88 protein-coding genes, 1 tRNA gene and 6 pseudogenes (2 of these 95 running past the window's edge) are annotated in these 115,343 nt (G+C 71.3%); 38 read left to right on the top strand and 57 right to left on the bottom strand.

What is annotated here, in order from left to right; translation table 11 throughout:
• The 3 genes from ACF1A5_RS12270 to ACF1A5_RS12260 all read right to left on the bottom strand — a co-directional run.
• Positions 1-543 carry the 5' portion of a YcnI family protein gene (locus ACF1A5_RS12270; RefSeq protein ID WP_392192790.1) on the bottom strand. Its footprint begins 177 nt before the window's first position, so the window shows 543 of its 720 coding nt (coding positions 1-543); its start codon is at positions 541-543; its stop codon lies off the left edge, out of view.
• A gap of 67 nt (positions 544-610) precedes the next feature.
• Positions 611-1,219, bottom strand: coding sequence for a hypothetical protein (locus ACF1A5_RS12265; protein ID WP_392192757.1), 609 nt, complete (start codon positions 1,217-1,219; stop codon positions 611-613).
• Positions 1,220-1,296: 77 nt separating this feature from the next.
• Positions 1,297-1,836 (bottom strand): hypothetical protein, encoded by a 540-nt coding sequence (locus ACF1A5_RS12260; protein ID WP_392192756.1) that lies wholly within the window; start codon positions 1,834-1,836, stop codon positions 1,297-1,299.
• 244 nt (positions 1,837-2,080) lie between these two features.
• On the opposite strand from ACF1A5_RS12260, the gene ACF1A5_RS12255 reads away from it, so the two are divergent.
• From ACF1A5_RS12255 to ACF1A5_RS12245, 3 genes are all read left to right on the top strand, one after another.
• Positions 2,081-2,410, top strand: coding sequence for a hypothetical protein (locus ACF1A5_RS12255; RefSeq protein WP_392192755.1), 330 nt, complete (start codon positions 2,081-2,083; stop codon positions 2,408-2,410).
• 40 nt (positions 2,411-2,450) lie between these two features.
• Positions 2,451-2,627: a hypothetical protein gene (locus ACF1A5_RS12250; RefSeq protein WP_392192754.1), complete on the top strand. Its 177-nt coding sequence runs from the start codon at positions 2,451-2,453 to the stop codon at positions 2,625-2,627.
• A gap of 62 nt (positions 2,628-2,689) precedes the next feature.
• A complete protein-coding gene (locus ACF1A5_RS12245) occupies positions 2,690-3,313 on the top strand; it encodes a CBS domain-containing protein (protein WP_392192753.1) in 624 nt (207 codons plus the stop codon).
• Here ACF1A5_RS12245 and ACF1A5_RS12240 read toward each other — a convergent pair.
• From ACF1A5_RS12240 to ACF1A5_RS12230, 3 genes are all read right to left on the bottom strand, one after another.
• Entirely contained in the window at positions 3,301-3,576 is a 276-nt protein-coding gene (locus tag ACF1A5_RS12240; RefSeq protein ID WP_392192752.1) for a hypothetical protein, read from the bottom strand. The genes ACF1A5_RS12245 and ACF1A5_RS12240 overlap by 13 nt on opposite strands.
• Positions 3,577-3,803: 227 nt before the next feature.
• Positions 3,804-4,010 carry a DUF397 domain-containing protein gene (locus ACF1A5_RS12235; RefSeq protein ID WP_391764284.1) on the bottom strand — a complete coding sequence of 69 codons (207 nt, stop codon included), beginning with the start codon at positions 4,008-4,010 and terminating at the stop codon, positions 3,804-3,806.
• Positions 4,007-4,822: a Scr1 family TA system antitoxin-like transcriptional regulator gene (locus ACF1A5_RS12230; protein ID WP_392192751.1), complete on the bottom strand. Its 816-nt coding sequence runs from the start codon at positions 4,820-4,822 to the stop codon at positions 4,007-4,009. The genes ACF1A5_RS12235 and ACF1A5_RS12230 overlap by 4 nt, the downstream gene beginning before the upstream one ends.
• 365 nt (positions 4,823-5,187) lie before the next feature.
• Between ACF1A5_RS12230 and ACF1A5_RS12225 the strand changes: the two genes are divergently transcribed.
• A complete protein-coding gene (locus ACF1A5_RS12225; protein WP_392192750.1) occupies positions 5,188-6,324 on the top strand; it encodes a hypothetical protein in 1,137 nt (378 codons plus the stop codon).
• Positions 6,325-6,618: 294 nt separating this feature from the next.
• Here ACF1A5_RS12225 and ACF1A5_RS12220 read toward each other — a convergent pair whose 3' ends face one another.
• From ACF1A5_RS12220 to ACF1A5_RS12205, 4 genes are all read right to left on the bottom strand, one after another.
• Entirely contained in the window at positions 6,619-7,224 is a 606-nt protein-coding gene (locus ACF1A5_RS12220; RefSeq protein WP_392192749.1) for a DUF4291 domain-containing protein, read from the bottom strand.
• On the bottom strand, positions 7,221-7,784 hold the full coding sequence (locus ACF1A5_RS12215; RefSeq protein ID WP_392192748.1) for a hypothetical protein: 564 nt from the start codon (positions 7,782-7,784) through the stop codon (positions 7,221-7,223). The genes ACF1A5_RS12220 and ACF1A5_RS12215 overlap by 4 nt, the downstream gene beginning before the upstream one ends.
• 9 nt (positions 7,785-7,793) lie before the next feature.
• Complete coding sequence (locus tag ACF1A5_RS12210; RefSeq protein ID WP_392192747.1) at positions 7,794-11,486, bottom strand: DUF6531 domain-containing protein; 3,693 nt, start codon at positions 11,484-11,486, stop codon at positions 7,794-7,796.
• Positions 11,487-11,867: 381 nt separating this feature from the next.
• Positions 11,868-12,167 (bottom strand): hypothetical protein, encoded by a 300-nt coding sequence (locus ACF1A5_RS12205; RefSeq protein WP_392192746.1) that lies wholly within the window; start codon positions 12,165-12,167, stop codon positions 11,868-11,870.
• Between ACF1A5_RS12205 and ACF1A5_RS12200 the strand changes: the two are divergent.
• The 4 genes and pseudogenes from ACF1A5_RS12200 to ACF1A5_RS12185 form a co-directional block, all read left to right on the top strand.
• A pseudogene (locus ACF1A5_RS12200) lies at positions 12,057-12,857 on the top strand (ATP-binding protein); the annotation flags it as partial. The gene ACF1A5_RS12205 and the pseudogene ACF1A5_RS12200 sit on opposite strands and share 111 nt — an antisense overlap.
• A 19-nt stretch (positions 12,858-12,876) precedes the next feature.
• Positions 12,877-14,279, top strand: a pseudogene (locus tag ACF1A5_RS12195) (UvrD-helicase domain-containing protein); the annotation flags it as partial.
• 1,184 nt (positions 14,280-15,463) lie between these two features.
• A complete protein-coding gene (gene ctaD, locus ACF1A5_RS12190) occupies positions 15,464-17,227 on the top strand; it encodes a cytochrome c oxidase subunit I (RefSeq protein WP_392192745.1) in 1,764 nt (587 codons plus the stop codon).
• A 3-nt stretch (positions 17,228-17,230) separates the two neighbouring features.
• Complete coding sequence (locus tag ACF1A5_RS12185; protein ID WP_392192744.1) at positions 17,231-17,836, top strand: hypothetical protein; 606 nt, start codon at positions 17,231-17,233, stop codon at positions 17,834-17,836.
• A 246-nt stretch (positions 17,837-18,082) separates the two neighbouring features.
• Here the strand turns inward: ACF1A5_RS12185 and ACF1A5_RS12180 are convergent, their stop codons facing one another.
• The 4 genes from ACF1A5_RS12180 to ACF1A5_RS12165 form a co-directional block, all read right to left on the bottom strand.
• Positions 18,083-19,447 carry a GH1 family beta-glucosidase gene (locus ACF1A5_RS12180; protein WP_392192743.1) on the bottom strand — a complete coding sequence of 455 codons (1,365 nt, stop codon included), beginning with the start codon at positions 19,445-19,447 and terminating at the stop codon, positions 18,083-18,085.
• A 29-nt stretch (positions 19,448-19,476) separates the two neighbouring features.
• Positions 19,477-20,316 (bottom strand): carbohydrate ABC transporter permease, encoded by an 840-nt coding sequence (locus tag ACF1A5_RS12175; protein ID WP_392192789.1) that lies wholly within the window; start codon positions 20,314-20,316, stop codon positions 19,477-19,479.
• Between the two features lie 76 nt (positions 20,317-20,392).
• Positions 20,393-21,385: a carbohydrate ABC transporter permease gene (locus ACF1A5_RS12170; protein WP_392192742.1), complete on the bottom strand. Its 993-nt coding sequence runs from the start codon at positions 21,383-21,385 to the stop codon at positions 20,393-20,395.
• 14 nt (positions 21,386-21,399) lie between these two features.
• Positions 21,400-22,716: an ABC transporter substrate-binding protein gene (locus ACF1A5_RS12165; protein WP_392192741.1), complete on the bottom strand. Its 1,317-nt coding sequence runs from the start codon at positions 22,714-22,716 to the stop codon at positions 21,400-21,402.
• Positions 22,717-23,195: 479 nt separating this feature from the next.
• On the opposite strand from ACF1A5_RS12165, the gene ACF1A5_RS12160 reads away from it, so the two are divergent.
• Both ACF1A5_RS12160 and ACF1A5_RS12155 read left to right on the top strand, forming a co-directional pair.
• Positions 23,196-25,037: a coagulation factor 5/8 type domain-containing protein gene (locus ACF1A5_RS12160; protein ID WP_392192740.1), complete on the top strand. Its 1,842-nt coding sequence runs from the start codon at positions 23,196-23,198 to the stop codon at positions 25,035-25,037.
• A 439-nt stretch (positions 25,038-25,476) separates the two neighbouring features.
• On the top strand, positions 25,477-26,922 hold the full coding sequence (locus ACF1A5_RS12155) for a serine/threonine-protein kinase (RefSeq protein WP_392192739.1): 1,446 nt from the start codon (positions 25,477-25,479) through the stop codon (positions 26,920-26,922).
• A 53-nt stretch (positions 26,923-26,975) separates the two neighbouring features.
• On the opposite strand, the gene ACF1A5_RS12150 is transcribed toward ACF1A5_RS12155, so the two are convergent.
• Positions 26,976-30,050 carry a SpoIIE family protein phosphatase gene (locus ACF1A5_RS12150; protein WP_392192738.1) on the bottom strand — a complete coding sequence of 1,025 codons (3,075 nt, stop codon included), beginning with the start codon at positions 30,048-30,050 and terminating at the stop codon, positions 26,976-26,978.
• 300 nt (positions 30,051-30,350) lie between these two features.
• Between ACF1A5_RS12150 and ACF1A5_RS12145 the strand changes: the two genes are divergently transcribed.
• From ACF1A5_RS12145 to fxsT, 3 genes are all read left to right on the top strand, one after another.
• A complete protein-coding gene (locus tag ACF1A5_RS12145; RefSeq protein WP_392192737.1) occupies positions 30,351-30,659 on the top strand; it encodes a trypco2 family protein in 309 nt (102 codons plus the stop codon).
• A gap of 171 nt (positions 30,660-30,830) precedes the next feature.
• Positions 30,831-32,276, top strand: coding sequence for a hypothetical protein (locus ACF1A5_RS12140; RefSeq protein ID WP_392192736.1), 1,446 nt, complete (start codon positions 30,831-30,833; stop codon positions 32,274-32,276).
• Between the two features lie 357 nt (positions 32,277-32,633).
• The gene (gene fxsT, locus ACF1A5_RS12135) at positions 32,634-36,602 is read left to right on the top strand and encodes an FxSxx-COOH system tetratricopeptide repeat protein (RefSeq protein ID WP_392192735.1); all 3,969 of its coding nucleotides are present in this window, start codon (positions 32,634-32,636) and stop codon (positions 36,600-36,602) included.
• A 58-nt stretch (positions 36,603-36,660) separates the two neighbouring features.
• Here the strand turns inward: fxsT and ACF1A5_RS12130 are convergent, their stop codons facing one another.
• From ACF1A5_RS12130 to ACF1A5_RS12025, 22 genes and pseudogenes are all read right to left on the bottom strand, one after another.
• Positions 36,661-38,592 carry an HEXXH motif domain-containing protein gene (locus tag ACF1A5_RS12130; protein ID WP_392192734.1) on the bottom strand — a complete coding sequence of 644 codons (1,932 nt, stop codon included), beginning with the start codon at positions 38,590-38,592 and terminating at the stop codon, positions 36,661-36,663.
• 37 nt (positions 38,593-38,629) lie between these two features.
• Positions 38,630-38,815, bottom strand: a complete 186-nt coding sequence (locus tag ACF1A5_RS12125) for a hypothetical protein (RefSeq protein ID WP_392192733.1) — start codon at positions 38,813-38,815, stop codon at positions 38,630-38,632.
• Positions 38,816-38,920: 105 nt separating this feature from the next.
• Complete coding sequence (locus ACF1A5_RS12120) at positions 38,921-40,060, bottom strand: trypsin-like peptidase domain-containing protein (protein WP_392192732.1); 1,140 nt, start codon at positions 40,058-40,060, stop codon at positions 38,921-38,923.
• Between the two features lie 108 nt (positions 40,061-40,168).
• A complete protein-coding gene (locus ACF1A5_RS12115) occupies positions 40,169-41,254 on the bottom strand; it encodes a hypothetical protein (protein WP_392192731.1) in 1,086 nt (361 codons plus the stop codon).
• Positions 41,251-42,897: a GMC family oxidoreductase N-terminal domain-containing protein gene (locus ACF1A5_RS12110; protein WP_392192730.1), complete on the bottom strand. Its 1,647-nt coding sequence runs from the start codon at positions 42,895-42,897 to the stop codon at positions 41,251-41,253. The genes ACF1A5_RS12115 and ACF1A5_RS12110 overlap by 4 nt, the downstream gene beginning before the upstream one ends.
• Positions 42,894-43,559: a DUF5987 family protein gene (locus tag ACF1A5_RS12105; protein WP_392192729.1), complete on the bottom strand. Its 666-nt coding sequence runs from the start codon at positions 43,557-43,559 to the stop codon at positions 42,894-42,896. The genes ACF1A5_RS12110 and ACF1A5_RS12105 overlap by 4 nt, the downstream gene beginning before the upstream one ends.
• Positions 43,556-44,140 carry a hypothetical protein gene (locus tag ACF1A5_RS12100; protein ID WP_392192728.1) on the bottom strand — a complete coding sequence of 195 codons (585 nt, stop codon included), beginning with the start codon at positions 44,138-44,140 and terminating at the stop codon, positions 43,556-43,558. Before ACF1A5_RS12100 ends, ACF1A5_RS12105 begins: the two co-directional genes overlap by 4 nt.
• Before the next feature lie 256 nt (positions 44,141-44,396).
• Positions 44,397-45,404 carry a sugar phosphate isomerase/epimerase family protein gene (locus ACF1A5_RS12095; RefSeq protein ID WP_392192727.1) on the bottom strand — a complete coding sequence of 336 codons (1,008 nt, stop codon included), beginning with the start codon at positions 45,402-45,404 and terminating at the stop codon, positions 44,397-44,399.
• 49 nt (positions 45,405-45,453) lie between these two features.
• Complete coding sequence (locus ACF1A5_RS12090; protein WP_392192726.1) at positions 45,454-46,851, bottom strand: alkaline phosphatase family protein; 1,398 nt, start codon at positions 46,849-46,851, stop codon at positions 45,454-45,456.
• Positions 46,848-48,047 carry a metabolite traffic protein EboE gene (gene eboE / locus ACF1A5_RS12085; RefSeq protein ID WP_392192725.1) on the bottom strand — a complete coding sequence of 400 codons (1,200 nt, stop codon included), beginning with the start codon at positions 48,045-48,047 and terminating at the stop codon, positions 46,848-46,850. The genes ACF1A5_RS12090 and eboE overlap by 4 nt, the downstream gene beginning before the upstream one ends.
• Positions 48,048-48,049: 2 nt before the next feature.
• The gene (locus ACF1A5_RS12080; RefSeq protein WP_392192724.1) at positions 48,050-48,916 is read right to left on the bottom strand and encodes a TatD family hydrolase; all 867 of its coding nucleotides are present in this window, start codon (positions 48,914-48,916) and stop codon (positions 48,050-48,052) included.
• Complete coding sequence (locus ACF1A5_RS12075) at positions 48,916-49,608, bottom strand: EboA domain-containing protein (protein ID WP_392192723.1); 693 nt, start codon at positions 49,606-49,608, stop codon at positions 48,916-48,918. The genes ACF1A5_RS12080 and ACF1A5_RS12075 overlap by 1 nt, the downstream gene beginning before the upstream one ends.
• Positions 49,605-50,504 carry a sugar phosphate isomerase/epimerase family protein gene (locus tag ACF1A5_RS12070; RefSeq protein ID WP_392192722.1) on the bottom strand — a complete coding sequence of 300 codons (900 nt, stop codon included), beginning with the start codon at positions 50,502-50,504 and terminating at the stop codon, positions 49,605-49,607. The genes ACF1A5_RS12075 and ACF1A5_RS12070 overlap by 4 nt, the downstream gene beginning before the upstream one ends.
• Positions 50,501-51,400: an SCO3242 family prenyltransferase gene (locus ACF1A5_RS12065; protein ID WP_392192721.1), complete on the bottom strand. Its 900-nt coding sequence runs from the start codon at positions 51,398-51,400 to the stop codon at positions 50,501-50,503. The genes ACF1A5_RS12070 and ACF1A5_RS12065 overlap by 4 nt, the downstream gene beginning before the upstream one ends.
• Positions 51,401-51,525: 125 nt before the next feature.
• Positions 51,526-52,692: an inositol-3-phosphate synthase gene (locus ACF1A5_RS12060; protein WP_392192720.1), complete on the bottom strand. Its 1,167-nt coding sequence runs from the start codon at positions 52,690-52,692 to the stop codon at positions 51,526-51,528.
• A gap of 179 nt (positions 52,693-52,871) precedes the next feature.
• Entirely contained in the window at positions 52,872-53,672 is an 801-nt protein-coding gene (locus tag ACF1A5_RS12055; RefSeq protein ID WP_392192719.1) for a ThuA domain-containing protein, read from the bottom strand.
• 44 nt (positions 53,673-53,716) lie between these two features.
• Positions 53,717-54,781 carry a substrate-binding domain-containing protein gene (locus ACF1A5_RS12050; RefSeq protein ID WP_392192718.1) on the bottom strand — a complete coding sequence of 355 codons (1,065 nt, stop codon included), beginning with the start codon at positions 54,779-54,781 and terminating at the stop codon, positions 53,717-53,719.
• A 132-nt stretch (positions 54,782-54,913) separates the two neighbouring features.
• Positions 54,914-55,978 carry an ABC transporter permease gene (locus ACF1A5_RS12045; protein WP_392192717.1) on the bottom strand — a complete coding sequence of 355 codons (1,065 nt, stop codon included), beginning with the start codon at positions 55,976-55,978 and terminating at the stop codon, positions 54,914-54,916.
• Positions 55,975-57,486, bottom strand: a complete 1,512-nt coding sequence (locus ACF1A5_RS12040) for a sugar ABC transporter ATP-binding protein (RefSeq protein WP_392192716.1) — start codon at positions 57,484-57,486, stop codon at positions 55,975-55,977. Before ACF1A5_RS12040 ends, ACF1A5_RS12045 begins: the two co-directional genes overlap by 4 nt.
• Positions 57,487-58,199: 713 nt before the next feature.
• Entirely contained in the window at positions 58,200-59,456 is a 1,257-nt protein-coding gene (locus ACF1A5_RS12035) for a Gfo/Idh/MocA family protein (protein WP_392192715.1), read from the bottom strand.
• An 89-nt stretch (positions 59,457-59,545) separates the two neighbouring features.
• Positions 59,546-60,727 (bottom strand): ROK family protein, encoded by a 1,182-nt coding sequence (locus ACF1A5_RS12030; protein ID WP_392192714.1) that lies wholly within the window; start codon positions 60,725-60,727, stop codon positions 59,546-59,548.
• A gap of 414 nt (positions 60,728-61,141) precedes the next feature.
• Positions 61,142-62,665 (bottom strand): annotated as a pseudogene (locus ACF1A5_RS12025) (OmpL47-type beta-barrel domain-containing protein); the annotation flags it as partial.
• A 543-nt stretch (positions 62,666-63,208) separates the two neighbouring features.
• Between ACF1A5_RS12025 and ACF1A5_RS12020 the strand changes: the two are divergent.
• The 5 genes and pseudogenes from ACF1A5_RS12020 (at position 63,209) to ACF1A5_RS12000 (ending at position 69,094) form a co-directional block, all read left to right on the top strand.
• A complete protein-coding gene (locus tag ACF1A5_RS12020; RefSeq protein WP_392192713.1) occupies positions 63,209-64,174 on the top strand; it encodes a multicopper oxidase domain-containing protein in 966 nt (321 codons plus the stop codon).
• Between the two features lie 286 nt (positions 64,175-64,460).
• A pseudogene (locus ACF1A5_RS12015) lies at positions 64,461-65,390 on the top strand (ThuA domain-containing protein); the annotation flags it as partial.
• 18 nt (positions 65,391-65,408) lie between these two features.
• Positions 65,409-67,064, top strand: a pseudogene (locus ACF1A5_RS12010) (ThuA domain-containing protein); the annotation flags it as partial.
• Positions 67,065-67,247: 183 nt separating this feature from the next.
• Positions 67,248-68,513: a family 16 glycoside hydrolase gene (locus ACF1A5_RS12005; RefSeq protein ID WP_392192788.1), complete on the top strand. Its 1,266-nt coding sequence runs from the start codon at positions 67,248-67,250 to the stop codon at positions 68,511-68,513.
• Positions 68,514-68,854: 341 nt separating this feature from the next.
• Positions 68,855-69,094 (top strand): LuxR C-terminal-related transcriptional regulator, encoded by a 240-nt coding sequence (locus ACF1A5_RS12000; protein ID WP_392192712.1) that lies wholly within the window; start codon positions 68,855-68,857, stop codon positions 69,092-69,094.
• Between the two features lie 126 nt (positions 69,095-69,220).
• Here ACF1A5_RS12000 and ACF1A5_RS11995 read toward each other — a convergent pair whose 3' ends face one another.
• Together ACF1A5_RS11995 and ACF1A5_RS11990 are read right to left on the bottom strand one after the other, a co-directional pair.
• Positions 69,221-70,387, bottom strand: a complete 1,167-nt coding sequence (locus ACF1A5_RS11995; RefSeq protein ID WP_392192711.1) for an ROK family protein — start codon at positions 70,385-70,387, stop codon at positions 69,221-69,223.
• 140 nt (positions 70,388-70,527) lie between these two features.
• Positions 70,528-71,517 carry a TIM barrel protein gene (locus ACF1A5_RS11990; protein ID WP_392192710.1) on the bottom strand — a complete coding sequence of 330 codons (990 nt, stop codon included), beginning with the start codon at positions 71,515-71,517 and terminating at the stop codon, positions 70,528-70,530.
• 672 nt (positions 71,518-72,189) lie between these two features.
• Here ACF1A5_RS11990 and ACF1A5_RS11985 point away from each other — a divergent pair.
• The 4 genes from ACF1A5_RS11985 to ACF1A5_RS11970 all read left to right on the top strand — a co-directional run bounded on the left by ACF1A5_RS11985 (position 72,190) and on the right by ACF1A5_RS11970 (position 79,940).
• Positions 72,190-74,664, top strand: a complete 2,475-nt coding sequence (locus tag ACF1A5_RS11985; RefSeq protein WP_392192709.1) for a PQQ-dependent sugar dehydrogenase — start codon at positions 72,190-72,192, stop codon at positions 74,662-74,664.
• Positions 74,665-75,031: 367 nt separating this feature from the next.
• Entirely contained in the window at positions 75,032-76,198 is a 1,167-nt protein-coding gene (locus ACF1A5_RS11980; RefSeq protein WP_392192708.1) for an alpha/beta hydrolase family protein, read from the top strand.
• 232 nt (positions 76,199-76,430) lie between these two features.
• Entirely contained in the window at positions 76,431-78,212 is a 1,782-nt protein-coding gene (locus ACF1A5_RS11975; protein WP_392192707.1) for an L-lactate permease, read from the top strand.
• A gap of 222 nt (positions 78,213-78,434) precedes the next feature.
• Positions 78,435-79,940, top strand: a complete 1,506-nt coding sequence (locus ACF1A5_RS11970; protein ID WP_392192706.1) for a hypothetical protein — start codon at positions 78,435-78,437, stop codon at positions 79,938-79,940.
• Positions 79,941-80,006: 66 nt separating this feature from the next.
• Here ACF1A5_RS11970 and ACF1A5_RS11965 read toward each other — a convergent pair whose 3' ends face one another.
• Both ACF1A5_RS11965 and ACF1A5_RS11960 read right to left on the bottom strand, forming a co-directional pair.
• Positions 80,007-81,182, bottom strand: a complete 1,176-nt coding sequence (locus ACF1A5_RS11965; RefSeq protein WP_392192705.1) for a multicopper oxidase domain-containing protein — start codon at positions 81,180-81,182, stop codon at positions 80,007-80,009.
• A gap of 221 nt (positions 81,183-81,403) precedes the next feature.
• A complete protein-coding gene (locus ACF1A5_RS11960; RefSeq protein WP_392192704.1) occupies positions 81,404-82,741 on the bottom strand; it encodes a hypothetical protein in 1,338 nt (445 codons plus the stop codon).
• Between the two features lie 98 nt (positions 82,742-82,839).
• Here ACF1A5_RS11960 and ACF1A5_RS11955 point away from each other — a divergent pair, with 98 nt between their 5' ends.
• The 3 genes from ACF1A5_RS11955 to ACF1A5_RS11945 are packed head-to-tail and all read left to right on the top strand — an operon-like array spanning position 82,840 to position 84,495.
• On the top strand, positions 82,840-83,475 hold the full coding sequence (locus ACF1A5_RS11955) for a response regulator transcription factor (RefSeq protein ID WP_392192703.1): 636 nt from the start codon (positions 82,840-82,842) through the stop codon (positions 83,473-83,475).
• Positions 83,465-83,734 (top strand): hypothetical protein, encoded by a 270-nt coding sequence (locus tag ACF1A5_RS11950; RefSeq protein WP_392192702.1) that lies wholly within the window; start codon positions 83,465-83,467, stop codon positions 83,732-83,734. Before ACF1A5_RS11955 ends, ACF1A5_RS11950 begins: the two co-directional genes overlap by 11 nt.
• A complete protein-coding gene (locus ACF1A5_RS11945) occupies positions 83,734-84,495 on the top strand; it encodes a sensor histidine kinase (RefSeq protein WP_392192701.1) in 762 nt (253 codons plus the stop codon). Before ACF1A5_RS11950 ends, ACF1A5_RS11945 begins: the two co-directional genes overlap by 1 nt.
• Before the next feature lie 282 nt (positions 84,496-84,777).
• Here the strand turns inward: ACF1A5_RS11945 and ACF1A5_RS11940 are convergent, their stop codons facing one another.
• Positions 84,778-85,383 (bottom strand): class I SAM-dependent methyltransferase, encoded by a 606-nt coding sequence (locus ACF1A5_RS11940; RefSeq protein WP_392192700.1) that lies wholly within the window; start codon positions 85,381-85,383, stop codon positions 84,778-84,780.
• A 71-nt stretch (positions 85,384-85,454) separates the two neighbouring features.
• Positions 85,455-85,542, bottom strand: a tRNA-Leu gene (locus tag ACF1A5_RS11935).
• 735 nt (positions 85,543-86,277) lie between these two features.
• Between ACF1A5_RS11935 and ACF1A5_RS11930 the strand changes: the two genes are divergently transcribed.
• Entirely contained in the window at positions 86,278-87,684 is a 1,407-nt protein-coding gene (locus ACF1A5_RS11930) for an OFA family MFS transporter (RefSeq protein WP_392192699.1), read from the top strand.
• A gap of 166 nt (positions 87,685-87,850) precedes the next feature.
• On the opposite strand, the gene ACF1A5_RS11925 is transcribed toward ACF1A5_RS11930, so the two are convergent.
• The 4 genes from ACF1A5_RS11925 to ACF1A5_RS11910 all read right to left on the bottom strand — a co-directional run bounded on the left by ACF1A5_RS11925 (position 87,851) and on the right by ACF1A5_RS11910 (position 91,448).
• Positions 87,851-88,528, bottom strand: a complete 678-nt coding sequence (locus tag ACF1A5_RS11925) for a GntR family transcriptional regulator (RefSeq protein WP_392192698.1) — start codon at positions 88,526-88,528, stop codon at positions 87,851-87,853.
• A 345-nt stretch (positions 88,529-88,873) separates the two neighbouring features.
• Complete coding sequence (locus tag ACF1A5_RS11920; RefSeq protein ID WP_392192697.1) at positions 88,874-89,821, bottom strand: beta-ketoacyl-ACP synthase III; 948 nt, start codon at positions 89,819-89,821, stop codon at positions 88,874-88,876.
• Between the two features lie 153 nt (positions 89,822-89,974).
• Positions 89,975-90,148, bottom strand: coding sequence for a hypothetical protein (locus ACF1A5_RS11915; protein ID WP_392192696.1), 174 nt, complete (start codon positions 90,146-90,148; stop codon positions 89,975-89,977).
• Positions 90,117-91,448, bottom strand: a complete 1,332-nt coding sequence (locus tag ACF1A5_RS11910) for an OFA family MFS transporter (protein ID WP_392192695.1) — start codon at positions 91,446-91,448, stop codon at positions 90,117-90,119. Before ACF1A5_RS11910 ends, ACF1A5_RS11915 begins: the two co-directional genes overlap by 32 nt.
• A gap of 167 nt (positions 91,449-91,615) precedes the next feature.
• Here ACF1A5_RS11910 and ACF1A5_RS11905 point away from each other — a divergent pair.
• Positions 91,616-91,861 (top strand): annotated as a pseudogene (locus ACF1A5_RS11905) (Fe-S-binding domain-containing protein); the annotation flags it as partial.
• A gap of 7 nt (positions 91,862-91,868) precedes the next feature.
• Positions 91,869-92,717, top strand: a complete 849-nt coding sequence (gene fdhD, locus ACF1A5_RS11900; protein ID WP_392192694.1) for a formate dehydrogenase accessory sulfurtransferase FdhD — start codon at positions 91,869-91,871, stop codon at positions 92,715-92,717.
• 83 nt (positions 92,718-92,800) lie between these two features.
• Here the strand turns inward: fdhD and ACF1A5_RS11895 are convergent, their stop codons facing one another.
• Positions 92,801-93,823 (bottom strand): bile acid:sodium symporter family protein, encoded by a 1,023-nt coding sequence (locus tag ACF1A5_RS11895; RefSeq protein ID WP_392192787.1) that lies wholly within the window; start codon positions 93,821-93,823, stop codon positions 92,801-92,803.
• A 165-nt stretch (positions 93,824-93,988) separates the two neighbouring features.
• On the opposite strand from ACF1A5_RS11895, the gene ACF1A5_RS11890 reads away from it, so the two are divergent.
• The 3 genes from ACF1A5_RS11890 (at position 93,989) to ACF1A5_RS11880 (ending at position 98,031) form a co-directional block, all read left to right on the top strand.
• Positions 93,989-94,852 (top strand): LysR substrate-binding domain-containing protein, encoded by an 864-nt coding sequence (locus ACF1A5_RS11890; RefSeq protein ID WP_392192693.1) that lies wholly within the window; start codon positions 93,989-93,991, stop codon positions 94,850-94,852.
• A 336-nt stretch (positions 94,853-95,188) separates the two neighbouring features.
• A complete protein-coding gene (locus ACF1A5_RS11885) occupies positions 95,189-97,015 on the top strand; it encodes an AMP-dependent synthetase/ligase (RefSeq protein WP_392192692.1) in 1,827 nt (608 codons plus the stop codon).
• Positions 97,016-97,194: 179 nt separating this feature from the next.
• Positions 97,195-98,031, top strand: a complete 837-nt coding sequence (locus ACF1A5_RS11880) for an aldo/keto reductase (RefSeq protein WP_392192691.1) — start codon at positions 97,195-97,197, stop codon at positions 98,029-98,031.
• 211 nt (positions 98,032-98,242) lie between these two features.
• Here the strand turns inward: ACF1A5_RS11880 and ACF1A5_RS11875 are convergent, their stop codons facing one another.
• From ACF1A5_RS11875 to ACF1A5_RS11860, 4 genes are all read right to left on the bottom strand, one after another.
• Positions 98,243-99,151, bottom strand: a complete 909-nt coding sequence (locus ACF1A5_RS11875) for a class I SAM-dependent methyltransferase (protein WP_392192690.1) — start codon at positions 99,149-99,151, stop codon at positions 98,243-98,245.
• 102 nt (positions 99,152-99,253) lie between these two features.
• Complete coding sequence (locus ACF1A5_RS11870; protein WP_392192689.1) at positions 99,254-100,012, bottom strand: class I SAM-dependent methyltransferase; 759 nt, start codon at positions 100,010-100,012, stop codon at positions 99,254-99,256.
• A 103-nt stretch (positions 100,013-100,115) separates the two neighbouring features.
• Positions 100,116-100,421: a 4a-hydroxytetrahydrobiopterin dehydratase gene (locus tag ACF1A5_RS11865; protein ID WP_392192688.1), complete on the bottom strand. Its 306-nt coding sequence runs from the start codon at positions 100,419-100,421 to the stop codon at positions 100,116-100,118.
• Positions 100,422-100,603: 182 nt separating this feature from the next.
• Positions 100,604-101,707, bottom strand: a complete 1,104-nt coding sequence (locus ACF1A5_RS11860) for an ADP-ribosylglycohydrolase family protein (RefSeq protein WP_392192687.1) — start codon at positions 101,705-101,707, stop codon at positions 100,604-100,606.
• A gap of 40 nt (positions 101,708-101,747) precedes the next feature.
• On the opposite strand from ACF1A5_RS11860, the gene ACF1A5_RS11855 reads away from it, so the two are divergent.
• From ACF1A5_RS11855 to ACF1A5_RS11845, 3 genes are all read left to right on the top strand, one after another.
• On the top strand, positions 101,748-102,581 hold the full coding sequence (locus ACF1A5_RS11855) for a helix-turn-helix domain-containing protein (protein WP_392192686.1): 834 nt from the start codon (positions 101,748-101,750) through the stop codon (positions 102,579-102,581).
• 146 nt (positions 102,582-102,727) lie between these two features.
• The gene (locus ACF1A5_RS11850) at positions 102,728-103,534 is read left to right on the top strand and encodes an SAM-dependent methyltransferase (protein WP_392192685.1); all 807 of its coding nucleotides are present in this window, start codon (positions 102,728-102,730) and stop codon (positions 103,532-103,534) included.
• Between the two features lie 205 nt (positions 103,535-103,739).
• A complete protein-coding gene (locus ACF1A5_RS11845; RefSeq protein ID WP_392192684.1) occupies positions 103,740-104,246 on the top strand; it encodes a nitrate reductase molybdenum cofactor assembly chaperone in 507 nt (168 codons plus the stop codon).
• A gap of 128 nt (positions 104,247-104,374) precedes the next feature.
• Here ACF1A5_RS11845 and dnaK read toward each other — a convergent pair whose 3' ends face one another.
• The gene (gene dnaK / locus ACF1A5_RS11840; RefSeq protein ID WP_392192683.1) at positions 104,375-106,240 is read right to left on the bottom strand and encodes a molecular chaperone DnaK; all 1,866 of its coding nucleotides are present in this window, start codon (positions 106,238-106,240) and stop codon (positions 104,375-104,377) included.
• 161 nt (positions 106,241-106,401) lie between these two features.
• A complete protein-coding gene (locus tag ACF1A5_RS11835; protein WP_392192682.1) occupies positions 106,402-106,827 on the bottom strand; it encodes an OsmC family protein in 426 nt (141 codons plus the stop codon).
• A 174-nt stretch (positions 106,828-107,001) separates the two neighbouring features.
• Here ACF1A5_RS11835 and ACF1A5_RS11830 point away from each other — a divergent pair, with 174 nt between their 5' ends.
• The gene (locus ACF1A5_RS11830; RefSeq protein ID WP_392192681.1) at positions 107,002-107,781 is read left to right on the top strand and encodes a tetratricopeptide repeat protein; all 780 of its coding nucleotides are present in this window, start codon (positions 107,002-107,004) and stop codon (positions 107,779-107,781) included.
• Positions 107,771-110,554 carry a VWA domain-containing protein gene (locus ACF1A5_RS11825; RefSeq protein ID WP_392192680.1) on the top strand — a complete coding sequence of 928 codons (2,784 nt, stop codon included), beginning with the start codon at positions 107,771-107,773 and terminating at the stop codon, positions 110,552-110,554. The genes ACF1A5_RS11830 and ACF1A5_RS11825 overlap by 11 nt, the downstream gene beginning before the upstream one ends.
• A gap of 79 nt (positions 110,555-110,633) precedes the next feature.
• Here the strand turns inward: ACF1A5_RS11825 and ACF1A5_RS11820 are convergent, their stop codons facing one another.
• On the bottom strand, positions 110,634-112,721 hold the full coding sequence (locus ACF1A5_RS11820) for a phage holin family protein (RefSeq protein WP_392192679.1): 2,088 nt from the start codon (positions 112,719-112,721) through the stop codon (positions 110,634-110,636).
• Between the two features lie 128 nt (positions 112,722-112,849).
• Positions 112,850-113,287, bottom strand: coding sequence for a hypothetical protein (locus ACF1A5_RS11815; RefSeq protein ID WP_392192678.1), 438 nt, complete (start codon positions 113,285-113,287; stop codon positions 112,850-112,852).
• A gap of 86 nt (positions 113,288-113,373) precedes the next feature.
• Here ACF1A5_RS11815 and ACF1A5_RS11810 point away from each other — a divergent pair, with 86 nt between their 5' ends.
• On the top strand, positions 113,374-114,147 hold the full coding sequence (locus ACF1A5_RS11810; protein ID WP_392192677.1) for an MBL fold metallo-hydrolase: 774 nt from the start codon (positions 113,374-113,376) through the stop codon (positions 114,145-114,147).
• Positions 114,144-114,782 (top strand): DedA family protein, encoded by a 639-nt coding sequence (locus ACF1A5_RS11805; RefSeq protein WP_392192676.1) that lies wholly within the window; start codon positions 114,144-114,146, stop codon positions 114,780-114,782. The genes ACF1A5_RS11810 and ACF1A5_RS11805 overlap by 4 nt, the downstream gene beginning before the upstream one ends.
• Here the strand turns inward: ACF1A5_RS11805 and ACF1A5_RS11800 are convergent.
• On the bottom strand, positions 114,759-115,343 hold the end of the coding sequence (locus tag ACF1A5_RS11800) for an MBL fold metallo-hydrolase (protein ID WP_392192675.1). The gene runs 600 nt beyond the window's last position; the window shows 585 of its 1,185 coding nt (coding positions 601-1,185); the start codon falls outside the window, past its right edge — the gene reads right to left on this strand; the stop codon is at positions 114,759-114,761. The genes ACF1A5_RS11805 and ACF1A5_RS11800 overlap by 24 nt on opposite strands.

The following is a 115,343-nucleotide window of genomic DNA, read 5'->3' as shown; positions in this document are numbered from 1 at the left end:
CGTACCGGCCGTGAGCTTCAGCACTGGCGCCGGATTCTCCGGCTCGTCCCCGCCGGTGGGCGCCTCGATCCAGCGGGCGACGTTGCCGTCGGAGTAGGTCTGCAGCGTCTTGAACACCAACTGGTCGCCGTTCTTCGGCAGTTGCCCGAAGGCGACGTCGAAGTCCTCGTACTGCCCGGCACCGATCTTCCCGCCGGTCCAGGTGATGGCGGAGACGGCCTCGGTGATGGTGCCGTCGTCGGTCTTGACCGGCGTCTTCAGCTTCGTGGTGGTCACCTTGGCGGTCCAGCCGTCCTGCGGATGGACCATGACGCCGAGGACGGGGTGGTCGGTGGGCAGGAAGACCTGCACCTTGGTGGTGGAGGCGCTGTCCTCCTCGTTGGGCACCCGGAAGGTCAGCACACCGTCGGTGGCTCCCTTCTCATAGCTCTCCGGGTGGACGGTGACGTGCGCGGAGGCGGCACCGGCGGTCGCGAGGACTGCGGCGGCGGTCAGAGCGGTGACGGCTGCGGCACGGCGCAGGACGACACGCGTCGCCGACATGTTCATGGACATTGGTGAGACGGACATGACTGAGTGGATCTCCGTACGAGTGATGTGTGTCGGATGGTCAGACCGAGTACGGGATCGCGGCGGGAGGCCCCCGCCGGTGCACCGCATGCCGCAGCAGCAGGGTCAGGCGGAGCGAGTCGGGCCCGGCCGGGACGCGCACGGCAGGTCCGTACGGAAAGGGCGGCGAAACACCCCGCCACCACGCGACCAGCCCCGGCACGAGCCCGGCCGCCCGCCGCAGCAGCGACCACAGGGCGGCCTCGCCCCGCCGCAGCCACCAGGAGGCCAGGAGAGCGGCCAGAAGGTGGGCGGCCGTGGCGGAATCGGCCGTGGAGTGGGCGTGCGTCGCCGTCATGGTGTGACCGTTCATGGACGCCATGTGCATGGCGTCCATACGCCCGCCGGAGCCGTTGACCCGGTGAGCCGCGCCGAAGGCGAAGTGCAGCCCGGCCTGGGTGACCAGCATGGCCGCCCCGATCCCGACCAGCGACCGCTCCCGCCCACCGAGCGCCCAGCCGACGGCGAACACACTCAGAAAGGCACCCGCGTCGGCCCACAGCGGAGGCATGTCCCCCACGGCCAGCCCGTGCCCGGCGGCGGCCAGCAGCACGCACACCGCGGCGAACACGGCGGCACGCAGACTCCTCACGGCCGCCGACGCGCTCATGGTGAGCGATCCTCCCACGGAAGAGGGATACGGCCGGCAACGTCGCCCGGTTCACCGTGACCTCGGCCGAAACCCATCTACTCCACCCCCGCGGCGTCGAGCAGACGCACCAGATCCTTGCGCCCGTACCCCAGCAGCGAGGCGCGGTGAGCGGCCATCAGCAGCAGGTGCCCCACGATCTGCGCCGCGTAGCCGTTCTTGTCGTCACCAAGCGACTCCTGGGGTTTCTTGATGCCCATGTCGTTCATGACCAGGCCATGCACGCGACGGCTCTCCGCGACCGTACTCGCGACGGCGTCCAGCAGGGTCTTCCCCGGCCGCTCGCACTTCAGGGCGAAGCAGCCCCAGTCGACGGGTTCGCACCCCTCGGGCGGATGGGCCCGCAGCCCCGCGTACGCCTCGTCCTTGAAGCCGGCTCCTGCGAACTCGTCGTGGGCGAGGAAGAAGCGGTGGTACCCGGGCGGCACGGGAGGCGGCGGTGGCGTGTACTCCGACCCCGCGTCCTCATACAGCCGCCGCTTGACCTCTTCCTCGTCGGCGAGGGTGACGGTGAACCCCGTCGCCTCGTTGCGCCCCGTCGTCGTGCCGTCCGGGTTGCGGCGGAACGACAGTCCCATGCGCGTCTCCTTCGACTCCTGTGACGGGGAAGCTCCCGTCACACCGTCGAACGAAGCGTCTCCGCTGCGCGTGTCCGGTCCGGCGGACACCATCTGATCGTGTGACGGCACGCCGATCCGATGACCCACAGGACGGAAGTTCAGCGCCGACTCCCGGCTCCCGGCTCCCGGCTCCCGATTACCGATTACCGCCGAACGCGCGAAAGCACCCATCAAGACACGTCCACCGATCTACGGTGATGCCATGACGTCGAAGCCGCTTCCTCGCCTCACTCCGACCGGCACCTGCTGGTGCGGCTGCGCCAAGCCGGTCGGAGCCGGTTCGTTCTTCGCCCCGGGGCACGACAAGGTGGCGGAAGCCGCCCTGCTGGCGGTCGAATACGGTTCGTCCGTCGCCCAGTTGCTGCACGGCCACGGTTACGGCCCGGGACACTCGGTGAGCGCGCGAGCCGTGTCCGAGGGTGTCTGGCGGAAGTGCCCTTCGTGCACCTACACGGGCGCGCCGGCGAGCATCGCCAACCATCTCAAGAAGAGCCACCCCTCCGTCGCAGAGCAGGCGGAATCGGAGCGATGACCGAGTCCTCTTCGAGCCAACGTGCCGACCTGGAAGGGCGATGCGTGCGTACGGCGGGTTCTGGGACACCGAACGCGGGCTGCGAGCACTGCGCGATGCAGGACACGAACCTCAGGAGAAGCACACGCGCAGGATATTCCGCGATCTTGCAAGCGAGGGTCTGCTGGTGAAGGTGCAAGACCGGCCCGTCCGCTACCGCGCCGAACCGGCCGACTGAGATCTGTTGCCATCGGCGGCTGTTCGCACACGGCCGCCGGCACGCCGCCTGCGATCACTCTCATGGCACTCCACGACTTCTCACAACTACCCGTACTCACCAGCCCGCACAATCTGCGCGGCGCGGTCTCCTGGAAGTCCGTCGCACAGGCCTGGCACGCCGACCCGGACGCGCCGTTCTCCCGCGCCCTCTTTGATCCTCAGGTGGTTCGCTACGACCACGACCTGATCGACGTGCTGCCCATGCTGGCCGAGTCGGACTTCGTCCTCGTACGCGACCAGCACAACAAGATCGCCGGTATCGTCACGGCGGCCGACGTCGCCCAGGCCTACGGAGACCTGGCGAGCCACTTCCTGCTGATCGGGGAGATGGACCGCAGGCTCCGGCAGATTATCGCGAGCACCTTCACGCTGGAAGAGGTCAGCGCCCTCTGCGACCCGGACGGCGAGCGTGTCACCTCCTTCGGCGATCTCACGGTGGGCGACTACCTGCGTGTGCTCGAAAACCCGGAGTGCTGGGAGCAGTTGGGCTGGCGCCTCCACCGGAAGACGTTCGTCGATTGGCTGGAGGAGGTCCGGAAGATCCGCAACAACGTCATGCACTTCAACAGCAGCGACCCGCTACCGAAGGCGGACGTGGACAAGATCCGTAATCTCAACAAGCTCCTGCGTGATTACGTTGAGTAGCCGTACCCGCCCTTACTGCGGTATTGCACCGGACTGCGGATACCGTCGATCGTGTCTCTCGGCGTGACGTGATGGGTCGGCATGGGCGTCAGCACCTCCTCATCCTCGAGTTGGTACCGCGTGAGCCGTCCCGCCAGGCTCGGTGTGATGAACACCAGCCGATGGAACGCCACCACCTCGGGGTGATCGTTGAGGCCGGTGACGGGGTCGTACCGATCGAGGTCGGCCCGGAAGTGCCGGGGTTGCTGGCAGGATTTCGGCATCGAGAGAGCCCTTCATGCTTCCGCGTATGGCGTGGTCGGCGAACTACCAGCTCTCGCGCCTGGGCCGAGATGCGGGCCGTGCACGCGCGCACTTCCAAGCCCGTCTCGACAAGGAAATCGCCGCCGGCCACTGACCTCTTCTGGGGAAGCGCGAGGCCTGAGTACCGTTTCTCATGACGACGGTCGGCGCTTGCCTGGGAGAAGCGCCGACTGTCGCGGCCAGCCGCTCACATCGTTTCAAGCAACGCCGACCACGCCGCCGAGCCGGCCCTGAGCACAGGTCCACCCTGCGCCACACTCTTCGAGTCACGCACATGCACGCCGACAGTCGTAAGGGCGACTTCGACGCACTCCCCGCCTTCCTCACTGCTGTAGCTACTCTTGAACCAGTGCAGGGTGGCACCCGTTCCCGGCCTTGCCTTGTCGGTGCTCACAGCTCTCCCAACAACTTCTCGACGTACGCGAGTGATTCTCGAGGCGTCAGCGCCTGCGCGCGCAGCGTCCCGTACTTGGCTTCCAAGGCCCGGACGGGCTCACGGTCGCTGTGGACCCGGCTGACGTTCTGTACCTCCACGTACGCGATCCTGCGCTCTCCTTTCGTCTCGATCAAGGTGAATGGACCGGCCATCCCAGCGTTCTCGTCACGATTCAGCGGCATGACCTGAACTTCGACGTGCCGCATGTGACTGATGAGCAACACCTGCTCCAACTGTCCACGCAACACGGCACGTCCACCGAGAGGTCGACGCAGCACGGACTCGTCGACGACGAAGCTGATCAGCGGAGAAGGCTTGCGGTGAAAGATCTCCTGACGTGCCAACCTTGCGGCAACCCGCTCGTCAACCACGGCATCGTCTAGCGGAGGCCACAGCACCCCGAACACCGCCCGCGCATACTCCTCCGTCTGCAACAACCCCGGCACAGCCTGGTTGGCGTACACATGCAGCTCAACCGCCTCCGCCTCCAACTTCGCCGCATCCCGGAAGAAGGCGGGATAACGAGCCCTGGCCACCTCCTCCTTTATGACCGTCAGCAGACCCCCGGCCTCCAACACCGCATCCGCCCGGTCAATGAACTCCGGCCTCGGGATGCGCCGCCCCAGCTCCACCGACGTGATCATGTCCTCGCCGTACCCGAGCCTCGCGCCCAACTCCGCCCGCGTCAGCCCCCGGCTCGTCCTCAGCAACCGCACCTGCTGCCCGAAGCACCGCAGAATGCCCGCCTCGCTCTCACCGTGCGCCGCCATGGGACCTCACCTCACCCACCCGCCGGAAGGCGCCCGCCCACACCACGCCTCGCCGCAGGCACCACACCGACTGTCATTTACAGCAGACTGTAAAGACACGGAGCGTCGCCGTAACCCCACTTCGCCCTGTTCCCCCGTACCGCGTACCGGCGTCCGCCCTCCCCTGTACAAAACCCGCCCGTACACCCTGACCCGCGTGACGCACCACGGCCCCAATCACTCGACCACGGGCTACAGTTGCGCCTTACAAGGGGTGGACAGAGCGGCAGTCGTGCCGCTCGCCGAATCGAGGCGCGGAGACGACAGCCGGGGTACCCGCGCCCCACAGCTCAGCCGGCCGCGAAACAGCCTGGGGGGAACGCGCCATGACAGACGCTCCGACGCACGCTGCCGACACCGACACGGACGAAGCGGACGACGCAGCCGACCGGAAGATCGTCGAGCAGGAGCAGGACGAGATCAGGGGCTTCGTCAAGGGTCTGAGCGCGGACGACATCAAGTCGGGCAACTGGTTCACCAAGCTCGCCGCCCACGCCATGAACTCGTACACCCAGAAGGTCGACTGGCAGTACTTCCAGGACCGGTACGCGGGCGTGCCCGCGGATGCCATCGTGGATCAGCGGATCAAAATGGCGGCCCGGTACGCCGCGCTCGAAGGCGGGCTCTCCGCCGGGGCCTACACGGCGACCGTCGCCGCCACCATCGGCAGCCTCGGTGGTGCCTCACCGGCGACCGTCCCCGCCGCCGTGGCGACCATGATGGTCGACGTCGCCTTCCTCACCCAGCTCCAGCTTCGCCTGGCGTACGACATCTCCGTGCTCTACCGGGTCCCGCTCGACGTGCACGACCCCGAGGACCTGTGGAAGCTCATCCGCGTGGCCTTCACGATCAAGAGCGGGGAGGCTGCCCGCGAAGGTGTCGCCAAGGCGGTACCGGCCCTGGTGCGACCGTTGGTCAAGCGCTTCTACTCGGGATCGGCAATCACCGCCGGGAGGGCGCTCCCCGTCGTCGGGAAGCACCTCCTGCAGCGCAACGTCATCAAGATCGGCATCCCACTCGTCGGCGTCCCCCTCGCCGTCCTGCTGAACCGCTACACCACGCTCCTCGCCGGCCGGCACGCGCGGGCCGTGTTCCGGAACGAGGCGCGGGTGATCGAGATCGCCGAGGGGATCAGCGAGCGCAGTCGCCACCCGCAGTTGATGCTGTGGGTCGCGTGGCTCGTGCTCAGGGCGAACGCGAAGGCCAAGATCGCGGACAACGAGGCGCTGCTGATGCGGCATCTGGTGAGGGTGGTCCGGGAGCGGCATCAGGTGGTCGACGAACGGCTCGCCGGCCTCGTGGACATCGACCCCGCCGAGGTGTGGGAGCGTATAGACGCCGAGACCGGGGATCTGAGCGGCCTCCTCGACGTGGCCGAACGGGTGGCCACGGTGGACGGTGACGTCAACTCCCGGGAGAAGGCCGTCATCTCCGAGCTCCGAGATCGCTGCCTCCGGGTCTGACCCGTCGTGCATCCCTCGGCGGCCATACCGTCGGGCGCACGGACCACGGCGGCCGTCCATCCGGTCGGGGAGCGAGCTGAAAAGCTACCGCACGCTGCTGCGGGCCGCGTTCTGCAGTCGCCCGGTGTCCACCGGTTCCCGCGTGCCGTCGTCCGTCAGCCCAATGCCGCCGCCGGTGTTGTCCGCGCGCCAGACGTCACCGTGCCGGTTCTCCCGCTCGACTGGAGCACTGACGCACGGGAGTCTGCACCCTGGGGGTGAACGCCAAGCGCGGATCAGAGGTCGCTGGAGCAGTCATCCGTCCGCACCCAGTCGCCGTCGGAGGTGCTCTGAAAGCGGATATGGGCGCTCGTTCGGCAGATGGCTCAGTGCCTCGTCGATCCTGCCGTCGAGTACAGCGGCTCGGACCGACCGTGCCCGTTCGGTGACATCCGCCATGTCCACGATCCAATCGTCCACATAACGGTCCACGGCTTCACCGGACAGCCCGACCTGAATGGCTCGCCATGGCTGCGGTTCCAGATGGATCGACCGGTCCGGGTCCCACTGCACACGCACCGGGCACTCGGCAACCTCCGCCCGCCACTGGGCCCGGTCCTCGTGCACACCAGGCTCGAAGTGGCTGAGGGCAGCGTGGGCCAGCGCCCACTCGAACCCGGCCCGGTCCATGTCGATCCGCAGAATCCTTTCCTGGTTCGGCTTCCGGGCCCAGCCGGAGCGATACATCATCCACAGGAACGATGGTTTGATCCACGTCATGCGTTCGCGCTTGAACGGCGCTACGAACGTCCGTGCGCGCAAAGCCGGTGCCGCGATCTCCTGGGGGTATGCCTGATACACCGCGATCGTGGAGTCGGTGTATTCCGCCCGCACGATCCGCCCCTGCTCCGCCTCCGTCACCGGCCGCGCACCTCGGAAGCCCACGTACCCGCACGATGCACTTCCGGTCCCTCGACATGTGTGGCACCGGCCACGTGCAGCAGCCACAGGAGATCGAGGGAGCCGAAGAAGGATTCCCCCCAGCTGTCGACCCAGACACGGAGCCGCGACGGCCCCACCCGGACGATGTCCCAGAACTCCCAGCCGCGAGATTCCTCGGCCGGATCGAACCGGTAGATCCAGTTCTGCAAGGACCAAGGGCCTCCACCGCTACGGTCTGCGTACGCCGTGCGGCCGTGTCGGACGAATTCCGGTGGCGGCACCTCGCCGTCCCGGGCGGAGGCAGCCGTGAACCAGTCGGGGAACTCGTCCGTCGGCAGGTCCTCATCGTCGAACTCCGCCGCGCAGGCCAGGTGGAGGGCGGCCGCCAGGACGCGACGTACGCGTAGCGCGTACGCCTCGGGGGTGCCCTCGCACACATCGACGGTGAAAGCGGCCAGAACCGGCGGAGCCGACTCGATCGCGGGACGCTGTCGGACACGGCCCAGTTCGGCAGCGACACTCTCCTCGCTGTGGATCATCGCACGATCCTATCCTTCCTGTTCGACACGTCCGGAGCCCTTGATGATGTTGTCGCGGAGTTCGTCGAGGAGCTTGGCAGGGATTCCGTAAAGATCCTTCCCCTTGGTCGGGTCGGAAATTTCCGGGTACTCCTGGAGCAGGCCCTTCCATTCCGTGCGGGTGAAGGCGTGACCGTCACGATGATCATCCTTGTTCTGGGGCAGAGCGGATTTGCGGACCTTCACCAGGTAGTCTTCGGAGATCTTGAAGGAGACGATCTGGCCGCCGTCACCCCGGTATTCCAAGGTGTGCCTGATATCGCCGCTCATGTTCAGATAGAGCTTGCCTTTACCGGTGATCGTCACCTCGCCGTTCTCACCGATGTGAATCCGCTGACTCAGTGGGTGGTCGGTCTGTTTGCGGTAGACCGAGACCAGGTCCTCGCCGCACTCTTCGAGACCGAGCGGATCGGTCCTGGTGTACGGGTTGTGGACATAGGTGTTGGGGTTGGGGGCGGGGGTGAGACCGAGGGGGTCAGGGGTGAGGTAGCGGGCGGTTTCCGGGTCGTAGTGGCGGAAGTAGTTGTAGTGGAGGCCGGTTTCGGGATCGTTGTACTGCCCGGGAAAGCGGAGGGGAGTGTAGGTGGTGGCATCGCTGATCCAGGTGGTGGCGCCCCAGAGGGTGCTGCGGGCGCGCCAGGCGATGTCCCCTTGTTCGTCGACGAGTTCGCGGGGAGAGCCCACGAGGTCCGTGACGATCGCGAAGAAACGGGAGTCGATCTCCTGTTGAGGTGCGTCGGCCGCCGTGATGCGTTCGGTCTGGGCGATGGGTTTGAGGCCCAGGTGATCCCAGGTGAGGGTGACGGGGTTCGGGAGGTCGGCGGATCGCGTGGTCTGTTCGCAGAGTGTCGCGCCGTCCCACGTGAAGTCGACGCGCTCCACGACGCTCTCGCCGTCCGCTGCGAGGCGGAGTTTGGCGGTGCGGCGGCCCAGGGGGTCGTAGGTGTAGCGCCACTGGGTGCCGTCGGGGGTGGTGACCTGGGCGAGGCGGTCTTCCGCGTCCCATTGGTAGCGCCAGGTGTCGGGTTTGCGGGACAGGCGGGTCTTCTGGCGCAGGGTGATGCGGCCGAGAGCGTCGTGTTCGTAGCGGACGTTGCCCGCACGGGTGATCCGGGTGCCGGTGTAGGCGCGGGCGCCCGTGGCCTCCTGGCCGGGGTGCTGGGCGGGCCAGGTGGCGTGTGTCTGGTTGCCGGCGTTGTCGTAGGCGTAGGTCTCGGTCCAGTCGTGGGCGTGGACTGCGGTGACGCGGCCGGTCGGGTTGACGTCGAAGTGGCGGGTGCCGTCGAGCTGATCGTCGATGCCGGTCAGATAGCCGTCGGCGCGGTAGGTGTAGGCCCGGTGTTGTAGCGTGCGGCCGTCCGCTCGGGTCACCGACTGGGTGGTCAAGCGGCCCAGCGCGTCGAAGCCGTTCTCAAGGGTGACCGTCCCACCGATGAGACGCTTCAGTTCCCGGCCTGCTTCGTCGTAGGTGAAGTCGATGTCGCGGCCGGAGACCTGTATCCCGGTGGGGCGGCCCGTGGCGTCGTAGGACCATGTGGTGGTGGCGCCGACGGGGGTGGTGCGGCCGGTCCGACGGCCCAGGATGTCGTAGGTGTAGGTCTGAGTGCGCCCGTCGACCGTCTCCGAGCTCAGGCGTCCGTCGCGGTCGTTGAGCAGCGTGAGGGTCGTGCCGTCCGGACCGGTGGCCAGAGCAAGCTGACCGGTCAGGTCGTAGGCGTAGGTGGTCTCCTGGCCCGCGACGTCCTTGAGGGTTGTCCGGCCCAGTTCGTCACGTTCGAAGCGGATCGCTTCACCGAGTACGTTGGTGCGGCTGGTGAGCTGGCCCGCGGCATCGTAGGTGTAGGTCAGCGTGCGGCCGTCGAAATCTGTCTCCGTGAGCAGCCGTCCGGCGGCGTCGTATTCGTACTCCCAGGTCAGACCCTGAGGGTTGGTGACCTTGATCAGGCGCAACTCGGTGTCGTAGGCGAAGGCGTACCGAACGCCGTCCGGGCCGGTACGCGCTGACAGCCGGTCGAAGTGCGTGTACTCGAAGCGGGAGACGGCACCCGTGGCGTCGGTGTGGCTGGTGCGGTTTCCCTCGGCGTCGTATGTCCACGACTCGGTGGTGCCGTCCGCGAAAGTGCTGCGAACCGGCTTCCCGTCGATGGTCCACTCCAGGCGAGTCACGTTGCCGAGCGGGGCGGTGAGTGTGACGGGGCGGCCGAACGCGTCCAGGGTGTATCGGGTCACGTTGCCGAGCGGGTCGGTGACGTGCTCGGGAACTCCCGCGGCGTTGGACTGGATGCGGGTGGTGTGGCCGAGTGCGTCGGTGACGCTGGTGAGGCGGCCGGCTCGGTCGTAGGCGGACTTCCTCACGGCTCCCGATGGAGCAGTGGCAGAGGTCAGATTTCCACGCTCGTCGTAGGCACAGTCCCACTGCCTGCCGTCCGTGGTGATGACGGTGACCGGCAGCCCGAGTGCGCCGTAGACGACTTGAGCCGTCCGGCCGTCCGGCCGGTTGGCGGAGACGATCCGTCCGTTCTCGTCGCGTTCGTAGCGGATGGTGCGGCCGAGCGGGTCCGTCACCGATACGAGCTGGAGGTCTTCATCCCACTCCTGGCAGGTGGAGTTGCCGAGCGGGTCCGTTTCGCGGATCAGACGCAGCGCCTCGTTGTGCTCATAGGTACGGACGTGGCCGAGGGAGTCGATGACGCGGGTCGTGCGTGATTCCTCGTCGTACGCGAGGGTGGAGGCAAGGGCGCCTCCGGTGCCGCCGGTGGCCGTGACGCGGCCTTGGTCGTCGTACTGGTACCAGTAGGTCGTGTCGTTGCGGTCGGTCCAGGAGGTGATGCGGCCTACGGGGTCGTAGGTGTAACGCAGCGGCAGGCCGGAGGAGTTGGTCTCCTCGACGAGGTGGCCGTGATCCTCGTAGCCGAAGGCGACCAGGGTGGTGCCGGGCCGGTCCGGGTGGGCGGGGTCGATCAGGCGCAGGCCGGTGATACGGGACCGGGCGGGGTTGTGGTCGAGAACGATGCGGTAGCCGCCGGAGTGAACGACGGCTCCGGGGATGTCGCCCGTCTTGTACTCGATGGTGATGCGGTTGCCGTTGCGGTCCTGGATGTACTGCAACGGAAGGTCGACGGCCGTGTCGCCGGCCGCAGGCACAGGGCTGTGGAAGACGTGGTCCAGGCCCGTGTCGGGGTCGTGGACGCGGATACCGCCGTCGATCTCGGTGTCCCAGGACAACAGCAGGCGCGAGCCGGGGGTGTCCGGTCGGACGGGTTCGCCGGTGTCGGGGGCAGGGACCGGGAAGCATAGACGCGCGCCGTCCGCGGTCGCGTAGACGAAACCATCCTCGTCCGCCTGGACGCGCTCGTCGAGGATGGAGGCCCAACTGGGACCGAACCAGCCGCCATGGGGGTAGGACGATATGTGCGTGCGTGTGAGGATCAGCGGCAGCACGCCCGGCAGGCTGACGTCGGTGCGGGTGAGGGCCATGTCGCCGGTGGCCACGTCGATCGGGTCCCGCACGAACTTCTTGACCATGTTGCGGACCGAGGCGGGCAGCTTGTCGAAGCCCGGGTTCAGCTTCAGGCGTTCGAAGGCGGCGCAGTCCAGCCCCATGCTCTTGCTCAGCCTGGCCAGAGCGGCAGGACCCAGCGCCTTCAAGGCCTTGCCCAGCACCTTGCGCCAGGATCACACCGATCTCGGACAGCAACTCGTGCGCCTTGTCCGCGAAGTCGTCCAGCGCCTTGGCACCCTCGCGCAGTGAGTGGGCCATCTCGGTCGCGCTCTTGCGGGCGGCCTTGGAGCGCTTGTCGAAGGCCTTGGCCGCCTTGCCCTCCCACTCCACTCCGGAGAGCGCCTTGCGCGCGGCCTCGGCGGCGTCGTCCAGGCCGGTGGCCAGGTGCCGCCACTTCTTGGCGATCTCCCGCACCCCGTCCGGGTCCACCGCCGGATCCGAGATCCCCAGGAACTCCAGACCGCTGGCGACAGTGTCGCCGAACATGTGGTTGAACTTGTTGAGGTAGTGCAGCGGATTGAGATCCACCATGATCCGGCGCCTCAGCCCTTCTTCGCCTGGGCCGCGGCCGCGATCAGCACGTCCAGCGGATCGACGCCTTCGGACACCTCGGCTATCGGCTCCGCCTCCGCCTCCCACTCCTGGCCCGGCTTGGCCGGCTTGGCGAGCATGGTCATGCCCTCGCGTATCTCGCCCGTGGCGCTGAGGAGTGCCCCGAGAGCGCCCAGGTCATGGGACTGCGCGTGGAACTGCTGCAACGGCTTCGCCGTGTGCTGCCCCACCCGACGCAGCCCGGACGCCGTCTTGTGCATCGACACGGCTTCCTTCTTCAGGTCCGACATGCCGCCCGCCCCCGAACTTCACTCTGTGCACTCGCCAACCCCAAGACACTATGGAGAACGGTTATACGGGAGGTATGGGCGGCCCCAAGGGACGACAAAGATCAGCAAGGGCCTGGCCGGGCTGGACGAACACCAGGTCAGGCGCTGGACGCCCTGGCACCGCTGGGCAGCACCCTCGCGATGCGCGCCGACCGGACAGCGCCTTCTCATCCCACGTGGTGGGTTGATCCTCCTACTCGATTCAACTCGTGCTTCCGTTTTCGGGGTGCTCGCTCGAGGGCGCCTCTGCCACGTACGGAGGCCCCGTCACGTACAGCAACATCCCGTACAGGCGTCGCCCCTGGTGACACGCCGGTCACCTTCACGACCCCTGACGGCATGCACATCTCCTCGTCCCGGCACTGCCCGCCCACCCCGTCCACGGCGACGCCCGAATTCGCCATCTCCTTCACCGCCACACCCCGAGGCGCCCACCTCGCCCGGTTGTTCGTCGCGCAGTGCCTCGATTCCTGGGGCCACCCCTACGACAGCGGCGTCAACGAGACGCTGACCCTGATCGCCGCCGAGCTGTGCGCCAACGCCGTACGGCACGGACGCGTCCCCGGCCGGGACTTCCACGTCCGGCTGGCCGCCGAGGCGGACGGCTGTCGGCTGAAGGTCGTAACCAGCCAGACGGCACCACCACGGACACCGGGGAGAACGAACAGCCGTGACCGGCAAGAACGCGACGCTGCGCCTGCTCGACAAGGCGGACCGGGGGATCCTGAAGCTTCCCCGCCCGGTCAAGGGAGCGATCTACGACTTCCAGCACAAGTTCAAGACCAACCCCGACTCCGCGGGCCTGCGGCTCAAGCAGTTGCAGGGCCACGACAAGCTGTACTCGGCACGCGTCAACGACGAGTACCGGGCGCTGCTCCTGCGCCTGGCGGACGACGACTGGCTGATCGTCTCGGTCAAGCACCGCAAGGACGTGTACGCACACCTCGATCGCCTCACGTACTCGGTCAACCGGGTCACCGGCTCCAGCAGGAGGTGCTCAGTCCCGCGGCCCCGCGGACCGCCGCACCCACCGAGCCCGCGGTACCCGGCGAACCCGCGCCTCCCACCGAGTCGGCCGCGCCCGAACCGCTCTTCGCGAAGTGGTCGGAACAGCAGCTCACCAACCTGGGTGTGGCCCCGTCCCTGATCCCAGTCCTCGCCGCACTGACCACGGAGGACCAGCTCCTCGGGCTCGTCAAGTACGCGCCGCAGCTGACCGGCGAGGTGCTGCTGGCGCTGTACGACGGCAAGGAGTACGACGACGTCCTGGAGCAGGTCACCGCTCCCGTCGCGGCCCCGGAGCCGGTGGACGTCGAGGACTTCCAGGCTGCCGTGGAACGTCCCGCCACCATCGTCACCACGACCGACGACGCGTTGGGGGAGGCTCTGGAGGGCGAGGACTTCGGGCGCTGGAAGGTGTTCCTGCACCCCACCCCGGCCAAGCTGGTCACGCGGGACTACAGCGGTCCGGCGCGTGTGGGCGGAGGGCCCGGCACCGGCAAGACGATCGTGGCGCTGCACCGGGTCATGCACCTGGTGGAGCAGCTCCCGGCGGGCCGGAACAAGCCGGTGCTGCTGACCACGTACAACAAGAACCTCGCGGCGGACCTGCGGTCGCGGCTGCTCGCCCTGGGCGGCGAGGCGCTGCTCTCGCGCGTGGAGATCAGCCACGTCGACCAGCTCGCGCTGCGGACCCTGCGGGAGGCGGAGCCGGGCAACCGCAAGCGGATCGTCGACGAGGCGCAGGCGGTCCGGGAATGGCGCTCGCTCCTGGACGAGCTCGGCGAGGACGGCTGGGACGCGGAGTTCCTGAACGACGAGTGGACGCAGGTGATCCTCGGCCAGGCCGTCACCTCCCGCACGGACTACTTCCGTGCCCGTCGTGCCGGACGCGGACGCACCGTCAACCGTGCGGAACGGGCGGAGATCTGGCAGCTCACCGAGCGGTTCACCCAGTGCCTGGACCGGCTCGGAGTCCAGACGTGGGATCAGGTCGCCGAACGCGCGACGCAACTGGAGGTGGAACGCGCCCGGCACATCCAGGCCGGCGACCGCCGCCGGGAGGAACCCGGCACGCGGGTCACAGCCGAGCTGGACCGGAACCGGTTGCGTCTGTTCCTCACCCCGCTGGAGCATCCCGTCTTCATCGCCAGGAAGAAGTTCCTCTTCGAGTACGACCCACGCATCATCGCTCGTGAACTTCCGACAAGCCCGACGCGGGATCAGGTCAACAACGCCTCCTCACTCGACACCCTGGTGCAGGAGACCATCCGCAAGCTTGTTACCTGGACGAGAAGGGCCGCGCTCTCCTACCGATGGAGAACCTGACGCGCAACGTCCGAGGGACCGACGCTTCCGCCCCGTCCCCAGGTGACGCCGTACGTGCCTCGGTGAACCGCCTCATCAGCCGCAAACGCCTCACGTGGCAGACCGGAAGCTGCGGGGCCGACGGCATCCTCAACTTCCCCGTGGCACCTGATGAAGATCGACCACTTGGGTAAGGAGGCCAGCGAAGAGGCCAGTGCCGCTTACGCCGAGGCGCACCGGAAGGCCGGCCTCGCAGGAAACCACAAACTGCCGAAGGGACACACTTACGTCAGGCCACACAAGCGGGGCGGCCAATAGCATGAGCCACGGGAACGGGTCGCCCGCCACCGGATGCTCTGCAGAAGTTTGCCCGTGGCGGTGACGACCCAGAACGACCAGCCGTTGCGATTGCGCTGACATGCGGGTTGAGGGCATGCACCACGGCAGTTGCCGCCCCGCTGGGAGCCTCGTACTCGCCACGGCCAGGGCCGGAGGGGATCGTCACGGTTGCGGGACGACGGGTCGCAGTAGGCGTTGACACGTCGGCCTTCGTAGATCGCGTGAATCTCGACGCCCTGCTCCGTGCGGAGATGCTGGACCTCCGCTCCGACGAGCTTGGGCGCGGCGGGGGCCTCCGCGATCACCTCCTCGTCGGCGGGCAGTTCGTCGGCGTCCTGGTGAGCGGTCTGGCCGGTGTACGCGGGGAGTCCGAGCAGTTCGTTGAGGACGTTGGCCAGCAGGCGACCCCCGGGGACAGAGGTCCCGGCCCCTGGGCCCGTTCGGCGGTCCCGCTCAGGGACCGTTCGACCCTATCCGCACCCCGCACCACCCCGGCGATCATGGGGCGGCGGCCGGAAGGGGCCGGGTCCGTTTTCTCAACCTGTGCGCTTCCAGGCTCGTCGACGCATCGACAAATCGATGAACCGAGCAGATGGGGAGGGCACCGTCCGGTGGACGAGGTGCAGATACAGCAGGGTCCGGCAGGGCGGCCGGAAGGCCCGGAAGACCCGGAGGACAGGGTCGGCGCCGAGGTCGAGGTCGCGTCCGGTGAGGCGCGCGGTCAGGTGGAGCGCAGGGCCGTGCGGCCCACCTGGGTGGAGTGGCTGACCACCACCGATCACAAGCGGATCGGGACGCTCTATCTCGTCTCTGCCTTCGTGTTCTTCGTCGTCGGCGGTGTGATGGCGCTGCTGATGCGGGCCGAGCTCGCCCGGCCCGGACTGCAGATCATGTCGAACGAGCAGTTCAACCAGGCGTTCACGATGCACGGCTCGATCATGCTGCTGATGTTCGCGATGCCGCTGTTCACCGGCTTCGCGAACTGGATCATGCCCTTGCAGATCGGCGCCCCCGACGTCGCCTTCCCGCGGCTGAACATGCTGGCGTACTGGCTGTTCCTGTTCGGCTCCTCGATCGCCGCGTTCGGATTCCTGACCCCGGGCGGGGCCGCCGACTTCGGCTGGTTCCTGTACGCGCCGCTGTCGGACGCGATCCACTCGCCGGGGCTCGGCGCCGACCTGTGGATCATGGGTGTGGCCCTGTCCGGTTTCGGCAGCATCCTCGGCGCGGTCAACTTCATCACCACGATCGTCTGTATGGGCGCGCCCGGCATGACCATGTTCCGCATGCCGATCTTCACCTGGAACGTGCTGCTGACCGCGGTCCTGGTCCTGATCGTGTTCCCCGTGCTGGCGGCGGCGCTGTTCGCCCTGGAGTGCGACCGCAAGTTCGGCGCCCACGTCTTCGACGCCGCCAACGGCGGGGCGCTGCTGTGGCAGCACCTGTTCTGGTTCTTCGGCCATCCCGAGGTGTACATCCTGGCGCTGCCGTTCTTCGGGATCGTCTCCGAGGTCATCCCTGTCTTCTCCCGCAAGCCGATGTTCGGCTACATGGGACTGATCGGCGCGACCATCGCCATCGCGGGTCTGTCGGTGACGGTGTGGGCCCACCACATGTACGTCACCGGTGGCGTCCTGCTGCCGTTCTTCTCCTTCATGACGTTCCTGATCGCGGTGCCGACCGGGGTGAAGTTCTTCAACTGGATCGGCACCATGTGGAAGGGCAGCCTGTCCTTCGAGACCCCGATGCTGTGGACGACGGGCTTCCTCATCACCTTCCTCTTCGGCGGCCTGACCGGCGTGATCCTCGCGTCCCCGCCGATGGACTTCCACCTCTCCGACTCCTACTTCGTGGTGGCGCACTTCCACTACACGGTGTTCGGCACGGTCGTGTACGCGATGTTCGCCGGGTTCCACTTCTGGTGGCCGAAGATGACCGGCAAGATGCTCGACGAGCGTCTCGGCAAGATCACCTTCTGGACGCTCACCGTCGGCTTCCACCTGACCTTCCTCGTCCAGCACTGGCTGGGCGTCGAGGGCATGCCCCGCCGGTACGCCGACTATCTCGCCGCCGACGGCTTCACCGCCCTCAACACCCTGTCCACGATCGGCGCGTTCCTGCTGGGCCTGTCGATCCTGCCGTTCTTCTACAACGTCTGGAAGACGGCCAAGTACGGCAAGAGGATCGAGGTCGACGACCCCTGGGGCTACGGCCGTTCGCTGGAGTGGGCCACCTCCTGCCCGCCGCCCCGGCACAACTTCCTCTCCCTGCCCCGGATCCGCAGCGAGTCCCCGGCCTTCGACCTGCATCACCCGGAGATCGCCGGAGCGACCGGAGTCACGCAGGCCCCCGGACTGGAAGCGGCGGCGAGGTAGACCGTGTCGCACGCCGTCGCCGCGCTGGGAGCCGCGGCACTGAACGCCGCCGGGTGCGTCTGGTACCTGCCCGCCCTCGCCGACCTGCGGGCCGGCGCCGACCGTCCCGACTCCCGGCGCAGCGCCGCGGCGGCCTGTGTGACGGGCTGGGCCGGCGTCGGCGCCCTCGCCGTGCTGCTGCTCGTCGCCGAGGGGTGGTGGGTGCCGGGCGTCGCCGCCCTCGTCGGGGCCGCCGTCACCACCGCCCTCCACCTGCGGGCCGCCGTGCAGCGCAGGCGTGAGGCGCGGGAGACCGCGCGCCACTGGGCGCGGCTCGGACACGTCCCCGCCCCGGCCGGCGCGGGCCGTTCCCGGTACGTCGTCGCCGCCGTCGTGGGCGGTGGGGTCGCCGCCGCGGCGGCCGTCGCGGGGCTGCGCGTCGTGGCCGGGCCTGACGGGGGCGTGGGTGGGGTGGCGGACCTCGCTCCGGCCACCCTCCTGGGGGTGCTTCTCCCCTTGTCCCTCGCCCTGTTCCTCACCCTCTTCCTCGCCCTCGCGGCCCTGTACGGCGCACGGGCACCGCGCCGTACCACGCCACCGGCGAACGGCCGCCGACATCCCACGCGTTAGGGGCCGGGAGCATCAGGGGCCCGGGCAGATCCCGGCCGATCCACGTCCGGCGTACGGTCGTTCGGTCATACGCGGCCGATCCCGGAACGGCCGCCGACGTCGCGCGCGTTAGGGGCCGGTGCACCAGGAGCCCGGGGCAGATCCCGGCCGATCCCCGCCCGGCGTACGGTCGTTCGGTCATACGCGACCGAACGACCAGGTCCTCGCCCTCGCCCTGTCCGAGACCGGACGGACAGGGCCGGCCCCTCAGGCCGCGTCCCGCGCCCGCCTCCCGTGCGCCCGCGCGATCGCCGCGTACCGGTGGCCGCTGCCCTTGATGGTGCGGGCCTGCGTGCGGTAGTCGACGTGGACGAGCCCGAACCGCTTGTCGTAGCCGTACGCCCACTCGAAGTTGTCCAGCAGCGACCAGGCGAAGTACCCGGCCAACGGTGCGCCCTTGCGGGCCGCGGAGGCGCAGGCGGCCAGGTGCCGTACCAGGTAGTCCTGGCGCTCGACGTCGTCGATCGTGCCGTCGGGGCGTACGACGTCCGGGAAGGCGGAGCCGTTCTCGGTGACGTGGATCCTGCGGGCGCCGTAGTCGTGGGTCAGGCGCAGCAGCAGGGCCTCGATGCCGCTCGCGTCGATCTCCCAGTCCATGCCGGTGCGCGGCACGCCTGGGCGGCGCACGCCGCGGGCCCGGGGGGCGGGTCCGGAGGGGTCGTCGGCGACGGTGGCCGGGAAGTAGTAGTTCAGGCCCAGCCAGTCCAGCGGGGCCGCGATCGTCTTCAAGTCTCCCGGCCGCGCCGGGAGTTCGACGCCGTAGACCTCCCGCATGTCGGCAGGGAAGCCGCGGCCGTGCACCGGGTCCAGCCACCAGCGGTTGATGTGACCGTCGTGGCGGCGGGCGGCCGCCACGTCCTCGGGTCGGTCGGTGGCGGGGAAGACGGTGGAGAGGTTGTTGACGATGCCGATCTCGGCGCCGGGCGCGGCGGCGCGGACGGCCTGGGTGGCGAGGCCGTGGCCGAGGAGCAGGTGGTAGGAGGCGCGGACGGCGGCGGTCAGATCGGTGAGGCCCGGGGCCATCGTGCCCTCCAGGTGGCCGATCCAGGCCGAGCAGGAGGGTTCGTTGAGGGTGGCCCAGTGGGAGACGCGGTCGCCGAGGCGTTCGGCGACGGCCGAGGCGTACGCGGCGAAGTGTTCGGCGGTCGCCCGCTCGGGCCAGCCGCCCCGGTCCTGGAGCGCCTGTGGGAGGTCCCAGTGGTAGAGGGTGACGGACGGGGTGATGCCCGCCTCCAGCAGACCGTCGACCAACGCGTCGTAGAAGTCGAGGCCCTTAGGGTTGACCGAGCCGTCGCCGCCCGGCATGACGCGAGGCCAGGCGATCGACAACCGGTAGGCGTTCGTGCCCAGTTGCCGCATCAGGTCGATGTCCTCGCGCCAGCGGTGGTAGTGGTCGCAGGCGACGTCGCCGTGGTCGTCGTTGTCGATCTTTCCGGGGGTGTGGGAGAAGGTGTCCCAGATCGACGGTGTGCGGCCGTCCTCGGCGACGGCGCCCTCGATCTGGTACGCCGATGTGGCCGTCCCCCAGAGGAAGTCGTGGGGAAGCGCGGCGAGGTCGATGGCGTCGGACACAAAAGTCCTCTCAGAATGGCGGGGGTTGTTCACTTCACCGCTCCGGCGGTGAGCCCGGCGACGAGATAGCGCTGCAGCAGCAGGAAGCCGGCGACCACGGGCACGCTGACGACGAGCGAGGCGGCCATGATCTGGTTCCAGTACACGTCGTTCTGCGTGGAGTAGCCCTGCAGGCCGACGGCGAGGGTGCGGGTGGTGTCGTTGGTCATGACGGAGGCGAAGAGCACCTCGCCCCAGGCGGTCATGAAGGCGTAGACGGCGACGGCGACGATGCCGGGGATCGCGGCGGGCACCACCACCCGGAACAGGGCGCCCAGCGGGCCGCAGCCGTCCACCAGTGCCGCCTCGTCCAGGTCGCGCGGCACCGAGTCGAAGTACCCGATCAGCATCCAGATCGAGAACGGCAGCGAGAAGGTGAGGTACGTCAGGATGAGCCCGCCGCGCGAGCCGAACAGCGCGATGCCGGTGGCGTTGCCGATGTTGACGTAGAGCAGGAACAGCGGCAGCAGGAAGAGGATGCCGGGGAACATCTGCGTGGACAGGACGGTGACCGTGAACACGCGCTTGCCGTGGAAGGCGTAGCGGCTGACGGCGTACGCGGAGAAGACCGCGATGACCACCGAGCAGACGGTCGCCGCGCCCGCGACGATCAGCGAGTTGGCGAAGTACCGCGCCAGCGGGACCGTGGACCAGATGTCGATGTACGGGCGGATCGTCAACCCGCTCGGCAGCCAGCGGAACTTGCCCGTGACGTCCGGCAGCGGCTTCAGCGAGCTGGAGACCATGACGTACACCGGCACCAGGACGAAACCGGTGAGCAGGGTGAGGAGGACGCGCCGGGTCCAGAGGAAGGAGCGCGGGGGTGCCATCGGTGAGTGGGGCGGCGCCGTGCGCGAGCGCGAGGCGGCCTGCGCGGTGCCCGGCAGGCGGGGTGCGCGCGAGGTGCTAGCCATCGGCCGCCCTCCTTCCCCGGGAGGTCAGCAGCAGGTAGCCGCCCGTCACGACGAGCAGGAAGAGCAGCAGCAGGACGGACATGGCGGAGCCGGTGCCGAAGTTCCAGGTGACGAAGGACGCCTGGTAGATGTGGACCGAGATGAGGTCCGCGGCCTGCGGGGCGGCCCTGCCGAACAGCACGTACGGCGTGTTGAAGTCGTTGACGGTCCACAGGAACAGCACGAGGACCAGCACCTGGTTGACGGGCCGCAGCGAGGGCAGGGTGATGTGGCGGAGCTGCCGCCACGGCCCGGCGCCGTCCAGCGCGGCGGCCTCGTAGAGCTCCGTGGGGATGTTCTGCAGGCCGGCCATGACGACGAGGAAGGCGAACGGCCAGCCCTTCCACACCGACACGGTGAGCAGGGCGACGAAGCTGTTGTCGCCGATGAGCCAGAAGGACGGACTACCGGTGAGGTGCAGCTGGTCGTGCAGGACGTGGTTCACCAGTCCGTTGTCGTGCTGGAACATGAACACCCAGGTGATCACGGCCGCGTAGACGGGCAGCGCGTACGGCACCAGGAACAGCGCGCGCAGCAGGCCCCGGCCGCGGAAGGTGTCCTGCATGCAGATCGCGGCGGCCGTGCCGATCAGCCAGCACAGGCCGACCGAGAGCAGGGTGGAGCCGACGGTGACGAGGAAGGAGTGCAGCAGGGCCTGGCCGACGGGGGCGTCGAAGTCCACCGAGACGCGGTAGTTGCCGAGGCCGGACCAGGGGGCGGAGCCCCAGTCGCGGATGTAGAACTGGGTGAGTTCCTTGAAGCTCATCACGATGCCGATCACCATCGGCAGCAGATGGACCAGGAGTTCGAGGAGCAGGGCGGGCAGGAGCAGCAGGTACGGCAGTGCGGCGCGGTGGATCCGCCCGGTGCGGCGTGGGCCGCGCGCCGCACCGGGGGAGCTCTCACGCGCGGCCGACGCGCCTGCCCCGGTGGGGGCGGTCGTCATGACGGTGTCCGTGCTCACTGCGCCGGCATCTGCTGCTGGGCCTTCTCGAGCTTGGCCTTCACCGACTCGGTGGTCACCGCGCGCCCGGCGGCGGCGTCGGCGAACAGCTCCTTGACGGCCGTACCGACCGTCGTCTCGAACTGGGACTCGTCGGGGACCTGCGGCAGCGCGGCGGCGCTGGTGGCCAGGGTGTTCTTCAGGACGGCGTTGGCCGGGGCGGTGAACGCGGGGTCGGACTGGGCGTTCTTCACCGGCGGGATGGAGCTGTAGGCCTTGTTGAGGATCTTCTGCTCGGCGTCGCTGGTCATGAACTTCACGAACTTCGTGGCGCCGTCGAGGTTGTGGGTGTTCTTGAAGACGGCCATGTTGATGCCGGCGACCATGGAGTTGACCTGGGTGCCGGGCCCGGGAGTGCCGGAGCGCACGGGCACCGGGGCGATGCCGTAGGCGTCCTCGCTCATGCCCTGCGACTTCAGGTTGGCGGAGGCCGACTGCCACAGCAGCATCGCGGTCCTGCCCTTGGCGAAGTCGCTCACCGACTGGTTCTGCGCGTACTCGGCGTTGCCCGGCGGGACGACCTTGTCCTTCGCCATCAGGTCGACGTAACTCTTGACCGCGGCGACGGCGTCGGGGTTGGTGAAGTCCGCCTTGCCGTCGGGAGCGAAGAAGTCGGCGCCGTGCTGCTTGGCGAAGACGAAGACGTGGTGGATGTTCTCCGAGACGTTCGATCCCTCCGCGCCGAGGACCTGCTTGCCCTTCGCCCGGATCTTCCTGCCGTCGGTGACCAGCTCGTCCCAGGTGGCCGGGGGCTTGGCTATGCCGGCGTCGGCGAAGATCCGCTTGTTGTAGTAGAGCGCGTACGCCATCGAGTACAGCGGCACCGCGGCCGGATCCTTGCCCTGGGCGCCGGTCGAGCCGAGCGCGGAGTCGACGAAGCGGTCCTTCCCGCCGATCTGGTCGAAGTTCTTCGCGTCCCACGGCAGCAGCGCGCCCGTGGACTGCAGCGAAGCGCTCCAGGTGTTGCCGATGTTGAGGACGTCGGGGCCCTGGCCGGAGGTGGTCGCGGTGAGGATCCGGTTCAGCAGGTCCGGCCAGGGGACGACCTCCAGCTTCACCTTGATGCCCGTCTGTTTCTCGAACTTGTCGAGCTCCGGCCGCAGGACCTTCTTGTCGATCTCGATGCCGGCGCCCTGGTTGGACGCCCAGTAGGTGAGCGTCTTCGGCGAGTCGCCGGACCCGCCGCCCGTGGCCGAACCGCCCCCGCAGGCCGAGGCGGCGAGGGCGAGAGACAGGGTGACGGCGCCTACGGCCGCGGCTCGGATGCTGCGCATGGCTCCTGGTGTCCCCTTCCGGGAGTCGAGAACGAGTCGAGAACGCCGAGGGAGATCCCGGGCACCGCCCCGTTCGGCTTCCGAAGTACTCATGGCTTAATTTAGGACGTGAGTTAACCCTCGCGGAGGTGGCCCGTCAAGAGATGCGGCAAGGGCGGTTCGGGAGGTGGCGCCGGCCGCCGCGGCACGGTCGCCGGCATACGGCCGCGGGTGGCCGGGTGACCTGCGACGGACACCGCCGGCGCACGGCCGCACGCCCCTTCGGCGACGGTTGGGTCTCGACATCCCCGAAGGCCCGCCCCCACCCCGCGAACCCCCCTGGGCGCCAGCGGCTGCCGACTGACGGCCCATCATCGCGAGTTGAACGAATTTGTGGTCGCACCTCTTGACGCTTCGTTCACGCGGATGAAGCATTCAGCACCGAGAGAGCGCTCTCACACCCCCACTTCGTTCACTTCCTGAACCAGGAGAGCCGCCCCATGCCCCCTGTCTCCCCGGACACCCCCGCCCGGCAGCCGCGCTCCGTCGGCCGCAGAACCGTCCTCGGCGCCGCCGCGGCGGCCGCTCCCGTCCTGGCCGGACTGGCCGCGACACCGGCCGCGGCCGCGACCTCGACCTCGCCCGCGGGCGGGGCGGCCGGGCGGCCGCCCGCCTCGCGCGGGAAGCGGTGCGCCCTGCCCGGCGGCGGCGACCTCGGCCCCAACGTCCTGGTCTTCGACCCGTCCACGCCGGACATCCAGGCGAAGCTGGACGAGGTCTTCCGGCAGCAGGAGTCGGCCCAGTTCGGCACCGGCCGCTACGCGCTGCTGTTCAAGCCCGGCACATATCACGGCCTCAACGCGCAGCTCGGTTTCTACACCTCCGTCGCCGGCCTGGGCCTGTCCCCCGACGACACGACCATCAACGGGGACGTGACGGTCGACGCGGGCTGGTTCAACGGCAACGCGACGCAGAACTTCTGGCGTTCGGCCGAGAACCTCGCCCTCGTCCCCGCGAACGGCACCAACCGCTGGGCGGTCGCGCAGGCGGCCCCCTTCCGCCGTATGCACGTGCGCGGCGGCCTCAACCTCGCCCCCTCCGGCTACGGTTGGGCCAGCGGCGGCTACATCGCCGACAGCCTGATCGACGGCCAGATCGGCCCGTACTCCCAGCAGCAGTGGTACACCCGCGACAGTGTGATCGGCAGCTGGCTCAACGGCGTGTGGAACATGGTGTTCTCCGGCGTCGTGGGCGCCCCGGTGCAGAGCTTCCCCAGCCCGCCGTACACCACCCTCGACACGACCCCGGTCTCCCGCGAGAAGCCCTTCCTCTACGTCAACGGTGACCAATTCCGGGTCTTCCTCCCGGCGAAGCGGACGAACGCCCGCGGCGTCACCTGGGGCAACGGCACCCCGCGGGGGACCTCGCTGCCGCTCACGCAGTTCTACGTCGCCAGGCCGGGGGTGACCGCCGCGACGCTCAACCAGGCCCTGGCGCAGGGACTTCACCTGCTGCTGACCCCGGGCGTCTACCACCTGGACCGGACGATCCAGGTGAACCGGCCCAACACCGTGGTCCTCGGCCTGGGTTACGCGACCCTCGTCCCGGACAACGGCGTCACGGCGATGAAGGTCGCCGACGTGGACGGTGTACGGCTCGCCGGGTTCCTGATCGACGCGGGGTCCGTGAACTCCCCCACCCTGCTGGAGGTCGGACCGCGGGGCGCCTCGAAGGACCACTCCGCCAACCCGACGACGGTGCAGGACGTGTTCGTGCGGATCGGCGGGGCGGGCGCAGGCCTGGCCACCACCAGCATGGTGATCAACAGCCGTCACACGATCGTCGACCACACCTGGATCTGGCGCGCCGACCACGGCACCGGCGTCGGCTGGGAGACCAACCGGGCCGACTACGGCCTGGTCGTCAACGGCGACGACGTCCTGGCCACGGGCCTGTTCGTGGAGCACTTCAACAAGTACGACGTCCAGTGGTACGGCCAGCGCGGCCGCACCCTCTTCTTCCAGAACGAGAAGGCGTACGACGCCCCGAACCAGGCGGCGATCCAGAACGGGCCGGTGAAGGGGTACGCGGCCTACAAGGTCGGCGACCACGTCACCACCCACGAGGCCTGGGGCCTGGGCAGCTACTGCTACTACAACGTCGACCCCACCATCGTGCAGCACCACGGCTTCTCGGCGCCAAACCGTCCCGGCGTGCGCTTCCACGACCTGCTGGTGATCTCCCTCGGCGGCAACGGCCAGTACGAGCACGTCATCAACGAGACGGGGGCGGCCACCTCGGGAAGTTCGACCGTGCCGTCGACGGTGGTGTCGTATCCGTGACGGGGTGGCCTGCTTCACCGCCCCCGTGAGGACGGTGCGGCCATGATCCCTCGCCGTGCCGCGCCCTGAGGGATGGCCCGCCAGCAGAAGGGCCCGGAGGTCCTCCGGGAAGCCGGGTGACTTCGTGGATGTGGCGAGCCACCCCATCAGCAGGGCCGGGGGCATCACCCGGTAGGACACTGTGCACCAACGCCGTACGACACGGGCGGGTGCCCGGCGTACGGCCGATCGACGTGCCCCCGGGTTCGCGGTCGAAGCCCATCCACACCGGCGGTGACGGCCCGCTCGGTCTGTCGACTGCGCGGACGGACCGAGCGGGCCGTTGTGGAACCAGGTGTTGCCCAGGCGGATACGCTCGCGCTGGTCGGTGGCCTGTCGCACCCTCGGCTCCCGGCCTGCTCTAAGGTGGCGCGGACAGCGCACAGGGGGAGGTTTCGGCGTGCAGCAGATCGGCGCCTACACGATCGAGCGGGTGCTTGGTGAGGGCGGGATGGGCACCGTCTATCTGGGGCGGTCGCGCGGGGGACGGAGTGTGGCCGTGAAGGTCGCCAAGCCGGAGCTGGCGCGGGATCCCGGGTTTCGTGAGCGGTTCCGGGCCGAGATCACCGCGGCCCGTGCGGTGGGTGGGTTCCACACCGCGCCGGTCGTGGACGCGGATCCGGACGCCGAGGCTCCCTGGCTGGCCACCGCCTACGTTCCCGGGCCCACCCTCGCCGATCTGCTCACCTCCCGGGGGCCGATGGACGCGGCCGCCCTGCGGCAACTGGGTCTCGCCCTCGCCGAGGCGCTCCAGGCCATCCACGCCTGTGGCCTGGTGCACCGCGATCTGAAGCCCGGCAACATCATCATGGCGGACGACGGCCCCCGGGTCGTCGACTTCGGTATCGCCCGGGCCGTCGAGGCCTCCCGGCTCACCGTCACCGGCGCCGCGCTCGGGACCCCCGGGTTCCTCGCGCCGGAGCAGGCGGAGGGACTGCCCGTCACCGCCGCCGCGGACGTCTTCGCGCTGGGCGCCGTGCTCGTCGCGGCGGCCGGTGGCAGCGCCTTCGGCGAGGGTACGCCGATGATGCTGATGTACCGGTCGGTGCACCAGGACGCCGACATGTCGGCCGTGCCGGCGGGGCTGCGGGCGACAGTGGCCCTGTGCATGGCCAAGGATCCCGGTCAACGGCCCAGCGCCGGGGAGCTGTTGGACCTGCTCACCCCTCCGCAGGGGAGCACCCCGCCCGCGCACACTCTGCCCTCGTACACGCCGACCGCGTACGCACCGGCCGCCCCGTCGGCCCAGCCGGCGCACGGCGTGGCCACTCCCCCGCCGGCCGGCGCCGCGCCCTCTCCCGCCCCCGCGACCCCCGCGACTCCACCTCGGCCCGGCCACGCGACACCCCCGCCGCAGCCCGGCCATGCGACGCCTCCACCTCGGCCCGGCCAGGCGACACCCCCACCGCAGGCCGCCGCGGCGTCCCTCCCCACCGTCTCCGCGCCTTCGCCCTATCCGCCGTACCCGGCCTCGCCGCCCCCGCCCGCGCCGCAGGGGTTCGGGCCGCCGGGGTTCGGACCACCGGCGGCCGGGGGCGCGGCGGGCCAGGGGGCGCCCGGCGGGCAGGAGTTCCTGGCGATGGACCACAAGAACGCCGTCGTCGCCGACGCGCACGGCATCTCGCTCGGAATCAACGGTCACCCCGTCGACTTCCCCTGGTCCGCCGTCCGCGCCGTCACCCACAGCGAGTCGGGGCGTGGTCTCTCCCTCACCGTCACCCTCCACTTTCACGACGGAGCCACGCGTTCCTGCCGTATCACCACACGCAACGAGGACGAACTGGACGACTGGATCGAGGAGTTGACCCTTGTCGTCGAGCGCTTCCTCGGCCGGGGACGGCAGTGAGCCGCGGTGAGGGCACGGCGGGGCCGCAGTGAGGCCGTGCCGGCAGAGCGGTCTCAGCCGTCGTAGCAGCGCTCCGCGCCGTCCGCGGGCAGCGGCTGCTCGGTCCAGATGACCTTGCCCTCGGCCGTGTAGCGCGTGCCCCAGCGTTCGGCGAGCTGGGCCACGAGGAAGAGGCCGCGTCCGCCCTCGTCCGTCGTGCGGGCCCGCCGCAGACGCGGGGATGTGCTGCTGCCGTCCGTCACCTCGCAGATCAACCGGTGATCGCGGATCAGTTGCAGCCGGATCGGGGCACCGCCGTACCGGACGGCGTTGGTGACCAGCTCGCTGACGATCAGCTCGGTGGTGGGCACCTGCTCGAACAGGCCCCACTTCTTGAGCTGTTCGGTCACCGCCCCGCGGATCCGGGGGACCTCGGCCGGGTCGGCCGACACGTCCCAGTGCACCGTGCGTTCCGTGTCCAGGGCACGGGTGCGGGCGACGAGCAGGGCGATGTCGTCGCCGGGATGGTCGGGCAGCAGGGCGTCCAGGACGGCCCGGCAGGTCTCCTCCGGAGAATCGGCGAGCCGCCGTGTGGCACCCAGGGTGCGGCGCAGCAGACTGAGCCCGATGTCGAGGTCCTGGCCGCGTTGCTCGATGAGCCCGTCGGTGTAGAGGACGATCCGGCTGCCCTCGGGCACCTCGATCTCGCAGTGCTCGAAGGGCAGTCCGCCCAGCCCCAGCGGCGGGCCCGTGGGCACGTCCACGAAGTCGACGGTGCCGTCGGGCAGCACGAGGGCGGGAGGGGGGTGGCCGGCCCGGGCGAACGCGCAGCGCCGGGACACCGGGTCGTACACCGCGTACAGGCAGGTGGCGCCGATGATCCCGTCGTTCCCGCCGCTGTCGGCGTCCAGGCGGCCGACCAGGTCGTCGAGGTGGGTGAGGAGTTCCTCGGGCGGCAGGTCGAGGGCGGAGAAGTTGTGTACGGCGGTGCGCAGCCGGCCCATGGTGGTGGCGGCGTGCACCCCGTGGCCGACGACGTCACCCACGACGAGAGCCACCCGGGAGCCGGACAGCGGGATGATGTCGAACCAGTCGCCGCCCACGCCGGCCTGCGCGGGCAGGTAGCGGTGGGCGACCTCGACGGCGTCCTGGACGGGCATGCCCTGCGGGAGGAGGCTGCGCTGCACCGCCAGGGCCATGGTGTGCTCGCGGGTGAAGCGGCGGGCGTTGTCGATGCAGACCGCGGCCCGGCCGACCAGCTCGCCCGCGAGCCACAGGTCGTCGTCCTCGAACGGGCCGGAGTGCTCGGCACGGAAGAAGCTGACCACGCCGAGGGTGACACCGCGGGCCCGCATGGGCACGGTGATCAGGGAATGCATTCCGGACGCGAGGAGCTTCCGGCTGCACTCGTGGTCGTTGGCCGCCCAGTCCACGGCCCGGTTCAGATCGGGTTCGAGCACGGGGTTCCCGGTCTGCAGGCAGCGTTCCTGTGGTGATGCGGGGAGCCAGCCGACCTCCTTGCCGACGGCGCAGAGCGGCGAGCCCGCGCGTGCCGCCCCGAGCGCCACGCGCCGCAGACCCTCGCCGATGGCGACGGGTTCCTCGCCGTTCAGGACCGAGTCGGGCAGGTCGACGGTGACGAAGTCGGCGAATCCCGGCACCGCCGTCTCCACCAGTTCCTCCGCCGTGCGGGTCACGTCGAGGGTCCGGCCGATGCCCACGCTGGCGTCGTACAGCAGTTCCAGTCGTTTACGGGCGAGCAGGGCGAGTCGGCCGACCCCCGGCTCACCCAGGAGCAGCAGTCCCACATGGGTGTGGGGGACCTCGTCCCCGGCAGCCGTCGGGGCGGCGGTGGCCTCGGCGGGCGGCGGGGCGACGGTCTCACTTCGGTCCGCAGGGGGAACGGCACTCCCCGCCGGCGGCACGGTTCGGTCGTAATCCGCCGGGGGAACGCTCCGGCCCTGATCCGCCACCGGCCTCTGGCCGGGCCCCCGGTCAGGCCCCCGGCCGGGCGGTGGCGCCGATGGCCGGGGCCTGCCCCGGACCTGGTCCCCCATCCTGGTCCGGTCCTCCTCGAGCAGTGCCCTCGGACCCGCGGCCGCCACCGCCGCGGTGGGACGCCGGGGCGCCGCGACCGCCGGTGACGGCGTCGACGACCCGGCCACCGGCGTGCGGGCGTGGCACGGCTCGGGTCCCGCGGGCGCCGGGATACGCCACTGAGGGCCGGCGGCGATGGCGGCTTCCACGACGATTCCGGCCTCGCCGGAGGCCGCGCACACCTCGCGGCACAGCAGTACCGCGGTCCGGCCGTCGGACAGGGTCACCTCGGTGGCCACCTGGTGCGGGGAGGCGATCAGTTCCTGGGCTCTCTCCCGGAGGACGGCCCGGTCTGCGGGGCCGATCAGGTCCTCGCCCGGGGCCGGGCCGCCGGTGGGCCCGCCGAGTGGTCCGGTGGGCCCACCGGCGGCCCGGCGGGTGCCGAGGAACGCGGCGAGCAGTTCGCGCTCCCGCCGCGAGGACTGTTCGAGCAGCCGTTGCTCGATCTCTCCGGCGGCCTGTTGCACGAGGGGCAGCATCGTCGGATCCGAATGCCGCCGGAGGCAGGTGAGATCCAGTACCCCTTCGACGCGGCCGCTGAGCGGATCACGGACGGGGGCGCCGGCGCAGGCCAGCAGGCGCATGCAGTCGGCGAAGTGCTCGCGGCCCAGGACGTAGACAGGGCGCCGTTCGGCCAGTGCGGTGCCGACGGCATTGGTGCCCGCGCTGGACTCGGGGAAGCCGAAGCCCCGGACGACGTGTGCCGCGTCCAGGTGCCTGTTCAGCTCCGGGCCGCCGCCCCGGCGCGACAGTACGCGCGCCCGTGCGTCGGTGAGGATGACGCTCACCGGTGGCCAGTCGAGCGCGGCCTCCAGCCGGTCGAGGACCGGGGCCGCGGCACTCAGCAGCCGCCCGTCCTGGTCCAGGTCCTGCTCGCATGTGAGGACGAGCTGGTCGGGGATGAGCCCCAGCGACCTGCACCGCTGCCAGGAGGTCAGGATCGGGGTTCTGACGATTCCCCCCGTGTCCTCGATCCGCTCTCCCGCGAGGAACCGTTCGTAGACAGCGGCGAGACCGCCACTGTCGTCCCAGCCGACCGCCAACTGGATCACTCCCTCCCCGCACGGGCGTACGAGATGGCAACCAGTATGCAGGATTATCCCGACATTTATTACTCAGCTTTAACAATTACGACATTCAACATGTTTACCTTGTTTCACCACTTTCACCTGCCCCATTCTGGCCGCCGCCGGCCCGGCCGTCTTTCGGGCACGCGACACGCCGAACGCGAAGCGCCGCACGCGGAGCGCCCCTCATGCGCCCCTGCGGGTTCGCCTCTCGATGGCCGAGGGCCGGCAGGTGGCCACCTCCGCTTTGGACCAATCGCGGGCCGCGCCGATAGGATCCGCGGTGTGGTCGAACTCGCCGAACTCATCAGGGACTTGAGGCATGAGCTGAACGAGGCGCTGACGGGCGGCCCGGCCGGCCCGGTGCGGTTCGAGCTCGGGCCGGTGGAGATCGAGGCCACCGTCGCCGTGGGGCGGAAGGGCGGGGCCGGCGGCAAGGTGCGGTTCTGGGTCGTGGAGGCCGGCGGGGACGGCCAGTTCGAGGGGTCGCGGACCCATCGGATCAGCCTCACCCTGCAGCCGAGGCTGGTCGCCCCGGACGGAGCGCGGCGCGGTGTCCTGATCTCGGGAGACGAGACCGACGGGGAGCGATGACGTGCCGGGGCCGCCAGAGCCGTGGTTCCGGCTTCTCGCCCCCCTGACGTGTGTGGACGTGTGGCCGTACCCTGGTCGGCACGGGCAGTGGGAACTCGGTGACGGCTGGTGACGACGGGGGAGGTCACAAGCGTGGAAGGGCGCAGTCCTGCGCGGGTTCGCAATGAGTTGGTGGCCGGCGTCGTCGACGTGCTCCAGGAGTCGGCCACGATGCGGCACACGACCAGCGCCGACTTGTTGGTGACCATGCTGGCCCAGGAACTGGACGCGCCGGTGGAGCCGTTACGGGGGGAGACGCTGCGTCCGTGGCTGCTGCACCTCGTCGAGAGCTGCGCGCGGGTTCCCGACGGGCTGTCCTGCCTGGTGCGTTGCCTCGGATACGTGGAGCAGCGGTCCGCCGGGGTGACGGCGCTGCGGCGCCTGGTGGACGAGTGGGAGGCGGTCGACTTCTTCGAGGGCGCCGATCTGCATCCCCTGCGACCGGTCCTGCTGGAGCTGCGCTCGGCGTCGGCGCTGGCGGCGATGGCACGCCGGGCCAGCCGGTCACGCACCCAGGAGCTGCCCTCGTGGTGCGACACGGGCTGGGCCGTCTTCCTGCGGCTGGCCGGAGACAACGCGGCGGCGAAGGAACTGCCCGTGAGCATGGCGTTCCTGTCCCTGGCCGCCGACCAGTTCGTCGAGGACGGGCAGATGGAGGCGGCCGAACTGCTGCGCCGCTGGAACCGCCGGCAGTCCCGTGCCTGGCGGCTGGAGGACCAGCTCGCCCAGTGGCAGCGCGGCAGTGTCACCGAGCCGGCCGTCTCGCTGATGCCGGCGTATCTGATGATCCAGTTCGAGCCGGACGGTGTGGACCCCGAGCGGTACTACCTCTCCCACTGGCGGCAGTCGGACTCGGAGGGCTGGCACCCGGTCCCGGGCGAGACGCTGCACCTGCACCGCAGCCAACTGCCCACCGAGGTGGAGACGTTGATCGAGCAGACCGAGGAGCGCTGGTCCGACCTGCGGCAGCCCGTGGTGCTCGAGTTCATCCTGCCGTGGGAGCTGCTGGGGGAACCGGTCGAGTGGTGGCACAAGGAGTCGGACTCGGGCTCCCCCACTCCGCTGGTGATGGACTACACGGTCCTCGTCCGCAGTTTCGAGCGGCTGCGCAAGGCCGCCTGGCACCGGCCGTGGCACAACAAGTGGCGTCAGTACAAGGACCGACCGGCGGACACGCACTCGTACTGGAACCGGCCCGGCCACTCGCACTTCCACCTGGAGCGGGAGCTGAAGGAGGACGAGAACGCCGTATGCCTGGTTCTCAGCGAGCCGCCCGGTACGGAGTCCGCCACCGGCCGCCAGGAGTACCTCGCGGGGCTCAGAGCCGGGGTGCCCGCCATGATCTGGCATCGCGGCGACTGTTCCGATCCGGCCTTCAAGGAGGCGGTGGCGGACATCGTGCAGGACCGGGGACTGGGCGGACTGCTGGAGCGGGCCGGAAGATGGCGCAAGGACGCGCTGGCCATGGGGCCGGAGGGGTGGGACAACCACGTGGGACGCCATCTGGCGATCCTGCTCGACGACCCGGAGCGCAGGCCGGGCCCGCCGGGCCCCCACCACGCGCCGGTGCGCCCGTGACCGGGGCGGCCGGGGTCACGGGCGCACGGACCGTCCGCCTGCGCGGGGAGGTGCCCGCAATGAACCAGCGTGCCTCCGCCGGCCCGCTTCCGCGCCGCACCGGCCCTCCTGCTTCCGGCATGCTCTTGCACACGCCTCGCGCGAACCGCCCTGCGCACTTGCTCGGGGGGTGGACGCGCTGCGACGCTTTCCCCGTGGCTGTCACGCCTGCCTGGAGTCCGCGCGACTCCGCGACACTCCCGCCGTCACTTCGACGCCTGCCGCCACATCCACGCCTGCCGTCACTACGATGCTCGCCGACCCTTCGACGTCTGCCGTCACCACGTCGGCCGTCACTCCGACGCCTTGAGGGCACCCATGCACGATGACGACGGGCTACGGCCGGCACAGGCCGCGCGGACACGCCGTGAGGCCGCTCAGGTTCTGAGCCGGCTCGGACGGTCGGACGGACCGCACCCCGCGGAGGCGGTTCTCGTCGTCGACGCCCATCCGACGATGCGGGTGTGGGACCGGGCGGTCCGCAGCGACCTGGTGGACCAGCTGGAGCGGACGGAGAACCGCACCCGGGTGCGGGTGCTGCCCCTGCTCGGGACCGACGAGACGGACCCGGCGCGGGTGGGGCTCCAGGAGCCGCTCGGCGCGGCCCCGGCGGGCACCCGCCGGGTGGTGCTGGTGGTCACCGACGGTCTGGCGGCCGGCTGGCGGCTCGGCGCGGTGCAGCCGCTGCTGCGCACCTGGGGGCGCACGGACCCCGTCGCCGTACTGCACCTGCTGCCCCCGCACCTGTGGTTCCGCACCGGGCTGAACGTGAGCCGCGTGCGCATCCGCGCCGCCCGGGCCTGGGCGGCCAACCGTGCCTGGGAATGGGAGGAGCGCGAGGTCCCGGCCGGGTTACCCGGCGCCGACGACTCCGAGGGTGAGGCCGGGAGGGATGCGGTCATCGTCCCCGTGCTCGCCCTGACCGGCCGCTGGGCCGGCGCGCTGACCCGTCTGGTCGCCGAGCCGGAGCACCAGTGGCTGGATCTGTCCGCCGTCCGGGCGCAGGCGTGGAAGAGCCGGCCCGACGCGGCGCGCGCCGTCCCCTGGGCGGAGGACGTGCCCGACCCGCACAGCACGGTGCCGGCCGCGGTCCGGGTCTCCGACTTCCGGGCGGCGGCCAGTCCGACCGGTTTCTCCCTCGCCACCCGGCTCGCCGCCGCGCCGCTGAGCCTGCCCGTCATCCACCGGATCGTCGCGACGACCCCGGACGCGGGCCCGGTGCACGTCTCCGAACTCCTGATGAGCGGTCTGGTCCGGCCCACCGGGACGAGCGGGGAGGGCGCGGCGGACGTGGCCTTCATCTTCGCTCCCGACGTCCGGGAGGAACTGCTGGCGCTGGGGCGCCGAAGCGCCACCGCACGGGTCCTGCACGACGTACGCGCGGTCCTGGCCGAGGACACGCCGGCCGGCTCCCCGCTGCCGCCCCCGCTCCTGCCGCCCCCCGACGAACCCCTCGACACCCTGGCGATGCCACGCGTCAACCAGCGCAACATCGCCTTCCTCCGCGTGGAGCTGACCGCTCTGCGGGCCCTGTCGGGACGCTACGACCAGCGTGCCGCGATGTTGGCGAAGGTGCTGAGCTGGCACGATCGGCGATACGCGGTGAGCCTGGAGAAATCACCACGTACCGCCTCGGGACACGCGCACTCCGGTTCGGCCCCGGCGGTGGTCGAACACGGTGCTACGACTGAACCCCGGACCGCTTCCGAAGGAGCCTCTCAGATGTCGACAACACCCCAGCGGACAGCGGAGGGGGACCGCACCACACAACCGCGCGTCTGGGGGAATCTGCCGCCCCGGAATCCGAACTTCACCGGCCGCAGCGAGCTTCTGGAACTGCTCGCCCAGCGGCTGCGCGAAGGCACGACGACGGTGCTGCCGGAAGCGATCCACGGCATGGGCGGCGTCGGCAAGACACAGCTCGCGATCGAGTACGCCTACCGGCACCAGGCCGAGTACGACGTCGTGTGGTGGATCCCCTCGGAGCGGCCGGGGCAGATCGGCCAGGCCCTGGTGGAACTGGCCCAGCGGCTGGGCCTGGTGACCACCACGGAGGCGAACATCGCGGGCCCCGCCGTCCGCGAGGCGCTGCGCGAGGGACGGCCGTACTCGCGGTGGCTCCTCATCTTCGACAACGCCGACAACCCGGAGCAGGTCCGCCACTACTTCCCGCAGGGGGGCAACGGCACGATCCTCGTCACCTCCCGCAACCGGCGGTGGGGGCAGGTCGGCGGATCCCTCGAAGTGGACGTGTTCACCCGCGAGGAGAGCAAGGAGCTGCTGCGCCGCTCCGGGCCGCCGCTGAGCGACGCCGAGGCGGACCGGCTGGCCGAGGCTCTGGGCGACCTGCCGCTGGCGCTGGAACAGGCCGCGGCCTGGCGGGCGGAGACCGGGATGCCCGCCTCCGAGTACCTGCGGCTGTTCGAGAACAAGCGCATGGAGCTGCTGGAGGTGGCTCCGCCACCGGACTACCAACTCCCCGTCGCCGCCGCGTGGAACGTCTCCCTGGACCATCTGGAGACCCGAAGTCCCGCCGCGCTGCGGCTGTTGCAGCTGTGCTCCTACTTCGCCCCGGACCCGATCTCCCGGTCCATCTTCTCCGGCCTCGGCAACAGCAGCATCTTCCCCGAGCTGGACGCGGCGCTGAACGACCCGATGAGGCTGGCCCGCGCGATAAGGGAGGTGAACCGCTACTCGCTCGCCCGCATCGACCACCGTACGAACTCCATCGAGATGCACCGGCTGGTCCAGCTCGTGCTCAACAACCGCATGAGCCTGGAGGAACAGTCCCGTATGCGCCACGGGGCACACACCCTGCTGGCCGCCGCCGACCCCAGGACCCCCCAGGACCCGGCGAGTTGGCCCCGGTACTCCGAGCTCTACAGCCACGTCATCGCCTCCGAGGCGATCAAGTCCGACCAGCCCTGGGTGCGCCAGCTGGTCAGGAACGTCGGCGAGTACCTCTACTGGTGGGGTGACCACGAGGTGTCGCTCGACTTCTCCGAGCAGGCGTGGGAGGCCTGGCTGGAAATCTTCGGCGAGGAGGACCAGCAGACGCTGCTCATGGGGCAGAAGCTGTGCTTCCTGTACTGGGTGGTCGGACGCTTCGACGACGCGGCCCGTCTGGTGAGCCACCTCAGAGAGGTCTACGAGCGCACCGCCCCCGCGGACCAAGAGGACACCCGGGAGGACGCGCTCGACGCCCTTCAGCTCGAAGCCGCCGTGCGCCGGGTGGAGGGCAGGTTCGCCACCGGAGCCGAACTGGACCGGATCGCCTACGAACGGGCGCACCGGGCGTTCGGCGAGGACGACCCCACCACGCTCAACACCGCCCACAACCTCAGCGTGAGCCTGCGTCTGATCGGCGAGTTCCAGCAGGCCCTGGAGCTCGACCGGCGGACCCTCGCCCTGAAACTGCGCCTGTACGGCCGCGAGGGCCGCACGACCCTGCACTCGGAGACGCACGTCGCGATCGACGTGCGGGAGACGGGGGACTACATCGGAGCCCGCGCCCTGCAGGAGTCGGTGCTCAGCGGCTACCGGACCGTGTTCGGCCGGGGCAACCCGGCGACGGTGGAGGCGATGCGCCAGCTCAGTGAGGCCTGCCGCAAGGAGGGCGACCACGTGCGGGCGCTGGAACTGGCCACCGAGGCGCACGCGCAGTTCACCCGCCGCTACGGCGAGACCCACCCCCAGTCGCTGGCCGCGGCCCTGACCCTGTCGGTGGCGCTGCGGCAGAACGGCGATCTGGAGGCGGCCCGGACACGGGGCGTCAAGGTGTGCGAGGGCTACCGTCAGATCTACGACCCGCACCACCCGCACGCGCTGTCCGCGGACGTCGACCTCGCCGTGACCCTGCGTCTGCTCGGCCGGCCCGACGAGGCCCGGCGCCTCGACGAGGCGGCGCTCGCCTCGCTCACCGACCGACTCGGCGCGGGCCACCCGCTCGCGCTCGTCTGCGCCATCAACCTGGCCAGTGACCTGGCCGCGCTCGGGGAGCACGAGGAGGCGCGGCGCCGGAGCGAGGACTCGCTGGCCCTGTGCCGGGTCACCTTCGGGCAGGACCATCCCACCACGCTGGCGTGTGCGGGCAATCTGTCGCTCGACCTCGTCTCCGTGGGGGCCGAGGCCCAGGCCGCCACCCTGCGGGAGGACACCCTGGAGCGCATGGAGCGGGTGCTCGACGTGCCCCGGCTGCAGAGCGAGTCGGGCACCCGGCACGCGGCCACCGTGCAGTTCAGGAACCGAGAGCGGGCCAACTGCGACATCGACCCGCTGCCGCTGTGACCGGCCGCGCGGCCGCCCCGCGGGGCGGCCGCGCGACATGTGGAAGGCGCAACGGCCCCTAGCTCTCCGCCGTCCCGCCGGACGCCAGCCAGGCCGCCAGGTGCACGGGGTCCGCGCGGCGGCCCGTCGAGGCCTCCAGGGCGTCCTGGAGGGCGCGGGCCCGCTCCGGGTGACGGAGCAGCAGCCGGGACGCGGCGCGGTGGGCGGGGTCGTCGGCCAGGGCCCGGCCCAGGCCCGCCCAGGCGGACACGGGCGCGCCCTTGCGGGTCAGCCTCTCGACGTGGGCGGCGCGGGCTCCGGCGCTGTCGCCGCGGGCCAGCAGGACGTCGGCCGGGTCGGCGCCGTCGACTGCCCCGGCGTCGCCGCCGTGGCGGCCGGCGGTGCACCGCCAGGGTCCGTCCGGCTCGCCGAGGCGGTGGCGGGCCAGGACGGCCGCGCCGTCCAGGAAGCGCGCCTCGGTGTCCGGCACCAGGATCGGTTCGGCGGCCAGGGAGGACGGAGCGCGGGCGGCACCGCGCCGCCAGGCGCGCACCGCCTCGTCGACGGCGGCGGCCGGCGGCCGCAGGTGGTGCGCCCGCCAGCGGGCCAGGTGGTCCTCGGCGGCCTCCTGGGCCAGGCGCAGCTCGGCCGCCGGGACCTCGTCGGCCATCCACTCGGCGCACCGTGCGTGCAGGCTCTCGACGACGCGGTGCCCGAGCGGTGTCAGCTGCTCGTGTCCGCGGACCGCGTTCAGGGTGGACCACACCTGGGTGCGCCACAGCGCGAACTCGAAGTGGGCGGTCGGGGCGTCGGCCGGGGCGGCGGTCCGCCGGTGTGCCCGCCAGAACCGGGTCACGCCGAGGAAGGCGTAGATGCCCTGGAGCAGGCCGCCCAGGGGGCGCGGGTCGTCGCGCCAGGGGGCGTACAGCAGGTGTTCCGGGGACGACGGGTCCGGCGGTGGCACGGTCAGTGCCTCCAGGTGCATCAGGCCGCCGAGCTTGGTGTGCTGGAACTCGTGGACGAGGGTCGCGGCGAGCTGGGCGACGTCGTCCGGCCGGGATGCCGTGAGGGCGCCGAAGGCGTCGCCGGCGGTGCTGCTGTGCGGCCGAAAACGTTCTCTCGACGCGGTGGGCGTCAGCGACATCAGCCCGCGTCGCATGGCCTCGGCGCTCTCCGGGTCGTCACGCAGGACCGTGTCCCACGCGTCGGCGAGGAGCGACCGCCACAGCTCCGCCTCCGGCTCCGGCAGCGGGCGCGGCTCACTCGGGCGGGGGAACGTCCGGTAGGGATCGAGGTCCTCCAGCACCAGGGTCTTCGCACCCTCCCCCGAGCCCAGGGTCAGCAGGCGTCGCGGGTGCCAGTCGGGGACGCGGACGTCCCACGGCGGCGCGACCTCCACCTCGCCGCGCGTGCCGCTGATCCGCAGGTGGCCCTCGTGTCCCGCGACGCGGGCGGTGCTCCACGCCTTCCCGTCCGGCAGGACCGCGCATCCCAGGGTCGGCAGCGGCACCAGTCCGCCCCGCACGGGAACGGTGATCGAGAAGTCGAGTCCGGCTCTGGCCGCCGCGGCGGCGGCCAGAGCCGCGAGATGCCCGAGGACCACCCAGCGCGGGGCCTCCTCGTAGGACCGCCCCCTGGTCCGGCGCACCGCGAGCGACACCCACATCCCGGTGTTCGGGGACATCAGGACGTCCTCGAACGCCTCGGGCGACCGGTGCTGAGCGCGGGTCAGCAGGGTCCAGGCCTCCGCGTACCCGACCGGGTCCGCCCGCTGCGCGGGCGGGGCGCCCCGGGACAGTTCGTCGTCCAGTGCGCGCAGCAGCAGGAGGCGGCGGCTGCGCTCGGCGTTCAGGAGTTCCGCGACGACCGCACCGTCGCCGTCGCCGCGGGCGAGAGCGAGGACACCGGCTTCCGAGAGCCGGTGGAACGGCAGGTGGTCCCGCCGTACGCCGTCGTCCCGTACGTGGTGCCCCTGTGCGTGGTCCCCCCGTCGCGTGGCCTCAGCAGCCACGGATTCCCCACTGCACCGTTCCGATCACCTCATCGCGTCAGTCGAAGCGGGACGGGTTGTACGACAGCGTGATGGCCTGCGGGCCGTCGATGTGGTGCAGCAACTGCTCCAGCGACTCGGTGAAGGCCGGGCCGTCCATGGACCGCAGCGCTTCCAGTGAGATCCCCGAGAGATCGACGAGATCGGACTCCACGGCAGGCATCGTCTGTTCCACGGCTGCCAAGTCCCCTCCCGTACACGCGAGTCGTCACCGTCGGTGCCCTCATCCATGATGACCCAGCGCGGCACAAGTCGAAACCCCGTTTCCCGGCCGCGCCGCGAGATCAAGTCAGCTGTAGAGCCGGGCCAGTTGGGCGGCGGCCTCGTCCACACGGTCCGCTTCCGCCGACGATCCCTCCAGCAGGCGCACCGCTTCGAGGAGTTGGTCGAGGGTGCCGGGATAGCGCAGACAGGTGCGCACGACGCCGTAGACGTCCATCCGCAGCCGGGGGTCGCGGGGGCTGTTCGCCGCGACCCGGTCGCTGATGCTCTCCAGGAGGAGGGCCATGCCGTTCGGGCTGCGCAGGGTGGGGAGTGCGGTCAACGCGTCGACGAGAGTGACCAGTTCGCGCAGGGGGACGTCGGGAGGCAGCGAGGCGAGGACGGGGACCGGGCGGCGAAGGCCGTGAGGGCTGTGCGGATCAAGCGGGCCGCGCGGGCCGCGCGAGCTGTTCGGGTCGCGCGAGTCGTGCGCGCCGTCGGTGCGGGCGAGGGCGTCGCGTGCGGGTAGTCCGGCGTGCTGCTGGAACAGCTCCAGTTCGTCCGGGGAGAGCCAGTCGTACCAGCGTTCCACCCGGCGGGCCGCGAGCCTTCCCAGGCCGTCGGCGCGGTGATGGGCGCTCAGCACACCGATCACGGCTCCGTCGCACCAGACGGCCGCGCCGGACATCCCCTCCCAGGGGGAGCGTTCCGGTTCGACGTCGGCGGGCGGTACGGCCACGGCCAGTTCGAGGGTGCCCTCGCGGCGGTTGGACAGCACGGAGACCGTGCCGGAGACGTGGCAGGAGTCCCGGTACTGGCTGGGCGACCCGTCGTCGAGCGGACGCGCGGTGTCCTGGCGGAGTTTGAAACGGGGGAAGCCCATCGCGGTGAAGGGCAGCACCACGTCCGTGCCGGGCACCGCGGCCCAGCGCGGCGGGTCGGCGGCGGGAGCGCCGGGCGGCATGTGCGCGAGCTCCAGCAGGGCCACGTCCGCCGTCTCGGCCAGCACTACGACGTGGGCGTCGGCACTCCACTCCCCCGGCTGGTCGGCGTCGAAGCGCACCCGCAGCGCCGCCACCGGGCCGGTGACGACGTGCGCCGCCGTGAGCACGAAGGACCCGCCCACCCGGTAGCCGGAACCCCGGCGGCCGGGCAGTCCGCCGTGCCGGCCGACCAGTATCTCGGCGACGCGCGCCGCCTCCAGTCCCCGTCCCCCCGACCCGCTCACGCGGGTCCCCTACCCCTCCCGCCCCGGGCGTACGCGAGACCCGTGCCGTCGTAGGGAGGTTCACGAGCCCGAACGTACCGTCCGCCGCCGACGGCGACGGCGCACGGGTCAGGGGCGCGTTCCGACTTCGGCGTGTGCGGTGTGGTCGAGGGTCCACCGGTGCTCGATCTCGAAGCGGGAACCGGTGCGTCGTTCGACCACCACCTCCGCCGAGGCCCTTTCGCTGTTGGTGCAGGTGGCCGTCGCTCCGTCCGGATCGGTGTAGCCGAGCGTCACGCAGTCGCCCGGGTCCTGGCGTACCACGATCGACAGCCGGCGCCGTCCGACCCGGCCCCGCACCGACCACTCCGGCAGGCCGATCCGGGCCTTGAACAGCGGCGCGGCGAGCAGCGGATCGGCCGGCCAGTCCCGTCCGCCGACGCGTAGCCGGAGCAGGGGCAGGGGTGGCAGCAGGCGCATTCCGGGACGGCGCGCCACGGCGGCGACCACCTCCAGGACGTCCCCACCGCCGAGCCCGGCGTGCAGCCAGGCCCAGCGCCGGGCGTTGCCATGACCCGCGATACGGGCGACCGCGCCCGTGGCTCCCGTCAACTTCAGCCGCTCCGCGCCGACTTCGACGAAGCCGTCGAAGCGCGCGTCCGGTGCGGGCACGATCTGCGCCGCCGGCAGGACCGCCCGTTCCCAGGCCCAGCGAGGGAACGTGTACAGGGGGGCGCCTGCCTCGTGGACGTCCAGTCGCCATCGGATCCGTCCCGCGCGTCCCGACAGGCGGGCCCGCGAGGCGTGCACGTCCGCGGACGTGAAGTAGACCCCGCCGGAGTCGTCCTGCTCCGACACGGTCTGCTTCGATCCGGGCGCGCCTGCCGCCCCTGCCGCCCCAGCGCCGATCTGCCCGGCGCCGGTCTGCCCGGAGTCGAGCGGCTCGGAGTCGGTCTGCGCGGCCCCGACCGGCTCGGCGTCGGCCGTGAACCGCTCGGTCACCGGGGGCCCGCCGGGAGGGAAGACCGAGATCCAGCCGTGAGCCCGGGCCGGGCCCGGTGAACCGTCCGGCGGGGTGACCACCTCGTGGTGGATCCACACCCCGGTGCCGGTCCGTGGGTCGGTCAACGTCGCGTACCAGACCTCCAGCCGGCCCGGCCGGCCCCGCAGCCGCGGTGAGTAGAGGCGGGCGACGTCGTCCTGATTCCGTTTCATCGGCTCTCTCCCAGCGCGTTCTTCAGGACGCCCCGGCGGCCGGCGGTCGACCCGTCCGGTGCCGGAGCCCCGTAGCGGACCGCCACACCCGCCTCGGCCGCGCGGGCCACGATGTGCGGGCAGGCACGTTCGGCCAGCGCGGCGACGGTCAGGGACGGGTTGACGCACAGCGAGGTGGGCACCGCGGCCGCGTCGGTGACGAACAGGCCGGGGTGGCCGCGCAGTTCGTTGTGGTCGTCCAGCGCGGAGCTCGCGGGGTCGTCACCCATCCGGCAGGAGGACAGCGGGTGGGCGGTCAGCGAGCCGACCACCTCGTTCCACGGGCGTACCCGGGCGAGCCGGTCCCGCTCCAGTACCGCTCGCGCCTCGGTGTCGGCGGCGGCCCAGCCGCGCAGGGTGTTGGCGGAGGGCCGGTAACGAAGGCTGGACAGGCCCACCGAGGACGCGACGCGGGTGAAACTTCCGGTGGCGGGTGGCGCACCGAAGACACCCTCGTTGTCGTCCTCGGTCATGGCCAGCACCGAAAGCCAGGACCGCCACCGGGCCCGCAACTCCTTCTTCTGCACCCCGAACCAGCTGGAGTCCGGATGATCGGTGGCCTGCGCCAGGATGTTGGTGATTCCGGGGAAGTAGATCTGCTGCAGGGAGAAGCGGGTGAACTCCGGTGCCCTCGGGTCGAGTCGGTCGAACGACATCGACCCGATCGGCTTGCCCACGGGAAAGGCCTCGTAGGGTGTGCCGGGTGCCCGCTCCAGGCCCAGCAGATCGCGGACCTTGGACTCGTCGACGTCGGCGATGGAGACCCGGTCGCCGTTTCCGGAGAAGTACCGGCCGACCGCGCCCGGCACCCCACCGAGCAGCGCGGCCGAGCGCCGCAGCAGCACGGGCGTGCCCAGGGCGCCGCCGGCGAGCACCAGCACCTTGGTCTCGATGGTGCCGGCGGCCACCGGCACCCGGTAGTCGTCCGCGTCGAGGACGGTGTAGGCGACCCGGTAGCGGTAGCCGGGCGTGGTGGCCGGGGCGATCGTCTGCACCTCGTGCAGGGCCCGGATCTCGGCGCCCGCCGCGGTGGCGGCCGGAAGGTAGTTGAGCAGCATCGAGCGCTTGGCGTCGAAGTGGCAGCCGCTCAGCATCCAGTTGCAGTTGGTGCAGCGGTCCAGGTCGACGGCGACCGGGACCGGATTGCAGGTGCGTCCGGCGCGGGTGCACGCGGCAGCGAACAGGCCTCCTGGGTAAGGGACTTGGTCCCATCGGGGCAGGGCGACCGGGAGGGTCTCCTCCACCCGGTCGTACCAGGGATCCAGCGACGCGCGGGTGAGCGAGGCGGGCCACAGCCGGTGGCCGAGGCCGCCCCGGCGGTCGAAGACGAATCCGGGCGCGCGCAGTGAGGCGGCGAAGTACACCACGCTGGAGCCGCCGACGCAGTTGCCGGCGACCACGGTGATGCCGTCGCCCTGCACCAGGTCCACCGTGCGGGTGTAGCTTCCCATGCGCAGGTCGTGGGCGAAGTCCGCGGACCGCAGGTGTGGCCCGCGTTCGAGGACGACGACCCGCGCTCCGCCGGCGGCCAGGTGGTAGGCGGGGATGGAGCCGCCGAATCCGCTGCCTACGACCAGCACGTCCGTACGTTCGGTGACGGTCATGCCGGGCTGCCTCCCGTGGTGGTTCGTGGGTGTTCCCACGCGAGCCGTCTGCCGTACGAGTACTGCGGGAAGCGCCAGAGCCCGTCCGGGTCCGGTGCCGGGAAGCGCAGCCAGGCCAGGCCGGGGTGGCGCTCGCCGATCGCCTCCGTGGTGTGCAGGTGGGCCGCGGTGTCGAAGGCGGCCGCGCTGAACAGGGCCAGCAGGACCCAGATCTTCTGGTCCGTCTCGGCGGGGCGCAGCAGCGTGGCGGCCAGTTCGGTGCGGTCGGCGAAGTCCAGTGCCGTGAAGGCGGGCCGGGTGGGCGGCAGCACGCGCCCCCTGGCGAGCGCGTAGGCCGTGGCTCGCGTGTTCAGCAGTACCGCCAGTTCGGGCAGGAGCGGGCCCAGCTCGAGTTCGGGCAGCCGCAGCAGGGCGATCGCACCGGCCTGTACCGCGCCGGCGCCGGACGCCGCCCCGGCGACGGCCCGGTCATCGGCGTACCGCTTCTCGCCCGGGACCATGGTGTCGGCGAACGCCTCCAGGGTGGCGACCACGCCGCCGCTCAGTGGCACCGCCGCCGCGGCGGCGGACGGCGCCGCGCGCGCGAGGGCGCCGGTGGTCACCGCGGCGAGCGCCCCGGCCAGACCGGCGATCAGCCGCCGCCGCGTGAGGAGGTCGCTCATGGCCGCGCGCCGGGGCACGGCAGGCCGGCGGGAAGGTGCACCGTCGTGCCGAGGGCCGCACGCGCGACGGCGTCGGCGAGCCGCGGATCGTACGGCCGCAGCACCCGGGCCGCGTGCGCGGGTGTGGCGGGCAATCCGGCCACGGTCAGGTGGCGCAGCCGCGCGCCGGCGCTTGCCGTGCTCTTGTCGAACCAGTAGCTGCCGTCCCAGCCCACCAGTTCGGCGCCGTGCGGCCGCGCCTGCACGCTCCAGTGGTCCAGCTGCCAGTAGCGGCAGGCGGGGACGGCGACGGCGAAGCGCGCCGGCTCGGCCAGCAGGAACCGCAGCGCACCGCCGTTGCTGACGGTGATGTCCCGTTTGGAGTACTCCACGCACAGCGGGTCGGTGCCGATCAGGCTCAGCGGGGGGCTCTCCCCCTCGCCGAAGTGGTGGAAGGTGCAGTCGGCCCCGAACGCCGGGTCGGTGTAGCCGGAGACGGGGCCCGGGCCGGGGCCGCCAGCGGCGTCGGCGGGCGTCGCACCGAGCGTCAGCGTCATCAGTGCGACCAGGCCCGCGGCGACGGAACGGGGGAACGAAGCCATGGCAGGACCCTCTTGTGGTGGCGGCTGCGACCGGCGCTTGTTACTCACCAGTCAGTTGGCGCCACATCCTGATCGCGCGTCATCTCCGCGGGCAAGACCCCAGTCCCAAGTCCTTCATGTCTTCACAGCACGGCACGATCGCCCCCGCGAACCGTCCTCACGGGCCGGTCGCGCGCGTCCGGGGCCGCCGCGGCCGGGCCGGCGGCCCCCACCGGTCGTCGGCCGGCCGCGAGGCGAGGTCCTGGTCGTGAAGGCGTCAGTCTCCGGAGGAGAAGGCCGAGTCGAAGGACTGGGCCGAGGGCTCGATCGCTCCGAGCGCGCGGATGAACCGCAGGGCGTCGGGGGCACCGACCATGCGGTCCATGCCCGCGTCCTCCCACTCCACCGAGATCGGCCCGTCGTACCCGATGGAATTGAGCATCCGGAAGCACGCCTCCCAGGGGACGTCCCCGTGCCCGGTGGAGACGAAGTCCCAGCCGCGGCGCGGATCCGCCCACGGCAGATGGGAGCCGAGGCGGCCGTTGCGCCCGTTGAACCTCTTGACCGACTCCTTGCAGTCCACGTGATAGATGCGGTCCTTGAAGTCCCACAGGAAGCCGACCGGGTCCAGGTCCTGCCAGACGAAGTGGGACGGGTCGAAGTTGAGCCCGAACGCCTCCCGGTGGCCGATCGCCTCCAGGGTGCGCACCGTGGTCCAGTAGTCGTAGGCGATCTCGGAGGGGTGGACCTCGTGGGCGAAGCGCACGCCGACCTCGTCGAAGACGTCGAGGATGGGGTTCCAGCGCTCGGCGAAGTCCGCGTAGCCGCGCTCGATCATCTCCGGCGGAACCGGCGGGAACATCGCCACGGTGTGCCAGATCGAGGATCCCGTGAAGCCGACGACGGTCTTCACCCCGAACGCGGCGGCCGCGCGCGCGGTGTCCTTGATCTCCCGCGCGGCGCGCTGCCGGACGCCTTCCGGCTCGCCGTCGCCCCAGATGCGGGCGGGAAGGATGCCGCGGTGGCGCTCGTCGATGGGATGGTCGCAGACGGCCTGGCCCGTGAGGTGGCAGGAGAGCGTCCAGCAGCGCAGGTTGTACTTCTCCAGCAGGGCGCGGCGGCGCGGGATGTAGTCGTCGTCGGCCAGTGCCTTGTCGACCTCGAAGTGGTCGCCCCAGCAGGCGATCTCCAACCCGTCGTACCCCCACTTCGCCGCCAGCCGGCACACCTCCTCGAACGGCAGGTCGGCCCACTGACCGGTGAACAAGGTGATCGGGCGTGGCATCGGTTCCTCCGGTTGGTTCGTCGGTCCGGGCGGTCGTGGGGTCAGGGGGTCATGGAGCCGGGGAGCCGCTCGGCGTGATCCCGGCCAGACGCAGCAGCAGGTCCTTGACCTCGGTCGCGTCGTAGTGGTCGCGCACCTCGCCGGGTCGGGAACACAGGAGCACGGGGCCGTCGTCCGGGTGGCCGGGCAGGCGGCCGTGGCTGCCGCGTACCGGGGACGGGTCGAGGGGGACGACGCTCATGCGGTAGCGCAGGCCGAGCTTCTTGCGGGCGAGCGCAACGGCGGCGCGCAGTTTGACCTTGGGGTCCTTCGGGTCCATGAACAGCTCGGCCGGGTCGTAGCCCGGCTTGCGGTGGATCTCGACCAGACGGGCGAAGTCCGGGGCGCGGTCGTCGTCGAGCCAGTAGTAGTAGGTGAACCACGAGTCGGGCTCGGCGACGGCGACGAGGTCCCCGGCACGCGGGTGGTCGACGCCGTACGCCTTCTTGCCGGCGTCGGTGAGCACCTCGGCCACGCCGTCGGTGCCGGCCAGCAGTTCGCGGACGCGTTCGGTGTCGGCCGGGTCGGCCACGTAGACGTGGGCGACCTGGTGGTCGGCGACGGCGAAGGCGGCCGACGTCCACGGGTCGAGGTATTCCATGCCGTCCTGGGTGTGGACGTTCAGCAGCCCGGCCCGGCGCAGCACCCGGTTGACGTCCACCGCCCTGGAGACGTTGGTGATGCCGTACTCGGAGAGGGCGACCACGGTGATCTCGCGTGCGGCGGCGTCGTCCAGCAGCGGGGTGAGGACCCGGTCGACCTCGGCCGCCGCCGCGGCGGCGCGGGGATCGTCGGGCCCGTAGCGCTGCAGGTCGTAGTCGAGGTGGGGGACGTAGACGAGGCTGAGGTCGGGGGCCTGGGTGGCGAGGATGTGCCGGGCGGCGTCGACGATCCATCGGGAGGAGGTGATGGAGGCGGTCGGCCCCCAGTAGGTGAACAGCGGGAAGGTGCCGAGTTTGGCGGTGAGTTCGTCGTGCAGCTGCGGGGGGCGGGTGTAGCAGTCTGGCTCCTTGCGGCCGTCGGAGTAGTAGACCGGCCGCGGGGTGACGGTGAGGTCGACGTCGGCTCCCATGGCGTACCACCAGCAGACGTTGGCGACGCGGTAGCCGGGATGGGAGCGCCGCGCGGCGTCCCACAGCTTCTCCCCGCCGACGAGCGCGTTGTGCTGCCGCCACAGCAGTACCTCGCCGAGTTCGCGGAAGTACCAGCCGTTGCCGACGATGCCGTGGCCGGTGGCGGGCTGTCCGGTGAGCAGGGTGGACTGCACGGTGCAGGTGACGGCGGGGAACGCGGTGTCCAGGCGTGCGGTGAAGCCCGCCTCGCCCAGGGCGCGCAGCCGGGGCATGTGGGCGAGCAGCCGGGGGGTGAGGCCCACCACGTCGAGGACGAGCAGGGGGACGGGGCTCACGGGGCGACCTCCTTCAGGCCGAGAGAGATCAGATGGTCGCGGGTGAAGGCCAGTTCGGCGGCGATGCCGTCGGCGAGGGCCCCGGGGCCCCGCGGCCGGCGACCCTCGGGGAGCACACCCCAGGTGTAGGTCTCGGCCTCCACATGAGCTGTGCGCGCGGTGTCGCCGCCGAGCAGGGCGGCGAGGGTCGCCTCCAGTTCGGGGCGCGTCGTGCTCAACGGGGGCTCCGGGTCGGCGTGCAGCGGCACGTGGAAGTGGACTCGCCAGGGGCCCCGGCCGGGCAGTCCCCCGGCCAGGGCGGCGTCCAGGTCGTCCACGGCCAGGGGCGGGGCGCCCGGTTCCCCGGCAGACGTCGCCTGCCGGGGCACTGGCTCCCGGACCTGGTGCAGGAAGCGCGGCTCGGTGAAGGCGGCCAGTGCCGCTCGCGTCGCCGGGTCGGCCGGATCGCCGGCCTGCAGGGCGCAGGAGGCCTGGGCCTTGACCACCTGGAGTCCGGCCGCGTCCAGGCGGGCGAGCGCGGCGGCCGGCTCCTCGAAGCCGACCGCCAGATGGCAGGCGTCCAGGCAGACCCCGATGCGGTCGGTGTCCACGCCGGCGAGGTTCCGGGTGGCCTGAGCGGTGGTCTCGACGACGCAGCCCGGCTCGGGTTCCAGGCCGACCTTGATCGTCCGGCCCGTGTCGGCGGCGACGGTGGCCAGACCGCCGGCCAGCGAGTCGAGCGTACGGGCGGCCTCGTCCGCCCGACCGGCCGTCCACGGGGTCCGCCAGCCCAGCGGGACGGTGGAGACGCTGCCGTGCGCGGCGTCGTCGGGAAGCAGTGCCGCGAGCACCCGGGCGAGGTCGAGGGTGTAGTGCAACCTCTCGGGCGTGGTCCAGTCCGGCCGGTAGACGGCGTGCTTGACGACGGGGTCGTGGAAGCCGCGGTAGGGGAAGCCGTTGAGGGTGACGACCTCCAGGCCGCGGGCGGTCAGCTCCCGGCGGAGTCTTGCGACCTGGCCGTCGTCCGCGGCGAGGGCCGCCGCGGCGTCGCGGGCCAGCCACAGGCCCAGGCCGAGGACGGGCACACCCAGCCGCTCACGCACCGGCTCGGCGTGCCGGCCCAGTTGGGCGAGAACTCCGTCGAGGTCCTCGGCGGGGTGGACGTTGGTGCAGTACGCGAGGTGGACGACGGTGCCGTCGGGGTGGAGCAGCCGCACGGCTACACCTCCGCCCGGACGCCGCGCAGAACGGAGTTGCCCTCGAAAGTGGCGCCTGACCCGGGCGCTTCGGAGTCGTCGAGTTCCAGCTTGCCGCTCTGGCCGTAGAAGGAGACGGGATTGCGCCACAGGATCTTGTCCACGTCGTCGGTGGAGAACCCGGCGGCGAGCATGGCGTCCCCGGTCTTCCGGGTCTTCAGGGGGTCGCTGCGCCCCCAGTCCGCGGCCGAGTTGACGAGCATCCGGTCCGTGCCGTATTCGCGCAGCACGGCGACCATGCGGCGCTCGTCCATCTTGGTGTCGGGATAGATGGAGAACCCCATCCAGCAGCCCGAATCGACTACCTGACGTACCGTCACCTCATTCAGGTGATCGACGACCACGCGCTCCGGGGCGATTCCCGACTCCTTCACCACGGCGAGGGTGCGCTCGACTCCCGCGGCCTTGTCGCGGTGCGGCGTGTGGACCAGCGCCGGCAGACCGTGGGTGAGAGCGAGTTGCAGCTGGGCGGCGAACGCCTCGTCCTCCTCGGGTGTCATCGAGTCGTAGCCGATCTCACCGACGGCGACCACGCCGTCCTTGAGCAGATAGCGCGGCAGGTGCCGGAGAACCTCCGCGCAGCGCGGGTCGTTGGCCTCCTTGGGGTTGAGGGCGATCGTGCAGTGGTGCCGGACACCGAACTGGGCGGCGCGGAAGGGTTCCCAGCCGATGAGGGAGTCGAAGTAGTCCAGGAAGCTGCCCACGGAGGTGCGTGGCTGGCCGAGCCAGAACGCGGGCTCCACCAGGGCGCGTACGCCGGCCGAGTGCATCGCCTCGTAGTCGTCGGTGGTGCGCGAGGTCATGTGGATGTGCGGGTCGAAGATACGCATCACGCCTCCCGGGGGCTGGGACGGTCGGTGGTCGCGGTGGGGACGTCCGCGAGTTCCCCGTGGCCGGTCAGCGCGGCGTCCGGGAAGCGCGCGAGGAGCGGCACGATGTCGGTGGGCACGTCCCGTCCCGCGGCGGTCCGCTCCCGGGCGAACGCGGCCATCATTCGGGCCAGTTCGCTGTCCGCTCTGCCGGGCAGGCCCGGCAGGGCGGTCAGCGGGATTCCGGTGAAGACGCACTTGAGCACGCCTTGGCGGTAGGTTTCCGGGTCCAGGTGGTCGGTCGCGTAGTCGCCGAGGGCCGCCGCGATCAGCCGTGTGTCGTTGGTGCGCAGCGCGTCGCGCACCAGGGGCAGCGCGCCGTCGCCGACGGGCAGCAGCGGCAGGGCGCGCAGCACGGCGCGCCGTTCGGCCGCGTCACCGCTGCGGTAGAGCTCCCCGATCTCCTCCAGCAACGGGGTGCCGGTCAACGGGATCGCGGCCAGCAGCAGGGCCCGGGCCGCGTCGTCCACCCTCCACCCGTACGGATCGGCGGGGTCCAGCGGGCCACGTCCGCATCGCCGTCCGGCCAGGGGGAACAGGCCGCGGACGACTCCGGGTTCCGCGGTGACCGAGGCGCACGCGCCGGCGAGCCAGTCCCGGCCCTCCTCGGTCGTCCGGCCGGTCAGGGCGTCTCTGAGGCGGTCGGGTGTCATGCCATCTCCTCCTCACGGCGGACCGCTGGGTCGCACGACCGCAGGAAGTCCAGGGAGCGGCGGGCCACGCCCGGTGCGTCATGGCTGTGCCGGGGCAGTTCGACGGCGACCAGCCCGCGATAGCCGACCTCGTCGAGGGCGTCGAGGACGGGCGGGAAGTCGATCTCGCCGCTGCCGAACTCCAGATGCTCGTGCGTGCCCCGGCGCATGTCGTCGATCTGCACGTTGACCAGCCGGTTCCCGGCCCGGCGCACGCACTCGGGCACGGGGTACGGCTCCAGGCAGCGGCAGTGGCCGATGTCGAGGGTCAGGCCGAACGGCGCAGGGTCGCCGAGCGCCGCGGCCAGCCTGGTGTACTCGTCGACGGACTCCACCAGCATCCCCGGTTCGGGTTCGAAGCCGAGGAGGACGCCCGCCTCCTCCGCCGCCTCGACGACCTCGGCGCATCCGGCGACCAGACGGTCCCAGGCCGCCCGCGGGCCGAGTGCCGCGGGCCTGACGCCGGCCCAGAAGGAGACGGCCTGGGCCCCGAGGTCGGCACCGACGGCCACGGCCCGGCGCAGGAAGTCCACCCTGCGTTCCCGTCCTTCGGCCGCGAGCAGGGTGGGCTCGTGCTTGTGCCAGGGATCGAGCAGGTAACGGGCTCCGGTCTCGATCACCACACTGAGCCCGAGACCGTCGAGACGCTTGGCGAGGGCCGCCGTACGCGCGGCCAGGCCGGGCGCGAACGGATCGAGGTGGTGGTGGTCGAGGGTGAGCGCCACACCGTCGTAGCCCAGGTCCGCGATGACGGCGAGCGCGTCCTCCAGCCGGTGGTTGGAGAAGCCGTTGGTGCCGAACCCGTATCGCAGGACGGGCTCGGCCGGCGTGCTGTCGCGCAGACGTGGTTCGATCATGTCGCGGACACCCGCCTGGACAGGGCCCGGGCCAACGGGAAGACCGCGACGAGCGGAAGCGCGGAACGGACCGAGCCCGCGCCCGCGGTGAGCGCGGCCTGGAGCGGGATCAGGCCGAGGATCCCCGCGCCCACGGCCCCGCGGACCCTTCCCGGCGAGGGATCCGCGACGGCCCGCGCCTGGGCGCGGCCCGCCGTCGCGCCGTACGCGACGAGCCCGCCCGCGACCGCCAGGCGGTGTCCGCGGCCCCTGCCCTGCCGCGCCGGACCGTCGCGGAGCGCCGTGGCGGCCGCGGCCGCCACGGCTCCGGTGGCGGCGAGTGTCATCCGGGGCAGCCACGGTTCCGCTCCCGTGACCTCGGCGCGGCTGAGCGCGGTGACGGCGAGGGTGTGCCCGGCAACGGTCGCGGCCGCCGGGAGGGCGGGCCGTATCCGGCCTCCGCGGGCGCCGAGCAGCACGTCGAGTCCCCGGGCCGTCGCCATCACCGCGGGACCCGACGGCCGGGACTTGGCCCACAGGTCGTAGCCCCAGACGGTCGCCGCGAGGGGCACGGCGACCGTCAGCGCGCGACGGCCCTCGGCGGCCGCGGCCAGGCCGAGGGCGACCGCGGTCAGGGTCACGGCGGTGCCCAGGGCGACTGGTGCGCTCACGCGGCCCGAGGGGATGGGCCGCTCGGGACGTTCGACGGCGTCCAGGTCGCGGTCGGCCCAGTCGTTGAGCGCCATCCCGGCCCAGTACAGGCAGACCGAGGAGGCGGCCAGACCGGCGACGGCCACGTCGGGGCGACGGCCCGCGGCGGCCGCTCCCGCCAGGACGTCTCCCGGCACGGTGAACGCGGCCGGGGCACGTACCAGTTCGGCCAGGTCCCGCAGGCGTCGGCCCGGCGGCGGTGTCACGGCCGGAGCGGACGCGAGGGCCGCGGATCCCGGACGCGGGGCCCCGGGCGGGCCGTTGTGGGACCCGGCGTCACCGCCCGCCCGCCGGACCGCGCGTGGGCCGAACCGGAGCGCGGAGGGGCGGATCACCGCCGGCCCCCGAGCCCGGCGGCGAAGGTACGCAGTGTCTCGTACTGGCTCATCACGGCGTGCTCATCGCTGCCGACGGGATCCTTGAAGAAGAAGGCCAGCTCGCCGAGGGGACCGAAGATCCCCCGCTCATGAGCCCGGGCCGCCAGCCGGGCCAGGTCGAGTACCAGCGGCGCGGCCAGTGCCGAGTCACAACCGGCCCAGGTGAACTGCAGATTCATCCGCACCCCGAGGAACCCCTCGAACGTCACGTGGTCCCAGGCGGTCTTCCAGTCGCCGAGGGAGGGCACGTAGTCGATGTGTACCTCGCCCTCGACCGGGTGCCCCAGCGTCTCCGCGAGCACCCGCTGCTTGGAGACCGCCTTGCTGGCCATCGCGGCCGGATCGGCGAGCGTCTCGCCGTCACCGCCGCCGAGCAGGTTCGTGCCGGACCAGGTCCGCACCCGCAGGCCCCGGGCGGCGAACATGGGCCCGAGGGTCGCCTTGAGCAGGGTCTCCCCGGTCTTGCCGTCGTTCCCGGCGTACGGCAGGCCGGCTTTCCCGGCCAGTTCCTCCAGAGCGGGGATCCGCATGCCGGCGGACGGCGTGAAGTCGACGTGGGCGCACCCGGCGTCGATCGCGGCCAGGGCGTACAGGGAGCTGGGCGGCAGCACGTTCTCACCGGCGGCCAGCGCGGCACGCAGGGCTTCGGCCGAGACGTGCGCCGGATGCTCCGGCACGACCGGTTCGGTCGAGGTCACGTTGACGACGACCACCCGTGCCAGGCCGTGCCGCTCGCGGAAGGCGTCGATGTCGGCGCGTATCGCCCCGGCGGCGTCCGACTGGCTCAAGTCGCCGTCCGGGAGCGGGGCCGGGCGTATCTCGGCGTCGGCGGCGGCCAGGTCGCCGTGGACGAGAGCGGGCAGCCCGTGGGGCAGGACCCCGGCCGCGACCAGCTGCTCGGCCCGCTTCGGCAGCGGCGTGCAGGCCACATCGTGCCCGCCGAAGACCAGGTCCGACATGGCGGGCAGGCCGGCATCGGGGAACCCCGGCTGCTCGGTGACGCATCCGGTCGGCCCGGCCAGCCCCGCCCGCAGAGCGGCCGTGCCGGCGACGACCGTGGTGGCCACCGATCCACGCGCCCCCGCCAACCAGACACCCGTGCGACTGCGCTGATCTGGCATCTCGTCACCTCCGTCGGCCGGGCGCGGTCGCGCCCCGCTGGCTCGTTCCTCGCTGTCGATGTCGCTGCCCCCTGTCGGCTGCTTTTGGTCCCCTCCGTGCCCGTCGTCCGGGCACGGAGAGGAACCGGGGCCCCGCGCCTCCCTCGGACGGCGGGCGCGCTGGGGCACGTGGACGCCGGTCAGTCGGTGCTTTCCGGGTCGCAGTTGAACTTCGCCGTACCGGCCGTCATCTCGATGCCGCCGAGGATGTGCGACAGGAACAGCGGGTCGGTGTAACTCTCCGACGTATGACCCATGCCGGTGTAGAAGGACCGGCCGCCGTCGTACGGGTGGCACCACGAGATGGGGTGGTCCGCGCCCATCGAGCCGCCCGTGTAACCGACCGGGTTGTACGTCCTCTCGTCCAGCGTGGCCAGGACACGCACGTCCGGCCGGGGATCGGAGCGGTAGTTGTACCACTCGTCGGTGCGGGTCCAGCGGTTCGGCAGATCCTTCGTGGCCGCGGTGCCCTGGCCCACGACGTTCACGGTCGCCTGCTGGATCGCCGGGTGGTCCCTGAAGTACGCGCCGACCAGGCCGCCGTACCAGGCCCAGGTGTAGCCGGAGTCGGCGGCGGCGTGGATGCCGACGAAGCCGCCGCCGTGCTCGATGTAGCGCTGGAAGGCGTCCTTCTCGGACTGTTGGTCCAGCGGGTCGCCCGTGGTGGAGAGGAAGACGACCGCCTGGTACTTCGCCAGGTCGGTGTCGTTGAACCGTGTGGCGTCCTCGGTCGCGTCGACCGCGAAGCCGTGCTCCTGGCCGAGCTTCTCGATCGCCGCGATCCCGTCGGGGATGGAGGCGTGCCGGTAGCCGGTGGTCTTGGAAAACACCAGCACTCTGAAGGCGGGTGCGGCGGCGTGCGCGGTGGTGGCGCTGGTGGCCGCGAGCGGCAGGGCCAGAGCGGCCGCCGACAGCAGCGCAACGATACCTCTGCGGGACATCATCAACCTTTCGTGACCTGATCTCGGGGACGGTGGATGCCGGCTCAGCTGAAGGCGCCGGGAAGGTACTGGTCGACGTTCTCCTTGGTCACGGTGGCGGAGAACAGGGTGAGTGAGGACGGCAGGTCCTGCCCGACGAGGTCGCTCATGCCCTTGTGCTGGGCGACGAGCCGGGCGAGCTTGACCGCCGAGGCGGACATGTTGGACGGGTAGACGACCGTGGCCTTGAGCACGGAGTCGTCGGCCTTGATCTCCTGCATGGCGTGCTTGGAGCCGGCGCCGCCGACCATGAAGAACTCGCTCCGGTTCGCCTGCTTGATGGCCGCCTCGACGCCGATGCCCTGGTCGTCGTCGTGGTTCCACACCGCGTCGAGGTGCGAGCGTGCCTGAAGTACGTTGCTCATCACCTGCTGACCCGAGTCCGCGGTGAAGTTTGCGGCCTGCCGGATCCCCACGTGGAAGCCGTACTTGGCCAGGCCCCGCTTGAACCCGGCGCTGCGCTGCTTGGTGAGTTCGAGGTTGTCGATGCCGGCGATCTCGCCGATCACGGGCGCGGAGGCACCTTTGGCCTTGAGGGTCCTGCCGATGTAGAGGCCGGCGTTGAGACCCATGCCGAAGTTGTCGCCGCCGACCCACGCCCGGTACGCGAGGGGAGAGTCGAAGACCCGGTCGACGTTGATGACGGGGATGCCCGCGTCCATCGCCTGCTGGGCCACGGCGGTCAGCGCCTTGCCGTCGAAGGGCAGGATGACCAGGGCGTCCACCTTCTTGCCGATCAGCGTCTGGACCTGGCTGATCTGCGCGTTGACGTCGTTGGTGCCCTCGACGGCCTCGAAGTGCACGTCGGAGTACTGCTTCGCCTGCGCCATGGCGTTCTTGGTGATGGCGGCCATCCAGCCGTGGTCGGCTGCCGGGGCCGAGAAGCCGATCGACACCTGCTTGCCCGACTTGTCGTTGTCGGTACCGGCCTTGCCCGCCGCGTTCACGTCGCTGGTGGAGGCGTCGCTCTGGTTGCTGGTGCAGCCGGCGATCAAGGCTCCGCCACCGAGTACGGCGCCGCCGAGGAGGAGCCTTCTGCGGTCCAGTCCGCCGAGTCCGCGCTTGTCCATCTCGTAAGTCCTTCCAGTCACGGGGTCCTGCCTGGGTCGTGCCTGCCGTGGTCGATGCGGACGTGCCGCGCGGGGGGGCCGGGGGCGGCGCGGGCGGCGGCAGCGGGGCCGGGTCCGCCGTCCGCGCCGCCGCTACGGGGCGGCGGTTCTCCGGCCGCGCCGCTGGATCAGCACGGCGGCGACGATGATCAGGCCCTTGGCGATCTGCTGGATGTCGGTGGTGAGGTTGTTCAGCACGAAGATGTTGGTGATCGTGGTGAACACGAGGACGCCCAGGATCGAGCCGACGAGCGAGCCGCGGCCGCCGGTCAGCAGGGTGCCGCCGATGATCACCGCGGCGATCGAGTCCAGTTCGTACAGGTCGCCGAGGTTGCTGGCCCCGGAGGTGGTCCGCGCGGTCAGCATGATCGCGGCGATGCCGCAGCACAGGCCCGACAGGACGTAGAGCAGCACGGTGTGACGGCGCACGTCGAGGCCGGCGAGGCGCGCGGCCTCCTGGTTGCCGCCGATGGCGAACGTCCGGCGGCCGAAGGTGGTGCGGTTGAGCAGCACCCAGCCGAAGAGCACGGCCACCGCCAGGATGTAGACCAGCAGCGGAATGCCGAGGAACCGGGTGGAGGCGATGGAGTTGAACGACTCGACCGTGACCACCTGGGACTGCCGGTCGGAGATCCGCTCGGCCAGTCCGCGGGCGCTCGCCATCATGGCGATCGTGACGATGAACGCCACGATGTTGCCGTAGGCGATGATCAGGCCGTTGACGAGGCCGACGACCGCGCCCACGGCGAGCGCGCAGAAGACCATGCCGCCGAGTCCGAAGGACTGGGTGGCCACGGTGGTGCACCACACGGAGCCGAGCGCCACGATCGCGCCGACGGACAGGTCGATGCCGCCGCCGATGATGACGAAGGTCTGACCGATCGTGATGACCCCGATGACGGCCGCGCTGGTGAGGATGACCAGGGCGTTCTGGCTGGTCGCGAAGTTGTCCGAGGTCAGCGCGCCGACGACGCACAGCAGGACGAGGACGACGAACAGGCCGAGGTTGCGCACCCGGCCCATGTGCCCGAGGAGGGCGGGTCCGCTGCTGCCCTTGCCCGGGGACGAGCCGGTCTGCCGGACGGGTCCGGCCGGGGATCCCTGGCCGGTGGCGGGCAGCGGACCGCTCCCGCCGGGGGGACTGGTCTGCTGGCTCACACGGAGCTCCCTTCCATGACGAGGTCGAGCACTTTCGATTCGTCGAGGTCCAGGGCGCCGGCCTCGCGGACCACCCGCCCTTCGCGCATGACGAGGACGCGGTCGGCGAGGCCGAGGACCTCGGGCACCTCGCTGGAGACGAGGAGCACACCGACTCCCGAATCGGCGAGCCGCCGGATGAGCGCGTAGAGCTCCGCCCGCGCTCCGACGTCCACTCCGCGGGTGGGCTCGTCGAGCAGCAGCAGACGGCAGTCGGTGAGCAGCCAGCGGGCGACGACGGCCTTCTGCTGGTTGCCGCCGGAAAGGGTGCGCACCGGCCGGGTCGGGTCGGGGGGCCGCAGGTCGAGCCTGCGGACCGCGTCCGTCGTGGCGCTCAATTCGGTGCGGGCGTCGACGAAACCGGCGCGGGCGAACCGTCGCAGCGAGGACATGGAAACGTTGTGGGCGATGGAGGAGTGCAGGAACAGCGCCTGGCTCTTGCGCTCCTCCGGGGCGAGTCCGAGGCCCGCCCGGACGGCGGCGGTGATGCTGCCGGGCCGCAGGGCGGATCCGGCCACGCGGATGCGCCCGGAGGCCGGACGCCGGGCTCCGTAGACCGTTTCGAGGATCTCCGAGCGGCCGGAGCCGACCAGGCCCGCCAGCCCGACGATCTCGCCGGCCCGGACGTCGAAGGAGATGTCGTGGAACTCCCCCGGGCGGCTGATGTGTTCGACCTCCAGAAGCACCGGCCGCTCGTCCGGGTCGGGGCGTTGGGCCCTCGGCGGGAAGGCGTACTCGACGGTGCGGCCGGTCATCAGCGAGACCAGCTCGGCGGTGGGTGTGCTTCGCGCCGGCAGTCCCCGGGCGACCGTGCGGCCGTCCTTGAGGACGGTGACGCGGTCCCCGATCCGGCGGATCTCCTCCATGCGGTGGGAGATGTAGACGACCGCCACGCCGGCCGCGGTGAGGTCGCCGATGACGCGGAAGAGGTTGTCGACCTCGTCGTGGGCGAGGACGGCGGACGGCTCGTCCATGATGATGAGCCTCGCCTCGTGCGAGAGGGCACGAGCCATGGACACGAGCTGCTTGCCGGCCGCGGACAGCTCACCCACCTCACGCGTGACGGGGATCTCCGGATGCCCGAGCCTGCGCAGGAGTCGCCGTGCGGCGTCGTGCATCCGCGAGCGCTGGGCGAACCCCAGCCGGGACTGCTCGTGTCCCAGGTAGATGTTCTCCGCCACGGACAGGCCGTCGGCCAGGTCGAGTTCCTGGTAGATGGTGGCGATCCCGTGGCGCATGGCGGCCGTCGGGGTCGGGAGCGTCACCGGTTCGCCCTCCCAGGCGATGCGCCCCTCGTCGGGCTGGTGGGCTCCGGAGAGGACCTTGATGAGCGTGGACTTGCCGGCCCCGTTCTGGCCCAGCAGGCAGTGCACTTCTCCGGCGACCACGTCGAGGTCCACGCCGTCGAGGGCCCGGACGCCGGGGAACTCCTTGACGACGCCTTGCATCTCGAGCAGCGGGGCACTCATGGGTCTCCCTCTGATGCGATGTCCGCCGGCCCTCGAAGGCACATGACGGTACGTCAACTTGGCGATGGCGCTGATCCGTTACTTCCCTCACGGAAGCCCTCGGCGAGGAGGCCCCTGAGGGGACTCGGGTGGTTCCGGCCGGGCTTTCCCTGTCGCCCGTCGGGCTGAGAGGAAGGTAGTTCTCGCGACGTTGTTTGAGAAGGGTTCGCGAACCTTCCGAGCCCTTCGTGGCCAGAAGCGGCAACTTCTGTTTAACGCATTGAGCAACCGGCATCGGGGTACGTTCGCAATACGAGGGATTTCCCGCCGTGTGCCGAGGTGGCGGGACGCGACGCGCCCTGGTCACCGGCCCGCCTGCCTGGGAGAACCGCGGATCGGCGAGGTCCGGCGCGCCGCACCCCAGAGGACACGCGGAACTCCTCACGGCAATGGCGCACGAAGCTCGTGAGGAGGCAGGCGGCTATTTCCGGAGTGCATGGCCGACCATGCCCGGAATTTCACCGATGCCTGCCCTACGGCCGTTCACACCGGTGAGTCGCGACGGGCCTTTTCGACCGGCGACTGAAAACTGTTCGACGGATCGGATTTCCGTCCGGAGTTTCCTTGAAATCCTCCTTTGTGGGCGCAGTGCGCGGATCGGTTGCCGGCGTTCGGCCGTGCACGGTGCGCGGCGCCGGCCGGGCCACGGGGGCGGCCGGCGTCGCGGAGTACGGTCAGGGCACGACCACCACGGGGGCGGCGGTCCCCGACGGCATCGGTGGGCTCCCCTGCGGAACTCCCCCGTGCGCGACGGGCGTCCATACGCTGCCGTTCGCGGCGCTGTGCTCCACGGCGGCCAGCACCCGTTGCACCTGCAGCCCGTCGTCGAAGGACGGCTCGGGGTCGCGGCCCTCGGCGATGGCGTGCAGCAGGTCGCGCGCCTGGTGCACGAAGGTGTGGTCGTAGCCGAGTCCGTGACCCGCCGGCCACCAGCCCTCGAGATAGGGGTGGTCGGGCTCGGTGACCAGGATCCGCCGGAAGCCCGCCGTCGTGGCCGGCTCGGTGTGGTCGTGGAAATCCAGTTCGTTGAGACGCTCCAGATCGAAGGCGATGCTGCCCCGGTCGCCGTTGATCTCGATGCGCAGGGCGTTCTTCCGGCCGGCGGCGACCCGCGTGGCCTCGAAGGACGCGACGGCGCCCGAAGGGAACCGTGCGGTGAACAGCGCGGCGTCGTCCACCGTGACGGGGCCGCGCGGCGCCGTCCCGTCGGCGACGGCCGCGAGCCCCGACGAAGCCGTGGGCAGCGGGCGTTCGCGGACGAACGTCTCGGTGAGGGCGGAGACCCCCGACAGCCGCTCCCCGGCGAGGAACTGGGCGAGGTCGACGATGTGGGCGCCGAGGTCGCCCAGCGCGCCGGAGCCGGCGTGCTCGCGCTGCAGCCGCCACACCAGGGGGAACTCCGGATCCACGATCCAGTCCTGGAGATACTGTGCCCGTACGTGCCGCAGGCTGCCGAGGCGGCCTCCGGCGATCAGTCGCCGGGCGAGGGCGAGAGCCGGTGTGCGCCGGTAGCTGAACCCCACCATGGAGCGCACGCCGCGACGTGAGGCGACGGCCGCGGCGGCGGCCATCGCCTCCGCCTCCTCGACGGTGTTGGCGAGCGGTTTCTCGCACAGCACGTGCTTCCCGGCCTCCAGCGCCGCGATCGCGATCTCGGCATGGCTGGAGCCGGGGGTGCAGATGTCCACCAGCTGAACGTCGGGGCGGGCGATCAGGGCCCGCCAGTCGGTCTCGGTCGCGGCCCAGACCTGGCGCCGGGCAGCCTCCTCCAAGGCGGCTTGCTCGCGTCCGGCGAGGGCGGCCATGACCGGGCGCATGGGCAGATCGAAGGCGCAGGCGGCGGTACGCCAGGCATGTGAGTGCGCGCGGCCCATGAAGGCGTATCCGACCATGCCCACCCCGATGGTGGGCGAGCCGTTCTGACTGTCCATAGGCGCTCCTGGGATGCTTGTGGGCGCGGGCGACGGACGCGGGAACACGCCCGTTCACCGGGCACGGATTCCGGCCGCGCGGGGGCGCGTCAGGCCGGTGAGAAGATGTGGTCGCTGATCAGTCGCGTGGCGCCGACGACACCGGCGATCTGGCCGAGCTCGCCGAGGACGATCGGCAGGTTGCCGGTCGCCAACGGCAGGGACTGCCGGTAGACCTGAGTGCGGATGCTGGCCAGGAGGGTGTGCCCCAGCCCGGTGAGCCCTCCCCCGATGACCACCAGGCCGGGGTTGAAGAAGCTGACCAGGCCCGCGATGACCTGACCGGTGCGGCTTCCGCCCATGCGGATCAGTTCGAGGGCCGCGGCGTCCCCGGCGCCGGCGGCCGCCGACACGTCCTCAGGGGTCAGCCGTCCTGCCGCCTCGAGCCGCCCGGCCAGCTCCGCCGAACGGCCCGCCTCGGCCATCGTGGTCGCGTCGCGCACCAGGGCGTTGCCGCCGAAGTGCGCCTCCAGACAACCGATGTTGCCGCAGGCGCACGGTGGCCCGTCCGGGTCCACCTGGATGTGGCCGATGTCGCCGGCACTGCCGGTGACCCCGCGGTGGACCTCGCCGCCGACCACGATGCCGCAGCCGATACCGGTCCCGATCTTGACGCACAGGAAGTCGCGTACGGACCGGGCGACACCGGCCTGCTGCTCGCCGAGGGCCATCAGGTTCACGTCGTTGTCGACGAGGACGGGGCAGCCGAGCTCCTGGCTCAGCGCCTCGCGGACGGGGAAGCCGTCCCAGCCAGGCATGATCGGCGGTGCGACGGGGACCCCCTCGGGGAACCGGACGGGCCCCGGCACGCCGATCCCGGCGCCGTCGAAGTGCTCCGCCAGCCCGGCCTCGCGCAGCTTGGCGGCCAGGGCGAGCACCCGCTCGAACACGGCGACCGGGCCCTCACGCACGTCCAGCGGCTCGGACAAGTGGCCGAGGACGTCCAGCTCCGCGTTGGTGACCGCGGCGTCCACGGAGGTGGCACCGATGTCCACGCCGAGGAACCGCAGCGAGGGGGCGATCCGGACGTTGTGCGAGCGGCGGCCGCCGCGGGAGGCGGCGAGACCGTCCTGGACGACGAGGCCCGTCTCCAGCAGCCGGTCGATCTCGACCGCGAGCTTGGATCGCGACAGGTCGACCCGGTCGCCCAGGGCGACCCGGGACTGCGGACCGAGGTCGCGCAGCAGACGGAGCAGCCTGGCCTGATGGACATTGGCCGGTCGAGCCGTCATACGCCTCACGCCGCCCCTCCCGTCGTCGCCGGAGTCGTACGCACACCCGGCACTTCGGGGCGCGACTTTCAAGAGGACCGTAGCACCGTGGTGCCGAACACGAAAGAACTTGTGCAGCAGTCCGATGTACTTTCATCTCGCAATGGACAAAGCCGGTTTGAAGTCCCCGACGGGCAGGCGCCTGCCAGGACCCGCGTCCGCGCGCCGACCCGGCGGCGGGGTCCTGGCGGACGCGACAAAGGGGCGGGCCCGATAGAGGGGAGCCGGCCGGCTCCACTCCATCGGGCCTTGTTGCCGTGCGGTCGAGGTATGCGGGGCGCTTCGGCGAGTGCTCCGCCGAACCCCCGAACCCCCAGGGGTCAGGCAGGTATCGCGGCGCCCGCCGTCACCTCACTGTTCCGTACGAGCGGTGGGCGGCTTGCCGACGTCGCAGCGGCCGGCGGCCTTCTTGATCTGGCCCGCCTCCCGCTGATCGACGACGCCCTCGCTCCGGAGGGTCGCGACGATCTTCTCGACGTGTGAGACGAACGCGCCGTGGCTGCTCCAGGCCCGGTGGTCCTCGATCAGCTCGTTGATCGTGCAGCCGTTCGTCGTCACGCGGTTGGGGATGCCCGTGTTGACCGAGCCGGTGAACACCGTGGAACGGTCGTCCCTCTCGGGGCAGTCGGTGGGCGGCTCGCTGTCGACGACGGTGAGGGACAGCGACTTCGCCGTGGACGTGTTGCCGGCCTTGTCGGTGGCCCGGTACAGGAAGGTGTGACTCCCCGCTCTGTTCACGGCCACCGGCGCGGAGTACGGCAGGTAGGGGCCGCCGTCGAGCGAGTACTCGATACCGGCCACGCCCGAACCGGAGTCGGATGCCGTCACCGTCACCGTCGCACTGCCGACATAGTTCCCGGAAGCGTCCTTCGTCCCCGACACCGACGCCGACGTCTCCGGCGCGGTGGTGTCCTGCGGCGGAGCCGCCACCACCGTGAACGACACCGACTTCACCGCCGACGCGTTACCCGCCTTGTCCGTCGCCCGGTACGACACCGTGTGCTCACCCACACCACTCACCTGCACCGGCGCCGAATAAGCCGCATACGCCCCACCATCGAGCGCGTACTCCACCGCGGCCACACCCGACTCCGCATCCGAAGCCGACACCGTCACCGTCGCACTGCCGACATAGTTCCCGGAAGCGTCCTTCGTCCCCGACACCGACGCCGACGTCTCCGGCGCGGTGGTGTCCTGCGGCGGAGCCGCCACCACCGTGAACGACACCGACTTCACCGCCGACGTATTACCCGCCTTGTCCGTCGCCCGGTACGACACCGTGTGCTCACCCACACCACTCACCTGCACCGGCGCCGAATAAGCCGCATACGCCCCACCATCGAGCGCGTACTCCACCGCGGCCACACCCGACTCCGCATCCGAAGCCGACACCGTCACCGTCGCACTGCCGACGTAATTCCCCGAAGCGTCCTTCGTCCCCGACACCGACGCCGACGTCTCCGGCGCGGTGGTGTCGTTCCCGGGGGCCGCGGTGACGGTCAGCTCACCCGACATCATGTGGCCGGGCATCGCGCAGTAGAAGTGGTAGACGCCGGGGCTCAGGGTGACCTGGGCCGTGTGCCGGCCTCCGCTGGAGTCCGAGGGGCTCGCCTGGATGTTGAGGTCGACGTCGGTGTTGTAGTCGGGGTTGGAGGTGTCGAACGTCAACGTGTGCGGCATGCCGGTCGTGTTGCCGGTCGCCGCGCTGTTTTCGAACACGATCGTCGCCGGGCCGGCCACCGCGGTGGTGGGGGCGGACGTATAGCCCATGTATCCGTCGCCGGCCGTCCAGGTGAGCACCTGGGCGTCCGCCGCGGCGGCGTCGCGGCTCCTCTCCGCGTAGGCGGCCGGCGCGGCCAACGAGAACGCCGTGAGCAGCACGGCCACCAACGTCACCAACGCCGGACGGGGGCTGAACCGGCCCCGTGGCGCGGACTTCGCGGGGGGCGGATCCGTCTGGGCATGGAGCAGTCTTCTGAACACCGCTGCACCTTTCGGGAATCGCTGGTTGCGGTGCCGCGCACGGATCCGCGGTCCCGCCGGGTGGACGACCAGCCGCCCGGACGACCGCGTAGGGGCCCGTCCGGCCGGGTGCCGCGCCGAGCTCGGTCCGGGGCGGCGGTGGCGCACAGTCCGTCACCTGGGCGCCTCGAGCTCAAGGCGGCCGAGAGGAACTGCGGGTGATCGCTCTCCTGGAGAGCGGCAACGATGCGAAGTTAGCGGTCTTTTGATGGACCGCCAAGGTCTATGACCACAACCCAACCAACTTTGACCTGAGTCTGGAAAAACTGGTGAGGCGCCGTTACGGTGAGGCCGTTCCGAGGCGCACTCCGCCTCCCCGAGCCGAGCCGGTCTCGGCCGTACCGGCGCATCTGACGCGCATCGCACCTCATGACCACGAAACGCCTTCAGGCACCCACGCCTGTCGAGGATTGGAGAGCGATGACCGACTCAGGCGTAGGCACGCGACGCCTCTTGTCCCGGCGGTCCTTCGCCACCGGAGCCGCGGCGGCCGCCGTCGTCCCCGCGGTGCTCGGCAGCGCCGCCGCCGCGCCGCCCAAGGACCAGCCCACCGCGGGAGGCGACGGCGAGGTCCGCAACCTGACGCTGTACATGGAGAAGCTGCCGAACGGGGAGATGGGCTACGGCCTGCGCCTCGGTCAGGCGACGATTCCGGGCCCGCTCATCGAGCTGACCGAGGGCGACACCATGAACATCGAGGTGGTCAACAACCTCGACGTCGCCGCCAGCCTCCATGTGCACGGCCTGGACTACGAAACCGCGAGCGACGGCACCAGGATGAACGACAGCGTCGTCCAGCCGGGCGCGCGGCGGACCTACGTCTGGCGCACACACGCGCCGACCCGACGCCACGACGGGACGTGGGAGGCCGGAAGCGCCGGCTACTGGCACTACCACGACCACAACGTGGGCACCGAGCACGGCACCGAGGGCATCCGGAAGGGGCTGTACGGCGCCGTGGTGGTACGGCGCAAGGGCGATGTGCTGCCCGACAAGCAGTTCACGGTCGTGTTCAACAACATGACGATCAACAACAGGGTCGCTCCCGACACCCCCACCTTCAAGGCCGTCCGGGGCGAGCGGGTGGAGTTCGTCGTGATCACCCACGGCGACTTCTTCCACACCTTCCACGTGCACGGCCACCGCTGGACGGACAACCGCACCGGGATCTGGCAGGGGCCTCAGGACGTCAGCCGGGTCATCGACACCAGGACCACCGGCCCCGCGGACTCCTTCGGGTTCCAGGTGATCGCCGGCGAACGGGTCGGACCCGGGGCCTGGATGTACCACTGCCACGTCCAGAGCCACTCGGACATGGGGATGTCCGGGGTCTTCATGGTGACCGATGCCGACGGCACGGTCCCCGGAGACCCGCACCCCATGTAGCCGGGGCGGCCGGCGCCGCCCGTCCCCTCCCCCGCCCTCTGAGCCACGCCCGTCACACCTGACCGGACGGTCTGACGGGCGTGTACCACCCTGCCGCCGCTCGGTCCCGGCGTGAAGACTCGGGGCGTCCGCGACCCCCAGGGTTCCGGCGCCCCGGCCGTCTCCGGACGTCCCCACGGCCGATCCGAATCCCCTCGCCCGGCGTGTTCCGGGCGAGGCCCGTGCGGCAGCCCTCGCTCCACCCCCTGGCCACCTTCCCGTTGTCGGATCGAGTCAAGGAGCAACCATGGGCCGAAGAGACCGGTACGCGCTGTCACGACGAAGCGGAGCACCGCCGTCGCGTCCCGCGCGGATCCCCCGCCAGGCCTCGCCCTGGCGACGCGCGGTCGTCCTGCTGTCCAGCTCGGCGCTGGCACTGGGACTGTCCGCGCTTCCGGCGGTGCAGGCACAAGCGCGGCCACAGTCCGGACAGGGCCAGGACCAGGGCGCCGGCACCGAAGCGCCGGTGCGCGTTCTGGTCTTCCACGGACCGGCCGCCCAGCAGGACGACCCGGTCGCGACCGCCGCCTCGGCGGTCAAGGAACTGGGGCAGAAGAACGGCTTCTCCGTGGACGAGTCGGAGGATCCGGGCGTCTTCACCGCCGACCACCTCGCCCGCTACCGCGGCGTGGTCTTCCTGTCGGCCAAGGGCGTGACCCTCACCTCCGAGGAGGAGTCCGCGTTCCAGGCCTACGTCAAGGGCGGCGGCGGCTTCGTCGGCGTCCACGACGCGGCGCGGGCGGACGCCGACTCCAACTGGTTCACCGGACTGATCGGCACGCGCCCGGCCTCCAGCCTTTCCGCATCCGAGAAGGTGGCCGGGGTCACGGCGAGCGACGACAACCCGCCCAACGAGACGAAGGACAAACTGTTCGACGGCAGCAACACCACCAAGTGGCTGGCTCACCAGCCGACCGGCTGGGTCACGGCGAAGATGGACCACGCGGTCGCGGTGGCCCAGTACGCGCTGACGTCGGCCAACGACTATCCGGGCCGGGACCCCAAGGACTGGAACCTCCAGGGCTCGCAGGACGGGAACACCTGGAAGACGCTGGACACCCAGACCGGCCAGAACTTCCCGGACCGCTTCGAGACCAAGCAGTACAAGTTCGCCAACACCACGGCCTACCAGTACTACCGGCTGAACGTCACCGCCAACTCCGGTGAGCCGCTGATCCAGTTGGCCGAGCTGCGGCTGTTCGGGGCCGACCCGGCCCCCGCGCCGGAGACCAAGGTGCAGCAGGCGGTCGTGGACCTCACCGACCGCCGGCACCCGGCGAACAAGGGCCTGCCGCTGAAGTGGACCCGGTCCGACCAGTGGATGAACTGGGACCCGAACCCGGACGGCAAGGTCCAGACGGTCGCCCAGGTCGAGGAGCACTCCTACGACGCGGGGCCCGCGGGCAACGGCCCGTTCCACCCGATCTCCTGGTGCCGGGACTACGACGGCGGCCGGTCGTTCTACACCGGCATGGGCCGCACCGAGGACAGCTACACCTCGGACACCAGGTTCCAGAGCCATCTGCTCGGCGCCATCGAGTGGACGACCGGCATGGTCCGAGGCGACTGCCAGGCGACCATCGCGTCGAACTACTCGGTCGAGCGGCTGACGGGCAAGAACCAGCCGGGCCAACTCGACCAGATCGGCGAGCCGCACGGTCTGACGATCGCCCCCGACGGCAAGGTCTTCTACATCGGCAAGGCGGCCTGCCCGAGCGGCCCGGTCCCCGACTGGAACGACCCCGAGGTGGGCCTGGGCTGCGGCACGATCCACCAGTGGGACCCCAAGACCAAGCAGGTCAAGCTGCTCACCACGCTCGACGTGATGGGCAACCGGGGCAGCGGCAGCGAACTGGTCAAGAACGAGGAGGGCCTGGTCGGCATCACGCTCGACCCCAAGTTCGAGCAGAACGGCTGGATCTACGTCTACTGGATGCCGCACGAGTCGGTCGACCGGGACAAGCAGACGGGCCGGCGCACCGTCTCGCGGCTGACCTACGACTTCAAGGACCAGTCGATCGACAAGAGCACCCGCAAGGACCTGCTGCACTGGACCGCTCAGATCCACAGCTGCTGCCACACCGGCGGAGGCATGACCTTCGACAACGACGGCAATCTCTACGTCGGCGTCGGTGACGACAACTCCTCGCAGGGTGCCGGGGCCGGCTACTCCGGGAACAACTGGACCCAGGACTACAAGGGCCTGTCCTTCCAGGACGCGCGCCGTACGGCCGGCAACACCAACGACCTCAACGGCAAGATCCTGAGGATCCACCCCGAAGCCGACGGCACCTACACGATCCCCAAGGGCAACCTGTTCACCGGCCAGGAGGAAGGCGGCGGCAAGACCCGCCCGGAGATCTACGTCATGGGTGTCCGCAACATCGCGCGGATCGCCTGGGACAAGACGAACAACTGGCTGACCGCGGCATGGGTCGGCCCCGACGCGCCGACACCCGACCCGGAGCTCGGCCCGGCCAAGTACGAGACCGCGACCATCATCACCTCCGCGGGCAACCAGGGCTGGCCGTACTGCATGGGCGACAAGCAGCCGTACCGCGACCGCAGCAACACCGACGCCAGTGTGCTGACCGGTTGGTACGACTGCGACCACCTGAAGAACACCTCGCCCCGCAACACCGGTCTGGTGGACATCCCGCCGGCCCGCGACAACATGATCTGGTACTCGCCGCAGGGCGGCGGCGTGGTCTACCCCGAGCGCAGTGACGGCAGCGGGCTGCCCACGTACGTGCAGAGCGACGAGAAGTACACCGAGCCCTACCTCAAGGGCGGCGGCCAGGCCATCATGGACGGCCCGACCTACCACCGCTCCGAGGTGGACACGGGCAGCGGTGTCGCCTGGCCCTCCTACTGGGACGGCAAGTGGTTCATCGGTGACGAGTCCAACGCCAACAACCGCGTCGCGGTCACCGTCGACCAGGACAAGGTGAAGGACCAGGGCCCGCCGGTCTTCGGCGAGGACCTGCGCAAGATCCTCCCCGGCGGCAGCGGGGACAACAAGGTCCAGAGCTGGATGGACGCCAAGTTCGGCCCGGACGGCGCGCTCTACATGCTCGACTACGCCGGCGGCTTCTTCAGCCTGGACCCGAACCAGAAGCTGGTCCGCGTCGCCTACCACGGCGGCCCGGCCACGCCGAACCCGAGCGACGCCTCGGGCCGTCCGGTCGCGCAGAGCAAGCCGCGGACGATCCAGTTCTCGGCCGCCAAGGCGGGTGGCATCGCCTGGGAGTGGGACTTCGGTGACGGCAGTCAGCCGTCGCACGAGCCCAACCCCACGCACACCTACGCCTCTTACGGCACCTACCACGCCACACTCAAGGTGACCTACGCCGACGGCGAGAAGTCCACCGGGAAGATCGACGTGAGGGCGGGCTGCACGGCGCCCGACGCCCGTTCCACTGTCTGGCTGCTCGACAGCGACACCGGCGTGGCCAACCACAAGGCCGGCGGCGGGTGCACGGTCAACGACCTGATCGACGACGAGGGCACCTGGGCGAACCACGGCGCGTTCGTCAGCAACGTCAACGACCTGGTGGACCAGTGGCGCAAGGACGGTGTCCTCGACAACCACGAGGCGGCGACCCTCAGCAAGGCCGCCGCCCAGTCGCCGATCGGCAAGACGCCCGGATACAAGTCCGTCTTCGACGGATCGGCGGCGAGCCTCGCCGATTGGAGCCAGGCGGGCGCAGGGGAGTTCTCGCTCCTGCCGGACGGCACCATGCGCAGCTCCGGCGGCATGGGCATGCTCTGGTACAGCAAGCGGGAGTTCAAGGACTACTCGATCCGGCTGCAGTTCCGGGACGTCGCTCCGGACGGCCACCGGGCCAACAGCGGTGTCTTCGTGAGATTCCCCGACCCGCGGACGCCACTGGACCAGCGGCCGGCCGGCAGCTGCGGCACTCAGGGATCGGCTCGCACCGCTCCGGAGTGGGTGGCGATCTACTGCGGCAACGAGATCCAGATCTACGACGGTGACACCGGCGAACCGCAGAAGACCGGCTCGGTCTACAACTTCGATCCGCTCGGCCTGGACCAGGCGAAGGTCACCCCGAAGGACCAGTGGAACGACTACGAGATCCGGGTCGTCGGGCAGCACTACACGATCATCCGCAACGGCGTGGTGATCAACGAGTTCGACAACACGCCCGGCAAGTCGTCGTCGCGTGCGGGCGATCCGCCCACGGACCTGCGTCAGTTCCTCAGCGGTTACGTGGGGTTGCAGAACCACAGTGACAACGACCTGATCGAGTTCCGCAACATCCGGGAGCGGGACCTGTAAGCACAGGAGCGTTCGGTGCCGGGCTCGGGGCGGCGTTCCCGAGTCCGGCTCCACTGCGAGTCGGTGTGCATCCACGCGCCGGCGCCGAGCCGTTCGGCCGCCGGGCCGAAGCGTTCGATCCGGCGGAAGTTTTCGTGTAGAGCACACCAAACCCGGACCCATGCAGCGGCGCCACCCTTGACCCTGCGCACGCGAACAGTTACCCAAGCTACAGCAGTTACCCAGGCGAAACGTTCATAGGCGATTGACACCCCGCGGTCGATCACGGGTTCTGGCCTCCTGTCCGGGCGGCGGCCTTCCCCGCGTTCCCTGCCGGCCGCACTCGGCGAAGGAGGACGAAAGTGTCCACGCTCAGCTACGAGACGGACCGGCACCCCGAGCCTGACAACGATGCCTTGCGCGGCGACGAGGTGCACCTGCTGTCGCTTCTGGCAACCGGTCTGCCGGTCGAGTCCGTCGCCCGACGGCTCCATGTCTGCCCCCGTACGGTGCGGCGACGCTGCCGAGGCGTGTGCGACAAGATCGGCGTCAGCAGCGTCATCGAGGCCGTCGCGTGGGCGGCGCGGCGCGGCCTGATCTGAACCCGCCCCTGAGAACCCCGAAGGTCCCCCACGCTGCCGCGCCCCTCGGGGGCGCGGCAGGGCGCGTACGGGTCCGGCCGGCCGGGCGCGGCCGCCGGGGCGCCGCGCACTCGAGCGACCGAGAGCTCAGCCCGGGGGGCCGCCGTAGGCCAGCTCACTCGCCAGCACGGCGGCGCCGACCACCCCGGCGCGAGCGCCCAGTTCGGACAGCACGATCGGGAGGTCGCCGGTGGCCAGCGGCAGCGACCGCTGGTAGACGACGCTGCGGAGCTCCGCCAGGAGGATGTGCCCGAGATCGGCGAGATCGCCGCCGATGACGATCATGGACGGGTTCATGAAGCTCACCAGCCCGGCGAGCACCTGGCCGACCCGCCGCCCCCCGGCCCGGACGATGCCGATGCAGACGGCGTCACCGGCCGCCGCGCCGTCGGCGACGTCGCGGGCGGTGAGGGAGCCCCTGGCCGCCAGACGCTCCGCCAGCACCGGGGACCCCCCGTCCGCGGCGGACTCGGCGTGGCGCGCCAGCGCCTCCCGGCTGAAGTGCGCCTCCAGGCAACCCACGTTCCCGCATAAGCAGACCGGGCCGTCCGCGTCGACCTGGATGTGGCCGATGTCCCCGGCGCAGCCCGTGGCGCCACGGTAGACGCGGCCGTCGATCTGTACTCCGCAGCCGATGCCGCTGCCGATCTTGACGAAGATCAGGTTGTCGACGGTCCGGGCGACGCCGCTGTGCCGCTCGCCCAGGGTCATCACGTTGACGTCGTTGTCGACGGCGACGGGGCAGCCGTGCTCGCCGGAGAGCACCTCGCGGACCGGATGGCGGTCCCATCCCGGCATGATCGGCGGGGAGACGGGGACGCCCTCGCGGAAACTCACCGGTCCGGGCAGGCCGATCCCGATGGCGTCCAGCCGCGTGAAGTGGCCCTCGGCACGGATCTTGTCCAGGATCTGCGTCACCCGTCCCAGGACGGCCTCCGGACCGGTGCGGATGTCGCAGTGCTCGCCGTGCGACGCCACCGCCCGCAGGCAGCCGTCGGTGACTTCGACGCCGACCGAGCGGGCGTCGAGGTCGATCGCGGCGAAGCGCAGGCCGGGGTGCAGTTTCACGAGGGCGGAGCGGCGTCCGCCGCGGGAGGCCGTCGGACCCGCCTCCACGATCGTCCCCGCCGCCGTCAGGCGGTCGAGCTCGGCCAGCACACGCGGTCGCGGCACCTTGAGCAGGCCGGCCAACCGGGCGCGGGACTGCGGCCCGTGGTCGCGCAGCAGGGCGAGCAGACCGTACTGGACGCTCACTTCGCTCACCTCCTGGTGGAAGGCACTGCTCGCCGGGTCACGTGGTCCGGGCCGACGAGGGCGTGAGAGGCGTCCGCCCCGTTCCGCCGCCGGCTCCGGCACGAGCCGGGGAAGCGGTGGAACGGGGCGGTGACGGCAGGTCAGGAGAGCAGGTCCGCCAGCGCCGTGTAACTGCGCTGCGCCGCTCCGAACGAGCCGGGCGGGTTGGGCTGGGTGCCGGGGGCGGTGTCCTGCTCCCAGATGCCATGGTGGTTGCCGAAGGGGCCGATCGCGTGGATGAACCGCTCGTAGGGCATGTCGCCGGCGCCGAATTCGGTCATGTCGTAACCGTCGCCGACGTTGGGGTCGGACTTGCCGTCCTTCATGTGGAACAGCGTGTAGCGGTAGGGGTGCTCGCGCACGTACGCGGCGGGGTCGAAGCCGGGGTAGCGGTACTGGCCGACGAACGCCCAGTACACGTCCATCTCGAGGTATACGTGGGCGGGGTCGGTGTTCTCCAGGAAGACGTCGTACAGACGCACCGCCGGCTGGTCCGAGGCGAAGGCGAACTCCGCCCAGTGGTTGTGCTGGTAGAGCTTGAGTCCACGCGCCGACGCCGCCACGCCCCATCGGTTGAAGTCCTCCGCGGCCGCCTGGTAACCGGCGACCGTGGCGGTGTCCGAAGGGGCGTTCGGGGTCCCGATGTTCGGCATGCCGAGGGTCTGGGCGTGGTCGAGCTCCTGCTGCAGGTTGCTGCGGAAGCTGCCGATGCCGACGTGGCTGCCGATGGCCCGCAGGCCGTTGTCGTCGAGCAGCGTGCGGATCTCCTGGAGGGTGATCTGCCGGCCGAGGATGGACGGGTCCTGGGTGTAGCCGGCGAACTCGACCTCCTTGAAACCCATCCGCGACAGTTCCTCGAAGACGACGCGGAAGCCGAGTTGGTAGACCTTGTCACGGACGCTGTAGAGCTGGATGCCGATGGCGTCCTTGGGGATGCTCAGGCTGGCGCCGTGCTGCTGGGCACCGGGGCCGGGCGTCTGGGCGGCGGCGGGCAGCGCGCCGGCGAAGGTCGCCGCACCGATGGCCACGGTGCCTGCGGCTGCCGCGCGCAGGAAGCCTCTGCGGTCGAAGTCATGGGCGAACTGACCCATCATCACTCCTTCGTTGTGGAACACCGAGCCGCGGTGGGCCGCGGCGGGGGCCGTCAGGGGGAGACGCCCTCGCCCGGCGTCCGGGCGGGGTGGTCGTAGGGGGCGTTCGTCGGCCTGGAACGCCTGGCGGACTGGCGGTCGGCGGAACGGCTGGCGGGGCGACGAAGTCACGCGTGGTGAGCGAGGGCGGTACGGCTGCCCCCGCGCGTTCTCACCGGGGACCGCGCGACGGCGACGGGACGGCCTCGACGAATCCTCAAAGGACGATGAACGCCTGAGACCGCCGATAGTTCACCACGAACCGTCGTGACTTTTCACTAGACCAGCAAAAGATGTGGCCACTTCAGGCCACGAAACGCGGCTACTGAGCAGTACATCCTTGACAGTCCATGGTCATGGCCCACACGCTCATGACGCTTCTTCAGGGGGCCGCGAACCCCGCCGGGCCCTCACTCCACGTCCCACCCCGGACCGCGCGACCACATCCGCCTCCGTCCAGTCGCACGCCCCCCGGAGACCGGTTGCCGGCGGCGTGAACACCAGGGCCCCTGTCCACTCCACCGGCGAACCGGCACGTGCCGGCACGGACATCCGGAACCGTCCCGCGATCCCGCGCGACGAAGGCGCTCGCACGACGTCCATCGCAGTGCTCCGAGAGAGGTAGGCAGCCACGTGCGTACACCAGCAAGCCGACTACTCGCCGCCACGCTGAGCGCAGCGCTCAGCGTGGGGGCCGCGGTGGCCGGATCGACGTCCGCTCACGCGCGGACCCAGGCATCAGGCAGAACGGCCGCGGCCTCCACCGCGGCCGCGGCGTCCGACTTCCAGCAGGTCACCCTCGCCAAGGGACCGGACCAGGTGGGTGAGCCCATGGGCTTGGCGGTGCTGCCCGACGGCAGCGCTCTGCACACCTCCCGTGCAGGCACCGTCTACTACACGACCCTCGACGGGCTCACCGACGTGGCGGCGAAGCTGTCGGTCTACACCCATGACGAGGATGGTCTGCAGACCATCGCGATCGACCCGCACTTCGCCAAGAACCACTGGGTCTACGCGTACTACGCGCCGAGGCTCGACACTCCCACGTCCAACGCCCCGGACAACGGAACGGCCGCCGACTTCGCGCCCTACAAGGGCTACAACCAGCTCTCCCGGTTCACCTTCGCCGACGGCAGGCTCGACCTGTCGAGCGAGAAGAAGATCCTCCAGGTCGGCACCGATCGCGGGCAGTGCTGCCACGTGGCGGGCGACATGCACTTCGACGGCGACGGCAACCTGCTGCTGAGCACCGGCGACGACTCCAACCCGTTCGCCTCCGACGGCTACGACCCCATCGACCGGCGGCCCGACCGCAACCCCGTCTACGACGCGGAGCGTTCGACGTCCAACACCGACGATCTGCGGGGCAAGCTGCTGCGGATCAAGGTGCACGACGACGGCACGTACACGGTCCCGGACGGCAACCTGTTCCCGAAGGGCACCGCGAAGACCCGCCCCGAGATCTACGCGATGGGCTTCCGCAACCCCTTCCGGTTCAACGTCGACAAGAAGACCGGCGTCGTCTACCTGGCCGACTACGGCCCGGACGCCGGCAGCGCGAACCCGCAGCGCGGGCCGGAGAACACCGTCGAGTACAACCGGATCACCAAGGCCGGTTACTTCGGATGGCCGTACTGCATCGGCGACAACACGCCTTACGTCCAGTACGACTTCGCCACGAAGACGTCCGGTCAGCCCTTCGACTGCGCCCACCCGGTGAACGACGCTCCCCTGAACACCGGTCTGAAGAACCTGCCGCCGGCCCAGCCGGCCTGGATCTGGAACCACTACGCGGGCAACCCGAAGTTCCCCGAACTCGGCGGCCAGGGCGCGCCGATGGGCGGCCCCGTCTACAACTACGAGTCGGGGCTGAAGTCGGCGGTCAAGTTCCCCAAGAGCTATGACGGCCAGTTCCTCGCCTACGAGTTCAGCAAGCACTGGATCAAGCCGATCTCCTCCGACAGCAGCGGAAAGATCCAGTCGATCGACACGCTGACCAACGGCAGGGACTGGGCCCACCTCGTGGAGCCCATCGACACCGAGTTCGGGCCGGACGGATCGCTGTACGTGCTCGACTACGGCAGCGCGTGGTTCGGCGGCTCTCTTGACGCCGGGCTCTACAAGATCGAGTACGCGCCGGGCGACAAGGCGCCGACCGCGGTGATCAAGACCGACACCTCGTCGGGCAAGGCGCCGCTGGCGGTCAAGTTCGACGGTACGGGCTCGACCGACCCGGAGAACGACAAGCTGACCTACGCGTGGGACTTCGACAACGACGGCACGACCGACTCCACGAGTGCCGACCCGACGTTCACCTACACCGCGAACGGCCAGTACCACGCCAAGCTCACGGTGAGCGACCCGAGCGGCAGGACGGGCGTCGCCGCAGTCGTGGTCACGGTGGGCAACACCGCACCGGTGCTGTCGTTCTCCCAGCCGCCGAACGGGCTCACGTTCAAGGACGGGGACCAGATCGCGTGGAAGGTCGACGTGACCGACCCGGACGGCACCCCGGTGGACTGCTCCAAGGTCCAGGTCAGCTACTCCCTCGGCCATGCCATGCACTCCCACAACCTCGCGCAGGCGACGGGGTGCGGCGGTACGTTCTCCATGACCGCGGCGGGCCACACCGACGCCGACGACTTCTACGGCATCTTCTCGGCGAGCTACACGGACGCCTCCCCGACCGCCGGCGTACCCGATCTCACCGGCACGGTACAGATCGTCCTGCAGCCCAAGGCCCGGCAGGCCGAGTTCTACCGCACGCAGTCCGGCGTGCAGACGAGTTCCGACGCCAATGCCCAGGGCAACGCGGCGGTCACGTCGATCGACAACGGTGACTGGATCGAGTTCGACCCGTACGACCTCCAGGGTGTGAGCAAGATCGACTTCCGGGCCGCGTCGAGCGGTGCCGGCGGCACGATCGAGGTCCACACCGACGCTCCCGACGGCCCGCTGGCCGGCACGGCGACGGTCGGCGACACCTCCGGCGCCTACACGACGGTCGGTACACCGGTGACCGACCCGGGCGGGACGCACAAGCTGTACTTCGTCTTCAAGGGCGGCAGCGCGGACCTGTTCCGCCTGGACTCCTTCACGATGAGCTGACCCGGCCGCCCCGGCCGCCCCGCCGGGCCGTCACTGACGGCCCGGCGGGGCGGCCTGCCTCGTACGGCCCGCACGAAAGGCAGGCGGACCGGACGGCGTACTTCCGCGTGCCTGCCGCTCATGGCGACGCCAAGGTGGGACAGGAGATGCCTGTCGAAGGGAGCGTCCGCCCGTGGGGATCGCGAGCCTGCATCGCTTCCTGGGGACGGGCACAGACCGAGGGCCGCGCCGGCCAGGGCGCCCCCGGCTGCGCGCCGCGGCGGTCACGCTCGCGCTCGCCGCGGCGGCGACGGGCTGCTCCGTATCCGGCCCGGCGAGCCGTACCGCGACGTCCCACGTCGCGACGGACCGGCGGATGACACCGGCCGTGACCAGCGTGAACCACACCTACCAGGTCCCCGATCCGCTGCCCGCCGCGGAGCCGGGCACGCTGATCGCGGCCACGGACCACGGCCCCGACGCAGGGCTGGAGGGCGCGCGGCGCTATACGGTGCTGTACCACTCCACCAACGCACGCGGCGCGAACATCGCGGTCAGCGGCACCGTACTGCTTCCGTCGGGGCCCCCTCCCCGGCGGGGTTGGCCGGTGGTGTCCTGGGCGCACGGAACCACCGGTGTGGCCGACGCCTGCGCCCCCTCCCAGTCGCCGAACCTGGGCCTGGACGTCTTCGCCCAAGAGCTGCGCGCACTCCTTCGCGCCGGGTACGCGGTCGCCGCCTCGGACTACCCCGGACTGGGCACCCCGGGCCCGCACACCTATCTGGTCGGCGCGGACGAGGGCAACGCCGTGGCCGACATCGTCACCGCGGCTCACCGGCTCGTGCCCGTCCTGGCGCCGGTGTGGTTCGCGGTCGGGCACTCTCAAGGAGGGCAGGCCGCCCTGTTCGCCGCCCATGCCGGGCGCCGGACGACGGGCGCCCAGCGCCTCGGCGCGGTGGCGGCCCTCGCCCCCGCGAGCCACCTGGAGGCGATGCTCGCGGGAGTGAAGGCCTCCCACGTGCCCAGCGAGCTGTCCTTCGCCTTCTACTCGCTCGTCGGCCTCGCGGCCACCGAACCCGGTGGCCGTGCGGTGGATCTGCGTTCGCTCCTGGGGCCCTCGGCAGCCGCCACGGCCTCCCGGGTCATCGCCGACTGCGTGACGGACAGCGACCCCGCGCTCAAGGGGGTGAACACCGAGGAGATGCTGCCGCTGCAAGGGGACCAGTTGCGGCGGATGAGCGCGCGGATGGGCGCCTACGGCGATGCGGACCGCGCCGCCGTCACCGTCCCCACGCTGGTCGCCCAGGGCGGCGCCGACGAGGACGTGCCGCCCGCCTGGACCGACGAAGTCGTGGCCCACCTGCGTCGTCCGGGCTCCCCCGCGCTGGTCTACCGCACCTACCCCGGTGCGGGCCACAACCAGGTCCTGGGCCGGTCCGTCTGCGACCTCCTGGCTTTCCTCCAGGCCCACGGCGGAGCCCGGCCCGGCACCTGCGTCCCGGCTGCCGGCGGAAGCGGCATCGGCGTGGACGTCGGCGACGGCGTCGGCGGCTGAGCCCTCCTCTTCCGAGCGGCGGCCCGCCGGCCGCCGCTCCGTCATGTGGGCACCGAGCGACGGGACTTCGCCTGCAACTCGAGCCACGTGTGACCCTTGACACAGCTCCGGCCCCTCTTCCACCATTCGGTTGGTGTCTACCGAGTGGTGGAATCCTCTCCCCCGCCCACTCCTCGGAGCCCCGCAGGATGCCCCTCGCCCACACCGTGCAGGCGCCAGAAAAGGGTGCTACATGATTCTTGCCAACTACCAGCAGAACTACAGTCCGGTGGGCCATTCGCTCGGACTGTCGTCCATCGTCGCGATCCTCCCGCTGCTGGTCCTGTTCGTACTGCTCGGCGTGGTGCGGATGAAGGCGTGGCTCGCCTCGCTGATCTCCCTCGCCGTCGCCGTGGTGCTCGCGGTGACCGTGTACTCGATGCCGCTCGGTGACGCGCTCGACAGCGGGCTGCTGGGTGCCGCGTTCGGATTCTTCCCGATCATGTGGATCGTCATCAACGCGATCTGGATCTACAACCTCACCGTCGAGACCGGTCACTTCGACGTGCTGCGCCGGTCGTTCGCGTCGATCAGCGACGATCAGCGGGTGCAGGCGATCATCATCGCCTTCTCCTTCGGCGCCCTGCTGGAGGCGCTGGCGGGATTCGGCACGCCCGTCGCGATCAGTGCGGTCATGCTGATCGCCCTGGGCTTCAAGCCGCTCAAGGCGGCCACCGTCGCCCTGGTCGCCAACACCGCGCCCGTGGCGTTCGGCGCGATAGCCGTGCCGATCACCACCCTGGCGGGCGTCACCGGCCTGCCCGTGGAGGACCTCGGCGCCATGGTCGGCCGGCAGACGCCGATCCTGGCGCTGTTCGTGCCGCTGGCTTTGGTGTTCATCGTGGACGGCCGGAGGGGGCTGCGGCAGACCTGGCCGCCGGCGGTGGTGTGCGGTGTGTCCTTCGCGGTCTTCCAGTTCCTGTCCGCGAACTTCTGGTCCGTGCCGCTCGCCGACATCGTCGCCGCGCTTGCCTCCGCGCTGGCGGTCCTGGTGTTCACTCGGGTGTGGCACGCCGAGGAGACGTACCAGGAGAGCGACGAGGACGGCGGCGCCGAAGGTGCCGGCGGCTCCCGCCGGCCTCCGGCCTCCGGGGGCGAAGCGGTCGTGGGCGGCGAGGAGTTCGTGGACTCCCGGGTACTGACCCGGGCGCGCGCGGACGCCGGCCGGGACACGCACGACTCACCGCGGGAGGTCTTCAAGGCCTACGCGCCCTACCTGGCCATCATCGTGGTGTTCGTTCTGGCCACCCGTGTACCGGCGATCACCGGCAAGGCACCGACCAAGGTCGGCGAGACCGGTACCGGTCTCGATTCGGTGACCCGCATCGTCAACTGGCCGGGACTGCACATCCTCAAGGCGAACGGCGACCCGGTCGCCACCACCTTCAAGCTCAACTACCTCTCGGCGGCCGGAACTCTGCTGCTGATAGCCGGGCTGCTCAGCATGGCGCTGCTCCAGGTCGGCCCGCGCCGCGCCCTGCGCGCCTACGGACGCACCCTGGACCAGCTGAAGTTCGCGGTGCTCACCGTCATGCTGGTGATCGGGCTCGGCTACATCATGAACGAGTCCGGTGAGACCACCACGCTGGGTCTGTGGGTGGCCGGGGCCGGCGGGGCCTTCGCCTTCCTCTCACCGATCCTCGGCTGGCTGGGCGTCGCCGTCACCGGCTCCGACACCTCCTCCAACTCCCTGTTCGGCGCCCTCCAGATCACCGCCGCCCACCAGGCCGGCCTGTCGCCCACCCTCATGGCCGCGGCCAACTCCTCCGGTGGCGTGCTCGGCAAGATGATCTCCCCGCAGAACCTCGCCATCGCCGCGGCCGCGGTCGGTTTCGAGGGCCGTGAGGGGATCCTCTTCCGCCGGGTCATCGTGTGGAGCGTGGTCTTCATGCTCTTCATGTGCGTGCTGGTCTACCTGCAGAGCACACCGGCGCTCGACTGGATGGTCGTGGACACGCCGCCCGCCACTCCCTGACGGGACGTGTGATCCCGTGGCCGCGGGGTGAAGTGACATCTCGGCCCGACTCGGCGCCCCCTGACCCGGGGCGCCGTTTCTTTGATCGTTGTTGACAGGACGAGCCTATCGGCGCGGCAATACCGAGGGATAGCCTCGCCGCGTCCGCACCCCCTGTGCCACCACCCCCCACCTGAGGGGGCGGACACGCAAGTCCCCTTTCCATCTGAAGGAAGGACTCTGATGGCACGCACCATCAGACGGTGGCTGCTCGCGGGGGTGGGCACACTCGGCCTCGCAACGGCGGGCGCCGTACCCGCGACGAGCGCTGCCCACCAGGCAACCTATCCGCAAGTTCGGCCGACCGTCGCCGACTACACGCAGTTGACGAACAGCCAGACCCCACCGACCCAGTCCCAGTGCGCGTCGGTGGGACGCCGCTGCTTCACCCCCCAGGCCATCCAGGCGGCCTACAACGTAGGCCCGCTGCACTCAGCCGGAGACGACGGCCGCGGTCAGACGATCGCCGTCGTCGACTCCTACGGCAGCGACACCATGGCCCACGACCTGCACGTCTTCGACAAGGCGTTCGGCATCGCATCCATGTGCGGGGAAGAGGGCGTCACCTGCGCGCCCGGCATGCCGACCTTCAGCGAGCTTCATCTGCAGGGCTCACCCGCCACCAAGGCACCCCCGTCCACGAGCAACTCCCCCGGACAGGAGGACAAGAGCGCGTGGGCGCTGGAGGTGGCTCTCGACGTCGAGACCGCCCACGCCATGGCACCCGGCGCCAACATCCTGCTGGTCAGCACCCCCACCGCCGAGACCCTCGGGGTACAGGGCTTCCCCCAGATGATGGCTGCCGAGCAGTACGTCGTCGAGCACCACCTCGCGACCGTCATCTCCCAGTCGTTCGCCTCCGCGGAGGGCGCCTTCCACACCGCCCAATCGCTCGAGAACCTGCGCTACGCCTACAAGGCGGCGGCACAGAACGGTGTCACCGTCCTCGGCTCGTCGGGTGACGACGGAAGCGTCGGCTCGCTCAAGACGCCGGTGGGCCAAGGCGGCTCGACCCTCTCCGAACCCGCCGTCGAGTGGCCCGCGTCCGACCCGCTGGTCACCGGGGTCGGCGGCACGTACCTGTGCACCGACCCGACCGCTACCAGCGGCAGGGTCGTCGACAGCGCCTCCCCGCCGGGGGTCTGCCAGAAGGCCCCCGGGCAGTCGGAGATCGGCTGGATCGGCTCCGGCGGCGGCTACAGTAGCGTCTTCGCCAAGCCGGACTACCAGTCAGGCACGCTACCGGCCGGCAGCACCTCCATGGGCGCGATGCGCGGCGTCCCGGACATCTCCCTCCAGGCGAGCCCGTCGACCGGAGCGCTGGTGTACCTGTCCCTCCCGCCCGACGGCCAGGGCGGGCTGAAGTGCGGCGGCACACCGTGCAGCACGGGCTGGTACGACATCGGCGGCACGTCACTGGCATGTCCCGAGTGGGCGGGCCTGGTCGCCATCGCCGACCAGATCAACCGCGGAGGACTCGGACTGATCAACCCGGCGCTGTACAAGCTCGCGTCGAACCCGGCCACCTACGGTACGGACTTCAACGACGTCACCATGGGCAACAACACCGCCGAGGCCTCCGTCCCGGGCTACCCGGCCACCACAGGATGGGACCCCGTCACGGGGCTGGGCACACCGAACGCGGCGAAGCTCCTGCCCGACCTCGTCAGCGCAGTCCACGGCGGCTGACTCCGTCTGGTGCACCAACCGGGCTTCCCGCCGCCGGCCGGCGGCGGGAAGCCCGGCGTAGGTCACTCAGAGACGTGCGGGATCCTTCCCCTTCACCGCCCCGCGCAGCGCCACGGCCATCCGGAGCTGATCCGAGACGGACTTCACCGTCATGCTCGGGAACTCGCTGCCGTATCCGACCGTGTTGAGCGCGGTGATCCGGTAGACGTACGACGTCTTCACGGAGCCCGTCGGGTCGACGAAGGTGCGGCTCCCATGGGTGTTCGGCTGGTTCAGCGGGGAGTCGACCGTGCCAACGTCGTCCCATGTGGTGCCGTCCGTCGAGCGCTGGACGACGAACGACGTCTCGTTGATCGAGTTGTCCTGCCACTGCAACTGGTTGCGGGCCTTGGAGCCGTTGCCCACGACGGTGGACGTGAGCCCGCTCGCCTTCAGCGGCGGCAGCGACTCGGGACGCATCATGTCCATCTCCTCGTGGCTGAGGATGTGACAGTGGATGACGTACTCCCAGCCGAAGTTCACCAGCTTGTTCGTGATGGCCGCCGTCGGATTGCCCTGCGGATCGACGTTGTTGAATATCGACGTGTCACCGTCCGGCATCGCCGGGTTCAGCGGTCTGACGGAGTTCGGCACCTCGAAGGGTGTCGTCGGCACGACCGGCCGCAGCGCGACGATCGTGTCCTCCAGCGGGCTCATCCGCACCGTGTCCTTCCAGCCCAGCTCATTGGCGTCCGGTTTGATGACGATGTTGTCCCAGGTCACCCGGTTGAGGAGTTGGACGTCGTAGAGATGGAAGTGCAGCGGGTGCGTGTCCACCCCGTTGTGGGTGAACCGCCAGATCTGCGTCCCGTCCGCGGTGGATCCGATGGGCGTCACCTTCATGTCCCCCTTGGGGAGATCGGTGCCGTCGATCAGCTCGGTCTGTGGGTTGACGTACGGGTACAGCGTCACGTTCTGCGCGCCCGGGGTGGGTGGTTGCGCCTCGACGCCGAGCGTGGCCTGCATGCGGCCGAAGTCGTCGAACGTCGTCGCGTTCATCTCGTCATGGATGGCCTTCGGTTGGAGTGGCATCGTCGACTTGGCGGCCGGTGACTTGAGTGTGTTGAAGCTGAACTTCGAGGTGTCGTTCACGCGGACCAGGCCGTCGCAGGTGTTCACCGTCGTGTTGGTGACGTTGCAGTTGCTGCTGGCGGCGAAGTTCGTGCCGTAGGCCGAGTTGTAGGCCGCCTGCCCGACGATCACCGGGTCTGCCCCGACTCGAAGACGCCGGAGCCGTCCGCGTGGTGCTTGAAGGCGGCCTGCAGCTTGGTCAGGTCGAACGCCGGGGCCGGGGCGGCGTCCGCGATGGTCACCTGCATCACGGTGCGGGTGTTGGGACCGTATCCCGGCATGATCCCGGGTGCGCCGACCGGGCTGAGGTCGGGTGCGCCCGTGTAGTAGTCGTACGACGCGACGCGCGCCGGCTAGGCCGCGGGAGCGTCGTTGTAGAGGATGAGGGTCTTGCCGGCGAACTTCGAGAAGTCCACCAGGACGTCGGCCCGCTCGGCCGACGCGAGGGCCAGCGAGTGCTTGTCCACGTTGCCGACGTCGAAGCGGGTCGGGTCGGTGATCCAGGTCGTCGGCTGCTGACCGTCGATGACGGCCGGCGCCGACAGGAAGCCACCCTCGTTGGCGATCTGGATCCAGTCCGGTCCGGCGGCGTCGTTGCCGGCGTCCACCGGCGTGGGCGACACGTTGGGGTCGGTCTGCGCGGCCTCCAGCTCGTTCGGCTTCAGCGCCACCTCGGTCGTGCCGTCTCCCTGCTTCGGGTCGGCGGTGTACCACTGGAAGTTGAAGAACCGGTCGTTGGCGGCGTTGAGCAGCCGCATCCGGTAGGTCTTCGGCTGAAGCGTCACCTTCGGATAGGCGACCCCGTTCACGATGGGCGTGTCGTTGAACTGCTCCATGCCCATCGAGATGTTCGGCGTGCCGGGGATCTGCTCCGGCTCGCAATAGGGGGCGTCCTGGTACTGCCAGGTCGACTCGTCGTCGAGCTTGCACTTCGGGTCGTAGTACGGGTTCGCTATCGGCCCGTACTTGGTGTCGCGGGCCGGCGGCCAGAACCACGGCCCGTACATCCAGCGCCCGTACGAGCTCATGCCCGACGGATCGCCCGGGTTCTGCGCGGGCATGTAGACGTGGTGGTACCAGAAACTGCCCTTGGTGCCCCAGCGTTGGGTGTTCCAGGTCGGGTCCTGGCCGTAGGACACCGTCTTGCCGTTCGCGTCCTTCTGGTCCTTGAGCTGCGCGTCGTCGGGCACGAAGGTGCGGTCCTGGACGAGCAGCGGGAGCGTCGAATCCGCGTCGGGAATGGTGCCGCTGCCGACCAGCGACTTCTCGGTGTCGTCGGTGATGGTGTAGCCGGCGGCCTCACCGGCGTACACGTTCAGCCGGGTGATGCCGTAGGAGTGGTCGTGGTAGAACATCAGCCGCGCGCTCTGCTGGTTGGTGTAGTAGAACGTCGAGCAGCCGTCGTCCTTCGCGGCGCAGAGCTCCGCCCCGCCACCGTCCTTCATGGCCGGCGCGTTGCGGACGCTGACGCCCTGCGGCCAGTCCGTGTTCTCACCGGCCGGGGTGATCCACTGGTGCGGGGTGCCGTCACTGATCCACGGTTTGATGCCGCCGTGCAGGTGCAGCGTGGCCCGGTTGTCCTTGAAGCAGTTGGTCTTGTCGTTGGTGCACTCCGGGTTGCGCACCTCGTCGGTGACGGTGGCGTCGTTCTTCGGCGCGGGCATCGCCATCGGGCCCATGCCGGAGCCCATGCCGGTGCTGTCGACCGGCAGGAAGAGATCGCCTTCGGCGCCCCTTCGGGAGCAGGTTGCGGAACACGACCCGCACCGGCCGGTCCTTGATCGCGGCGATGATCGGGCCCATCCACTGCACCCGCACACTTGGGGCGGACGGTCATCTCGTCGACAGCGCGAGGTCCGGTCCGGACGCCGTCCGCCGCCTGCGCGACGGCGAGTTCGACCTGGTCGTGCTGGACCTCATGCTGCCGGGGTTCGACGGTTTCGAGGTGATGCAGCGTGCCTTCGACCGACGACCCGACCAGCGGGTCCTCGTCCTGTCCGCCATGATGGACATCGCGACGCGGGTCCGCTGCCTGCAGATCGGGGCCATCGACTTCCTCGGCAAGCCCTTCGCGACGGCGGAGTTGGTGGAGCGGGTCCGCACCAGGCTCCGTACGGCGTCGACCAGCGTGTCCCAACGGTGGCTCCGGATCGGGGAGGCCGTCCTCGACCTCGAGCGGCAGATCCTCAGTCTCGGCGGGAGGGACGTACCCCTGTCGCACCGGGAGTTCATGCTGCTCGGCCATCTCATGCGGCGAGCGGGACAGGTGTGCGGCCGGCGTGAGCTCCTCGCGAGCGTCTGGGGCTACGCCGACGACCCCGGAAGCAACGTGGTCGACGTGACGGTCCGCCGGATCCGCGGCAAGGTGCCCCGGCCGGTCATCGAGACGGTGCGCAATGTCGGGTACGCGTTCAGTGCCGGCTGAGCGGCCGCGTCTCGTCTTCGTCGGCTGGGTGCTTTTCGCCGCGTGCAGCCAGCTGCTGCTGTTCGTGGTGCCCGCCCTCGAGGCCGTGGCCTTCCACCTGGTGTGGATCAGCATGTCCATCGTGTACGGCGTCCAGAGCTGGTCGCCCCGGCGCACGGCCGTCGTGCTGGCCGTGGTCACCCTGGTCACGGGGACGACGCTGAGCGAGTTCGTCGCGGAGGGCACGCCGGCTGGGACGAACTCGCCGAGGTGCCGCTGATGGCGCTGGTGTTCCTCGCCATGGTCTGGCACGTACGCCGGCGGGCGACCGCCCTCGCGGAGACCCGCAGCCTCGTCGAGCGGGAGCGTCGCGCCCAGGAGCTCAAGGAGCTGTTCGTCCGCACCTGCTCGCACGAGATGCGGACGCCGATCACGGTGGCCCGCTGCTACGCGGAGATGGTCCAGAACGAGCTGCCGAGCCCACAGAGCAAGGAGGACCTCGACGTCGTGCTGGACGAGCTGGACAAGCTCGGCCGCCTCTCCGGCCGCCTCCTCGCGCTGGCCGACGCCTACGAGTCCACCGAGTTCGACTGGGGCCCCGTCGACCTCGGCTCGCTCCTGCGGCGAACCGCCCAGCGGTGGCGGCCGGCCTCGGACCGGGACTGGCTCCTGGACGCGCCGTCCGTCCTGGTCGACGGCGACGAGTCCCGGCTCGAGGCCGCCCTCGACGCCCTGGTGGAGAACGCCGTGAAGTTCACCGCGGAGGGGGACGCCATCGCCCTGCGCTGCCGGGCCACCCGCGACGGCGCCGTGGTCGACGTGGAGGACGCCGGCATCGGCTTCGCCCGTTCGCGGGCCGACGACGGGAGCGGCCGGCCGCAGCCCTCGGCTCGCCCCGGCACCGGGCTCGGCCTGGCCATCGTCCGGGCCGTCGTCGAGCGTCATGGCGGAGGTCTCGCCGTGGTGTCCGAGCGGCCGGGCGGCTCGCTGCTCCGCATGGAACTGCCGCGGCGACCACCGGCGGCCGAGCCGAGGCCGTAGGCGCGGCCCGCGCTACTGATGGCGGTGCTGTTGCGCCGCATGGACGCGCTGCGGATGTTCGATCTGCACTATGTCAGCCGTACGGGCTGCCGGCACCTGAAGAGGCGGTCCGGCTCTCCTTGGAACAGGCCACCCGTCCACCAGGGCCTGGCCGGCGTTCTCCCGCCGACCGAGGGACCTGGTCTTTCCTGACGGTGCGTCATCCGTAGGCTTTCCCCCCCGGCGGGTGCCCGAAGCGGGTCAATGACGCGCCACGGTCGGTCCGCGAAGTCGTGGAGCTCCTCACCGGCGGTGGACGCTGACGGCATAGCCGCCGCCGTCGTACGGGTCGGCGTCCCAGGTGGCGAAGCGGTCGACGAGAGTGAGGCCGGCCGCGGTGCAGCAGTCGTCGTACTCCGGCAGGGTAATGCCGGGCGGCACGGGCAGATGGGCTTCGTCCAGGCCGAAGCCGGCGACCATCAGACCGCCCGGGCGCAGGGCCGCGGTGAGGCGCTCGACCACCCTGGCCTCGGTGCCGGCGGCGAGCAGCGGAAAGATGTTGCCCGCGGCGACCACGAGATCGAAGTCCGCCGCGACGCCCAGGACGTCCGGCTCGAACCCGGCCAGGTCCGCCTGGTACCAGGGCAGCCCCGGCGCCTGCTCCCGCGCCACCGCCAGCATCGACGCGTCGAGGTCCACACCGACGCAGTCGTGCCCGAGCTCCGCGAGCCGGATCATGACCCGCCCGGTACCGCACCCGGCGTCCAGTATCCGCGCTCCGGCAGGCACGAGCGCCGCGCAGAACCGCGCCTCGCCGTGCATGTCCTTGCCGCTCCGGGCGAGGGCAGCGAACCGTGCGGCGTAGTCCTGCCCGGACGTCCCCCCAGTCAACTCTTTCCAACGGCTCATGGGGCCAACCATAGACAAGGGCCTCGACGGTTAGGTCGAGGCCCTTGTCTCCGCATCTCAATGCTGGTTGCTGGTGTCCGAGGGGGGACTTGAACCCCCACGCCCGATAAAGGGCACTAGCACCTCAAGCTAGCGCGTCTGCCATTCCGCCACCCGGACCAGGTGTGTGCCGCCCGGCCGGGGTGCTCCCCGCGGCGACGACGACAACAATACCAAGATTTCGGGATGCCTTTCACCTGCGTATCTGTGCCATGAGCTCCGGCGCGGGGGCGGGCGGGCGGCGCCGTGGTCGATCGTCTCCGCGAGCTGGTCGGGCGGAAGGCGGACGGCACCGCCGTCATTCGGGCTGTCGGCGATGACCGCGTCGCCCCCAGCGCCTGCACCACCTGGGGAGCGACCCCCGACCCCGGAAAATGCCGCACGCCCCCTGGACACCCGCCACCGGATGCGGGATAAACGAGCTTCATACAGTATTCGTCGACTGTATGCAATGCACCCAGAGAGCGTTCCCACCCCTACGAAGGGAAACAGGCCCTCGCCATGCCTGACGACAGCCGCGACCAGGACGAAGGAGCTGCTGATCGGCGGCCAGGGAGCCCCCACCCAGCACAGGACGGGGTCCCTGAACCGCGCACTTCGGCGAGAACCGCAGCGCGAGCACGTACGGACTGCTCGCCTCGTCCCCGCCCCTCCCGCCGGCCGTCGCCGCGCCGGCCGGCCCCATGACGGGAGCCGGCCCGGCCGGCGCCCCAACCCCCCACCGAGTGTTCGCCCTGGCGGGCCGTGTCTCGCCCGCCTGCGCCGTTCTGGCGCTGTCTTTCAAGGCTCCGGGCCGTCCCAGTGCCCGGCGCCTCGTCCCCAATCCCCACCCACTCGGCGAGGAGATGGCCTGACATGACGGCTGATCCCATGGCAACACGGAACACGTCGGCCGATCCCGGCACGGCGAGCCCCGCGTACCGCGAAGTGACCGACTCCCGGGGGCGGGTCTACCGCGTCGGCGAGACGGACCGTGACATCCTCGGCCATTCACGCAAGTTCATGGTGTACCTGCCGTGGATATCCATGATGGCCATCAGCGTCTCGGAGTACGCCTACGGTTCCGCGGAGGACACCCTGTCCAAGGCGCACGGGTGGACCCAGAGCAACACCTTCTGGATCCTGAGCGTCTGGGTGTTCTTCCAGGCGGGCATCGCCTTCCCGGCCGGCTGGCTGCGCGAGCGGGGCGTCCTCACCGCGCGCCGCGCCATGTACACCGGCGCGGCCATGTGTCTGCTCGGCTTCCTGGCCCTGTCCCACCTCGACAACGTCCTGCTGGCCATCGTCGGCTTCGGCGTGGTGGGCGGTGTCGGCTCCGGACTGATCTACGCCACCTGCATCAACATGGTCGGCAAGTGGTTCCCGGAGCGGCGCGGCGCCAAGACCGGCTTCGTCAACGGCGGCTTCGCCTACGGCTCCCTGCCGTTCATCTTCATCTTCAACTACGCCTTCGACACCGGGAACTACGACGAGGTGCTCGACCTGATCGGCGTGTACGTGCTGGTCGTGGTCGCGGTCTGCGCGTTCTTCTTCAAGGACCCGCCGAAGAACTGGTGGCCGGCCCACGTCGACCCCCTCTCGCCCTCCGGCACCGGCAAGAGCGCCGCGAGTCTGGCCAAGAACCCGCCCGCCGTCCGGCAGTTCACGCCCAAGGAGGCCATCAGGACGGGGATGCTGCCGCTGATGTGGCTCACGATCGTGATGACCGCCGGCGTGTCGATCTTCGGGATCTCCTTCCAGGTCGACTTCGCCAAGGAGATCGGCTTCGGTCCTCTGGTCGCGGCCTCCTCGATGGGTGTGATGGCCGTCATCAACGGTGTGGGCCGCGCGGTGGTGGGCTGGCTGTCGGACCTGTGGGGGCGCAAGACGACCCTGGTGTTCGTCATCGTGGTCCTGGGACTGGCCCAGTTCGGTGTCATCTGGGCCGGCGACGTGAAGAACGAGTGGCTGTTCCTGTTCTTCGCCTTCCTCTCCGGATTCGGCGGCGGCGCCTTCTACCCGATGTTCGCCGCGCTGACCCCGGACTACTTCGGCGAGAACTACAACGCCACCAACTACGGGCTGGTGTACAGCGGCAAGCTGGTCAGCGGTCTGTTCGGCGGCGGCCTGGGATCCATGGTCGTCGCGGCGTGGGGCTACAACGGCGCGTACACCCTGGCGGGCGGCGTGTCGATGGTGGCGGCGGCGCTCGCGCTGCTGCTGCGCCAGCCGGGGCGGACCGGGCGGGAGGCGGCGGCTCCGGGGGCGCGGACCATGGGCTGAACGGCGTCCCGCGCGCGTGAGGAGGCCCTCCCGGAACGGGCGGTGACGTGAGGGCCGGAGTGCGGCGTCCCGCGCGCGTGAGGAGGCCTTCCCCTGGTGCGGGGAAGGCCTCCTCACGTCGCCACCGGGCGGCGGGCGTCGACCGGCTCGAGGAGGCGGACGGACCTCAGGCCTTCGGCCGCTCGTGGTAGGACCGGCGGGTGTGCTCGGTGTGCTCGCGCATCAGCCGGGTGGCCAGCTGCTCGTCGTGCCCGGCGATCGCGGCGATCAGGTCGCGATGCTCGATCCAGGACTGGTTTCCGCGCTGCCGGGCCACGGGCGTGTAGTACCAGCGCACCCGGCGGTCGACCTGGGCGGCGAGTTCGGCGAGGACGGCGTTGCCGGCCAGCTCGATGATCTTCGTGTGGAAGCGGGCGTTCAAAGCCACCGCGGCGTCCACGTCGTCGGAGGCGACGGCCGCCATGCCCTGGGCCAGCAGCTCCTCCAGGGCCTCGATCCCGGCGCCGTCCGCGTGCGCGGCGGCCAGCCGGGCGGCCTCCGCCTCCAGCAGTGTGCGCACGGTCAGCAGCTGGTCGGCCTCCTCCTCCGTCGGCTCGTGCACGAACGCGCCCTGCGCGGGCCGCAGATCGACCCACCCCTCGGTGTTCAGACGCTGCAGCGCCTCGCGCACGGGCTGCCGGGAGACCCCGAGGTGCCCGGCGAGTTCGCTCTCGACGAGGTGCTGGCCGGGCTGGAGGGCGCGGGTGGTGATGAGTTCGAGCAGCGCCTCGTAGACGCGGTCGCGCAGCGGTCCGGGGCGTTCGAGCTTGGGCACCGCTCCCTGCGGCAGTCCCGTCGACAACATCGCGGTCCCCCTCCTCGGCCGGGCCGCGGGACAGCAGGCGGGAAGCCTGGTCACCGGGGGCCCGTAGCGATTGTCTTTCGTCTACAGTCTACGGCGCACCGTGGCCGACGGAAGGGAATGTCGGCCGTATCACGTCGACGTGTGACCGCGGTCCCGGCCCTCCTGCCGCCGGCTCACCCGGCGCACCACCTGCCGCCGGCTGACGGGCAGCGCACGATTCGTCGCCGCCTCACGGGCAGCGCACGACCCGCTGCCGGCTGAAAGGCAGCGCACGACCTGGCGCCGCCTCACGGGCAGCGCACGACCCGCTGCCGGCTGAAAGGCAGCGCACGACCTGGCGCCGCCTCACGGGCAGCGCACGACCTGCCCCGCGTACGACAGGTTCCCGCCGAACCCGAACAGCAGCACCGGGTCGCCCGTGGACACGGCGCCCCGCTCGATGAGCTTGGAGAAGGCCAGCGGGATGCTGGCGGCGGAGGTGTTGCCGGACTCGGAGACGTCCCGGGCCACCACGGCGTTCACGGCGCCGAGCTTCTCGGCCAGCGGCTCGATGATCCGCAGGTTGGCCTGGTGCAGCACGACGGCGGCGAGGTCGGCGGGCGCGAGACCGGCCCGCTCGCAGGCCTGCCGGGCCAGCGGCGGCAGCTGGTTGGTGGCCCAGCGGTAGACGCTCTGCCCCTCCTGCGCGAACCGCGGCGGCGTGCCCTCGATCCGCACCGCGTGCCCCATCTCCGGCACCGAGCCCCACAGCACCGGCCCGATGCCGGGCTCCTCCCCCGGCGCGCACGCCTCCACCACGGCGGCCCCCGCCCCGTCGCCGACGAGCACACAGGTGGTCCGGTCGGTCCAGTCGGTCACCTCGGACATCTTGTCGGCGCCGACGACCAGGGCCCGGGTCGCGGCCCCGGCGCGCACTGTGTGGTCGGCGGTGGCCAGGGCGTGGGTGAAACCGGCGCAGACGACGTTGACGTCCATCGCGGCCGGCCGGGGCACGCCGAGCCGGGCCGCGACGCGCGCGGCGGTGTTCGGGGAGCGGTCGACGGCGGTGGAGGTGGCGACCAGCACCAGGTCGATGTCGCCGGGCGTGAGGCCCGCCGCCGCGAGCGCCTTGGCGGCGGCGTGCGCGGCCAGTTCGTCGACCGGCTCGTCGGGGCCGGCGATGTGGCGCGTCCGGATGCCCACCCGGGACCTGATCCATTCGTCGCTGGTGTCGACGAGGCCCGCCAGGTCCTCGTTGGTGAGCACTCTGGCGGGCTGGTAATGGCCGACGGCGGCGATGCGCGAGCCGTTCATTGGGTGGTCCCCCTCGATGCCGTGGGTAGCGGGATCCACCAGTCTGATCAGTGACTCACGGGTACGACGGCAGGTGATGCCACAGGAATCGGGCGCCCGGCTTGTCGGCTTCCGTCAGACCCTCGGACGCCCGAGCATTCACCTGCCGCCCCCTCAGCCCGTGAACAACTGCGTCGCCTTCCGGACGAGCTCGTACAGCCCGTACGCGAGGGGCGCACCCACCCACAGCCAGGCGACGGCGATCAGGGCCGTGGGCGTGCCCGCCCCGGAACCCGCGGACCCGGGGGCGGCGGGGTCAGGCGGACTCGGGCTGCTGTCGTGCGACATCGGCGTCCTTCCTGGGCGCGGGGACGTTGTGGCGGGGGTGGACGGGCCGGATGAACTCGTTGGCGGCGAAGCCGACGACGAGCAGCCCGATCATGATGGCGAAGGACAGGCCGTAGAGGGAGGAGCCGTGCCGGCCGGCGGCCTCCTGGCGGTCGGCGATCCAGTTGACGATCAGCGGGCCGAGCACGCCGGCCGTGGACCAGGCGGTGAGCAGCCGACCGTGGATCGCGCCGACCTGGTAGGTGCCGAAGAGGTCCTTCAGATAGGCGGGGACGGTGGCGAAGCCGCCGCCGTAGAAGGAGAGGATCACCAGCGCGCACAGCACGAACAGCGGCTTGGAGCCGTCTCCGAACAGCGCGATCAGCAGGTACATCAGCGCGCCGACGCCCAGGTAGACGCGGTAGACGTTCTTGCGTCCGATCAGGTCGGAGGTGGAGGACCAGCCGATGCGGCCCGCCATGTTCGCCGCCGACAGCAGGGCGACGAAACCGGCCGCCGCGGAGGCCGAGACGGGGGTGGTGGAGCCGGCGAAGAAGTCCGTGATCATCGGGGCGGCCTTCTCCAGGATGCCGATGCCGGCGGTCACGTTGGTGCACAGCACCAGCCACAGGCACCAGAACTGCGGGGTGCGCACGGCGCTGCGGGCCGAGACCTGCGCGCCGGAGACGGTGCTCGGAGCGCCGGCGACGGGCGTCTCGGTGCGCGGGACCCGCACGAGGAGCACGCCGAGCGACATGAAGACCGCGTACGAGAGCCCATGGACGACGAACGCCAGCGCGATTCCGGTGCGGTCGGCGCCGAACGACTCCAGCATCTGCGCCGACCAGGGCGAGGCGATGAGCGCGCCGCCGCCGAACCCCATGATCGCGATGCCGGTGGCCATGCCGGGCCGGTCCGGGAACCACTTGATCAGGGTGGAGACGGGCGAGATGTAGCCGACGCCGAGGCCGATCCCGCCAACGACGCCGTAGCCGAGGACGATCAGCCAGAACTGGCCGGTCCACGCGCCCAGCGCGGAGATCAGGAAGCCGGAGGAGAAGCAGACGAGGGCCACGGTCATGGCCCAGCGCGGTCCGCGGCGCTCGACGAGCGTGCCGCCGAACGCCGCCGACAGGCCGAGCATGACGATGGCGAACTGGAAGGGCAGCGCGCTCTCGGTGCCGTTCAGGTGCAGGGCGGATTCGAGGGGTGGCTTGAAGACGCTCCAGGCGTAGGCCTGGCCGATGGCGAGATGGACGGAGAGGGCGGCGGGCGGAACGAGCCAGCGGCTCCATCCCGGGCGTGCGACCGGTGGGCTCATGAGCCGCACGGTAGGGACGGATGCGGGGGGTCGGAAGCAACCCGGTCGACCGTATGCGGTGAGCGGTATGCGCGGCGCGACGAACGGTCGTTGCCGGCTCCCTTGTCGGCCGCAACTACATACTGTAGACAATATTCGCCGACACCATCTTCGCGGCATCCCCCAAACCGAACGGAGTGCTCCCGTTGGTCAAGTCGGAGTTCGACACGCCTGCGGCGGGTACCTGGGACGAGTCGGCGCAGACCGGGACCACCGCGGTCCGCGCGTACCGAGGAGTGGGCCGCGACCTGGCTCCGCGCGTACAGGACAATGAGATGGTCGAGGTCACCTCGCCGCACGACAACCCGGTGGCCCACGGCAACCTCCGCATCAAGGGCCGTTTCGGCTGCCAGCACGTACAGAACCGGGGCTGATCAGGACATGGGACGAGTCACGGAACGACGCAAGGTGATCCGCATCCGGGACGGGGCCGTCTCGTCCCGTCCGGACACCCTGGTGGCGGAGGAGCCGCTGGAGATCCGGCTGAACGGCAAGCCGCTCGCGATCACCATGCGCACGCCCGGTGACGACTTCGCCCTGGCCGCCGGCTTCCTGGTGAGCGAGGGCGTCCTGGCGTCCGCGTCGGACCTGCTGAACATCGTCTACTGCGCCGGGGCGACCGCCGACGGCTCGAACACGTACAACGTCGTCGATGTGAAGACCGCCCCGGACGTCGCCCTCCCGGACATCACCCTGGAACGGAACGTCTACACGACGTCCTCGTGCGGCCTGTGCGGCAAGGCGAGCCTGGACGCGGTCCGTACGACGGCGCGCTGGCCGATCGCCGACACGCCCCCGGTCCGGGTCGAGCCCGGGCTCCTCGCGAGCCTCCCCGACCGGCTGCGCGCGGCCCAGCGGGTCTTCGACCGGACCGGGGGCCTGCACGCGGCCGCCCTGTTCGCCGAGGACGGCAAGCTGGTGGACGTGCGGGAGGACGTGGGCCGGCACAACGCGGTGGACAAACTGGTCGGCCGCGCCCTGCAGAACGGCGACCTGCCCCTGTCCCGCTCCCTCCTGCTGGTCTCCGGCCGGGCCTCCTTCGAGCTGGCGCAGAAGGCGGTGATGGCGGGCATACCGGTGCTGGCGGCGGTGTCGGCGCCCTCCTCACTGGCGGTGGACCTGGCGGCGGAGACGGGGCTGACGCTGGTGGGCTTCCTGCGGGGCAGCTCCATGAACGTGTACGCGGGCGAGGACCGCGTCGCCCTGCGGACCGCGGCCGCCCAGGGCTGACCGGCTCCCCGCGGCACGACGGCGGGGACCCGACCGGCGGGGAGCGCCCCCTGCGCCGCCGGGGCCCCGCCCTTGCGGGGCCGTCAGCGCGGACGGGTCGCGGTGACGGCCGGGGTGCGTGGGGCCGCGGGGGGCGGCGGCGGGGGCGGGGTGGTCTCCTGGTCCCGGACCTCGTGCGCGCGGCGCTTGGCGATCACCGCGCACACCATGAGCTGCATCTGGTGGAAGAGCATCAGCGGCAGCACCGCGAGCGAGGCGTGCGCGCCGAACAGGACGCTCGCCATGGGCAGCCCCGCGGCGAGGGACTTCTTCGAACCGGCGAACTGGATGGCGATCCGGTCTCCCCGCCCGAACCGCAGCGCCTTGGCGCCGTACCAGGTCAGGCCCAGCATCACCCCGAGCAGCACGGCCTCCACGACGAGCAGCGCGCCCAGCCGGACCGGGCTGACCTGGTGCCAGATGCCCCGCACCATGCCTTCGCTGAAGGCGGCGTAGACGACCAGCAGGATCGAGCCGCGGTCCACCAGGCCGAGGACCTTCCGGTGCCGGGCGACGAAGCCGCCGATCCACGGGCGCAGCGCCTGCCCGGCGAGGAAGGGCACGAGCAGCTGGAACACGATCGTGACCAGGGAGTGCGCGGAGAAGCCGCCCCCGCTGCCGCCGAGCAGCATGGCCGCGAGCAGCGGGGTGAGAACGATGCCGGCCAGCGAGGAGAAGGAGCCGGCGCAGATCGCGGCGGGCACGTTGCCGCGGGCGATGGAGGTGAAGGCGATCGAGGACTGGATGGTCGACGGGACGAGGGTGAGGAAGAGCAGGCCCTGGTAGAGCGGCTGGGTCAGCAGCACCGGGACGAGGCCTCCGGCCCCGAGGCCGAGCAGCGGGAAGATCACGAAGGTGCAGACCAGGACCGCGCCGTGCAGCCGCCAGTGCCGCAGCCCGTCGAGCGCCTCACGGGTGGACAGCCGGGCGCCGTAGAGGAAGAACAGGCAGGCGATCGCGGCGGTGGAGGCGCCGGAGGCCACGTCGGCGGCGGTGCCGCGGGCCGGGAACAGCGCGGCCAGCCCCACCGTCCCGAGCAGCAGCAGGATGTACGGGTCGATCGGCATCCAACTCGGCGCGCCCAGGCGTTTCACGGTGCTCCACTTGCTCGTTCTGCTCGTTCTCTCAGTGCGGGACCGACGGGTCCCCTCTCCATCGTCCTCCTCACTCCCGTGATCGGGAATCCGTCATACCGCTCTGACTGTCATCGCGCATCACGATAACCTGGGGGCGTGTACGAGCCCGCCCATCTGCGCACCTTCCTCGCGGTGGCTCAGACCCTGAGCTTCACCCGGGCCGCGCGGCGGCTGGGGCTGCGCCAGTCGACCGTCAGCCAGCACGTGCGCCGCCTGGAGGACGCCACCGGGCGGACGCTGTTCGCGCGGGACACCCATTCCGTGGAGCTGACCGAGGACGGTGAGGCGATGCTCGGCTTCGCGCGCCGGATCCTCCAGGTGCACGAGCAGGCGGCGGCCTTCTTCACGGGCACCCGGGTGCGCGGGCGGCTGCGGTTCGGCGCCTCGGAGGACTTCGTGCTGACCCGGCTGCCGGAGATCCTGGAGGGCTTCCGCTACGAGCACCCGGAGGTCGACCTGGAGCTCACGGTGGAGCTCTCGGGCACGCTGCACGAGCAGCTCGCCGCCGGCGGGCTCGACCTGGTGCTTGCCAAGCGCCGTCCGGAGGACCCCCGCGGTGAGCTCGTCTGGCACGACCGGCTGGTGTGGATCGGCGCGGAGCGGTTCCGGCTCGACCCCGACCGTCCCGTGCCGCTGATCGTCTACCCGCCGCCGGGCATCTCCCGGGCGCTCGCCTTCGAGGCCCTGGAGCGGCAGGGGCGGCCGTGGCGCGTCGCGTGCACCAGCGGCAGCCTCAACGGGCTCATCGCCGCCGCGCGGGCGGGGCTCGGCGTGATGGCCCACTCGCGCGGGCTGGTACCGCCGGGGCTGGTGCGGGTGCCCGAGCGGGCGGGACTGCCGGAGCTGGGGAAGGTCGACTTCGTCCTGGTGCACGGCCGGCGCCGCCCCTCCGCCCAGCACGCCGCCGACGCGCTGGCGACCGCGATCCTGGCGGGCGGGGACCGGCTGCACCGGCGGTAGGGGTGACGTAATGCCGCCCGGCGACGCCGTCAGAGGTGACGAGCGCACGTCGCGGGGGTGTCCGCGGCCGCGCGGGCCGTTCCGTAGCACGCGTCCGGGACCCGCGGGACGGTAATCGGGTAGTACAGATTCGGTGGAGATCGGTGGAGATCAAGGCACCGAAACTTACTGATCCGTAAGGATTTTCGTCCGGCCTCTCCCCATGTGAGGGGTTTTTCCGACGCTGACCCGCTCGCGCCCGGCCTCCGCCCCCGTCGAAGCCCCTCCCGCCCTCTCCCGAGGTGGGGTAGCTTTCACCGCGCTGTGCGGAGCGTCACAAGGGAGCGGGAGCGGGGTTTGCGCGAGTTCACCAGCCCTCCGTTGACGTCGGCACCGCCGGTGGGCGGACTGGCCGACGCGGTCTTCCGGCATGCCCAGGAGGACCCGCTGCATGTCGCACTCGGCCGCAAGGACGCGGCCGGCCAGTGGCGGGACGTCACCGCCGCCGAGTTCCGCGACGAGGTCCTGGCCCTCGCCAAGGGGCTGCTCGCCCGGGGCGTCCGCTTCGGCGACCGGGTCGCGATCATGTCCCGCACCCGCTACGAGTGGACCCTCTTCGACTTCGCGCTGTGGACGGTCGGCGCCCAGGTGGTGCCCATCTATCCCACCTCCTCGGCCGAGCAGTGCTTCTGGACGCTGTACGACGCGGAGGTCACGGCCGCGATCGTCGAGCACGAGGACCACGCGATGACGATCGCCACGGTCATCGACCGGCTGCCGCACCTGCGTGAGCTGTGGCAGCTGGACGCCGGCGCCGTCCGGGAGCTCTACGACGCGGGCGCCCACATCGACGACCAGGTGGTGCACCGGCACCGTGAGGCGGTCACCCCCGACTCGATCGCGACGATCATCTACACCTCCGGCACCACCGGCCGCCCCAAGGGCTGCGTGCTGTCGCACGGCAACTTCATGTACGAGACCGACACGGTCATGCAGCGCTGGGAGCCGGTGTTCCACACCAAGAAGGGCGACGAGGCGGCCACCCTGCTGTTCCTGCCGCTCGCCCACGTCTTCGGGCGCATGGTGGAGGTCGCCACGATCCGGGCGAAGGTGCGCCTGGGCCACCAGCCGCAGCTGAACGCCGCGGCCCTTCTCCCCGACCTGCAGGCCTTCAAACCGACCTTCATCCTCGCGGTGCCGTACATCTTCGAGAAGGTGTTCAACTCCGCCCGGCGCAAGGCCGAGAAGGACGGCAAGTCCGGGCCGTTCGAGAAGGCCGTCGACGTGGCCGTGAAGTACGCGGACGCGATCGAGGCGAAGGCGTGGGGCATCGGCCCCGGTCCCACCGCCGGGCTGCGCATGCAGCACCAGTTCTTCGACAAGCTCGTGTACTCCAAGGTGCGCGCCGCGATGGGCGGCCGGATCCGGAACGCGATGTCCGGCGGCTCGGCGATGGACCGCCGGCTCGGCCTGTTCTTCGCGGGCGCCGGCGTGCAGATCTACGAGGGCTACGGACTGACCGAGTCCACCGCCGCCGCCACCGCCAACCCGCCCGAGCTCACCCGGTACGGCACCGTCGGGCAGCCCATTCCCGGCGTCACCGTGCACATAGCCGACGACGGCGAGGTCTGGCTGCACGGCGGCAACGTCTTCCAGGGCTACCTCAACAACCCGAAGGCCACCGACGAGAGCCTGCACGACGGCTGGCTGGCCACCGGTGACCTCGGCTCCCTCGACGAGGACGGCTACCTGACCATCACCGGCCGCAAGAAGGAGATCCTGGTGACCTCCGGCGGCAAGAGCGTGGCGCCGGGTGTGCTGGAGGAGCGGGTGCGCGACCACCCGCTGGTGTCCCAGTGCATCGTCGTCGGCAACGACCGCCCGTACATCGCCGCTCTGGTCACCCTCGACCAGGAGGCCGTCGAGCACTGGCTGCAGATGCGCGCCAAACCGCGGATGTCCCCGGCCCAGCTCGTGCGCGACGCCGACCTGGAGACCGAGGTCCGGCGCGCCGTGGTCGCCGCGAACACCCTGGTCTCCCAGGCCGAGTCGATCCGCACCTTCCGCATCCTCGCCCAGCCGTTCACCGAGGAGCACGGCCTGCTCACCCCGTCCCTGAAGCTGAAGCGCAAGGCCATCGAGAACGCGTACGTGAACGAGGTGGACGCGCTGTACCAGGCCTGACCGCGCCCGGCCCGGGCACGCACCGCCGAGGTCCGCGGGGTGTGATTCCGGCCAATCCTGCCCTCCGGGGTGGGCATCCGATCAGTTCCGGGCGGATCCGCCGGTCAGGAATGCATCACGGCTCGTGATCGTTGACGATGTCGAGTACCACTTGACGACAACCGAAGGATCAAGAGCTCGTGAGCAGCAAGGTCCCCCCGATCATCCTCAACAACGGCGTGGAGATGCCCCAGCTGGGCTTCGGGGTCTGGCAGGTGCCGGACGACGAGGCGGAGCGGGCCGTCGGCACCGCGCTGGAGGCCGGGTACCGCAGCATCGACACAGCGGCGATCTACGGCAACGAGGAGGGCACCGGGAAGGCCATCGCCGCCTCCGGCCTCTCTCGCGAGGACGTCTTCGTCACCACCAAGCTCTGGAACAGCGAACAGGGTTACGACTCCACGCTGCGCGCCTTCGACGCGTCCCTGGACAAGCTCGGCCTGGAGTACGTGGACCTGTACCTGATCCACTGGCCGGTCCCGGCCAAGGACGCCTACGTCGACACGTACAAGGCGTTCGAGAAGCTGCTCGCGGACGGCCGCACCCGGGCGATCGGCGTGTCGAACTTCCTGCCGGAGCACCTGGAGCGCCTGATCGAGCGGACGTCGATCGTCCCGGCGGTCAACCAGATCGAGCTGCACCCGCGTCTTCAGCAGCACACCGCCCGCGCGTTCCACGCGGAGCGGGGCATCGCCACCGAGGCCTGGTCGCCGCTCGGCCAGGGCAAGGGCCTGCTGGAGGTCCCGGCGATCGTCGCCATCGCCCGCAAGCACGGCCGCACCCCGGCCCAGGTCGTGCTGCGCTGGCACCTCCAGCTCGGCAACATCGTGATCCCGAAGTCGGTGACGCCCGCCCGGATCGAGGAGAACATCCAGGTGTTCGACTTCAGCCTGGACGACGAGGACCTGGCCGCGATCGGCGCGCTCGACGAGGAGCGGCGGCTCGGCCCGGACCCGGCGGAGTTCAACATGTCCTGACCGGCGGCACCGCGGCCGGTGACGGCCACCCGGTGCCCGGTGTCCAGCAGGCGCCGCGCGACCGCGGCACCAATGCCGCTGCCACCACCGGTGATCAGTGCGACCGGAGAGTCGGTCATGGGAACCCCCTTCGTCCTGCGAACGCCGCCGAGTCCACCGCTTCGAGCGCTCTTGAGGTCAAGGGCTCCGGGGCGGACGCGGGGCGAGCCCGTCAGGTGGTGCGGACGCCCGTGTACACGGTGTGCGCCTTGAGGACGAAGACGTCGCCGCGCCGGTGCACGCTCGCCTCGTCGTCGGGGTCCAGCAGCCGGTCCAGGGTGGCGCGGTCCTCCGCCTCGACGCCGTCCTCCAGCGCCTCGCGCAACCGGGTCAGGGAGGCGACGGCGTAGGCGCGGGCCCGGTCGCTCACCGGCGCGGGCAGGTCCAGCAGGAAACTGCGCGTGCCGGTGTGCTTCAGGCCCGCGGCGGTCAGCAGCGCCGGCCAGTCCTCGGTCTCGCGGACGGAGCCGGGGAGTTCGGCGCGCATCCGGGCGAACCAGTCCGCCTCCACGGCGTCGAGCCGGGCCTGGAGGCCGGGGCGGCCCATCCCGATGTCGCGGGGCAGGAACCGCGCGGGCAGCCCACCCTCGAGCAGGGCGAGCGTGCCGCCGGGGGCCAGTCGCGCGGCGAACGCGGCGAGGGCGGCCCGCTGGTCGCCCAGATGGTGCAGGCTGTTGCCGGCCCACAGCAGGTCGGCCGGGTAGTCCAACTCCTCCAGAACGTCCGGGAGTTCCCCGGCGAGGGTGCCGAAGCGATCGCCGACACCGAGACGGGCGGCCCGGGCGCGGGCCCGCTCCAGCAGCTCCTCGGAGCCGTCCACGGCGACCACCCGCGCGCCCGGGAAGGTCTCGGCGAACCGGCACGCGACGACCCCCGGCCCGCTTCCGGTGTCGACGATCAGACCGGGCTCGGTCACCTCCTTCGCCAGCCACGCCATGGCCCGCTCGTACAGGGGGGTGAACAGCTCGGCCTGCGCCTCCAGCAGCGGGGCCATCGCCGCCCAGTCGATGTCGGTGTGGCCGTGGTGGTGCGGGTGGTGCTGCTCATGGTTGTCGTGGGTCGCGTGCTGCTCGTGCGCCATGGTGGTCAGCCTCTCCTGTCGGTGCGTCCAGCCTGCGCCGACGCACCGCGCCACAGCCACTCCTGTTGCCGTGGCGGCAAAAACCCGCGGGGAGCGGGCGGATCACGCGGGCCGCGGGTCCGCCGGCTTGCGGAACGCCCGCAGCGCGAAGACCGGGTCCGGGCGCGGGCGGTCCTGGTCGGGCAGGCGGGCGAGCCGGGCGGCGAACTCCTCGGTGAGCGGGTCGCCCGGCGGGAGGGTGACGAACCAGCCACGGCGCAGGTCGGCGATGGTGCGGCGGGGGCTACGGCCCTGCCCGTGGCCGGGGAAGCGGGCCTCGCCGACCGGCACCAGGCCGTGTCCGGTGGCGTACCGCTCGACCAGGTCCGCGCTGTCCCGGACCGGGCTGGGCGGCCGCGCGGCGAGCACGGCGTCGATGTCGCTGCCGACGTTGTGGGAGGCGGCCTTGTCGACCGTGGTCACGTACACACCGCCGGGGACGAGCACCCGGGCGCACTCGGCGACGACGGCGCCGGCGTCCTCTTCACTCGGCGCCAGGTGGAGCAGCCAGACGCTGGTCACGGCGCCGAACCGCCCGGTCCGGAAGGGCAGGCGGCGGCCGTCGGCGAGCACCACGGCACCGGGCACGCGGGCGGCGGCCTGCCGGGCCATCGCGGACGCCCGGTCCACGCCGGTCACACGCAGGCCGTCGCGGCCGGCCGCGAGCCGGCGGGTGACGATGCCGGTGCCGCAGCCGACGTCCAGTAGGCGGCGGGTGCCCGGCGGGAGCAGACCGAGCACGGCCTCGGCGGCCGCCGCCGCCCTGGGTTCGCCGCCGCGCGAGGCGTCGTACCGCTCGGCTTCCTCGTCGTAGTCCAGCACGTGGCTCCCCCCGTCGTCGTGGTCCGGCGGTGCGGCACGCTCCGCCCCTTCCCCCTGCTCCCCCGGTTTTCGTGGCGCGTGGTTCTCGGCCGTGGCTCGTGGGTCAGTCGGCGCCGTGGCCCGGCGCGAGGTCCTGGACGCGGCGGGCCAGCTCGAAGTCCTTCTCGGTCACCGCGCCGCCCGCGCTGTGCGTGGTCACGGCGAGGGAGACCGAGTGGTAGCCCAGGGTGAGGTCGGAGTGGTGGTCGAGCTCCTCCTGGACCTGGGCGATGTGGAGGACCATCGCCGCCGCCGCGAAGTGCGAGCCCAGCCGGAAGGAGCGGGTGAGGCGGTCGCCGTCGAGGGACCAGCCGGGCAGTTCGGCGAGCCGGTCCTCGATCTCCTTCTGCGACAGCGGTTCGACGGGCATGGGTTCGTTCCCTTCCTGGGTTTCGCCACCGACTCCTGGGTGACGTCACTGACTTCAGACTGCCACAGGAAGGCCGCTGCGTCCCTGGTCAGGAGGCCGTGAGAAGCCCGCCCGCGGAGTCGCGGCACGGCGGCCGGCCCGGGAGACCGCGGTGTGGCCGGTCCGGGAGGGGCGCCGGGGGGTCAGCCGCGCAGGCACTCGGCCGCCAGATCGTCCGCCAGCGCAGCGATCCTGGCCCGTCCCTCCACCCGCTCGACCCACTCGTGGGGCAGACCGTGGTCGCCGTACCGGGCGCCCAGGATGTTGCCGCAGACGGAGCCGGTGGAGTCGCTGTCGCCGGAGTGGTTGACGGACAGCAGCAGGGCGTCCTCCACGCCGGGCGCGGCGAGCGCGGCGTAGACGCCGACGGCCAGGGCCTCCTCGGCCACCCAGCCGGCGCCGATCCGCTCGACCTTCTCGGCGGTGGGCGCGCCCTCGGCGGCGAGGTCGAGGGCCCGCCCCAGCGCGGCGGTGGTCTCCTCGTGCCCGGGGTGACGGGCGAGCAGACGCAGGGTGCGCAGGACCGCGCCCTCGACGGAGTCCCCGGCCACGAGGTACGACACGATCGCGGCGAGCGCCCCGGCCGCGTAGTAGCCGGTGGGGTGGCCGTGGGTCATCTGGGCGCAGCGCGCGGCCATGCCGAAGGCGTCGGCGGTGCCGGCGCGGGTGAGGCCGAAGGGTGCCGAGCGCATCACCGCGCCACAGCCCTTGGAGTCGGGGTTGACCGGGCCGGGCGGGCCGAGTTCGGCCCACGGCTCCGGGACGAAGTCGTGGGCCAGCCCGGACAGGCAGGCGTTCCCGGGGGCGCGGCGGGCGTACAGCCAGGATTCCTCGACCAGGCCGCCGCGCGGAGCCTCCGAGGAGAAGCCGCCCGGCGGGGCCTCCTCGCGCGCGGCGGGGCCGGGCCTGCTCTGGGTCTCCAGCCAGTGCCCGTAGGACCGGCGCAGCAGGAGGGCCCAGCCCCCGCCGATGCCCTTGAGCCGTTCCCGCTCGTGGGCGCGGTGGATGCCCTCGACGGTGAACAGGGTCATCTGGGTGTCGTCGCTGATGCGGCCGGTCACCCCGTCGCCGTCGGGCACCGGGCGGGTGAGGCCGCGCGGGCCGTGCGCGGCGCGGATCCGGTCCAGGGAGTCGAACTCGACCGGGTAGCCGAGGGCGTCGCCGACGGCGCCGCCCAGGAGGCAGCCGCGCACCCGGGCGCGGTAGACCGCCGTCGCCTCCCAGGACAGCTTCCACGACTCGATCATGTGCCCTCTCCTCGGCTGCGGTTCGACTACGGTCGTCGGTATGGCCATTGTCGCGTCCGGTCCCGCCGCCCCGTCCACCGCCTCCGCCCAGAAGGGCGCGGGCCCGCTGCTGCGGGCCTGGCGGGAGCGTCGACGCGTCAGTCAGCTGGAGCTGGCGCTGCGCGCCGACTCCTCGGCCCGGCACATCAGTTTCATCGAAACGGGCCGGTCCCGGCCGAGCGAGGAGATGGTGCTGCGGCTGGCGGAGCACCTGGACGTGCCGGTGCGCGAGCGCAACGCGCTGCTGATGGCGGCCGGTTACGCCCCGTGCTATCCGGAGACCCCGCTCGACGCCCCGGCGCTGGACGCGCTGCGCGACGGTCTGGAGCGGCTGATCCAGGGCTACGAGCCGTACCCGGCGCTGGTGGTGGACGCCACGTACGACGTGGTGGCGGCCAACCGCGGCGTCACGATGCTGCTGGCGGGGGTGTCCGAGTCGCTGCTGGCGCCGCCGCTGAACGCGATGCGGCTGACCCTGCACCCCGGGGGCCTGGCACCGCGCATCCGCAACCTGCGCGCGTGGCGCGGCCATCTGCTGGCGCAGATGGAGCGGCAGATCGCGCTGCACCGCTCGCCGGCGCTGCGGGCGCTGTACGAGGAGGTGGCGGCGTACCCGGTGCCGGAGGAGTGCGGCGGGGTGGAGGAACCGGCCGAGGAGGTGCCGTACTTCGCGCTGCCGATGCGGGTCGAGCACGAGGGGCGGCTGCTGTCGTTCGTCTCCTCGATCTCCACGTTCAACACGCCGATGGACGTGACCGTCGCCGAGTTGGCGATCGAGACGTTCCTGCCGGCCGACCCGGCGACCGTCAAATACCTTCATTCCCTGGCGGGTTGACATGCCGTCGGGTGTGCGCCACGCCCGTGCGCGGTGCCGCCCCACAGGACACACTGCCGGCGGGTTCCGGCGCGGGCGGGGAGGCACTGAGCAGCATCTTCCCGTCCATGTCCAAAGCCCCGACCGAGCCGAGGAGCAGACACCGCATGAGCAGATCCGACACGCCCACCCGCGTCGACACCGGCCGGCCGCATCCGGCCCGGGTCTACGACTGGTGGCTGGGCGGCAAGGACAACTACCCGGTGGACGAGGAACTGGCCCGCCGGATCCTGGCCGCGGACGGCACCGTGGTGCGCGGGGCGCGGGCCAACCGCCGGTTCATGCACCGCGCGGTGCGCGCCGTGGCCCGGTCCGGGACCCGGCAGTTCCTGGACGTGGGCACCGGCATCCCCACCGAGCCCAATCTGCACCAGGTGGCCCAGGGGGAAGCTCCCGGGGCGCGGGTGGTGTACGCGGACAACGACCCGATCGTGCTGCGGCACGCGGAGGCGCTGCTGCACGGGTCGCCGCAGGGCAGCACCGACTACGTGCACGCCGACGTGCGGGACCCGGACACCATCCTGCGCCTGGCCGGCCGGACCCTGGACTTCGACCGGCCCGTCGCGCTGTCCCTGGTGGCGCTGACCCACTACCTGTCGGACGACACCGACGACGTCCACGGCCTGCTGGAACGGTACGTCGCCGCCCTCGCCCCCGGCAGCCATGTGATCCTGTCGCAGGTCACGGGGGACATCAGACCCGAGGGTGTGAACCAGGCGGCGGAGCTGTTCCGGCGCAGCGGCACGCCCTTCCATCCGCGCGGCCGTGCCGCCTTCTCCCGGTTCTTCCACGGTCTGGAGCTGCTGGAGCCGGGCGTGGTGCCGGTCCTCGACTGGCGGCCGGAGGCGGAGGACACGGCGGCGCGGGCGGAGGGCGCGGTGCCGGTGTACGCGGGGGTGGCCCGCAAGGTCTGACCCGGTCCGCGGGGGCGAGGGGGGCGGCCCGCGGCACCCGCCTGACCCGGACGGGTGCCGTGGACGGGTGCGCTCCCCCGCCCGCACCTAGATTCGGACCACGGGCCGGCGAGGAAGCCGCACGCGACCGCGTGCCGCCGCGCGGACAGCCGTCCAGGACCCCGGTGCACGCCGTGGACGGCGTGGACGAACCGGAGGAGGCCTCATGCCCTCGGATGCCGTGCTGTACCAGGCGGCGGCGCTCTGCCTGACGTACCCCGACCAGGCCCTGTGCGCCCGGCTGCCGCTGCTGCGCGAAGCCGCGCCGCAGCTGAGGACGTTCGCCGACCACGCGGCCGTGACCCCGCTGGTGGAGCTGGCCGCGCACTACGTGGCGGTCTTCGCGTCCGAGGACGCCGGGGACCGGTACGGGCTGTACCTGAGCCGGTGGGGCGACGAGGGCTCGCGGTGGGACGGGACGGCGGCCGCGCGGTTCGAGGAGCCGTACCGCGTCCACGGCCTGGAGCTCGCCGGCCAGGAGCCGCCCGACTTCCTGCCCGCGGTGCTGGAGTTCACCGCCCGCACCGGCGACACGGAACTGCTCGTGTGCCACCGCGGGGGCCTGGAGCGGCTGCGCTCCCGGCTCAGCGGCCTCGGCACGCCGTACGCCTCCGTGCTGGACGCGGTGTGCGCGGCCGTACCGACGGCCGGTGCCTCCGGCACGGGTCCGTGAGGGCGCCCGTGGGGCCGCCCGGGTGAGGTGACCCGGGCGGTCGGCGTCGGGCGCCGGCGCGAGCGGGCAGGGAGGCCGGGGCGGACGGGCGGACGCTCGCGCGGCCGCCCGTCCGGGGCGGCGGACGCTCAGGCGGCCGGGCCCTTGGTGTCCCGCTCCTCGTCGACGATCTCCGCGTCCACCACGCCCTCCTCGTCGTGGTGCGGCGGCGTGTGCTGCTCGGCGCCCTCCGCCGAGGCCTGCTGGGCCTGGGCGTACATCGCCTGGCCCATCTTCTGGCTGACGGTGGCGAGCTTCTCCGTGCCGGTGCGCAGGGCGGCGGTGTCGGCGTTCTGCTCCAGCAGGGTCTTCACCTCCGCGGTCGCCGCCTCGACCTCGGACCTGGTCTCGGCGGGAATCCGGTCGGTGTTCTCGCGAAGGAACTTCTCCGTCTGGTACACGAGTTGCTCGGCCTGGTTGCGGGTCTCCGCGGCCTCCCGGCGCGCACGGTCCTCCTCCGCGTACTGCTCGGCCTCCCGCATCATGCGGTCGATGTCGTCCTTCGGCAGTGCCGAGCCGCCGGTGACCGTCATCTTCTGCTCGCGGCCGGTCGCCAGGTCCTTCGCGGAGACGTGCATGATCCCGTTGGCGTCGATGTCGAAGGCGACCTCGATCTGCGGCACCCCGCGCGGGGCGGGCGGCAGGCCGGTGAGGTCGAAGACGCCGAGCTTCTTGTTGTAGGCGGCGATCTCCCGTTCGCCCTGGTAGACCTGGATGCCGACCGAGGGCTGGTTGTCGGTGGCGGTCGTGAAGATCTCCGAACGGCGGGTGGGGATCGTCGTGTTGCGCTCGATGAGCCTGGTCATGATGCCGCCCTTGGTCTCGATGCCCAGGGACAGCGGGGTGACGTCGAGGAGCAGGACGTCCTTGACGTCGCCGCGGATGACACCCGCCTGGAGCGCGGCGCCCACCGCCACCACCTCGTCGGGGTTGACGCCCTTGTGCGGGTCCTTGCCGGTGAGGTCCCGCACCAGGTCGGTGACCGCGGGCATCCGGGTGGAGCCGCCGACGAGGATCACGTGGTCGATCCGGGACAGGTCCACCCCGGCGTCCTTGACCGCCTGGTGGAAGGGCTTCTTGCAGCGCTCCAGCAGGTCGGCCGTGAGCTCCTGGAACTGGGCGCGCGTGAGCTTCTCGTCGAGGTGGAGCGGGCCCTCGGCCGAGGCGGTGATGTAGGGCAGGTTGATCGTCGTCTCGGAGGACGAGGACAGCTCGATCTTGGCCTTCTCGGCGCCCTCGCGCAGCCGCTGCAGCGCCATCTTGTCCTTGCCGAGGTCGACGCCGTACTGCCCCTTGAAGCGCTTGACGAGGTGCTCGACGATCCGCTGGTCCCAGTCGTCGCCGCCGAGGTGTGTGTCGCCGTTGGTGGCCTTGACCTCGATGACGCCGTCGCCGATCTCCAGCAGGGAGACGTCGAAGGTGCCGCCGCCGAGATCGAAGACGAGGACGGTCTGCTCCTCGCCCCGGTCGAGGCCGTAGGCGAGGGCCGCGGCCGTCGGCTCGTTGATGATCCGCAGGACTTTGAGCCCGGCGATCTCCCCGGCCTCCTTGGTGGCCTGCCGCTGGGCGTCGTCGAAGTAGGCGGGGACGGTGATCACCGCGTCGGTGACGTCCTCGCCGAGGTAGGACTCCGCATCCCGCTTCAGCTTCTGCAGCACGCGGGCCGACAGCTCCTGCGCCCGGTAGCGGGTGCCGTCCACGGTCCCCTGGTCCGGGAACCGCCACACGGAGTCGCCCATGTGCCGCTTGACCGAACGGGCGGTACGCTCCACGTTCGTCACTGCCTGCCGCTTGGCCACCTCGCCGACGAGCACCTCGCCGTTCTTGGCGAAGGCCACGACCGACGGCGTGGTGCGCGCGCCCTCCGCGTTGGCGACGACGGTGGGCTCACCGCCCTCCAGGACGGCCACCACCGAGTTCGTCGTCCCGAGATCGATCCCGACCGCACGTGCCATCTCCGTCCCCTTCCACCAGGGCGCGTCCCGTTCTCCAGCACAGAACTCCAGTGGTCGGTTGTCAATCCCGCGCGGATCCCGCGTGGTGGTGCGCGCGGCGCGGAGACGACGGTGCCGCGCCCCGGGGAGTCGGGGCGCGGCACCGGGGACGTACGGGCCGGTCAGGCCAGCTTGGCCGACAGGGTGATCGTCGTACCGGCCAGGGCCTGGCTGACCGGGCAGTTCTTCTTGGCGTCCTCGGCGGCGGCGACGAAGGCGTCGTTGTCGACGCCGGGGACGGTGCCCTCGACGGTGAGGTGGATGCCCGTGATGCCCTCACCCGGCTGGAAAGTCACGTCGGCCTTCGTCTCCAGCTTGGTGGGCGGAGTGCCGGCGCCCGCCAGGCCGTGCGAGAGCGCCATGGAGAAGCAGCTGGAGTGGGCGGCGGCGATCAGCTCCTCGGGGCTGGTCTTCCCGTTCGCCTGCTCCGCGCGCGACGGCCACGACACCGGCTGCTGGCCGATGCCGGAGGAGTCGAAGGTGACGACGCCGTTGCCCTCGAGCAGGTTGCCTTCCCAGACGGTGTGTGCGGTGCGCGTGGTTGCCACGGTGGATCCATACCTTTCGCCAAGTTTCCCGTCGCCGGGATTCCGTACGGGTTCCGCGTACCCCCCATCCGATCACATCCGCACCGCCCGGACCCGTGGAACTGCCCGCGACCTGCCGGAGAAGGTCCGCCAATCGCCTGCCGTGCGGCCGGGCGAGGGCCTACAGTCCGATTCATGGTCGAAGTGTTCCAAGTCCTCGGGGGAATCGCGGGATTTGGCGGGGTCGCCCTCGGCGTCCTGTACCTGCTCTACCGAGATCTCGTACGCGACATCATCCGCCGGCGGATGTTCCGGACGCTCACCGCGGCCCAGGCGACCGCCCTGTTCGGCACCGTCGTGGTGCTCGCCTTCGCCGTGGCGATCCTCGGCATCTTCGCCACGCTCGCCGAGAGCAAGGGCGTACGGCAGTTCGTGGTGCTGGTGGGCATGTTGCTGCTCTTCCTGCTGGCCGTGCTGCTGATCGCGGTGCGCACGGTCACCGGCCCGTCGGCCCGGGCCAGGGGCAGCGGGAGGAACGGCGTCGAGCGCTCGCTGGCCGCGGTCCGCAGGCACGTGGAGAGCGACGAACCGGATCAGGCTGAGCGCGCCCTGGAGGCGTCCGGCTCGGCCCGGGACTCCTCGGCCTTCTGGTACTGGAAGGCGAGGATCGCGCTGACCCGCGGCAATCTGGACGTGGCGGCCGGATACGTCGAGGAGGCGCTGAAGCTCGACGGCCGGGATCCGTACAGCATCGCGCTCAAGATCGAGCTGCTGTTGCTGGCCAACGACCCGGACCGGCGTGACCGGGCCGCGCGGCTGTCCGTGGAGAGCACGGGACTGAGCGGCGAACTCGACGCATGGCTCAGGCAGTTGAGGGCCGAGGGAATGTTCGGCGGTGGGGTGCGCACCCGCACGCAGTTCGAGGCACGGTGCCCGCTGCCCACCCGTACCACGGAGGATGCACATGCCGAGTGAGCGGAACAGCGGCGGTGGGGCGCGCGCGGCCGTCGTGTACGTCGGCTCCCCCGCCGGCGCCGGCGGGGACGACGCGGCGGACCGGCCGGCGGCGCGGGTGGCGCTGCGGCAGGCGGAGCGGGCCGGCCTGGTCCCGCTGCCCCGGGTGGCGAGGACGGTGGCGGAGGCCGAGGCCCTGCTCGCGGAGCATCCGGACGCGGTGCTCGTGGTCCATCCCGGTGCCGCCCCGGACGCCGCCGGAAACGGCCGGAGGAACCGGCTGTGGGACCTGCTGACGTGCGGGGTGGCGTTACGGCTGTGCGAGCCCGCCGGGGCGGAGCCGAGCCCGTCCGGCCCGGCCGGTCCACCCGCGGTCGAGCCGGCTCCGGTGTCCGGGGGCGGGGTGGCCCTCCTGGTGGTCGATCTGCCTCGGGAGAGCGGCTCGTGGGGCGGCCCGGCAGGCGCGCCGGACCGTGCGCCGGACGGTGGGGCGGAGGGCGGCCCGGCAGGCGCGCCGGCGGACGGGGCGTGGGAGGGCGGGGCGTGGGAGGGTGGCGCGTGGGAGGGTGGCGCGAAGGGCACGCCGGCGGACGCCGATACGGGCCGGCGGGCGCGGCGCGAGGCCGAATGCCGGGGCTTCGCCGCACGGCTCGGCCTTTCACCCGGCCCGGTGCTCGCGGACCATGGACGCGTCTGGGCGCTGGAACTGGGACGGGCCCTGATGCGGTCCCGCCCGTTGACGGCCCTCGTCCACCCGGAGATCACCCCGCCCGCCCCGGACACCCCGGACGGGGTGCTGTGGCGGTGGCTGCTCGCCGGGCGGGAGATCAGGCCCGGGGCCGGGCCCGTCACACGGCAGGAGCGGTTCCGGCGGATCGCGTGGCAGGAGGCGCGGGAGGGGGAGCTGTCGGCGCGACGTGTGATGGACCAGCCGCCGGAGGAGCGACACCGCCAAGAGCTCGACCTCGGGTCCCTGGACAGGGCCGGTGCCGAGATCGAGCCCCCCGGGTTCCCGGACGACGCGCCCATCGGACGACGCGCCGCGAGGTACCGCTACGAGGTCGGCGAGGAGATGGACCTGGGCAGTTACGCCGCCGACGAGATGGCCCTCGACGTCCAGTCCGAGCGCAGCCACCGGCGCAGATCGGCCGCCGGGGCCCGTTCCGCGGCCTCGGCCCGCGTCAGCCACGGCGCCCCGCCCGGCCGGCGCCCGGCCCTGTTCCGGCGCTCCGGCGAGCCGCTTCCTCACGACGGCCTCTTCATCCGCCGCAACAACGCCTTCGGCACCCGCTCCCCGCTCGGCGTCCGGGACCTCATCGAGCAGGGCGTGATCATCGGTCAGGAACAGATCCGCTTCGACGACTTCGTGGCGGCGCGCACCGAGCAGGTGCCCGGCCCCCCGCCCGGCCGGGCCGTCGGCGTCAGCCACGGGCTGACCGCCGTGCAGGGGGACTTCCGCGCGGACGAGGCGACCACCCACTTCCTTGAGATCACGCTCAAGGCGGGCGAGGCGCATCCCGGGGACGCCCCCGCCGAACCGCTCCCCGTCAACTTCGTCTTCGTCGTGGACACCAGCGGCTCGATGCACGGCGAGAAACTCGACTGCGTCAAGGCGGCCCTGCAGGCGCTGTACGACAGGCTGCGGCCCACGGACTGCCTGGGCATCATCACCTTCGACCACCACGTCCGTACCGCGCTGGCCGCCACCGCCCGGCAGGACCTGCCGTCCGAGCGCTTCGCCCAGGTGGTGTCCGGGCTGAGCGCGGGCGGAGGCACGGACATCAACCTCGGCGTGCAGTACGGCATCGACGAGATCGGCCGCAACGCCCTCGGCAGGCACATGGTCAACTGCCTGTACGTCTTCTCCGACGGCTCCCCGACGTCCGGCGAACGGGACTGGATCAGGATCCGGACCAACATCGCGGCCAAACTCCGCGGTGACCTCACCCTGTCCTGCTTCGGCTTCGGCTCCGACGCCCGGATGCCGGAACTGGCCGCGCTGGCCGGGCTCGCGGGCGGCCACTCGACCTTCGTCACCCGGCCCGAGCAGGTGGGCACGGACCTGCTCGCCGACCTGAACCGGCGCGACCACCTGGCCGCTATCGACATCCAGCTCCGGCTGGACATCGCGCCCGACGTGGAGATCCGGCACCTGTACGGGCACGACCTGGTCACCGATCCCCGGGCCAGGGCCGCGGTGCTGCGGGAGGCGGGCCGGGCGGCGGAGCGGGCCCGCGCGGACTACGGCGCGCAGCCCCTCCCGGACCTCATCACCGAGGAGAAGGGCATCCGGATCTTCGCCCCGGACCTCGCCTTCGGGGAGACGTACTGGATCGTCCTCGAACTCGCCGTGCCGCCGGGCCGCGGGGCGCCGGAGCCGGGCAGCGCCACCGTGCAGTACGTCGACACCGTCACCCGCGCGGGACACCGGCACGACATCGACCTGTCCACCGGCTTCACCCTCGCCGAGGAGACCGTCACGGTGCACGCGGTCGGCCTGTGGACCAGCGAGGTCACCTTCTACGCGCTCGACGACCTGTACGACCGCGACCGGGACGCGGCGACGAAGCGGCTGACGCACCACATCCAGGTGCTGCGGGCCGCCCACGACAAGCTGCCGGCCCGGGAGTTCCGCGACGACCAGGTGACCCTGCAGAAGCTGATCACGCTGACCAGCGCGCTGGACACGGTGGTGTCGTTCAGCGACACGGCCCACGGTCCGGGCGCCGCGTCCGCGGTCATGGCGATGAACGACTTCGGCCGGGTCCGGTCGGGGTTCTGGCCCCAGGTCTGACATCCGCCGCGGCCGGCGGCCGCGCGGGCGCCGGTCGCACGGGCGCCGGTCGCACGGGCGCCGGGGTACGGGCGAGGGGTCACGCGGCCCGCTCGTCCTCCTGCTCGTCGAGCGGCACGTGCGGGCCGTGCGCCTCGCTCAGCCAGCGGCGCAGCACCCGGTGGACGTGCTCCGCGCCGACGACCTCGCCCTCCTGCTCCCCGGCGGGCGGCGAGAGGGTCAGCGGCGACAGCAGGAACGGGCGGCCCTGGGCCCCGCCGAGCCCGCCGTGGGAGCCGATCTGCTCCTCGAAGGCGAGGACCTCGCCGTCGGCCGGGTCGTGGCAGGAGTTGACCATGATGTCGGCGGCGTGCGGGAAGGAGTGCGTGCGGCGGACCGCGTCGGCGGCGCCGGGACCGAAGCCGGCGAGCGGGCCGGGGTTCTCGTCGAGGTCGCCGAGCGGGATCTGCGCGCCGCGCGCGCCGAGCACGAGGCCGCCGTGCTCCTCGCTGCGGACGAGCACGAAGCCGACGCCGGGGTGGTTGGCGAGCGTGGTCAGCAGCCCCGGGTGGCGGGCGTCGATCTCCTCCCGGCTCATCCGGTGCGGCACGTCGGGGAAGGACACCAGGCCCAGGTTGCCGGAGGCCAGCACGACCGGCTCCGTGGCGCGCCCGGCGGGCCGGTCGCGCTCCGGGAACTCCTCGACCGGCCGGTGCAGGGCCGCCCGGACCGCCGCCCGCGCCTCGGCGCCGCTGCGGGTGCGCTCCGCCCGGCGCGGCACGGGCAGTCCGCAGCCGGCCCGCACCAGGTCGGCCAGGGTGAGGCCGTAGCGGGAGCGGAAGGTCTCGCCGGGGCTCTGTCCGTGGTCGGACAGGACGACGATCCGGTACGGGCGCGGGGCGTGCTCGGCGGCCTTCTCGATCAGCGCGAGCGCGCGGTCCAGCCGGTGCAGGACCTGCTGCGCGTCCCGGCTGAGCGGCCCGGAGTGGTGGGCCACCTCGTCGTAGGCGACCAGGTCGGCGTAGACGGCGGCGCGTCCGCCGAGCAGGTCGCCCATCACCGCGGCGACGACGACGTCGCGTTCGACGACGGTCGCGAAGGCGCGGACGAAGGGGTAGAGGCCGCCGCGGCCGACCCGCGGGCGCTGTTCGCGGAGCCGGGCGCGGACCGCCTGGCCGATCTCGCGGCCCGCGTCGGCGACGAAGGACAGGGCGGTGCGGACGGCGTTGGCGGGATCGGAGAAGTAGGCGAAGTAGCCTGCGCGGGAGCGGTTGCCGGGGCCGCGGCGGGCCGACACGGACAGGACGAGGGCGAGTTCCTCGGCGCCGCCGCTGAACAGGTTGCCGCGGCTGGCGCCGTCGAGGGTGAGCAGCCCGCCGTCGCCGGTGCGCTCGACTGCGCGGCGCTGGAGCTCGGCGGCGCTGGTCGGGCGGTTGCAGACCACGATCTCCCCGGTGTCCTTCTCGTACCAGCGGAAGGCGGGGACGTCGTGGTTGGAGCCGTGCAGGATGCCGAGCTGGCTGGCGCCGGTCTGACTGGACCAGTCGGTGCGCCAGGGGGTGAGCCGGTGGGTGGCCCGCGGCCCCGGGTTCTCCGTTCCGGTGCCGAGCCAGCGGGCCACGGTCGGCATCAGGCCCCGGCCGACCGCGTCCAGCAGGACGTCGTGCCCGACGCCGTCGAGCTGTACGACGACGGTGCCCGGCGTGGTCGGGCCGGGCGGGAGCCGTCTGCGGCGGCGGTCGGCGAGCCGGTACAGCCGGCGCCGGTAGGCGTCGTCGTCGCGGACGGCGAGCGCGGCGCCGGTGGCCGAGGCGACCGCGGACATCACGGCGGCCACGACGACGGCGGTCTCGGGCGCCGCCTCCGGCTCCCCGGAGGGGTTGATGCGCAGCGCGAGGAGGAGCAGTGAGCCGTTGAGGAAGAACACCAGCAGCCCCAGTACGAGCGCCGGCACCAGCAGCAGCGCCCGCACGAGCAGGGGCCAGACGACGGCGGAGAGCAGACCGAAGGCGCCGGCCCCGAGCGCTGCGGTCACGGCGATGCTGGTGGCGCTGTCACCGGCGGGCGACTGCAACTGGAAGTCCGGCAGGATCCCCGCGAGCGCCAGCAGGGTGACCGTGCTGACGGCCCACACCGTGATGCTCCGTCCGACCTGACTGGCGACCCGCCGCCACCGCCCGCCACGCACGCCGCGCACCTCACGTCCCGGCCCGGTCGCACACGGGCCCGAACTCAGCTTGTCACACAAGCCGCCCCCGCCTCACCAGCCGGTACGGCCGGCCGCCCAGGACCTGTCCATGATCGGCCGGACAGGTCCTAACGCCCGTCGTAACCGGCGGTCGGCATGGACAGCCGACGGTGCACGTGCGCCTTCATCTGCGCGTCGTACGACGGCTCGGCCCGGCCCACCGTCTCCACCCGCACGCCCCGCCGCGCGCACTCGGCGGTGAACTCCTCGACGGAGGACAGCGCCCGCTCCAGGACGCGCCGGCTGGGGGCGACGAACAGGTCCACGCCGGGCCGCACCCCGTCCCACAGGGCCGAGTGGTCGGTACGCAGCCCGCGCACGAGGAGCTCGCGCGCGACCACGTACCCGTGCTCCGCCGCCCAGCGCGCGCACATGGCGTGCTGGCTGCGGGAGTCCACCAGGAAGGGTTCGTCGTTGAGCTCTTCCAGGGGGGTCAGGCTCGCGATGGCCGTGACCCGGACCGGCACCGCGGCGGCGGCGCCGGAGGCGTCCCGCACGTTTCCCATGGAGTCCCCCCTCACCTCCGGGTTTTCGCCGCCGACCCTACTCCTGCACGTAGGCTCTGGGGAGTCGCGCGAAGGAGGCAAAGAAGGTGCCGGTGCAGATCACCTGGTGGGGTCACGCGACGTGCACCATCGAGGACTCGAACGTGCGTGTGCTCACCGATCCGCTGTTCGCACGCCGGCTCGCGCACCTGCGGCGCCGGCGCGGCGCGCTGCCGCCGCCGGGCGCCTGGCACGCGGACGTGGCGCTGGTCTCGCATCTGCACGCCGACCACCTCCATCTCCCGTCGCTGACCCGGCTGGCCCCGGGCACGCGCCTGCTCGTGCCCCGGGGCGCGCCCCGCGCGGTGCCGGGGCTGCGCCGGCTCGGCCATCTGCGGATCACCGAGGTGGCGCACGGCGACCGCGTCGAGGTCGGCGGGGTCGTCGTCCGCGCGGTCCCCGCGCACCACGACGGGCGCCGGCTGCCGTTCGGCAAGCATCACTCCCCCGCCCTCGGCTACGTCGTCGAGGGCCGGGCACGGACGTACTTCGCCGGGGACACCGGGCTGTTCGACGGCATGGCCGAGGAGGTCGGGCAGGTCGACGCGGCGCTGCTGCCGGTGGGCGGCTGGGGGCCGTACCTCGGTGCGGGGCACCTGGACGCGGGCCGGGCGGCCCAGGCGGTGGCCCGGCTGGCGCCGCGCACGGCGGTGCCGGTGCACTACGGCACGTACTGGCCGATCGGGCTGGACGCCGTGCGCCCCCATGAGTTCCACGCGCCGGGCGACGAATTCGTGCGCCTGGCGGCGCGGCGCGCGCCCCGGGTGGCGGTGCACCGGCTCGGGCACGGGGAGAGCGTGCGCCTGGAGGTCGCCCGGTGACACGGCTCGCCGCGCTGGTGACGCTCGTGCCACCGGAGTCGACCCAGCGGGCCATCGGCTATCCGTCGCTGTTCCTGCTGGTGCTGATCGGGGCGCTGGTTCCGGTGGTGCCGACGGGTGCGCTGGTCAGTTCGGCGGCGGTGGTGGCCTTCCACCAGACGGCGCCGTTCTCGATGGCGCTGGTGTTCGCCACCGCGTCGACGGCCGCGTTCTGCGGGGACGGGGCGCTGTACTGGCTGGGCCGGCGCGGGATGCGCTCGAAGAACGGCTCGCGATGGCTGGCGGCCATACGGGGCCGGGCGCCGGAGGACCGGCTCCGGCAGGCGCAGGACAAGCTCGCCGGGCACGGGGTGGCGGTGCTGGTGCTGTCCCGGCTGGTCCCGGCCGGGCGCATCCCGGTGATGCTGGCCTGTCTGCTGGCGAAGTGGCCGCTGCGCCGCTTCGCCCGCGGCAATCTCCCGGCCTGCCTGGCCTGGGCGCTGACGTACGAGCTGATCGGCGTCCTCGGCGGGTCGCTCTTCCCCGAGCCGTGGGAGGGCGTGCTCGCGGCGGTCGTGCTGACGGTGCTGATCGGCGCGGCCCCCAGCGTGTGGCGCCGGATCCGGCGGACGTCACCGGCCGAGCGCTCGGGCTGACCCGCCCGCCCCCGCGCGAGCCCGGCCGGAGGGCTGGTCCAGCACCCGGGAGGCCCCGACCGGCAGGTCCCACAGGTCTTCCCGGGGCAGGCCGGCCTTCTCCCAGGCCGCGCGCACCCGGGTGAGCGGTTCGAGCACGGGCTCGGCGGAGAGGACGAACGTGCCCCAGTGCATAGGGGCCAGGCGGCGGGCGCCGAGGTCGAGGGTGGCCCGCACGGCCTCCTCCGGGTCGCAGTGCACGTCGCTGAGCCACCACCGGGGGTCGTAGGCGCCGATGGGGAGCAGGGCGAGGTCGATGTCCGGGTAGCGGCGGCCGATGCGGGTGAACCAGTGGCCGTAGCCCGTGTCCCCGGCGAAGTAGACGCGCCGCCCGTCGGGAGCGGTGAGCACCCAGCCGCCCCACAGGCTGCGGCAGGTGTCGGTGAGGGTGCGCTTGGACCAGTGGTGGGCGGGTACGAAGTCGAACCGGACCCCGCCCAGTGCCGCCGCCTCCCACCAGTCGAGCTCGGTGACGCGGGTGAACCGGCGGCGCTCGAACCAGCGGCCGAGCCCGGCCGGCAC

Origin of the sequence: Streptomyces sp. NPDC014864 (assembly GCF_043081525.1) — a bacterium.
Classification (GTDB): domain Bacteria; phylum Actinomycetota; class Actinomycetes; order Streptomycetales; family Streptomycetaceae; genus Streptomyces.
This window is presented reverse-complemented; position numbering and strand designations above follow the sequence as displayed.

What these genes read in the sequence shown, in the direction of transcription:
- ACF1A5_RS12265 (WP_392192757.1), bottom strand. Translation starts at nt 1,219, where the DNA reads ATGAGCGCGTCGGCGGCCGTGAGGAGTCTGCGTGCCGCCGTGTTCGCC.
- ACF1A5_RS12260 (WP_392192756.1), bottom strand. Translation starts at nt 1,836, where the DNA reads ATGGGACTGTCGTTCCGCCGCAACCCGGACGGCACGACGACGGGGCGC.
- ACF1A5_RS12255 (WP_392192755.1), top strand. Translation starts at nt 2,081, where the DNA reads ATGACGTCGAAGCCGCTTCCTCGCCTCACTCCGACCGGCACCTGCTGG.
- ACF1A5_RS12250 (WP_392192754.1), top strand. Translation starts at nt 2,451, where the DNA reads ATGCGTGCGTACGGCGGGTTCTGGGACACCGAACGCGGGCTGCGAGCA.
- ACF1A5_RS12245 (WP_392192753.1), top strand. Translation starts at nt 2,690, where the DNA reads ATGGCACTCCACGACTTCTCACAACTACCCGTACTCACCAGCCCGCAC.
- ACF1A5_RS12240 (WP_392192752.1), bottom strand. Translation starts at nt 3,576, where the DNA reads ATGCCGAAATCCTGCCAGCAACCCCGGCACTTCCGGGCCGACCTCGAT.
- ACF1A5_RS12230 (WP_392192751.1), bottom strand. Translation starts at nt 4,822, where the DNA reads ATGGCGGCGCACGGTGAGAGCGAGGCGGGCATTCTGCGGTGCTTCGGG.
- ACF1A5_RS12225 (WP_392192750.1), top strand. Translation starts at nt 5,188, where the DNA reads ATGACAGACGCTCCGACGCACGCTGCCGACACCGACACGGACGAAGCG.
- ACF1A5_RS12215 (WP_392192748.1), bottom strand. Translation starts at nt 7,784, where the DNA reads ATGATCCACAGCGAGGAGAGTGTCGCTGCCGAACTGGGCCGTGTCCGA.
- ACF1A5_RS12205 (WP_392192746.1), bottom strand. Translation starts at nt 12,167, where the DNA reads ATGTCGGACCTGAAGAAGGAAGCCGTGTCGATGCACAAGACGGCGTCC.
- ACF1A5_RS12175 (WP_392192789.1), bottom strand. Translation starts at nt 20,316, where the DNA reads ATGGCACCCCCGCGCTCCTTCCTCTGGACCCGGCGCGTCCTCCTCACC.
- ACF1A5_RS12170 (WP_392192742.1), bottom strand. Translation starts at nt 21,385, where the DNA reads ATGACGACCGCCCCCACCGGGGCAGGCGCGTCGGCCGCGCGTGAGAGC.
- ACF1A5_RS12165 (WP_392192741.1), bottom strand. Translation starts at nt 22,716, where the DNA reads ATGCGCAGCATCCGAGCCGCGGCCGTAGGCGCCGTCACCCTGTCTCTC.
- ACF1A5_RS12160 (WP_392192740.1), top strand. Translation starts at nt 23,196, where the DNA reads ATGCCCCCTGTCTCCCCGGACACCCCCGCCCGGCAGCCGCGCTCCGTC.
- fxsT (WP_392192735.1), top strand. Translation starts at nt 32,634, where the DNA reads ATGCACGATGACGACGGGCTACGGCCGGCACAGGCCGCGCGGACACGC.
- ACF1A5_RS12115 (WP_392192731.1), bottom strand. Translation starts at nt 41,254, where the DNA reads ATGAAACGGAATCAGGACGACGTCGCCCGCCTCTACTCACCGCGGCTG.
- ACF1A5_RS12110 (WP_392192730.1), bottom strand. Translation starts at nt 42,897, where the DNA reads ATGACCGTCACCGAACGTACGGACGTGCTGGTCGTAGGCAGCGGATTC.
- ACF1A5_RS12105 (WP_392192729.1), bottom strand. Translation starts at nt 43,559, where the DNA reads ATGAGCGACCTCCTCACGCGGCGGCGGCTGATCGCCGGTCTGGCCGGG.
- ACF1A5_RS12100 (WP_392192728.1), bottom strand. Translation starts at nt 44,140, where the DNA reads ATGGCTTCGTTCCCCCGTTCCGTCGCCGCGGGCCTGGTCGCACTGATG.
- ACF1A5_RS12095 (WP_392192727.1), bottom strand. Translation starts at nt 45,404, where the DNA reads ATGCCACGCCCGATCACCTTGTTCACCGGTCAGTGGGCCGACCTGCCG.
- ACF1A5_RS12080 (WP_392192724.1), bottom strand. Translation starts at nt 48,916, where the DNA reads ATGCGTATCTTCGACCCGCACATCCACATGACCTCGCGCACCACCGAC.
- ACF1A5_RS12075 (WP_392192723.1), bottom strand. Translation starts at nt 49,608, where the DNA reads ATGACACCCGACCGCCTCAGAGACGCCCTGACCGGCCGGACGACCGAG.
- ACF1A5_RS12070 (WP_392192722.1), bottom strand. Translation starts at nt 50,504, where the DNA reads ATGATCGAACCACGTCTGCGCGACAGCACGCCGGCCGAGCCCGTCCTG.
- ACF1A5_RS12060 (WP_392192720.1), bottom strand. Translation starts at nt 52,692, where the DNA reads ATGCCAGATCAGCGCAGTCGCACGGGTGTCTGGTTGGCGGGGGCGCGT.
- ACF1A5_RS12055 (WP_392192719.1), bottom strand. Translation starts at nt 53,672, where the DNA reads ATGTCCCGCAGAGGTATCGTTGCGCTGCTGTCGGCGGCCGCTCTGGCC.
- ACF1A5_RS12050 (WP_392192718.1), bottom strand. Translation starts at nt 54,781, where the DNA reads ATGGACAAGCGCGGACTCGGCGGACTGGACCGCAGAAGGCTCCTCCTC.
- ACF1A5_RS12040 (WP_392192716.1), bottom strand. Translation starts at nt 57,486, where the DNA reads ATGAGTGCCCCGCTGCTCGAGATGCAAGGCGTCGTCAAGGAGTTCCCC.
- ACF1A5_RS12035 (WP_392192715.1), bottom strand. Translation starts at nt 59,456, where the DNA reads ATGGACAGTCAGAACGGCTCGCCCACCATCGGGGTGGGCATGGTCGGA.
- ACF1A5_RS12030 (WP_392192714.1), bottom strand. Translation starts at nt 60,727, where the DNA reads ATGACGGCTCGACCGGCCAATGTCCATCAGGCCAGGCTGCTCCGTCTG.
- ACF1A5_RS12020 (WP_392192713.1), top strand. Translation starts at nt 63,209, where the DNA reads ATGACCGACTCAGGCGTAGGCACGCGACGCCTCTTGTCCCGGCGGTCC.
- ACF1A5_RS12005 (WP_392192788.1), top strand. Translation starts at nt 67,248, where the DNA reads ATGGACGCCAAGTTCGGCCCGGACGGCGCGCTCTACATGCTCGACTAC.
- ACF1A5_RS11990 (WP_392192710.1), bottom strand. Translation starts at nt 71,517, where the DNA reads ATGGGTCAGTTCGCCCATGACTTCGACCGCAGAGGCTTCCTGCGCGCG.
- ACF1A5_RS11975 (WP_392192707.1), top strand. Translation starts at nt 76,431, where the DNA reads ATGATTCTTGCCAACTACCAGCAGAACTACAGTCCGGTGGGCCATTCG.
- ACF1A5_RS11970 (WP_392192706.1), top strand. Translation starts at nt 78,435, where the DNA reads ATGGCACGCACCATCAGACGGTGGCTGCTCGCGGGGGTGGGCACACTC.
- ACF1A5_RS11960 (WP_392192704.1), bottom strand. Translation starts at nt 82,741, where the DNA reads ATGGGCTCCGGCATGGGCCCGATGGCGATGCCCGCGCCGAAGAACGAC.
- ACF1A5_RS11955 (WP_392192703.1), top strand. Translation starts at nt 82,840, where the DNA reads ATGATCGGGCCCATCCACTGCACCCGCACACTTGGGGCGGACGGTCAT.
- ACF1A5_RS11945 (WP_392192701.1), top strand. Translation starts at nt 83,734, where the DNA reads ATGGCGCTGGTGTTCCTCGCCATGGTCTGGCACGTACGCCGGCGGGCG.
- ACF1A5_RS11940 (WP_392192700.1), bottom strand. Translation starts at nt 85,383, where the DNA reads ATGAGCCGTTGGAAAGAGTTGACTGGGGGGACGTCCGGGCAGGACTAC.
- ACF1A5_RS11930 (WP_392192699.1), top strand. Translation starts at nt 86,278, where the DNA reads ATGACGGCTGATCCCATGGCAACACGGAACACGTCGGCCGATCCCGGC.
- ACF1A5_RS11925 (WP_392192698.1), bottom strand. Translation starts at nt 88,528, where the DNA reads ATGTTGTCGACGGGACTGCCGCAGGGAGCGGTGCCCAAGCTCGAACGC.
- ACF1A5_RS11920 (WP_392192697.1), bottom strand. Translation starts at nt 89,821, where the DNA reads ATGAACGGCTCGCGCATCGCCGCCGTCGGCCATTACCAGCCCGCCAGA.
- ACF1A5_RS11915 (WP_392192696.1), bottom strand. Translation starts at nt 90,148, where the DNA reads ATGTCGCACGACAGCAGCCCGAGTCCGCCTGACCCCGCCGCCCCCGGG.
- ACF1A5_RS11910 (WP_392192695.1), bottom strand. Translation starts at nt 91,448, where the DNA reads ATGAGCCCACCGGTCGCACGCCCGGGATGGAGCCGCTGGCTCGTTCCG.
- fdhD (WP_392192694.1), top strand. Translation starts at nt 91,869, where the DNA reads ATGGGACGAGTCACGGAACGACGCAAGGTGATCCGCATCCGGGACGGG.
- ACF1A5_RS11895 (WP_392192787.1), bottom strand. Translation starts at nt 93,823, where the DNA reads ATGCCGATCGACCCGTACATCCTGCTGCTGCTCGGGACGGTGGGGCTG.
- ACF1A5_RS11875 (WP_392192690.1), bottom strand. Translation starts at nt 99,151, where the DNA reads ATGGCGCACGAGCAGCACGCGACCCACGACAACCATGAGCAGCACCAC.
- ACF1A5_RS11865 (WP_392192688.1), bottom strand. Translation starts at nt 100,421, where the DNA reads ATGCCCGTCGAACCGCTGTCGCAGAAGGAGATCGAGGACCGGCTCGCC.
- ACF1A5_RS11860 (WP_392192687.1), bottom strand. Translation starts at nt 101,707, where the DNA reads ATGATCGAGTCGTGGAAGCTGTCCTGGGAGGCGACGGCGGTCTACCGC.
- ACF1A5_RS11855 (WP_392192686.1), top strand. Translation starts at nt 101,748, where the DNA reads ATGGCCATTGTCGCGTCCGGTCCCGCCGCCCCGTCCACCGCCTCCGCC.
- ACF1A5_RS11850 (WP_392192685.1), top strand. Translation starts at nt 102,728, where the DNA reads ATGAGCAGATCCGACACGCCCACCCGCGTCGACACCGGCCGGCCGCAT.
- ACF1A5_RS11845 (WP_392192684.1), top strand. Translation starts at nt 103,740, where the DNA reads ATGCCCTCGGATGCCGTGCTGTACCAGGCGGCGGCGCTCTGCCTGACG.
- dnaK (WP_392192683.1), bottom strand. Translation starts at nt 106,240, where the DNA reads ATGGCACGTGCGGTCGGGATCGATCTCGGGACGACGAACTCGGTGGTG.
- ACF1A5_RS11830 (WP_392192681.1), top strand. Translation starts at nt 107,002, where the DNA reads ATGGTCGAAGTGTTCCAAGTCCTCGGGGGAATCGCGGGATTTGGCGGG.
- ACF1A5_RS11825 (WP_392192680.1), top strand. Translation starts at nt 107,771, where the DNA reads ATGCCGAGTGAGCGGAACAGCGGCGGTGGGGCGCGCGCGGCCGTCGTG.
- ACF1A5_RS11815 (WP_392192678.1), bottom strand. Translation starts at nt 113,287, where the DNA reads ATGGGAAACGTGCGGGACGCCTCCGGCGCCGCCGCCGCGGTGCCGGTC.